The organism is Bradyrhizobium genosp. SA-4 str. CB756 (assembly GCF_000473125.1).
Taxonomy (GTDB): domain Bacteria; phylum Pseudomonadota; class Alphaproteobacteria; order Rhizobiales; family Xanthobacteraceae; genus Bradyrhizobium; species Bradyrhizobium arachidis.
The window spans coordinates 2980388-3095730 of the sequence record NZ_KI421499.1 but is presented as its reverse complement, the minus strand read 5'-3'; the positions used below and the strand labels follow the sequence as shown (position 1 = coordinate 3095730).

The 115343-nt window shown below is 62.9% G+C and carries 100 protein-coding genes, 1 tRNA gene and 3 pseudogenes (2 of these 104 running past the window's edge); 40 read left to right on the top strand and 64 right to left on the bottom strand.

Annotated features, from left to right (window positions below):
• The 3 genes from BRAGE_RS48640 to BRAGE_RS48635 all read right to left on the bottom strand — a co-directional run.
• Positions 1–294 carry the start of a hypothetical protein gene (locus BRAGE_RS48640; protein ID WP_141263149.1) on the bottom strand. It extends 876 nt beyond the left edge of the window, so only the first 294 of its 1170 coding nucleotides appear in the window; its start codon is at positions 292–294; its stop codon lies off the left edge, out of view.
• A 150-nt stretch (positions 295–444) separates the two neighbouring features.
• Complete coding sequence (locus tag BRAGE_RS0115210) at positions 445–3525, bottom strand: TrlF family AAA-like ATPase (RefSeq protein WP_027558116.1); 3081 nt, start codon at positions 3523–3525, stop codon at positions 445–447.
• A gap of 335 nt (positions 3526–3860) precedes the next feature.
• A complete protein-coding gene (locus tag BRAGE_RS48635) occupies positions 3861–8612 on the bottom strand; it encodes a hypothetical protein (RefSeq protein ID WP_051377883.1) in 4752 nt (1583 codons plus the stop codon).
• Positions 8613–9189: 577 nt separating this feature from the next.
• On the opposite strand from BRAGE_RS48635, the gene BRAGE_RS0115200 reads away from it, so the two are divergent.
• The gene (locus tag BRAGE_RS0115200) at positions 9190–9888 is read left to right on the top strand and encodes a recombinase family protein (RefSeq protein WP_027558117.1); all 699 of its coding nucleotides are present in this window, start codon (positions 9190–9192) and stop codon (positions 9886–9888) included.
• Positions 9889–10046: 158 nt separating this feature from the next.
• On the opposite strand, the gene BRAGE_RS52805 is transcribed toward BRAGE_RS0115200, so the two are convergent.
• Entirely contained in the window at positions 10047–10274 is a 228-nt protein-coding gene (locus tag BRAGE_RS52805) for a hypothetical protein (RefSeq protein WP_084334159.1), read from the bottom strand.
• 516 nt (positions 10275–10790) lie between these two features.
• Between BRAGE_RS52805 and BRAGE_RS48630 the strand changes: the two genes are divergently transcribed.
• Positions 10791–12029 carry a DUF418 domain-containing protein gene (locus tag BRAGE_RS48630; protein WP_051377882.1) on the top strand — a complete coding sequence of 413 codons (1239 nt, stop codon included), beginning with the start codon at positions 10791–10793 and terminating at the stop codon, positions 12027–12029.
• Between the two features lie 29 nt (positions 12030–12058).
• Here the strand turns inward: BRAGE_RS48630 and BRAGE_RS0115190 are convergent, their stop codons facing one another.
• The 6 genes and pseudogenes from BRAGE_RS0115190 to BRAGE_RS56825 all read right to left on the bottom strand — a co-directional run bounded on the left by BRAGE_RS0115190 (position 12059) and on the right by BRAGE_RS56825 (position 17685).
• Entirely contained in the window at positions 12059–12586 is a 528-nt protein-coding gene (locus BRAGE_RS0115190) for a GNAT family N-acetyltransferase (RefSeq protein WP_027558118.1), read from the bottom strand.
• A 202-nt stretch (positions 12587–12788) separates the two neighbouring features.
• Positions 12789–13775, bottom strand: a complete 987-nt coding sequence (locus tag BRAGE_RS0115185) for an ABC transporter substrate-binding protein (RefSeq protein ID WP_027558119.1) — start codon at positions 13773–13775, stop codon at positions 12789–12791.
• Positions 13776–14249: 474 nt separating this feature from the next.
• A complete protein-coding gene (locus tag BRAGE_RS0115180; protein WP_028146285.1) occupies positions 14250–15281 on the bottom strand; it encodes an IS110 family transposase in 1032 nt (343 codons plus the stop codon).
• Between the two features lie 322 nt (positions 15282–15603).
• Positions 15604–16634: pseudogene (locus tag BRAGE_RS48625) on the bottom strand (IS110 family transposase).
• Positions 16635–16742: 108 nt separating this feature from the next.
• A complete protein-coding gene (locus BRAGE_RS0115170; protein ID WP_027559153.1) occupies positions 16743–17120 on the bottom strand; it encodes a hypothetical protein in 378 nt (125 codons plus the stop codon).
• A gap of 319 nt (positions 17121–17439) precedes the next feature.
• Positions 17440–17685, bottom strand: a complete 246-nt coding sequence (locus BRAGE_RS56825) for a hypothetical protein (RefSeq protein ID WP_027559154.1) — start codon at positions 17683–17685, stop codon at positions 17440–17442.
• A 520-nt stretch (positions 17686–18205) separates the two neighbouring features.
• On the opposite strand from BRAGE_RS56825, the gene BRAGE_RS55850 reads away from it, so the two are divergent.
• The gene (locus BRAGE_RS55850) at positions 18206–18871 is read left to right on the top strand and encodes a hypothetical protein (protein WP_167336465.1); all 666 of its coding nucleotides are present in this window, start codon (positions 18206–18208) and stop codon (positions 18869–18871) included.
• On the opposite strand, the gene BRAGE_RS52790 is transcribed toward BRAGE_RS55850, so the two are convergent.
• A complete protein-coding gene (locus BRAGE_RS52790) occupies positions 18788–18979 on the bottom strand; it encodes a helix-turn-helix domain-containing protein (protein ID WP_199820235.1) in 192 nt (63 codons plus the stop codon). The two genes, BRAGE_RS55850 and BRAGE_RS52790, sit on opposite strands and share 84 nt — an antisense overlap.
• 65 nt (positions 18980–19044) lie before the next feature.
• Between BRAGE_RS52790 and BRAGE_RS0115150 the strand changes: the two genes are divergently transcribed.
• Positions 19045–19476 (top strand): hypothetical protein, encoded by a 432-nt coding sequence (locus tag BRAGE_RS0115150; RefSeq protein ID WP_027559156.1) that lies wholly within the window; start codon positions 19045–19047, stop codon positions 19474–19476.
• Positions 19477–20737: 1261 nt separating this feature from the next.
• Here BRAGE_RS0115150 and BRAGE_RS0115140 read toward each other — a convergent pair.
• Positions 20738–21202, bottom strand: a complete 465-nt coding sequence (locus tag BRAGE_RS0115140) for a hypothetical protein (RefSeq protein ID WP_141263055.1) — start codon at positions 21200–21202, stop codon at positions 20738–20740.
• 414 nt (positions 21203–21616) lie between these two features.
• A complete protein-coding gene (locus BRAGE_RS0115135) occupies positions 21617–21835 on the bottom strand; it encodes a DNA-binding protein (protein WP_027559159.1) in 219 nt (72 codons plus the stop codon).
• 198 nt (positions 21836–22033) lie between these two features.
• Here BRAGE_RS0115135 and BRAGE_RS54540 point away from each other — a divergent pair, with 198 nt between their 5' ends.
• A complete protein-coding gene (locus BRAGE_RS54540) occupies positions 22034–22369 on the top strand; it encodes a hypothetical protein (RefSeq protein ID WP_141263052.1) in 336 nt (111 codons plus the stop codon).
• An 18-nt stretch (positions 22370–22387) separates the two neighbouring features.
• Positions 22388–23739, top strand: a pseudogene (locus BRAGE_RS48610) (transposase).
• 387 nt (positions 23740–24126) lie between these two features.
• Here BRAGE_RS48610 and BRAGE_RS52785 read toward each other — a convergent pair.
• Complete coding sequence (locus BRAGE_RS52785) at positions 24127–24624, bottom strand: septal ring lytic transglycosylase RlpA family protein (protein WP_084334316.1); 498 nt, start codon at positions 24622–24624, stop codon at positions 24127–24129.
• A gap of 407 nt (positions 24625–25031) precedes the next feature.
• On the opposite strand from BRAGE_RS52785, the gene BRAGE_RS0115115 reads away from it, so the two are divergent.
• The gene (locus BRAGE_RS0115115; protein ID WP_027559160.1) at positions 25032–25340 is read left to right on the top strand and encodes a DUF1330 domain-containing protein; all 309 of its coding nucleotides are present in this window, start codon (positions 25032–25034) and stop codon (positions 25338–25340) included.
• Between the two features lie 520 nt (positions 25341–25860).
• Positions 25861–26238, top strand: a complete 378-nt coding sequence (locus BRAGE_RS0115110; protein ID WP_027559161.1) for an NUDIX hydrolase — start codon at positions 25861–25863, stop codon at positions 26236–26238.
• Positions 26239–26393: 155 nt separating this feature from the next.
• Here the strand turns inward: BRAGE_RS0115110 and BRAGE_RS0115105 are convergent, their stop codons facing one another.
• The 3 genes from BRAGE_RS0115105 to BRAGE_RS0115095 all read right to left on the bottom strand — a co-directional run bounded on the left by BRAGE_RS0115105 (position 26394) and on the right by BRAGE_RS0115095 (position 28834).
• The gene (locus BRAGE_RS0115105) at positions 26394–27086 is read right to left on the bottom strand and encodes an MgtC/SapB family protein (protein WP_027559162.1); all 693 of its coding nucleotides are present in this window, start codon (positions 27084–27086) and stop codon (positions 26394–26396) included.
• 872 nt (positions 27087–27958) lie between these two features.
• On the bottom strand, positions 27959–28213 hold the full coding sequence (locus BRAGE_RS0115100; protein WP_027559163.1) for a PepSY domain-containing protein: 255 nt from the start codon (positions 28211–28213) through the stop codon (positions 27959–27961).
• 171 nt (positions 28214–28384) lie between these two features.
• A complete protein-coding gene (locus BRAGE_RS0115095; protein ID WP_027559164.1) occupies positions 28385–28834 on the bottom strand; it encodes a GNAT family N-acetyltransferase in 450 nt (149 codons plus the stop codon).
• Between the two features lie 302 nt (positions 28835–29136).
• Between BRAGE_RS0115095 and BRAGE_RS52780 the strand changes: the two genes are divergently transcribed.
• Positions 29137–29757 carry a uridine kinase gene (locus BRAGE_RS52780; RefSeq protein WP_231164028.1) on the top strand — a complete coding sequence of 207 codons (621 nt, stop codon included), beginning with the start codon at positions 29137–29139 and terminating at the stop codon, positions 29755–29757.
• A gap of 145 nt (positions 29758–29902) precedes the next feature.
• Here the strand turns inward: BRAGE_RS52780 and BRAGE_RS0115085 are convergent, their stop codons facing one another.
• On the bottom strand, positions 29903–30664 hold the full coding sequence (locus BRAGE_RS0115085) for an SDR family oxidoreductase (protein ID WP_027559166.1): 762 nt from the start codon (positions 30662–30664) through the stop codon (positions 29903–29905).
• Between the two features lie 100 nt (positions 30665–30764).
• Positions 30765–32036: an MFS transporter gene (locus BRAGE_RS0115080; RefSeq protein WP_231164029.1), complete on the bottom strand. Its 1272-nt coding sequence runs from the start codon at positions 32034–32036 to the stop codon at positions 30765–30767.
• Positions 32037–32129: 93 nt separating this feature from the next.
• Between BRAGE_RS0115080 and BRAGE_RS0115075 the strand changes: the two genes are divergently transcribed.
• The gene (locus BRAGE_RS0115075) at positions 32130–33059 is read left to right on the top strand and encodes a LysR substrate-binding domain-containing protein (RefSeq protein ID WP_035729737.1); all 930 of its coding nucleotides are present in this window, start codon (positions 32130–32132) and stop codon (positions 33057–33059) included.
• A gap of 214 nt (positions 33060–33273) precedes the next feature.
• On the top strand, positions 33274–33843 hold the full coding sequence (locus tag BRAGE_RS48600) for a DNA ligase (RefSeq protein ID WP_051377878.1): 570 nt from the start codon (positions 33274–33276) through the stop codon (positions 33841–33843).
• Positions 33844–34054: 211 nt separating this feature from the next.
• Here the strand turns inward: BRAGE_RS48600 and BRAGE_RS57725 are convergent.
• The 6 genes and pseudogenes from BRAGE_RS57725 to BRAGE_RS0115045 form a co-directional block, all read right to left on the bottom strand.
• Positions 34055–34150, bottom strand: a pseudogene (locus tag BRAGE_RS57725) (CsbD family protein); the annotation flags it as partial.
• Positions 34151–34677: 527 nt separating this feature from the next.
• Entirely contained in the window at positions 34678–35907 is a 1230-nt protein-coding gene (locus tag BRAGE_RS48595) for a tyrosine-type recombinase/integrase (RefSeq protein WP_027559169.1), read from the bottom strand.
• Positions 35908–36068: 161 nt separating this feature from the next.
• Positions 36069–36158 (bottom strand) — tRNA-Ser (locus BRAGE_RS0115060).
• 317 nt (positions 36159–36475) lie between these two features.
• Positions 36476–36799 (bottom strand): hypothetical protein, encoded by a 324-nt coding sequence (locus tag BRAGE_RS0115055; RefSeq protein ID WP_027559170.1) that lies wholly within the window; start codon positions 36797–36799, stop codon positions 36476–36478.
• 222 nt (positions 36800–37021) lie between these two features.
• On the bottom strand, positions 37022–38872 hold the full coding sequence (gene ilvD / locus BRAGE_RS0115050) for a dihydroxy-acid dehydratase (protein ID WP_027559171.1): 1851 nt from the start codon (positions 38870–38872) through the stop codon (positions 37022–37024).
• A gap of 199 nt (positions 38873–39071) precedes the next feature.
• On the bottom strand, positions 39072–39941 hold the full coding sequence (locus BRAGE_RS0115045) for a VOC family protein (protein WP_231164030.1): 870 nt from the start codon (positions 39939–39941) through the stop codon (positions 39072–39074).
• 904 nt (positions 39942–40845) lie between these two features.
• On the opposite strand from BRAGE_RS0115045, the gene BRAGE_RS0115040 reads away from it, so the two are divergent.
• Positions 40846–43092: a TOMM precursor leader peptide-binding protein gene (locus tag BRAGE_RS0115040; RefSeq protein WP_027559173.1), complete on the top strand. Its 2247-nt coding sequence runs from the start codon at positions 40846–40848 to the stop codon at positions 43090–43092.
• Positions 43093–43186: 94 nt separating this feature from the next.
• Positions 43187–44563, top strand: coding sequence for a SagB/ThcOx family dehydrogenase (locus BRAGE_RS0115035; protein ID WP_027559174.1), 1377 nt, complete (start codon positions 43187–43189; stop codon positions 44561–44563).
• A 31-nt stretch (positions 44564–44594) separates the two neighbouring features.
• Here the strand turns inward: BRAGE_RS0115035 and BRAGE_RS0115030 are convergent, their stop codons facing one another.
• The 9 genes from BRAGE_RS0115030 to pncA all read right to left on the bottom strand — a co-directional run bounded on the left by BRAGE_RS0115030 (position 44595) and on the right by pncA (position 55268).
• Positions 44595–45455, bottom strand: a complete 861-nt coding sequence (locus BRAGE_RS0115030; protein ID WP_027559175.1) for an ABC transporter permease — start codon at positions 45453–45455, stop codon at positions 44595–44597.
• On the bottom strand, positions 45452–46381 hold the full coding sequence (locus tag BRAGE_RS0115025; RefSeq protein ID WP_027559176.1) for an ABC transporter permease: 930 nt from the start codon (positions 46379–46381) through the stop codon (positions 45452–45454). The genes BRAGE_RS0115030 and BRAGE_RS0115025 overlap by 4 nt, the downstream gene beginning before the upstream one ends.
• Positions 46381–47373 carry an ABC transporter ATP-binding protein gene (locus BRAGE_RS0115020; protein ID WP_027559177.1) on the bottom strand — a complete coding sequence of 331 codons (993 nt, stop codon included), beginning with the start codon at positions 47371–47373 and terminating at the stop codon, positions 46381–46383. The genes BRAGE_RS0115025 and BRAGE_RS0115020 overlap by 1 nt, the downstream gene beginning before the upstream one ends.
• The gene (locus tag BRAGE_RS0115015; protein WP_027559178.1) at positions 47370–48353 is read right to left on the bottom strand and encodes an ABC transporter ATP-binding protein; all 984 of its coding nucleotides are present in this window, start codon (positions 48351–48353) and stop codon (positions 47370–47372) included. Before BRAGE_RS0115015 ends, BRAGE_RS0115020 begins: the two co-directional genes overlap by 4 nt.
• A 3-nt stretch (positions 48354–48356) precedes the next feature.
• On the bottom strand, positions 48357–49994 hold the full coding sequence (locus BRAGE_RS0115010; protein ID WP_027559179.1) for an ABC transporter substrate-binding protein: 1638 nt from the start codon (positions 49992–49994) through the stop codon (positions 48357–48359).
• Positions 49995–50024: 30 nt separating this feature from the next.
• Complete coding sequence (locus BRAGE_RS0115005) at positions 50025–50840, bottom strand: sugar phosphate isomerase/epimerase family protein (protein WP_027559180.1); 816 nt, start codon at positions 50838–50840, stop codon at positions 50025–50027.
• A 478-nt stretch (positions 50841–51318) separates the two neighbouring features.
• On the bottom strand, positions 51319–53352 hold the full coding sequence (locus BRAGE_RS0115000; RefSeq protein ID WP_027559181.1) for an NAD(+) synthase: 2034 nt from the start codon (positions 53350–53352) through the stop codon (positions 51319–51321).
• Between the two features lie 139 nt (positions 53353–53491).
• Positions 53492–54607: an alpha/beta fold hydrolase gene (locus BRAGE_RS0114995; RefSeq protein WP_027559182.1), complete on the bottom strand. Its 1116-nt coding sequence runs from the start codon at positions 54605–54607 to the stop codon at positions 53492–53494.
• Between the two features lie 16 nt (positions 54608–54623).
• Positions 54624–55268, bottom strand: coding sequence for a bifunctional nicotinamidase/pyrazinamidase (gene pncA / locus BRAGE_RS0114990; RefSeq protein ID WP_027559183.1), 645 nt, complete (start codon positions 55266–55268; stop codon positions 54624–54626).
• A gap of 254 nt (positions 55269–55522) precedes the next feature.
• Here pncA and glk point away from each other — a divergent pair, with 254 nt between their 5' ends.
• The 3 genes from glk to BRAGE_RS55845 all read left to right on the top strand — a co-directional run bounded on the left by glk (position 55523) and on the right by BRAGE_RS55845 (position 57142).
• On the top strand, positions 55523–56503 hold the full coding sequence (gene glk, locus BRAGE_RS0114985) for a glucokinase (protein WP_027559184.1): 981 nt from the start codon (positions 55523–55525) through the stop codon (positions 56501–56503).
• A gap of 134 nt (positions 56504–56637) precedes the next feature.
• Entirely contained in the window at positions 56638–56841 is a 204-nt protein-coding gene (locus BRAGE_RS0114980; protein WP_027559185.1) for a hypothetical protein, read from the top strand.
• A 145-nt stretch (positions 56842–56986) separates the two neighbouring features.
• A complete protein-coding gene (locus BRAGE_RS55845; protein ID WP_167336502.1) occupies positions 56987–57142 on the top strand; it encodes a hypothetical protein in 156 nt (51 codons plus the stop codon).
• 120 nt (positions 57143–57262) lie between these two features.
• Here BRAGE_RS55845 and BRAGE_RS0114970 read toward each other — a convergent pair whose 3' ends face one another.
• Entirely contained in the window at positions 57263–57640 is a 378-nt protein-coding gene (locus BRAGE_RS0114970) for a response regulator (protein ID WP_027559186.1), read from the bottom strand.
• 110 nt (positions 57641–57750) lie between these two features.
• Positions 57751–58536, bottom strand: a complete 786-nt coding sequence (locus BRAGE_RS0114965; RefSeq protein WP_027559187.1) for a Spy/CpxP family protein refolding chaperone — start codon at positions 58534–58536, stop codon at positions 57751–57753.
• A 505-nt stretch (positions 58537–59041) separates the two neighbouring features.
• Between BRAGE_RS0114965 and BRAGE_RS0114960 the strand changes: the two genes are divergently transcribed.
• From BRAGE_RS0114960 to BRAGE_RS55840, 6 genes are all read left to right on the top strand, one after another.
• Positions 59042–60382, top strand: coding sequence for an ABC transporter substrate-binding protein (locus BRAGE_RS0114960; RefSeq protein ID WP_027559188.1), 1341 nt, complete (start codon positions 59042–59044; stop codon positions 60380–60382).
• A 137-nt stretch (positions 60383–60519) separates the two neighbouring features.
• A complete protein-coding gene (locus BRAGE_RS0114950; RefSeq protein ID WP_027559189.1) occupies positions 60520–61458 on the top strand; it encodes a carbohydrate ABC transporter permease in 939 nt (312 codons plus the stop codon).
• The gene (locus BRAGE_RS0114945) at positions 61458–62369 is read left to right on the top strand and encodes a carbohydrate ABC transporter permease (protein WP_027559190.1); all 912 of its coding nucleotides are present in this window, start codon (positions 61458–61460) and stop codon (positions 62367–62369) included. The genes BRAGE_RS0114950 and BRAGE_RS0114945 overlap by 1 nt, the downstream gene beginning before the upstream one ends.
• Positions 62370–62375: 6 nt before the next feature.
• A complete protein-coding gene (locus tag BRAGE_RS0114940) occupies positions 62376–63476 on the top strand; it encodes an ABC transporter ATP-binding protein (RefSeq protein ID WP_027559191.1) in 1101 nt (366 codons plus the stop codon).
• A 34-nt stretch (positions 63477–63510) separates the two neighbouring features.
• The gene (locus BRAGE_RS0114935; RefSeq protein ID WP_027559192.1) at positions 63511–64500 is read left to right on the top strand and encodes a hydroxyacid dehydrogenase; all 990 of its coding nucleotides are present in this window, start codon (positions 63511–63513) and stop codon (positions 64498–64500) included.
• A gap of 258 nt (positions 64501–64758) precedes the next feature.
• Positions 64759–65256, top strand: a complete 498-nt coding sequence (locus tag BRAGE_RS55840; protein WP_027559193.1) for a hypothetical protein — start codon at positions 64759–64761, stop codon at positions 65254–65256.
• Between the two features lie 69 nt (positions 65257–65325).
• On the opposite strand, the gene BRAGE_RS0114925 is transcribed toward BRAGE_RS55840, so the two are convergent.
• Positions 65326–65823 carry a DUF1993 domain-containing protein gene (locus BRAGE_RS0114925; RefSeq protein WP_027559194.1) on the bottom strand — a complete coding sequence of 166 codons (498 nt, stop codon included), beginning with the start codon at positions 65821–65823 and terminating at the stop codon, positions 65326–65328.
• A gap of 114 nt (positions 65824–65937) precedes the next feature.
• Between BRAGE_RS0114925 and BRAGE_RS0114920 the strand changes: the two genes are divergently transcribed.
• The 3 genes from BRAGE_RS0114920 to BRAGE_RS0114910 all read left to right on the top strand — a co-directional run bounded on the left by BRAGE_RS0114920 (position 65938) and on the right by BRAGE_RS0114910 (position 68323).
• Complete coding sequence (locus tag BRAGE_RS0114920; protein WP_027559195.1) at positions 65938–66720, top strand: transporter substrate-binding domain-containing protein; 783 nt, start codon at positions 65938–65940, stop codon at positions 66718–66720.
• A gap of 218 nt (positions 66721–66938) precedes the next feature.
• The gene (locus BRAGE_RS0114915) at positions 66939–67790 is read left to right on the top strand and encodes a DUF2147 domain-containing protein (RefSeq protein ID WP_028146281.1); all 852 of its coding nucleotides are present in this window, start codon (positions 66939–66941) and stop codon (positions 67788–67790) included.
• 176 nt (positions 67791–67966) lie between these two features.
• A complete protein-coding gene (locus tag BRAGE_RS0114910; protein ID WP_027559197.1) occupies positions 67967–68323 on the top strand; it encodes a hypothetical protein in 357 nt (118 codons plus the stop codon).
• Positions 68324–68402: 79 nt separating this feature from the next.
• On the opposite strand, the gene BRAGE_RS0114905 is transcribed toward BRAGE_RS0114910, so the two are convergent.
• The gene (locus tag BRAGE_RS0114905) at positions 68403–68807 is read right to left on the bottom strand and encodes a (R)-mandelonitrile lyase (RefSeq protein WP_027559198.1); all 405 of its coding nucleotides are present in this window, start codon (positions 68805–68807) and stop codon (positions 68403–68405) included.
• A 25-nt stretch (positions 68808–68832) separates the two neighbouring features.
• Positions 68833–69531: a ribonuclease activity regulator RraA gene (locus tag BRAGE_RS0114900; RefSeq protein WP_027536148.1), complete on the bottom strand. Its 699-nt coding sequence runs from the start codon at positions 69529–69531 to the stop codon at positions 68833–68835.
• Positions 69532–69788: 257 nt separating this feature from the next.
• Here BRAGE_RS0114900 and pxpB point away from each other — a divergent pair, with 257 nt between their 5' ends.
• The 3 genes from pxpB to BRAGE_RS0114885 are packed head-to-tail and all read left to right on the top strand — an operon-like array spanning position 69789 to position 72352.
• Positions 69789–70520: a 5-oxoprolinase subunit PxpB gene (gene pxpB / locus BRAGE_RS0114895; RefSeq protein ID WP_027559199.1), complete on the top strand. Its 732-nt coding sequence runs from the start codon at positions 69789–69791 to the stop codon at positions 70518–70520.
• Complete coding sequence (locus tag BRAGE_RS0114890) at positions 70517–71554, top strand: biotin-dependent carboxyltransferase family protein (protein ID WP_027559200.1); 1038 nt, start codon at positions 70517–70519, stop codon at positions 71552–71554. Before pxpB ends, BRAGE_RS0114890 begins: the two co-directional genes overlap by 4 nt.
• Positions 71555–71581: 27 nt before the next feature.
• The gene (locus BRAGE_RS0114885; RefSeq protein WP_027559201.1) at positions 71582–72352 is read left to right on the top strand and encodes a LamB/YcsF family protein; all 771 of its coding nucleotides are present in this window, start codon (positions 71582–71584) and stop codon (positions 72350–72352) included.
• 108 nt (positions 72353–72460) lie between these two features.
• On the opposite strand, the gene BRAGE_RS54530 is transcribed toward BRAGE_RS0114885, so the two are convergent.
• From BRAGE_RS54530 to BRAGE_RS0114850, 7 genes are all read right to left on the bottom strand, one after another.
• Complete coding sequence (locus BRAGE_RS54530; protein ID WP_035729731.1) at positions 72461–72613, bottom strand: hypothetical protein; 153 nt, start codon at positions 72611–72613, stop codon at positions 72461–72463.
• Positions 72614–72949: 336 nt separating this feature from the next.
• A complete protein-coding gene (locus BRAGE_RS0114875) occupies positions 72950–74557 on the bottom strand; it encodes a sulfite reductase subunit alpha (RefSeq protein WP_027559202.1) in 1608 nt (535 codons plus the stop codon).
• The gene (locus tag BRAGE_RS0114870) at positions 74554–76338 is read right to left on the bottom strand and encodes a NirA family protein (protein ID WP_027559203.1); all 1785 of its coding nucleotides are present in this window, start codon (positions 76336–76338) and stop codon (positions 74554–74556) included. The genes BRAGE_RS0114875 and BRAGE_RS0114870 overlap by 4 nt, the downstream gene beginning before the upstream one ends.
• Positions 76339–76674: 336 nt before the next feature.
• The gene (locus BRAGE_RS0114865) at positions 76675–77838 is read right to left on the bottom strand and encodes a CmpA/NrtA family ABC transporter substrate-binding protein (RefSeq protein WP_027559204.1); all 1164 of its coding nucleotides are present in this window, start codon (positions 77836–77838) and stop codon (positions 76675–76677) included.
• Positions 77835–78425: an ANTAR domain-containing response regulator gene (locus BRAGE_RS0114860; RefSeq protein WP_027559205.1), complete on the bottom strand. Its 591-nt coding sequence runs from the start codon at positions 78423–78425 to the stop codon at positions 77835–77837. Before BRAGE_RS0114860 ends, BRAGE_RS0114865 begins: the two co-directional genes overlap by 4 nt.
• A gap of 378 nt (positions 78426–78803) precedes the next feature.
• Entirely contained in the window at positions 78804–79061 is a 258-nt protein-coding gene (locus BRAGE_RS0114855) for a hypothetical protein (protein WP_028146280.1), read from the bottom strand.
• Between the two features lie 329 nt (positions 79062–79390).
• Positions 79391–79954, bottom strand: coding sequence for a hypothetical protein (locus BRAGE_RS0114850; protein WP_027559206.1), 564 nt, complete (start codon positions 79952–79954; stop codon positions 79391–79393).
• 209 nt (positions 79955–80163) lie between these two features.
• Here BRAGE_RS0114850 and rimO point away from each other — a divergent pair, with 209 nt between their 5' ends.
• Positions 80164–81483: a 30S ribosomal protein S12 methylthiotransferase RimO gene (gene rimO / locus BRAGE_RS0114845; protein ID WP_027559207.1), complete on the top strand. Its 1320-nt coding sequence runs from the start codon at positions 80164–80166 to the stop codon at positions 81481–81483.
• Positions 81484–81604: 121 nt separating this feature from the next.
• Here the strand turns inward: rimO and BRAGE_RS0114840 are convergent, their stop codons facing one another.
• From BRAGE_RS0114840 to BRAGE_RS0114830, 3 genes are all read right to left on the bottom strand, one after another.
• Complete coding sequence (locus BRAGE_RS0114840) at positions 81605–82024, bottom strand: carboxymuconolactone decarboxylase family protein (RefSeq protein WP_027559208.1); 420 nt, start codon at positions 82022–82024, stop codon at positions 81605–81607.
• Positions 81957–82388 carry a MerR family transcriptional regulator gene (locus tag BRAGE_RS0114835; RefSeq protein ID WP_027559209.1) on the bottom strand — a complete coding sequence of 144 codons (432 nt, stop codon included), beginning with the start codon at positions 82386–82388 and terminating at the stop codon, positions 81957–81959. Before BRAGE_RS0114835 ends, BRAGE_RS0114840 begins: the two co-directional genes overlap by 68 nt.
• Before the next feature lie 157 nt (positions 82389–82545).
• Positions 82546–83493, bottom strand: coding sequence for a hypothetical protein (locus BRAGE_RS0114830; RefSeq protein ID WP_027559210.1), 948 nt, complete (start codon positions 83491–83493; stop codon positions 82546–82548).
• Positions 83494–83618: 125 nt separating this feature from the next.
• Between BRAGE_RS0114830 and BRAGE_RS0114825 the strand changes: the two genes are divergently transcribed.
• From BRAGE_RS0114825 to BRAGE_RS0114815, 3 genes are all read left to right on the top strand, one after another.
• Positions 83619–84767: a tetratricopeptide repeat protein gene (locus tag BRAGE_RS0114825; RefSeq protein WP_035731220.1), complete on the top strand. Its 1149-nt coding sequence runs from the start codon at positions 83619–83621 to the stop codon at positions 84765–84767.
• 110 nt (positions 84768–84877) lie between these two features.
• Positions 84878–85519 (top strand): hypothetical protein, encoded by a 642-nt coding sequence (locus BRAGE_RS0114820; RefSeq protein WP_027559212.1) that lies wholly within the window; start codon positions 84878–84880, stop codon positions 85517–85519.
• Between the two features lie 268 nt (positions 85520–85787).
• A complete protein-coding gene (locus tag BRAGE_RS0114815; protein WP_027559213.1) occupies positions 85788–86978 on the top strand; it encodes an acetylornithine transaminase in 1191 nt (396 codons plus the stop codon).
• Positions 86979–87026: 48 nt separating this feature from the next.
• Here the strand turns inward: BRAGE_RS0114815 and metG are convergent, their stop codons facing one another.
• The 4 genes from metG to pcsA form a co-directional block, all read right to left on the bottom strand.
• Positions 87027–88709, bottom strand: coding sequence for a methionine--tRNA ligase (metG, locus tag BRAGE_RS0114810; protein WP_027559214.1), 1683 nt, complete (start codon positions 88707–88709; stop codon positions 87027–87029).
• 257 nt (positions 88710–88966) lie between these two features.
• Entirely contained in the window at positions 88967–89941 is a 975-nt protein-coding gene (locus BRAGE_RS0114805) for a quinone oxidoreductase family protein (protein WP_027559215.1), read from the bottom strand.
• A 75-nt stretch (positions 89942–90016) separates the two neighbouring features.
• Entirely contained in the window at positions 90017–90751 is a 735-nt protein-coding gene (locus BRAGE_RS0114800) for a TerC family protein (protein WP_027559216.1), read from the bottom strand.
• Complete coding sequence (pcsA, locus tag BRAGE_RS0114795) at positions 90748–91515, bottom strand: phosphatidylcholine synthase (protein ID WP_027559217.1); 768 nt, start codon at positions 91513–91515, stop codon at positions 90748–90750. Before pcsA ends, BRAGE_RS0114800 begins: the two co-directional genes overlap by 4 nt.
• 87 nt (positions 91516–91602) lie before the next feature.
• Here pcsA and BRAGE_RS0114790 point away from each other — a divergent pair, with 87 nt between their 5' ends.
• On the top strand, positions 91603–92787 hold the full coding sequence (locus BRAGE_RS0114790; RefSeq protein ID WP_027559218.1) for a UbiH/UbiF family hydroxylase: 1185 nt from the start codon (positions 91603–91605) through the stop codon (positions 92785–92787).
• 21 nt (positions 92788–92808) lie between these two features.
• Here BRAGE_RS0114790 and BRAGE_RS0114785 read toward each other — a convergent pair whose 3' ends face one another.
• Entirely contained in the window at positions 92809–93762 is a 954-nt protein-coding gene (locus BRAGE_RS0114785; protein WP_027559219.1) for an AEC family transporter, read from the bottom strand.
• A gap of 106 nt (positions 93763–93868) precedes the next feature.
• Between BRAGE_RS0114785 and hspQ the strand changes: the two genes are divergently transcribed.
• On the top strand, positions 93869–94201 hold the full coding sequence (hspQ, locus tag BRAGE_RS0114780; RefSeq protein WP_027559220.1) for a heat shock protein HspQ: 333 nt from the start codon (positions 93869–93871) through the stop codon (positions 94199–94201).
• A 76-nt stretch (positions 94202–94277) separates the two neighbouring features.
• On the opposite strand, the gene BRAGE_RS0114775 is transcribed toward hspQ, so the two are convergent.
• On the bottom strand, positions 94278–95096 hold the full coding sequence (locus BRAGE_RS0114775) for an invasion associated locus B family protein (RefSeq protein WP_027559221.1): 819 nt from the start codon (positions 95094–95096) through the stop codon (positions 94278–94280).
• Positions 95097–95368: 272 nt separating this feature from the next.
• Here BRAGE_RS0114775 and BRAGE_RS0114770 point away from each other — a divergent pair, with 272 nt between their 5' ends.
• The 3 genes from BRAGE_RS0114770 (at position 95369) to BRAGE_RS0114760 (ending at position 100030) form a co-directional block, all read left to right on the top strand.
• Positions 95369–97195 (top strand): extracellular solute-binding protein, encoded by a 1827-nt coding sequence (locus tag BRAGE_RS0114770; RefSeq protein WP_027559222.1) that lies wholly within the window; start codon positions 95369–95371, stop codon positions 97193–97195.
• 23 nt (positions 97196–97218) lie between these two features.
• Positions 97219–98721, top strand: coding sequence for a class I adenylate-forming enzyme family protein (locus BRAGE_RS0114765; protein ID WP_027559223.1), 1503 nt, complete (start codon positions 97219–97221; stop codon positions 98719–98721).
• An 85-nt stretch (positions 98722–98806) separates the two neighbouring features.
• Positions 98807–100030 carry a hypothetical protein gene (locus BRAGE_RS0114760; protein WP_027559224.1) on the top strand — a complete coding sequence of 408 codons (1224 nt, stop codon included), beginning with the start codon at positions 98807–98809 and terminating at the stop codon, positions 100028–100030.
• A 116-nt stretch (positions 100031–100146) separates the two neighbouring features.
• Here BRAGE_RS0114760 and BRAGE_RS0114755 read toward each other — a convergent pair whose 3' ends face one another.
• The 3 genes from BRAGE_RS0114755 to BRAGE_RS0114745 form a co-directional block, all read right to left on the bottom strand.
• Positions 100147–101283 carry an acyl-CoA desaturase gene (locus tag BRAGE_RS0114755; protein WP_051377875.1) on the bottom strand — a complete coding sequence of 379 codons (1137 nt, stop codon included), beginning with the start codon at positions 101281–101283 and terminating at the stop codon, positions 100147–100149.
• Between the two features lie 315 nt (positions 101284–101598).
• Positions 101599–105117: a transcription-repair coupling factor gene (gene mfd / locus BRAGE_RS0114750; RefSeq protein ID WP_027559226.1), complete on the bottom strand. Its 3519-nt coding sequence runs from the start codon at positions 105115–105117 to the stop codon at positions 101599–101601.
• The gene (locus BRAGE_RS0114745) at positions 105114–105404 is read right to left on the bottom strand and encodes a succinate dehydrogenase assembly factor 2 (RefSeq protein ID WP_027559227.1); all 291 of its coding nucleotides are present in this window, start codon (positions 105402–105404) and stop codon (positions 105114–105116) included. The genes mfd and BRAGE_RS0114745 overlap by 4 nt, the downstream gene beginning before the upstream one ends.
• A gap of 193 nt (positions 105405–105597) precedes the next feature.
• On the opposite strand from BRAGE_RS0114745, the gene recG reads away from it, so the two are divergent.
• The gene (recG, locus tag BRAGE_RS0114740) at positions 105598–107706 is read left to right on the top strand and encodes an ATP-dependent DNA helicase RecG (RefSeq protein ID WP_027559228.1); all 2109 of its coding nucleotides are present in this window, start codon (positions 105598–105600) and stop codon (positions 107704–107706) included.
• 129 nt (positions 107707–107835) lie between these two features.
• The gene (locus tag BRAGE_RS48585) at positions 107836–109539 is read left to right on the top strand and encodes a sensor histidine kinase (RefSeq protein WP_231164031.1); all 1704 of its coding nucleotides are present in this window, start codon (positions 107836–107838) and stop codon (positions 109537–109539) included.
• Between the two features lie 45 nt (positions 109540–109584).
• Here BRAGE_RS48585 and panE read toward each other — a convergent pair whose 3' ends face one another.
• The 3 genes from panE to BRAGE_RS0114720 form a co-directional block, all read right to left on the bottom strand.
• Positions 109585–110514 carry a 2-dehydropantoate 2-reductase gene (gene panE / locus BRAGE_RS0114730; RefSeq protein WP_027559229.1) on the bottom strand — a complete coding sequence of 310 codons (930 nt, stop codon included), beginning with the start codon at positions 110512–110514 and terminating at the stop codon, positions 109585–109587.
• Between the two features lie 88 nt (positions 110515–110602).
• Complete coding sequence (locus tag BRAGE_RS0114725; protein ID WP_027559230.1) at positions 110603–111433, bottom strand: helix-turn-helix domain-containing protein; 831 nt, start codon at positions 111431–111433, stop codon at positions 110603–110605.
• A gap of 100 nt (positions 111434–111533) precedes the next feature.
• Positions 111534–111923, bottom strand: coding sequence for a hypothetical protein (locus tag BRAGE_RS0114720; RefSeq protein WP_027559231.1), 390 nt, complete (start codon positions 111921–111923; stop codon positions 111534–111536).
• A gap of 136 nt (positions 111924–112059) precedes the next feature.
• Between BRAGE_RS0114720 and BRAGE_RS0114715 the strand changes: the two genes are divergently transcribed.
• The gene (locus tag BRAGE_RS0114715) at positions 112060–112581 is read left to right on the top strand and encodes an ATPase AAA (RefSeq protein ID WP_027559232.1); all 522 of its coding nucleotides are present in this window, start codon (positions 112060–112062) and stop codon (positions 112579–112581) included.
• A 10-nt stretch (positions 112582–112591) separates the two neighbouring features.
• Here the strand turns inward: BRAGE_RS0114715 and BRAGE_RS0114710 are convergent, their stop codons facing one another.
• The 3 genes from BRAGE_RS0114710 to glmS form a co-directional block, all read right to left on the bottom strand.
• Positions 112592–113449 carry an NAD(P)-dependent oxidoreductase gene (locus tag BRAGE_RS0114710; RefSeq protein WP_027559233.1) on the bottom strand — a complete coding sequence of 286 codons (858 nt, stop codon included), beginning with the start codon at positions 113447–113449 and terminating at the stop codon, positions 112592–112594.
• A 104-nt stretch (positions 113450–113553) separates the two neighbouring features.
• A complete protein-coding gene (locus BRAGE_RS0114705) occupies positions 113554–114321 on the bottom strand; it encodes a DUF502 domain-containing protein (RefSeq protein ID WP_027559234.1) in 768 nt (255 codons plus the stop codon).
• Positions 114322–114400: 79 nt separating this feature from the next.
• Positions 114401–115343: the 3' portion of a glutamine--fructose-6-phosphate transaminase (isomerizing) gene (gene glmS / locus BRAGE_RS0114700; RefSeq protein ID WP_027559235.1), read on the bottom strand. 884 nt of this gene lie beyond the right edge of the window; the window shows 943 of its 1827 coding nt (coding positions 885–1827); its start codon lies off the right edge, out of view — the gene reads right to left on this strand; the stop codon is at positions 114401–114403.

Sequence of the window (115343 nt, the reverse complement as noted above, 5' to 3'; positions counted from 1 at the left end):
GCTCGCGTCGTAGGTGAAGACGACATCAGCGTCGATTTGTGCCATTTCGCACACGTGGAGCTTTCTGGGCTGCTTGTTGTGTTCCAGTAGGCGTCTCGGGATGGCGCCAACTGCAGGCGCGAAGTTGCGCTCAGAATTCCTCAGAAATGCTTCCAGCTGGAAATACAACCGCGACACCGGCAGAGATCCGATGCGACCGTGGAGGACATGCCCGAGCAAAGGGTGAATAGCCTTGAGCTCAAGGTATTGCACTGGAACCGGACCAGTCCCCCGTTTAGTTGCAGGACGTTTCATGCGGCGATCCTACGCCCCAGAGCGCAGTCTCAACAGTGGCTGAGCAAGCGAATTGTTGCCCCACAGCGCACGCGGTTAGGACAACGGCTCCCCAGTCATCGGAAATGTCTGCCATTATGCAGCCTCACTTAAGGTTCTGCGCAATCGATTTCACGAAAGCGCATATTTCGACTGCCGGTTTCTGAATGCCGGCTCTGTTCCCTCCAATATCTCCACGACCCGCTCTTTCATGCTAGGGTTCTCGATGGCCCCGGCCTCGTAGTCGAAACGCTTACTTGCCTTGTCGCAAGAGGCATAGATGAGTTGTTCAGCATCACAGACCACAGCAAGGTTGGGGTTATGGGTGACGATGATCACCTGGCGTCGCTCTTTCGCCCTCTTGATGCATCTGACCAGAACTTTGAAAATCGTCTGGTTATCTAAGTTCTCCTCTGGTTGGTCGATAACGATCGGGATGTCGTCTTTATCGACCAAGAGGTAAAAGACCAACAGCAAGAGCCCGCGCTCACCAGGCGAGAGCTGACCGATATCCTGGCCATCGTAGGTCAATGAATAGCGCGGAGAGAGGTATTCGAGTCCGAAGACGAAATCGAGAACATCCTGTGCGGTTGTTCCACGGCTAAGCTGATCGGTTAGCCGAATCTCGCGGCCATCTTGCCCCTCCCGCCGGTCAAAGTGGAGCATGTCGTCGATCGTTTCTGCGAACGCGACCGCATCGCTAGGCGTGGCAAAGCTTGCCTCCTGCAACAGAGTCCTCAGAAGTTGGTTGCTCTCCTCAACGCCTGAGAACGAGCCACGGACACGCTGATTGAGCCGGTTGGAAAGCTGCTGGGCGAATCCTGACTCCTCGATGCGCACCTGAAAATCGAGGGGCAGGTTCATCTCCCGCTGTTCTGGCGAATTGACGAAACCTTGGACCGGGCCATAGAGGCGCTTGTATTCGTCGACCATGGCCTGGATCTGGCCGTGGATTTCTGTCGCCAAGTCTGACCGCGTCTTCTTCAACGAGGCAAGGAGCTCTGGAATAGTTTCTATCGATGCGATTTCCGCCTGCAGCCACGCGATTGTTGCTGGCTTGTCCAGCCCGCCAATGAGCTCCGCCTTGGCCCTCTCCCACTTGGAAAAATCCTCCTTGTAGAGAACAAACTGCCGTTGGCGCTCACCGAGTTTGCCTTTCGCTGCCACGATGGAAGCGGCAAGCTCCTCCTTTCGCTTGGCGTAACTGCCCGGCTCCTCACTTTGCAGGCTTACATCGATCGCATCGATTTCCGCATCCATCCTCTTGGCGAGCGCGTCGACAGGCTCAAGATCCACACGAAGCTGCACCAGGGCCTCGGCGGAAATGTCCGCACCAAGCCCTGCGAGCAGAGGCTGCAATTCTCCAAGGAAGGTCTCGTGCTGCTTTTTATAGTTCGTGAGAGCCTGGTGAATGCGCAGCGCGGTTGCCTGCCTCTTGGAGGCAACGACCTTTTTGTCGCGCAGATCAGCCTCCTCTTGCTCAACCTTCTTGATCTCGCCTTCCAGAGCTTGGATGCGGTCGGCGGCCTCCTTGGACTCGGCCAGAGCCTCTTCGGAAGCGCTCGGGTCTTCAACGACTTGAGGCATCGCGAGAGCGCTCAATTGCGCCTGCTTGGCTGCGAGCTGCTCCTCCAAACTCCGCTTGAACTCAGACGTTAACCTGCGCTCCGCCTCCACAATTTCTCCGTTCACTTTGGCGACCTTCAGCCGCAGCGCGTGGCGAGCTTTGTTGAATTCCGCAACCTTGAATTCAAGCAGCTCATCCATCGAGGCCTTGCCCAAATTGTCGGCCTCCTCAACGTGAGAGTAGATGATCTTGCGCAGCTCAGCGTCGAAGGTCGCTGATCCACCATCGCCAAGCTCGTTGCAGAGGTCTTCGAGGTAGCTCTGTGGCAAGTATTTGACGCGCTCCACTCCGATCGGGTCTGGATCATCGTCCAAGTCTCGCGAGGTTGGAGCGCCGTCATGCCACGTAAGCTCCGCGACGAAGTGGTGTGCGAACCTGGTCTTGGGGCTGCGGAATCTCGTGTCCTTGAGGAAAGAGAACTTCTGATGGTGCCTGGTGTTGCCCACTAGGGCTACGACGTCCGACAGCGCGCTCTTGCCACTTCCCTTGTTGCCAATGATCGCGACCAAGTCAGGATTCAACGGCAAATCGACGTTGAACCATGGTTCCGAAAGCGTCGAGTCTGACTTCTTCGTAACCTTCACCGAACGAATGAACTTGGTCTTGTTCATCGCGACGAGGGCCCGCTTATGCGGGTTGTCTCCGACATAGACCCGATGCTTGAACTCCTGGATCGCTTGGCACAGACCTTGGAAAGTTGAGTCCGCCTTAATCCAGGTGAAGCAATTGCCGATACGATCCTTGTCAGTCGAATTGCTAAGCCAGTGAGCATCCGAGCAGTCGAGCAAGTTGGAGTTGACGCCTGCCGCGCTTAGTTTCTCGCGTGCCTTATGGTAGTCTTCTGGAGATGCAGCTGCGGTGAAGACGAGCTGGGCGTCGTTGATGAGCGTCTTCTTCTCCGCAATTGAGTGATCGTCCCATTTTAGGTTCTCCCACTCGGTTTTGCCGACTGCGACGATGAGCTTGCCCTTGAGAGCGTCGTTCTCTAAAGCTCTGCGCAAGCCATCTGCGCTTACGTTGAGATTGTTAAATCCCTCGATCAACGGACTCCCATACTCCGCCCGCTTGTCTGCAGGGACCGATTCGATGATGGCCGCGCCCAAAGCTTCAATGCTTTGCCGGGAGATCACAGAATTCCATTTTCCTTCGCCAGTCGACCCTGGGAGAAGACGGTAGCTCGGAGCAATTGCGGAGATAAACTGCTGGCGGATAAAATCCGGGTCCACCTGATCGAAGATGACGTGGATGTTGATCCTACTCCAACTTGACGGAGCCCTACCGCTCTTTCCGCCCTGGACGACACCGCCGAATTTATCTAGGCGCAGCTCCACAACTGGCAGGATCAGGTCGATGTTCTTCAGCCTGCCCTGCTCGCGCTTTGCTTTCAACACCCTCTCATAGCCATCAACGAGCACATAGTCATTGATACCAATGACTTTGAATTCCTCAGCTAGGCTCTCAATGTCTGCTAAGAACGCTTCCCAAGCCTCTTCTCCGCTCCCTGGATAGTTCTGATAGAAGGACTCCGGTGTATGTACGTGCAGGTCCCATTTCTTCCACGTGGACCCCACCAAGTTCGCGACCATTCCCATCCCCATCGAATCTCTCAACCCGCAAGCGCTTTAGTCTCACCACAACTCAGTCGAGCTGTTCAACCTCGACGCGCACCGCCTTCGACGCATGGGGTTCTATAAAGCGGGCCTGTCAAAAAACGACCGATTGCCGTCACCCATGCCCGGGGCGCCGCCGCTCAAAAGTATGATGATACCACTATCGGGACGCCCAGCTGTCCGACTCTTCCTGGGTAATCCGCCTCACTGCTCCGGACGTTTCGGCATCTCGACTGGCTCACCATTTCTTGAGGGCGCTGTTAACTCCAAATCGTCCGCTCCTGCCGACGTTCTGGTTGGCGCTCCACTGCCTAGCGGCGGGGCGCGCGCTTTTTCTTCGCAGCTTTCTTCGTTGTGGCTTTTACCACCTGCTTCGCTTTCTTCTTGCTCTGCTTTTGCTTCTTTGCAGCTGCCTTGCGTACCGGCGTTGCCGGGGCTCGCGAATTCTTGCTCCGCTGTGGAGAGGATTTAGGTGTTCGCGCCTGTGCCGCTTGCACGCCTGGTTCATCATAAAATTGCCGGAGCTGCTCAGCCCTTGGATTCCGCCGGTGCTCGAAATCTTTCCGGCGAAAGCCGCTTTTGGTGAGCCAATAGACCGAGGTGAAACTCAGCGTTCCACCATATCCCTCCTGATGCTTCCTACCGCCATACACTTCTTTCTCGCCTGCGATAATCCAAACGGCTTCGAGCTTCTCGCGAGCGAGGAAGGCCAGGAATGCATCATGGTCAACAAGCGCCGCGCCGGGGCCGGGCTCGGCGGTTGATGGATCGAAAAAAAGAACGGTGCCGGCGTCATTCGAATAAGACAGATTCCGCCCATTCGAGAGGCGCATCTTAAGCCCGGCAATTAACCCTGGTCCGGGTACATTGAAACTAAAAGAGGCCTCAATTGAGTAGTCATGCCCGCCCCGTTCGGCAAGATAGTCGGTGACGGTCGGTTGAACCTCGACCGACAAATGATTCCAGTCCGCCGGCTGCATCCACGCGGATACGTCGCGATAAAGCGGATGCCAAGGGTATTCACCGATATAGCCATCGGATGACTTGTCCAGCTCTGGAAGATCGAACGTGCTATTGAACATCTTGCCCGAGAGCGCCTTCACAACCTTCCCACGATCCTCGGCCCGCACCAAAAAGCAACGGATCTCGAAGGCAGCGTACCGGTCCAGCGTGCGCTCGCCCTCCCGCATGCCCCATTGATTCCAGCGCTCGAATTCATGGATCACGAGCCATTTCCGATGCGACCGAGGCTGGGTGACGCTGAGCAAAGAAGCATCGTTCACAATATCTTCGGGAGTATCGAGCCAAGCTAGACGGGACTGCGGCGACATCGCGCGCAACGTCACCTGAACCGGCATCCACCAGGTCAGATCGCTCTGCCGCGCTTCCTTTGGTGTTTTTGACGCAAAGAGCGAGGGGTCGATATCACGCCGGCTGACCTGCCAAGGTCCTTGAAAAATGCTTGTCCCATCATCGCGGCGCCATCCCACGAAGCAGAAATTGTCCCCCAGGCGCGCCAATAGCTCGTGAAATGCAATCCATTGATACTTCTTCCCGACCCGCTCGATGCGATGCTCCGTCCGACTACCATGTCCGTGGTGTCGATCGAATTCGCCGAACAGCTCCGGGGTCCAGCCAAGGTCATGCGCTCGCTTGCAGACCCAGCGACGCGCGCGCATTTGGTCGAAGGATGGCGGCCAAAAGAAGTATCGCTTGGCGCCACGCAAATCCCTGCGCACGACGTGACGCGCCCGGTCGTTATATTCCTCCCATCCGGCTTCGCCGAGCGCCTCCCGCAATCGCTGTTCGGATTCATCTACCGCTTGCTCGTACGGGTTGACGTCTTCTTCGTCCGTGTCACCAGCGGCAACTAACTTGATGCTGAATTTGGTGGGACCAAGGGGCCCCTGGTTCGCTCGCCATGCGTCGCATGCAGCAATTAGCTCGCGCAGTCGCACTTCCGCCACCGGAAGCCTCCCGGCGAGTCCGTTGACCCAATCAGAGTAAATCTGCTGCTGGCTTTGTCCGACGAGAGCAATTGAATACGAGCTGAATTTTCCAACCGGCCCATCCATGACATAGCGCGCAAAATCGCCGTCATTGACGGCCGAGCCAACGATATCGTCACGAAAGACCTTCCCCGGGCCGTATTCCTGCGTGTAGGTGCCGATGATCGCCTCAGGCACCTCCTCGATGCCGGACGCATTGCGGTAAGGCGGCCGGGCGCGTACCACGTCAACGACGGCTGGCAAGACATTGCGCGTGCTCGCAAGCTCGACGATGCCGCGTGCGTGGTCGCGGATGAGCACATGGACCAGAGTTTCCTCACGATCGAAAACGCACCGGAACACAGCTTCCGCCAATTCCGCGAGGCCGTCCGTCGCCATGCCCTGCAAGACCGCTCCATAAGCCGCGGCCATGACCCGGTCGAGGACATAAAGGTCGTCGATATCCTGAAAGCGGCGAACAAGGCGCGCGGCCAACATCAAGCGTTGCGCCAACAGCGCCGCCAGCGCTTTTGTCGCCCGGTCCCGAATAAGCCGGTGGCTGGTCGTGAATAGCCAACTCAGCGTGATTGCCGCAAGCTCTGCGCGCTGGTTGTCGATTGTTTCGAACCCGTTTTGCAGGGTCCAGCTAATTAATGTTTCGATGGGACTGTCGTCGTCGTCCCCCTCCTGGGCGATGTATATGGACCAGACCTTGTCCCGTTGCGGCATCGAATGCCCGATGAGCCTTCCATGCAGGTATTCCGCATTGAATGCATTTTCCGGTTCGCTCGCGATGCCGAGCAAGGTCCGCATTGTTTCGTTTCGGCCCGACAGGCGCGAGGCATCTTTCAGCAAGTCCAGCGTACGTTGCGTGAATGCGCGCTGTTCGCGCCAGAGGACGCTGCCAAGAAAGGCACGCAGGAACAGGGATTGGTTTCGTGACTTTCGTATGGCATCCGGAAGTTCCAGGCCGCACCGCTCCGGCAACTGGGTAGCCATCGCTTCTAGCACACCCGCGTACTTATAAGCCTCGGCGCTTTCGAGATATGTCCCCAGCGGCGTTCCGGGCAGAAAGGAATTTGCCGGCGTCGTGGCGTCAAGATGCCTATCCAGAAGCTGCCGCGCGATGCGATGGTCGCTATACCGTTCAAATGAAAAGCGAACGATATGAAGGATTCTCCCGTCGTCTCCCATGACAGGTTCATCCGCAAGAACACCCTCGCTGACAAGCCGGGTGAGCAAGCTCCGCTCAAAAACACCGTGCGCCGGAAAAATCCCCTCCATCAGGGAGTCCGCTTTTTCGTATTCGAGGTAGCCGCGCTCGCCCTGATCAACGGCTGTTGCGAGCGCTTCAAGCGCTTTTGCGGCGATACCAAGCTTGTGATCGAGCCCAAGTTGCCGCTCGACAGCTTTTGCAACAGCTTCCGAATAGAAGCCAAAGATTTCGGTGACCCCGCGCACACCGCGCGGGAATTCATTGAGTTGCTCCTTCTCCAAAAAATCGCAGCACGTCTTCAGGAAGAGCGGATTCTCAAATTCAGGAACAAGGTTAGGGGCGGCCATACGCACAATGCCGCGCTTATCCAGATAGTAGCGGGCCGCTTCGGCAGCACGACCGGCGAACCCGACATGCTCAACCTCAATCAAATCCGGCCCGGTTCCCCCAGGTATCACATACGGCAAATATGTCGTCCGGCATGACAGCGCGATGGCCACACGCGGGAAGTCCTCGATGGTCTTGAGAAAGGCGGCCAGGCGGTGAGACCAAATCGCGATGCCATGCCGCTCATTGATGGCATCGATAAAGATGACAGCGCGCGTACCCGCCGCTTGCGCAGCGGCGTCGAGTGCACCGAGAAATTTCTCGGTAGATATTTTCAGATCAAGCTGCTTGACGATTTGAGCCCAGGGGTCGTCATCGATCAGCGTGCCGCCGAGTATAAGAACCGAGGGACGACCATTAGCGACCTGATGATCAACCGCGTCGCCAAACAGATGCGATTTGCCAATGCCGGCCGGGCCCGTGACCAGCGCCCGTCGGCCGTTCACCAGACGCCAGCTATCGCCGGTTACGCCTTCGAGGATGGCATCCACAGCTTCTTCGAGACCGCGCATATCGTGGTAGAGGTAGCGCACATCCTCTTCCCGCTTCGGAGGCGGAGGATTGATATTGCGAACGGCCCGCATCGCTTGCCCGCTCGCAACCAGCGCATCGCTCCCCAGCGATCGAAGGCGTTCAACTGGAAATTCATAGGCTGGATCATCGGGCGTCGCCGACAGCAGCGAGCTGAGCGCGCTGGTCGTTGCTTCCACCGCCGCGATGTTGGCCGCTAGTATAGCGCCGAGGTTCAACCGCTCCAGACGATCAACTACGTCGTGACGGGCCTCCTCGAGCTTCTCACCCCATGCCTGCACCTCATCGAGGAGAACCGGGTCGCGGCAGAGCCCGAGGATGGTGCGGCGGATCGGCAATTCAACATTTGTTTCGGGCGTGTAGCGCTGACCCAAGCCACTGCGCGCCCGTTCGAACCGGCTCGCGAACCATGCCGAGGTGAGAAAGGTCTCATCGAACCAGAAAGCCGCCCGACCTGAATAGAGCGGGTTGTCGCGGCCCAATCGTTCCACAAGCTCAGAGTGTCCCCAAAGCTCGATGCTAAGTTTGCGCTTCGCTTTCGTTGCTGTCGCCATCCATTTTTTGACCCAGTCCCGCCAGCGCTCAAGCTGGGTCTTGCCCTTGCCGGAACGCTGATCGAACAGATCAATGGGAATGCAGACAATGTACCGATTGAGCCGCGGATGCTTCGCCAACGCCTGTTTGATTGATTCGTCAAGCTGCGCGACCTGGCTTGAATCAAACTTGAAGAAATACTTCGTCTGCCACCCCGCTTCCGTACCGTCACGGTGCCGCATAAAGCATTCGACGCCCGCGTCCGCTCCAATGCCTTTCCGATAAAAAACATCATCCGGTGCGCGCGGCTCCAAAGCCGCAAGCTGCGAGCACAATTCCTCGAAAGCGTAGTGTTGCGAACCCCCAAAGGAACGAATGCGCTGAAAGTCGAGATTGATTACTGCCACCCGGGCGCCCTAATTGTTGGAATGACGGCGATGCCAAACGATACAAGATTCGACCGCATTCCCCACCAGTGGCTAAAAGTAAGAAAGTTGGCCCGACAAGTGCTGAATTATCTGGTTGGGGACCGAAGCGCTCCGGTCAGGGCCGCACCGATGATGGCTGGCCCCCCTTGAGTTTGCTCTGGACGTGTCCGGCCGGAAAACGCGCCGCCGACGTGCGGCCGAATTTTACAAACTGCTGCGTTCCGGCCTAGCCCATCTGAGGGGGCACGCTAAGGTGTTCGTCTCACCGGATCTCTGTCAATGTTCCAACTCTCATAAATCCTGACACTCGTCGAAGGCACGCAGTTGATTCCAATTCGTAGCTTGTTTCCGTAGCTGCCCGCTGATCTTTCCGATGAGCTGCGGCACATTTCCAATAATTCAAATGCTTAGGTGTCAGAGTTTGGAGGAGCCCCGTTCCGCCAACGTCCGGTGCGACCGCCCCACCCTCGCCCCCACGTTGACGTCGTGTCCGCAAAGCAACGCTTTCAGCTGAAGCCCGTCGACCAGCAGAATTTCTCAAGAAATCCGTACAGAAATGAAGGCTAAGTCTGTGCGCTGCAACACAAAAATGGTGGAATCTGTTGCGTATCTACGCACTTCATCGGCGGCAAACGTTGGTGCTGACAAGGACAGTGATCGCCGACAGCGCGCTGCAATCGAAAGCTTCGCCAACGCGAACGGTTACGAGCTCGTCGGCGAGTTCTACGACGCGGCGGTCAGCGGTGCAGACCCGATCGCAGAGCGCCCGGGTTTTGCAGCGATGCTCGACCGCATCGCCGGCAACGGTGTCAGGACCATCCTGGTCGAAAGCCCAGATCGCTTTGCGCAAGACTTGGCGGTCCAACTCGCCGGATATGATCATCTCCGCAGCCTCGGCATCACGCTGATTCCCGCGAGCTCGCCAGACTTCTTCATCGAGGACACACCAACAGCGGTATTAGTGCGCCAAGTGCTGGGCGCCATCGCGCAGTTCGAGAAGGCAACCACGGTGGCGAAGTTGCGCGCCGCGCGTCAGCGCAAGCGTGAGGCGGTCGGCGAGGTCGAAGGCCGGAAAAGCTGGGCGGAGCTCAGTCCAGAGCTGGTTGCCACAGCAAAGCGTCTACGGCGGCGATCGCCGAAGGGCCACCAGCGCTCATTGCGTGAGGTCGCCGATGAGCTCGCCAGATTGGGCTTTACCAACGAACGCGGAGCGAGATTTTCAGCATCGTCGGTTGCTTCCATGGTCTCTAGCTAGACGTGCCCTACGCCTGGCCATACGCGATGTCCGCTTAACCCTTAACAGCGCCCCCAAGACGAACATCACTTCAAGTCGGAGAAGGGCCAGGATCAAGCATGGCTCTAGCACATTGGCCTGACCAGATAACGGGCGACGCCTGAGACATTGGTTTCAACTCAGATGGCAGCTCCGGCCAGCAAGAACGCGCCGCCAAGCGCGACCATCACAAGTCCAGGCCAGTTCGATTTGATGCCGAAGCCGCTGCCCGGTCTTTCAGGCTCCAGCGTGTCTCGCCCGGAGCGACGCCACTTTCCACCGCTGAGCCGGCTTCGCCAGATGGGCTGAAATGCAATTTGGAGCACGCCGCCGAAAACAAGGAGCACACCAAGCCATATGAGGGTCACGCTCGCCTCCTTTACCCGCCAACGCCGAGAGGTTGCTGGACCGAGAACCCCGGTCCATTCAGCATCTGTCCGCTGCTTTCGGAATCAGACCGACCTTGAAAGCCTCGTCTTCGGGCGTTCAATAAGTTCGTAACTGGGAACGCGGGTGCTTTCCTGCCATGATTCCAGAGCAGCTCCGCAGATTGCGCAGACCGCGTCACCTGTATGCGGTACCAAGAACTTCTCTTCGGTGCGTCTGTACTCAGCACCGCAAGTGCATTGCACAACTGTCACCATGCTGGTGATATGTGCTTCCGATCAGGAATTTCCAGCCGCAACTTTCCTTGTCCTCTCGCGAGTTTGGCCGGCGCTTTAGGGAAGTCCGTTTGGGGTCATAAGCGGCAGTCGAGGCAAAGGCGCCCCGCGTCAGGTTCGCGGCCGATAGCCGACATCCGAATTGGCTCAGCGTTGTTCAGCTAAGGGCCACTTGCGGAATTGAAGTGACCGAAGGTCTTCCACGATCTATAGTCGTGGTGCATGACCGCTGCAATCGATGAGAGCCGTTCCAGTCCCGTCAATCCATTCGAAAGAATCGGAAGCATCGATGCGCTTCGTGGCGTGGCGTTGCTCGGTGTCCTGGCTATCAATATTGTCACGGAATTTCGTGTTTCCATTTTCGAGCAGTTCCTGCCCGCTGCACGGCCCGCAGCTCCGCTGGACCGGGCTGTCGAGACCGTCTTGATGCTGGCGGTCGACATGAAGGCTTTTGCGCTCTTCTCGTTGCTGTTCGGATTAGGTCTTGCAATTCAGTTCGAGCATCTTTCGACGAATCCGCATCGCGCACTTCTCTTGTTTCGTCGTCTGATCGTGTTGTTGGCGCTCGGATTCATTCACCTATGCCTCATTTGGAACGGTGACATTCTCACTGAATATGCAATCGCGGGCCTAATCTTTCTGCCATTCCTGTTTGGTCCCCGCTGGCTCTTGGCCAGCGGCGCGGCGGCGTTCCTGGGACTGTATCTGGCGCTGCAGGTGTGGTCACCGCCTGGATTATTTCCGAGTTTTGCTGCAATCCAACGCGATGTGCAGGAAGCCAATCTCGTCTATGCGTCCGGCAGCTTCTGGGAGGTGATGACATTCCGGCTTCGCGAAATCCCTCTGATCGTTCCTCTGCACATCTACGTCTTCCCACGCACCATAGGGCTGTTCTTCCTTGGTGCGTTCATCTGGCGGAGTGACGTTTTACGAAAGCCAGACCGGGCGCTCTTATTCTCAACAGCGGTCGCATGCGTTGGTCTCGGCGCAGCTTTGATCTTTCTGAAAGTCAACGGCGTTTTAGCGAGCCGCAGTCTGGACGCGGTGGCCACACCCGCCGGCACGATCCTGCTCGCTCTCGGTTATGGTGCAACATTCGTCGCCGTGGCCGAACTAACGAGCGGAAAAACGCTGCTGGGTTGGGCTGTGCCGTTGGGCCGGATGGCATTCACGAACTACCTCGCTCAGTCCGTGATCTTCGGTTGGATTTTCTACGGATATGGCCTCGGCCAATTCGGGCGCCTCGGCGCGGCCGAGGCGCTGGCCATCGGGATTGCCGTGTATGTCGGCCAGGTATTCTTCAGCGCTTGGTGGCTAAGGCATTTTCGATATGGCCCGGTCGAATGGTTGTGGCGAACGCTCATGTACGGTACGCAGCAGCCGATGGCTTTGAAAGGATCTACGTCCGCTGTGAGACGGGGATGTAAGGCTTCAGGCTCCAGAAGGCGATATCTAGGATGACCGCTTCAGGCCGGACGGCGACTTGGACATCATAGCTCCTTGGTGAAATGATAGCGCCGAATGCCCGCACCGAGGGTCTTGTTGCTGGGTGCAACCGCGACCTCCTCGCGAACCAACTGATATTCAGCGGCTCTGTAAAGCGAAACTGCTTCGCGCTGTAGCTCAGAGGTGCTCAAAACCATCCGAGGACAATTGAGCTTGCGACATTCGTCCTCTGCGAACCTCAACATCTGCCGGGCAATACCCCGGCGGCGAACGTCGGGATGGACGTACATGCGGCGCAACTCCATCCCCGCAGATGAAGAAGGTTCAAGTCCAAACATGCCAACGACTTTTTTGCCGACGACTGCCACCCAGAATCCGCCTTGTCGGCGTCCGTAGTACTGGCTTATCTGGCCGACTTCTTCGTCCAGAGATATTGCAATGTACTGCTCGAACGCTTCCGACAGATGAGGAGGCGCGAGGAGCCGATTGACCCCGACAAATAGAAGACGCACCTGCTCTGCGTCCTCTTCGGTAAACGGCCGTATGATGATCGAAGGTTCCGACCGATCCATCTGCGCGGGTCCCATCCTACGGAAAATGGCAAGATGTGCCGTCCATATTATGGGATTTGTAAATGTCCGCTACTGGTCAAAGGCGGCCCTCGGCGGCCAGCATGAACGTAGTCGGCTCATCTGTCGGAAGCGGACAACCTCGCGGTCTGGGTCAACGTCAGCCCCGGGCCAGAAGCAGACCGATGCGCTGCGATGGCCCGGACTATTCGATCACCTCGTCAGCGCGGGCGATCAGAGTTGGTGGGACATCAATGCCGAGTTCCTTTGCAGCCCTGAGGTTGAGCACCAACTCGAATTTGGTGGGCTGCTCGACCGGAAGTCCGGCTGGCGCTGCGCCCTTTAGAATCTTGTCAACATACTCCGCGGCCCGACGGTAAATCTGCCGCTGGTCTGGCCCGTAAGAGATCAATCCGCCCACCTCAGTGTAAGCTCGTGGTCCATAAATCGCCGGCAACCGAGCCTTGGCCACAAGTTCAACGATTGCTCGCTTGGCACCCAGCAAAACGGGGTCCTCTAGGATTATCATGCTGGCCGCGCCGGACCTACTCGCTCCGTCTATCGCAGCCGCCACCTGATCGATAACCCGTGCCTCAAACACTGTCAGCGGTTGATTCAGAGCCAAGGCTGCAGATTTTAACTCACTTAGCGCGAGCACTGTGTAGGGGGTATCAGGGTTTGCTAACACCGCGACCAGCTTTTTGCCCGGGACGATTTCTTCCAGTATTTGCAATCGCTTCGCGGTAATGTCCTTCGCCTGGGCGCTCAAGCCAGTCACGTTTGCGCCTGGTTGATTCAGGCTTGCGACCAAACCGGCACCAACCGGGTCGCCCACCGAGGTGAATACGATCGGAATGCTGGTTGTTGCGGCGATCGCCGCCTTTGGCGCAAGTGTGCCGAATCCGGCAATTATAACGTCGGGCTTTGCGCGAACTATCTCTGAGGCCAGTTGCGGCAGGCGCTCTGCATATCCTTCGGCGGATCGATAATCCACGATGATTGTTTTGCCCGCGCTGTACCCAAGCTCTTGCAGCCTTTGAAAGAGAGGCGCCGCTACGGTCGCGTCTTCATTTGGAAGCAGAGCTAAATAGCCAATGCGGTACGGCGCCCGTCGGGCTTCCGTTGCGAAGGGGAGCAGCATCGACATAACCGCCGTGTGAACTACAAGAGCGATCACCTTCCGCCGCTTCACGGAACACCCCCTCATCACTAATCGCATCATAATGCAAAAGGATGCCGACGTGAAAGGAGGGTCTGATGAATATCGAAGGAAGTCTGCTTCGGGTCAATTCCGACGGTTTGGCCCGGTTTTATTTGGGTCCGGTCTGCCCCTGATAGCCGACAGATCCTCGGCTGTAGGGATGTGGCAGCGATGGGCCATGTGTGGACGTATATGGCCCCCGCCCGATTGCAACGGCCGGCTTGATCAGGATCGACGGTCACAACTGCAGACGTATATCCGGCTTCTTGATGCGGCTGGACAACGTCTCCGCCGCGAGCCTCGATGGTTTTCGCCCGCTTCCACCTCAACGGCCCCGAGACATCGGCGTAAGCCGTGCCGGTCCACACATCAGGTTCGGGAAGCGACGGGGTGACCGTTTCGCCATCTCCTGCCATTTGTTGCAATTGCCGGGTGAGACCTCCTTTCCTTGATTGCCGCTTCGCTTCAGGCCGCCTTCACCGACAGCGCCGGCTCATAAGCTGCGTCGCTTGTGAGCATAGCCCACACGATCCGCGCATTCTTGTTGGCAAGAGCCACGGCCGCGACATTGGGATGGCGCCGTTGCCGGATTTTGCCGAGCCAGAGGCTTCGCGGATCCTGCTTGCCAGCGGCCCGGCTTAAAGCGGCGCGAGCTCCGTGAATCATCAGCGTCCGCAGGTATCGATCGCCGCGTTTGCTGATGCCGAACAAGCGGGCCCGCCCTCCACTGGATCGCTGCTTCGGCACCAGGCCAAGCCAAGCCGCGAACTGGCGGCCGTTCTTGAAACAGCTTCTATCGCCCACGGCGGCGATCAAGGCTGTTGCTGTCACAGGTCCGACGCCTTCGATTTTGCCGAGCCGCTGGCACTGCTCATTCGTACGGTAGATTTCCCTTATCCGTCGGTCATAGGCTGCAATGCGGGTATCAAGCGCGGACAACTCCTCTTGCAATTCCCTCATGAGCGCTCGGAGCATCTCGCTGAGGCCGTCATTGATGTTCCCTACGATGACAGCGAGGCCGCGCCGCAGCTGCGCGATGTCACGGGCAATGACAATGCCATGCTCGGACAGAAGACCGCGAATCTGGTTGACGAGCCTGACCCGGTCGGCGACCAGGCGTCTGCGAATGCGGTGGACAGCCTGTACCGCCAGCTGATCGGTTGATTTCGGTGGCACAAAGCGCATGGACGGACGGCCGACCGCTTCGCAGATGGCTTCCGCATCGTTCTGGTCGTTCTTGTTTGACTTGACGTATGGCGTCACGAACTGAGGACTGATCAGTCGGACCTGATGGCCAAGCGCCGTGAGCACGCGAGCCCAATAGTGGGCCCCGTTGGAAGCTTCCATGCCGACCAGGCAGGCCGGTAAATTGGCGAAAAAGCCGGCCACCGCATCGCGACGCAACCTCTTTCGTACAACGACCTTCCCGTGGTTGTCGACGCCGTGAACTTCGAAGACATACTTCGCCAGATCTAGACCTACCCGAACGACCTGCATGATATCCTCCTTCACTGCAGTTCACGCTCAAGATTCCACCGCGGCGAGGGCGGGGTCCATACCATTGGCTCCGGGTTGGCAAGAAGAATCTTCACTTTGCGGCGTTGGTCGGAGCGGCCATGTGTTCGGCCTGTTTGCGCGGTTCACATGACCGCTGGCCATAATGCCCTCCGCGGATCAGGTCCCGGTCAAAAGCACGCATTCGAAGATGCTGTGGCCCAGGTGGGTTGTCCTGATCGCCGGATCGACCGGCGCTGCATTAAGTGCTGTTCGCCCTCCCAACCGTTACGTCACACCGGACGTCCGGTGTAGTCGCGCCTCGTCACGCCGTGAGAGCGGCGGGTTCATGGTAACGTTCGTCCCTTGCCATCATCGCCCAGGCCATCCGGGCGAGTTTGTTGGCGAGCGCAATGGCGGCGACCTTGGTGGGTCGCCGGGCCAACAATCGAGTGAGCCAGGGCCGATGATCGGTGCCATGGATCTTGGCATAGCGGATCACGGCGAGCGCGCCAGCCGTGAACAGGCTACGCAAATAGCGATCGCCTCGTTTGCTGATACTACCAAGCTTGTCCTTGCCCCCGCTCGAGTGCTGCTTCGGCACGAGCCCAACCCAGGCCGAGAAGTCTCGTCCCGATCGGAAGGCCGTGGGGTCAGCAATACTGGCGACCAGAGCTGTTGCCAGCGTCGGACCGACGCCGGGAATCGCGTCCAGCCGTTTGCTCGTCGCGCTTGATCGATGCCAGGCGACGATGCGTCGGTCGAACTCCAGGATCTGGGCCTTCAGTGACTGCAACTGACTGCCGGGAGCCGTCAGGCACACGCGCGCCACCTCCGGCAGCCGGTGGTCGGCTGGATCGGCGACGACTTCCAGCAGCTGCTCGACACCCCTGCGCCCGACCGGAGCAACAATCCCGAACTCGGCCAATAGGCGCGGATCGAATTGATGACGGCGGTCTGCTGGCGGATGAAGAGATGGCGCGCCCGGTGAAGCATCAGACAGCCCTGTTGCTCGATCGTCTTGGTCGGCACGAACCGCATGTTGGGCCTCGTGACCGCCTCGCAAATTGCCTCCGCATCGGTGCTGTCGTTCTTCTGTCGCTTGACGTAGGGCTTCACATAAGCCGGCGGCATCAATCGTACCGTATGCCCCAACGTCTGCAGTTCGCGGGACCAATGGTGCGACGACGCGCAAGCCTCGATCCCCACCAGGCATGGCGGCAGCTTCTGGAAAAATGCCAGGACCTGCCGGCGCCTCAGCTGACGGCGGACGACCACCCGGCCGGCGGCATCAACGCCATGCACTTGAAAGACCGACTTCGCGATATCCAGGCCGATTGTCGAAATTGGCTGCATAGGCTGCTCCTCCGAATCGTGGGAGCCTCAAAACGGCGCCCACTCCTTGGCACTCTCGTGCCGGTGGAGGAGCCGTCCACAGCATCACAAGCGGAAGTGCACTGGGTCTCAGACTTGAGAGCGCGACAAGTCCAGCGTGAGGGAGACCACGACCAGAGCAAGAATGAACAGAGCAAAGATCGATATTTTCACTATTCGGCCCCAGTCGGTGACCGCCCGCGCCAACAACGAAACGGCAACCAGGGACGAACAACCGCCGGCACCGATGGCTAGGGCGTCCGCCTCGCGAGTGAGAGCCAGCGGGAGCTTCAGTCCAATGTAGACCACGAACCCCGCCATAAAGATCGACCAAGCCACCCATCCGACCGAAAGCGCTTCCTCTAGCGATAGCTTTCGACCAAAGAACCACTGAGGGCGCGACACCATGAATGCGGACGCGGCGAGCACGGCCGCAGAGACTATCCCGATGTGTTCAGCAGCCGTCATGCGTTCCCGAAGTGGTTCACTACATCTAGTTGTGCCGACTTAAGCGTCCGTAACTGGCTCGCCCACTTCTGGCTAATCGCTTGGCGTCAAAAGCGGCCGTGGCGCACCATGCCGCGATTGGTCAGCTGAGGGCCATAACCGGACTAAGCGTCCGCGCGCGAGCGACGGTGCGCCAGCCAATAGTCAATCTGCCAACCCTCGTAGCCAAGCAATTCGCAAGAGCGCCGTTCGTGATCTTCGGACCATGGTTCGAGTCCGTTTAGGAGCGCGAGCATGGCGTCTATCCGCCCCTCATGGTCGGGTACGATGCCCTCATAGTTCAGCCGACTGGCAGCCTCGAACAGCTCCTGCCCTCTCCTTCGTGGTGCTCACTATAGAGAACCGGAGGGTCGAGCATATCGACAAGCTCTTTCAAGAGCTCCTTGCGCTTAATCTGGGGTTTGCTCCTTAGATCCTCGCCGTTATGGAAGAGAATGTCGAAGGCGTAGAATAGCATCCGGTCCTGACGACCTTTAGCCAAGTCAGCTTGCAGTTCGGAGAAGTTAGTTCCGGCCTTGTTGGACAACGACGATCTCGCCGTCGAAGATTGTCCGGCTCTTCACTCTGAAGGAGCCGGCAAGATGAGAGCACCGATGGGTCCAGTCGTGGCCATTGCGGGTGAAAATTTTCGCGGAGCCTCGATCGACGTGGACTTGACCCGGTAGCCGTCGAATTTGATTTCGTGAATCCGTTGTGCGCCCGAAGGAGCCTTGTCCTTCCGGGTCGCCAGCTGGGGTTTAATGAACCCCGGCATCAAAGCCTTGGTACTCCTCGCCACGCTACGCAACTCACAAAAGAAGACCCGCCGCCGGCGAGCACCAACGACGGGCAGATTACCCACTAGCAAAGCGAGTCTTCAAACTTTCGAGGTCTCGGTCCGTTCCAAACACAACCGCAATCCCGGTTTTGCGGTTGTATTTTTGCGGTCAACCCGAACGTCTGCCGAACGGCCAGCGACGCCGTCAATATTGCGGACGCCTCAGCAGCTCGGGCAAGCGGGAGATTGCCTTGGCAATCCGCCTCGCCTCCTCGCGCGAGAGAAACTAATGCGCGTACTGGTGGCCATTGCGGTGCAATTCCCCGCGGTGCGGGACGCACAGATGAGAAGCCGCTGGCCTCCTTCACCTCGAAGCCGTCTTTTCGCTCCTCTATGGTCCATGGTGGCGGGAAGCGCCGGAGATTGTCCATCACGCCCTGCGGTGCGCTGGCGTGCCCTTGATCCTCTTCCCGGATGCATAGCTTTTCAAGTTCAGGCCCTGCTCGGAGAGAAGCCGGTCGCTCTGCTCGCAAAGCCCTTCCAGCTTAGCCTCCATCCGTTGGAGCAGCGATTCCGCCGAGGCGGTGCCAATTCCGGCGCGCTGGAGCTGAAGGATTTCTTTGCGTTGGCGACCAATCTGCGAGCGCATGTGCTCGATCTCGGCACGGACGTATTCGATTGTGGGCATGGGCAAACCTGGGATTTCGCCCAAAAGAACAAAAGAAGAACTAAGAGTCAAGATCCTCTGGCACTGGAGCTTTCGGCGGAGCTTCTTAATGAGTTCTCGCAGGTCGTCGGCATATTGCGCAGTGCCTGGTCAGAGCTCCGTGCTGGGGGATTGCAGTTAGCGACGGCGGCCTGCCTCACCTCTTCAAGAGCGCGTCTCTCTCCCGTCCAGGAGCATCCATGGCTCTACCTTAAGTCCTCGGGCGATGCGCGCGATATTGTCGAGTGAGACATTGCGCTCAGATCGCTCGACCCCGCTCAGGTAGGTCCGGTTGATGCCGCACTCATGTGCCAGCGCCTCCTGGCTTAGGCCACGCTCGGCACGCAAGCGGCGCATGTTTCTCGCCAGCACATCCCGGAGCGGTCCCTTGTGAGTCTTTTTCACAAGGTGGATACCGCCAAGTGACCGCTTTTAAGGCCACCGCTTTTAAGTTACAATCGCTGCGATCCGCCGAATACTTTGATGACTTCATGCGCTTGGCTGAAATTTTTCTGGGACGTCGTTGGTGGGCCGTACAGGTAATTGACCGTATGGGTCTGTTTGCCGGCACGCGAAAGGCAACTGTGCTCATAGACCTGCTCATGTGGGCAGCGAATACCGATTCCGTCGAGATGAGAGGCTTCGGCAAGAAAAGACGTGATCAGATCCTCGGCTGGGCGATCATTATGTTCAATAACCCAACTGCGACTGAGAAGCTGGCCCGAGACGCCCGAATTTCAGAGCAAGAAGCCTATTCCCTCCTGTTGGCCATGAAGGAAGCTGCACGAAAAGTAGCGGCAGACGAGGGACTCGAAACGCTCGTCTACATCGCAGATGAGTCAGATAGTTGGTGAGGGTTGAAGGAGGCGCACAATGAGGAACGTGGAGCGTACCCCGGCTGGATTGCAGATGGTGATCCCGGGCTGCGACCGGCGGACCCTTCCTCGGTCGACCACGCGCACCGACGACTTAGGCCAGGGGCTGCTCGGCTTCTACCAGCCCCCCACTCAGCGGGAGCAGCTCGATCAGTGGGCCGATGCACCATTGCGCCCAAGTAAGGGACAGAAGTCACTGCCCCAGACGGGTCTCTTTGGTTGCCACTCTCTGCGGAAGCTGACTTCCTAGGCGAAAGGATTGGCGCCGCGGGCATAGGTTTGCGTCCCCCGGGGTGTCTCACCGGCCAACCGGCACGGGTGTCTCACGCTAAGTCTTTCGCCCAATTGGGTTTCCGCCCTGGCGAATCCTGAGACACCATGTCTCATCTGGTGCGCGCGGTGACTCGCGGTGTCTCGCGAGCCGAATTCGATGCAAATCGCCCTCATAGTGCTCGCTCGGGTCCATCATCGTGTTGTTGGAGGAAACCAAGTCCTCGCGCGCGAGTGTCGTGCCCCTGCATTCACGAGCCGCAGCGGTGAGACACCCTACCGATTCTTAAGATGTCTCACCGTCTCAGTCCTCTCGGACGGTGACTCGCCGGCTGCCCGCCTGCCGGCGAACGGATCTTGTCCGCGTTACCGAAAAAGCCCCCTACATTGTCTAACCGGGCATAGCTTCGCCCCTTTCCGCCTTCAGTCTGGGAAAACACCCACTCTGAAGCTCCTGACGAGGAAGAAGGCCCACTCGGCCTCGCGTACTTGGTTCTCCTTCGAACTCGTCGTGGAGTTCGCGCGACGTTGGCCCCGCCGCGTCCGCCCGTCGCGCCTTGTGGAGGGGCGTGACGATTGGGATGATTTTTTCGGCTCATCCCGCAAGTCGGCCGGCCCGGGTTGTCATCCCGCTGACGGCTGCGACTTGCCTTCAACCGCTCCCGGGGTTGCCGGGCACCTGAAGGCCGCGGGAAGGAATGGGGACACCTGAACCCGCGCATTTTGTTTCCGATCGCCAAATGGCGTGTAGCGTCCGGCTCGCTGCCGCTGTTTGAGCTCGCGGCGCGCTGGCGGTCATCCATCGGCGGGGGAAAGAGGTGTGCTCTTCCCTCCCCGGCGACGAGATCATGGCCGATCTCGACTCGTCGCAATTCTCGCGACGGTCGGCCGAAGTACCTCGATTGCGGCGGGAGCCTCCGCGCGGTCCCGCAATCGCGGAGCCCACGGCCGACCGAACGCGGCGGTTCGGTCAGCGCGCAAGCGCCGTTTCTTGGCTATCCTTCTCCTCGTCCTCGGCTGAAGTACAAACGAGCGCGAGTTGGACGCGATCGGGTGGCAACGGCGGTTGAGCAGCCGCGGCATCCCTCTTGTCACGGTTGGGGTCACGGCGCTCCCGCAGCTTCGCCCGGTGGCGGCGCTGTCGTTCCGCTGCCGTGACGTCCGTGACCTTGCGGGCAGTCGGCTCGGAGTTCTCGCTGCACTCACCGACCAGCACGTATGGAAGGCCGACCTCCGCGATGATCGCGCGAACGATTGCCTCCGCGTGCTCCGGTCGGAAGATTACGAGCTTATCGTAGTCATCCTTCCAAGCGCCTGGAGTCTTTTGCCGCAGCACGATTTCACCGAAAGCATTCGTGTACACCGCGGTCTCGTTCTGCGCCGGGTGGAACGGCACAACGAGGCATCCGTCATCCCAGTCGAATTTCTCGCTCACGGACGCCCCCATATTGCTGGGGCGCTTGAACGGAGCTCCTCGTTCGGGTAAGCAGAATCAGCAGCTGCCCAAGTACCTAAGAAAGCCGGCGCCTCCCGATTTGCCCTCGGGGGGCGCTTTCTTTTGTCTGGCGGCTCCGGATCAGGAATGACTACGCCGAACTCGTGATGGTTCGCACGACAACGTGCGGCCGCAGACCGACCCTCCTTACCTTTCACGATAAGCTGATTGGGTGTTGAAGCTGAAACGCCTTGAGTTTCAATGAAGCGCGCTTGACCCAAACTCCGGCCTAAGTGCCTCGAAACTCCTAAAATCCTCCCTTCGCTAGGGAATGGCATCGGCCTCGTCGCGACGTCTTTACGCCGGTTCGAGGACACTATCGCTGCTAGAGGTTCGGTCGCGGGCTGCATGGAATTACTCGCTGCCTCGCCGCTTAGATTCCTCCGCCAAACGGCGCTGGACATATGCGTCGATGCTGCTCCAAGTGATCTTTCGAGAAGCACCTTCGCGATAACTGTCCAACGCTCTCGAATGCAGCAACTCGTAGAGCTTCGCGCGACCGATCCTGAGCGCAAACATAGTCTCGTTAACGGTCGCGACTACGGCGCGCTCGCCTTCTTTCGTGGAAATCATCGCCCTGTTCCCAGATGTTCAGTATTCGGCGACTGAACATTCCCAGGGCGCTCGGCGCAGCTCCTTTCTAACGAAGTCAACGTTATTCGGCTTGGTAACAGGCCCTCACCAACTCGCGCGACCTGCGGGCGAATTTGCTGCCGACTAAGCTATTGAAAGTCTGGCACTTTTTGAGCTTCGCAAAAATAGAATTTATCCATGCTGAGCAAGCTCTTGAACGTGTTCAGCATTTCCAAGCAAAGCTGCGAGGGTAACTCCACCGGGGTGGCGCGTCTTGGAAGATACTCCCTCCTCTACATTCTGTTGAATACTGGACGTTTTTCGGCGCCCGGCGCGACTGCTACGGTTACAATCTACGATTTTGGTCTCGAACTGCGGCGCTGCGCCCGTCGCTCAAGTGAGTCACGATCGACGTCGGTTTCTAGGGTAAAAGCGGAAGTCGCTCGGCCGGCGGCTTTTGGTCTGCTTGTGACCGATTCTGTTGAAAAAGGCAGCGGTTGCGACGCAGAGAGATCAGTGATTCAGTCTGTCTAATTGGCAGGACTGAAGATCATGATGGGGCATCGGCAAGTCGAACAGGCTGCGTTGTTCTATGAGTTCTCACTCGAAAGGCACATCCCCGCCGACCACTTGCTCCGGTCGATCGATAGATTTGTCGACCTTGAACAGATTAGGCAGGACCTGGCGCCCTTCTACAGCAGTATCGGTCGACCTTCGATCGATCCCGAGCTGATGATCCGGATGCTCCTGATCGGCTACTGCTTCGGCATCCGGTCGGAGCGGCGCCTGTGCGATGAGGTTCACCTCAATTTGGCCTACCGATGGTTCTGCCGGCTCGGTCTGGATGGGGCGGTGCCGGATCATTCGACCTTCTCCAAGAATAGGCATGGCCGCTTCCGGCAGAGCGATCTCTTCCGTCGCGTGTTCGAGAGCGTGTTGGGCCGCTGCATCGAGGAGCGACTGGTCGGCGGCGAAGGATTTGCCGTTGACGCGAGCCTAATCAAGGCCGATGCCAATCGGCAGAAGGGGATCGAAGGCGACAAGGGACTTCCGCCGGATGCTGCCGGCCGAGCGATCGATGAGTATCTGGCTGTCCTCGATGATGCCGCTTTCGGAGCTGCGACCGAGGTCACGCCGAAGTTCGTGTCGCCCTCCGACCCGGCGGCACGCTGGACGGGGGCGCATGGTGGCCAAGCCTTCTTCGCCTACTCGACGAACTACCTGATCGACGTTGAGAACGCGATCATCGTCGATGTCGAGGCGACGACGGCGATCCGGCAGGCGGAGGTGTTGGCCGCCAAACGCATGATTGAGCGCTCGCTCAAACGGTTCGATCTCTATCCGAACCGGCTTCTCGGTGGCAGCGGCTACGGCTCGGCCGAGATGCTTGCCTGGCTGGTCTATGAGCACGGCATCGAGCCGCACGTTACAGTCTTCGACAAGTCCGCCCGCACGGCGGGATCTTCTCGCGCGATGACTTCACCTATGACCATGCCGGGGACCTCTACCGCTGTCCCAGCGGTAAAGTTCTTACCACGACTGGAACGCTGGTGAATGATGGCGCCACCATGCTTTACCTCGCCAGCAAGCATGATTGTGATCGCTGCGCATTGAAGTCCCGGTGTTGCCCTAAGCAGCCTTCACGGAGGGTGCCGCGCTCGATCTACGAGGGCGCTCGCGACATGGCGCGCCAGATCGCAAGATCATTGGAGGGCCGCACTTCGCGCCGGCTCCGCAAAAAGATCGAGATGCTGTTCGCGCACCTCAAGCGCATTCTCAAGCTCGACCGTTTACGTCTACGAGGCCCAAACGGCGCGCGCGACGAGTTCATCCTCGCAGCCACCGTTCAGAACCTTCGAAAGATGGCCAAGCTGATCCCGATACCCACCCCGAGGCTCGCATAGAGGCCGGTAGAGCGGTTCGGCCACATCGCGACGGAGCCATTACAACGAAATACTGCCGGCCTTTTTCAACGAAATCGACCCGAAGCGGACCTGCACCTACAGGATTTATATGAGAACGTGCTGCAGGGATTTTCAAGCAGCAGTTTGCGCGGCTAATGAGCAGTCAAAACGATATCGAAAACCGCTTTGCAGGTAATCCAAGATTGGCTCGCACTTGAGCCCGTGTCGGTGCAGATGTCGAAAAACAGGGTGCAGCAGAACGAAGGTACCCGCGGCAGGGCGATGGTCTAGGGCCTAGATCGCGCTGGAGGGGTCTTACAGCGGCTTCGGTGCTTGGCCGGTTTTAAGCTGGCGCGGCAAGGGCACGCCTTCTATCAGCATCGTTCTCTACAACACCTCAGCACGAATATGGGCGACGCCAAGCTCCGTAATTCCTAAGCTTTGCGCCGCGGCGCGCGAAAGGTCTAGGACGCGGCCACGAACGAACGGGCCTCGGTCATTGATGGTGACGATGACGCTGCTTCCGCCATGGGTTACGCGGACCTTGGTGCCGAACGGTAGGTTGCGATGGGCGGCCGTCAGTAGATTCCGATTGAATAACGAGCCGCTCGCTGTCTTGCTCTTGGAATACGCATAGAAGGAAGCCTTTCCGGAAAAAACTCGATTGGAAGTTCGAGCGTCCTTCAATGTATCTTGTCCAGTCGGAGGTTGCGCTTGCGGCTCGTCCTTCTTCACCTGTTCGAGTCCCTCAGGGGCCGGGTCTGCGTGGGCCTTTGGAATGATGGACCATCGATCATTGAAATCCTGTGCTGCGGCGGACTCCGGGGTCAATCCGATCCAAACAGGGACTGTCGCAATCGCGACCATTCTGACGACAGGATGCATTGTTGGCCTCATCTAAAATTGAAGATCACACCGACAATGCAAGCTCGTGAGGCCGCGTTCCTCAACACGCGTTCGCTTCAGGCAAAATGGTGATCGCATACCGATCTTGCGGAGCGGAAGCGTAGAGGCACCGCAGCAAGACACCATTTCACTGCGACGCATCAAACTACGGCGTGTACCCATAAAGGCGAGGTCAGCTGTTGACGTAGAAGCGGGAAAGCATCTGCTCGAGTTGAACTTTACTGCTTTTGACCTGAACGGACCTCGACGCTCGATTAGCCTGGCCCCGCGGCGCCACTAACCTCGAGGCCAACGGTGTCGTCAACCCGACGGAACCATGCACCGCAGAGCAATTTAACCCCCAGCGGCCCCTCTTGATTTGAGAATGCAAAGATGAGGAGGACAACATGCCGAACGGGTATTGGATCGGGCGCATTGATGTGATCAAACCCGAATACACCAAAGCCTACGGCCCCGCCTTCGCGGCGGTGCTCCGCAAATACGACGCGAAATTCCTGGTGCGCGGCGGCACCTTCGAGGCGGTGGAGGGCAATGCGCGCGACCGCAACGTCGTGATCGAGTTCAAGGACTACGAAACCGCGCTCGCCTGCTACCGCTCACCTGAATACACTAAGGCGAGGGCATTGCGCGCGGACGCCGTGGACATCGATATCATCGTGATCGAAGGCTACGACGGCCCGCAGCCCACGGATTGAGCCCCGCTTTGGCGGCGCGCACCACGCAGCTGAGTTTTGCTCGTAGGTCGTTCGCACCGCCGAATGTCTCCTTCTGGCCCAGCTGCGAAGTTGCTCCGCGCCTGACAGAGGTCCGCTCATAGCGGCAGAGCGGACCAGACTTGCTCAACCTAAGTTCTTCGCAGGTTGCCCCGTTGCGGCCTCGAACGTCCGGATTAGAAATTGGACTTGAGGCTAAGCCGTCGGCCTCGACGGGCTCAGGCAAACCGACATGATCAATGTGCGACGCGGCAGCCCAGCGCAGGCGCCCCCAGGCTTTCGCCGTCAAACTGCCTATTGATGCGTACCGTTCTTGTGGTAGTTTTGGCGCGGGGTACGCGCTGGCCAGCGAGTACCTCCCTTTGACTAAACCCCGTCTCCCCTTAGAGGCGGGGTTTTTCCGTGGCTCTTATGGACAGGGACGGACTATCGCAGGCCGCGTTGTTGAAGCCCGACAATGGTGAAGTACAATGATGCCACAACCATTTTGAGTCGAGCCTAGATGGCTAAATCGTCAAAACTAGTCGCCGCGAGGAAAGGGCGCGTGCTCCTTGTCAGGCGCCGGCGCGACAAGCTCTGGATGTTTCCCGGTGGCCGAAAACGCCTGGGTGAAAGCGAGAGGAAATGCCTACGCCGCGAAATCGGGGAAGAGCTGCCCAAGCTCAAACTCGGCGCTGTGAGGCTCTGGAGAGAACTAAAGGCCAAGAACCGCCGGTCGGGGCGCAAGATGAGTGATGCCATCTTCGTCGCGAAGAAGGTCACCGGCCCGCTGAAGATTGGCGACAAGCGCGAGATCGACAAGGCGGTATGGCGCAAGCCGCGTGGCGTCAGGCTGACGCCAACGTCGCGCTACATTCGTGATAGGCTATTTCCGAAATAACCCTGCGCCGCACTACGACATCCGCAAGATCGACTCGGACCTTTGAAAAGAACCCGCACCCAAGGGGAAACGAAGGCGGGAGCGGGATCGAGTCATCGGGAGAATAACCGTTGCTCCGTACCCTCAGCGCTGAGGATATCTAAGCCACTCAGAAACTAGTCCCCGGTTGGCGTAATGCGAAACTCAACTACCTCGGGCAAGCCACGCAAATGCTTGGCAAGTCTTTCTGCATTAGCCCTGTCGCGGCTCTTTATCGTCATCCGGTATTCGAACTGCTGCCCGCCCTCACTGAGGCGGGATGACAGGTTGGCGATCGTAAAACCGTGAGCCCCGATCAGTTTGTGGATCTCGTTTTCGCCCATAACATCGTCGCGGGCGAAGCGCAGCATGTGGTGGGCGTAAAACTCACTCGGCAATCGAGCTTCGATGACTCTGAATAGCGCGAGCACAATCAGGGTCGCAACGGCGCCAACGAACGCCGCAAACCAGAATCCAATTCCAACCAGAATACCAATTGCTGCCGTGACCCAGATGGACGCGGCCGTTGTCAGTCCCCGGACAGTCAGTCCCTCTTTGAAGATGACGCCCGCGCCTAAAAAGCCGATGCCGGTCATAATTCCCTGCGCCATGCGCGTTGGGTCAGTCCGGATGGCGTCGTGCTCAAGCAAGGTCATCCACTGGTGCTGATAAACCGTGACGATCATTAGAATGGCTGAGGCAATGCAGACGAGGGAATGCGTTCTAAAACCCGCAGGGCGGCCATGAAAGCTACGCTCGAACCCGATCATGGCGCCAACAGCGAGAGCACCCGCAACTCTAACTATAATCACCAATTCGTCATGACCCATGGCTCACCAGCTCCGTGAAGCGGTCCGTCGCAAACCGCGCCAACCTAGGCCATTCAGGACATGCTCTACGGGAATGGGCGATCAGACGCGCGATTGTTTAGCGCGAGCCCAGGCTTGTTGGAGATGGCGCTTTCGGGCTTTAGGCGCATCAACTTTCACCCCCCAAATCCTGACCACCTGCTTTGAACAACCGGAAAGCTCCGCAATTTCCTTGTAACTCGCAAGGCCATTCCTGAGCATGTAAAGCGCGGCGGACTTCGTCGCCTCCCATTCTGGCCTGCGTGTTTTCACCGATAGCCCGTCGCCGACGCTCGATCTGGAAAGAAACCCGCCCTCCTTTGGAAATCTAGAAGGTCGGAAATCAGAGTCAAAGGGAGGCGCAGCTAACCTCCTTTGAAAAAAGCTAACACACCGACCGAAAACGCCAAGAGTATACTTGAAGCCGAAAGTCATGTGTGAGCTATACAGGAGATCATTTCGCACTTGCACAAGCAGTGCGGTGGACGTCGTCGCTGCGATGCAAAGGATGTGCTCGGCCGTCTCGGGGTATCAAGCTCACGCCGACCTCCCGCTATTCGGAAAAGGCTTTTTCCCGAACGACTATCCTAGTCGCCGCTGAGGCGAGGCGAATACGCCCCAGCAGAGAAAAAGACGCCCGATTCCACGCAGCTCAGAGCCGTAGGACCGGGCGTTCTTAGTTAATCGGGAGGACACCGCTGCGGGTATCCTCGCCGCCTTGAATAGCATCAATGTCGGTGCGGGACCACTATCCGATCGTGGCTGCCTCTTACTGTAGGGGCGGTCGAGAAAGTGGCCAGCTGCCATTACTTTTCCTTGGGAAGTACCAGGCGGCCGCCCCGCATCTCATAGACTTAGTCGTCTAACTTCTCTTTCACTATGGCGCCTGTTCTAGGGTCGGCGTGGAATTCCATCTTTTGCCCATTCTTGATGCCTTTTCCCTCCCACCGGCCATCGTCGGCTTCGAGCTTGGTGACCTCCGTGTAGCCCGATTCCATAACCTTCGCCTTAACTTGGTCGATTGGCAACCAATCCGGACCCGGCTGATCAGCTCGCGCTGCCGAACCAAAAGCGAGAACACCGAACATAAGAACTGTGGCGAGCTTCATTGCGGTCCTCCTCTGAATGATTAAAACGGGAGCCTTGATCAGATTGTTCCTCTTACTCGCTCACGGACACTACAACTTGCCGAATAGCCGCGATTGCGGTTGTGTGTGTTGCGAAACCTATCGGGCGAGCGGAGCGGAAGCAAGGCGAACGAGACTCCGCGACATGGCACGCTAGGGGCGGCGCACCTCGAAGTAGGTTTTGGCACCACGCTGGAACCCTGCCCTCTCGTAGAAACCTAGCGTTGCCTCCTGTTTTGAACCTGTCGCCAAATGGACTTTGTAGCAATCGGCCCGAACCGCGATATCGATAGCGTGAGCAAGAACCCGTCGGCCAAGTCCTAATTTTCGGTACTCGGCATGGGTGACTACATTTTCGATCACTCCATACGATCTTCCGCCGCGAGATAGGTTAGGCACAATGGCGAGAGTGCATGAAGATACGAGCAGTTCTGCTGCTTGCGCCACAATCACGGTCATGAAGTTGGATGTGAGCAACGTCATCCAGATGCGCTCGGCCGTAGCGGCCTCCAGTTGGGGCTCATTCGGATGAAGGTATCGGTAAAGTCGCAACATCTGGTGCAGATCGTCTTGCGTGGCAGAACGGACAATGGCGTCGGTCATTCAACAATCCATGATCGGTGACGGTCGGAGCTACTAGGTAAGGGTCAATAAGCCCGCAAGCGATTTGTGCGGAAAAGATCGATGCTGACCACGCGGGCGCTTCAGCCAAGCCATTCGTAAATTGCGCGTGCTTGAAAGGTGTGCGTCTCCAATCACGCCCCACGACGACAGACGCCGCAATCTTCGGAGCCTAAGTCAATCACGGGCCAATTGCAAAAGTGAGCAGCTTCATTGTAGGTTAGGTGACTTCCGCTCTGCGTACATCTATCCAGATGCAATATAGAAAGAAGTTTCTATCCGACTTGGCTGATCGCCTTGTCGCAACCTCGCCAGATCGAACGGCCCGCGTCGCTATCGACGGCGTCGACGGGGCAGGAAAGACCACATTCGCTGATGAACTCGGAACCCTAGTTGCGACTAAGGGGCGGCCTGTCATTCGAGCGTCGGTAGACGGATTTCATAATCCAAAAACGGTCAGATATCGGCGTGGGCGACATTCACCGGAAGGCTTTTTTGAGGACTCGTACAATTACACGGCATTGAAGCAATACCTGCTGGACCCGCTGAGCCCCGGTGGTTCTCGCATGTATCGTCGAGCGATCTTCGATCATGTGACCGATGACAGTGTACCTGCCGATGATCTGGAGGCACTGCCGTCTTCCATTTTGCTGATAGACGGCATCTTTCTTCATCGGCCAGAACTGCTCACCTACTGGGACGTTTCGATTTTCCTCCGAACAGACTTCGCTGTATCCGTTGCGCGGTGCGCTTCGCGCGATGGCTGGTCGCTGGACCCTGCAGCTCCATCGAATCGACGCTACGTTGAGGGACAGCGGCTCTATCTTCTGAACTGCCAACCGGAAGCGAAGGCTACCATTGTGATCGATTACAACGACCTTTCGGCACCCTCGCTCGTAGTCTGAGGTCAAGCGGCCCGCGAAGGGTAATCACAAAAGTTTATCCGGTGGGTCTCCACTACCGGGCATGTCGCTGCGCCCATCGCTATAATCTAGGAGCTCACATGGGTATTTCGAAGTCGCCGAGCAAAGCCTCCGCGAGATATAGCCGTCACTTGCCTCCAGTAACATCGAGAAACGTGCCAGTAACGAACGAAGCTTCGGTGCTGGCCAACCACAGGATCGCACTCGCAACCTCTTCAGGCCGCCCTCCTCTTCCCATCGGGATTGACTCCTTGACACGATCTACCCGTCCCGGCTCTCCGCCGCTCGCATGCATTTCGGTGTAGATGTGTCCGGGGCGAATGCAGTTGACGCGGATTCCATCGCGCGCGACCTCCTTGGCGAAACCGATGGTGAACGTTTCCAGGGCCCCCTTCGATGCGGCGTAGTCGACATATTCGCCAGGACTGCCGAGCCGAGCTGAGGCCGATGAGAGATTGATGACCGAGCCGCCCGGCCCGTTGTGTCGGTAAGACATCCGCTTCGCGGCTTGCTGTGCGCAGAGAATGGGCCCGATCGCGTTCACGGCGAAGATCCGCTGCATCCGATCGAAACCGAGATCCTCCAGCCGCGACTGTCGCGCGAGGACAGCCGCGTTGTTCACCAACACATCAATTCGGCCGAACTTCTCGTCGATCGCGGCAAAGAGTTGCGCCACCTGCTCGGAATCCGCACTATCCGCACATATGGGCAACGCCCGGCGCCCCGCGGCTTCCACATCTGCCGCTACTGCAAGGGCGGCAGCCTTGTTGGAGACGAAGCTGATCGCGACGTCGTAGCCCTGTGCGGCAGCAAGCCGAGCGGTTGCCGCACCGATGCCACGGCTACCACCCGTTACAAGCATCACCGGCGCTTGAGAAACGGTTTCCATTGAGCGAACCTCCATGTTGGCATGATGATGATCGGACCGTGGCCGCCCGGAATCGGGACGGCGCGGCCACTTCGGCCGTCCGTCGCCTGCCCGCAACTCATCAAACGGCTTTCTCGGAGCTGCGCAGATAGGGTCGCAACGCTAGTACGAGTGGGACGATCAGGGCGGCAGTTGCCGCCGAGGCCAGCAGCCCAATCGTTCGGCTGCTGTGATCGGCAATCGTGCCATAGACGATGGGCGCGAAACCTCCTGCGCCGATGACGCTTGTATAAAAGACTGCGAAAGCTCGCCCGGTATCGCCGTCGGAAAGCTCCGGCACAGTGCCATAGAGCACCGAAGAGGTGCCATTCAACACGATGCCGAGCAACGGCAGCAGGATTAGCGTTGGCGTCAGAGTCGTGAACAGCGTTGCCGCAATGAGCAAGGCGGTCGCTGCCTCGGTGATTACAACGGTGCCAATGACACCAAACCGCTCGCCGAGCCAGGCGCATGTCGCCTTGCCGAACGCGCCACCGATGAAAAGCAGGGCGAGCGCGACACCAACAACCGGCAAGTCGCCCCCCTGTCCATGGATAAGAAAGGGCAGAAAGAGCAGATACCCCATACGCGTCGCCGTATCCAGCGCACCGATCGTCGTGAGTATGCGAAAGCCGCCGCGACCGCGGCCAACCGCGGCATCTCCAACGACATTTCTACGAACAGAAGCAGCCGGTGTCAGCAATACCAGTGCGACCACCAGCACCATCCCAAGCGCCGCCATCAAACCCAGCACCGATTGCCAGGCGCAGACCGGCAACAGGACTGCGACAAGCGCCGGCAAGGCGGCTTTTCCTAGATCGCCGGAAAAGTTATATATCCCGAGCGGCCGTCGGGAGGCCGTACCATAGCTGTCGGAGACGAGCTTCGAGCCACGTGGATGCTGGATGCTTGAACCTATGCCGGCCACGACGAGTCCGACGCAAAGACCCGAAAAGCCGAACGGCAGCGCCATAATCAGCAAGCCCGCCGTGGCAACAACAGTAGACAGGCTCAGCGCTGCACGCGGCGACAATCCGCGAAGAACCCGGTCGGCTGGGATCTGCAGGCCCCCCATTGTTCCGAAATACAGTGCGCGCACTACGGCGAGCACCGCATAGGACAGGCCGAATTGCGCCTGCCAGACCGGCATGAAGGCATAAAGACCGTCGGTATAGCCGTCATGGAGCGCATGGGCGAGGCACGCGGCCAGCAGACTGCGCAATTTCCCCTTGCCCGTTAATCCTAGTGCAGTTTCGCGCGAGTGGCTCGTTGCCGACGTCGCCGCATCGTTCATGTCAATTTCCTCGGCTTCACGAAGCGAGACTCGGCTCAGAAAATCTACATCATGACGCATCTCGGCTTCCTCAATGCGCCTTCAATACGATGAACCATTGAAAGGACTGGCGCAAACCAGTAATAATCGTCGTATGAGTTAGGATTTCTAACAATGGTTCAGCGCAGGACCTTGCCGCCGCTCAACGCCGTTCGCGCTTTCGAGGCGGCAGCTCGCCTTGGCAGCTTCAAGGACGCCGCAGTCGAATTGGGCGTAACGCATGGCGCAATCAGCCAGCAGGTGCGTCTCCTTGAGGACCGGCTAGGAGCGCCCGAGCTGTTCCGGCGAGCGACGCGGCGAGTCACGCTCACACCCGCCGGCACGGTGTTGCTCGACGAGGTCGGCCCAGCGCTCGACCGCATTGCCTCGGCTGTCCAGCGCCATCGCGCCACGCGCGGCGAAGTGCCTGCCGCTGTGCTGCGCGTTAACGCATTGGCCACATTCAGCATGCGCTGGCTTCTTCCCCGGTTGAGACGTTTTCGGGACGAGCGACCCGACATCGAGGTTCGCCTCACCACGTCCAACGACCCGATCGACGCGCTTGCCGATACGTTCGACGTGGTCATTCGCGGCGGCCCGGATTCGTTTTACGGCTTTACATCCCGGCTTTTTCTTACGGAGCGCCGTTTGCCGGTCTGCAGCCCTGCACTCGCCGCGACGCAGCCGCTGGATGACATTTCTGATTTCGCTCGGCACACTTTGCTACACGTCACTTCGATGCCGCGGCTTTGGCATGATTGGCTGCTACAAGCCGGACAGCCTCGCGTCACTCCGGCGGCGACGCTGACATTCGATCACTTCTTTCTGACCATTCAGGCCGCGATCGATGGATTGGGTGTGGCGATGGGACCGACCGCCCTGATTGGCGACGACGTCGCGGCCGGCCGCCTGATCGCGCCATTTCCCGGTGTCAGTCTTCCAGCAAGGAGCTACTTCGCCTACTTGCCCGTGGAGAGCGAAAACGGCTCCCCGACCGCCGTATTTTGCGATTGGCTGGTACAAGAAGGGCAGCAATCCGCCCGCAACGCAATGTCCGGGCGCTGAACACCGATCGTTCCGCTTAACTGTCAAAGCACTCGAACGTTCAAAGAGGCAAAAGCCGGTATGGATCATTTGCCGCTTGCTGCCAGCAAACCTTCCTCGGCGACCTCTCTGGCTCGCCGTCTTCGTGCTGCTCGTGGGCTTCTGGTCGAGGATGGGCTGGTGATTTTCGCCGCCAAGGTGCGCCGAGGTCCTTCTCGAAACCCACCGGCACGGGATGCGGGAGAGCGATAGATCGCGACGCAGGGCCCCCCGTATTGAGTTCGCGCTCCCGGTCAAGGGCATCAACGTTCCGACCGGCGACAACTGGCTCCACGAGATCAAGCACGACGGTTACCGCATCAGACTTGTGCGGGAGGGCAAGCGCGTGCGCCTGATCACAAGGGGCGGCCACGACTGGACCGACCGCTATCCCTGGATTGTGAAGACCGCGCACAAGCTTCGCAGCGAGAAGTTCATTCTCGATGGCGAGGCGGTCGTGTTCGGTCTCGATAACAATTCCGATTTTGACGCGCTGCATTCCCGCAAGCACGACCACGAGGTGCAGCTTTACGCGTTCGACCTCCTGGCCGCCGCCGGGGACGACTATCGCCGCTTGCCGCTATCGCTCCGCAAGACCAACCTCGCGCGACTGTTGCGCAACCGAGCCGAAGGCATCCAGGCCGCCCCGTTCGAGCAAGGCGAGATCGGCGCTGATCTCTTCCGGCACGCGTGCATCCTGGGGCTCGAAGGCATGGTCTCGAAGCAGCTCGAACGCGCCTACCGCGAGGGACGCTGCGACCACTGAAGAACAAGATCCCGAAGCAACCGCCTACCGCCGGGTGCAGGATCAGTTCTGATCTAGCGCAAAAAGAAAAGGTCGCCACGAGGCGGCTTAGTTCCAGATCGATATTCCTTCTACTTATTTCTTGAGCGCATCTGCGGCGTCCCGCGCTGCGTCCTTTCACATCTCCCGCAGCGTTGTGGGCCGATCCCTTAGCCTTATCCATCTTGCCTTCGGCTTCCAGGTCCTTGTCTCCGGCAAGCTTGCCAGCACCCTCTTTGATCGCGCCTTTTGCCTTGTCGGCGGCACCCTTCACATGTTCGCGGTCCATGATCGTATTCCTTTGCCGTTCTTAAGACGGTACGACAAAAAGCGGAGCAGAGAGGTTCTTAGAGAATGTGCGCCGTGTAAGCTATGATGCCCGCTTCTGACCTATCTGCGAAGTTGCGCCGCGCCTGCGGAGGTCCGCTCATGGCGACAGAGCGGACCAAATTTGCTCAACCTGAGTTCTTCGCAGTTGACCCGGAGCGGATCTCCGAGGTGAATGCGTGCTTTTGACCGGGACCTGATCCGCGGAGGGCATTATGGCCAGCGGTCATGTGAACCGCGCAATAGGCCGAACACATGGCTGCTCCGACCAATGCGGCGCGAGGTGAAGATTCTTCTTGCCAACCTGGAGGCCCGAGAGGCGCACGTGAGTGCGTCGCGCGGCCATAGGCGCGCATCGATAAGGTTCGATGCACGCCCGCCGTCCACACATGGCCTTTGGCGGCCCTTATCCAATATCCCACTATTCCGTCGCTGTATGAAGACTAGCGGACATTGGATCGTACGCCTCTGGTTGGCCCAGGTCGAAGGCTATCCTACCCTCCGATCGTCCAATGAGACCACCTTCGCACCATTCAAGAATGCGGCCCAATCTTTCATCAGCGCTCGTCGCTTTTCCAGCTTCTGGCCACGTTGATAGGCCGCAGTAGTCTCGCTCTTGTATTTATGGGCAAGCGCAGCCTCGCGGACTCCATCAGGATAGTCGGTGCATTCCTCGGCCCAGGTGGCAAAGGTAGACCGGAAGCCATGCACCGTGACGTGTCCGTAGCCGAGACGATCAAGTACCGCGAGCATCGCATTTTCGGAGAATGCTCCGCCATCGGGATTAATAAAGATCAGTTCACCTTGGCTGCCGTCGCGCATCTCGTCGAGCACCGCCAGCGCGGGATCTGTCAAGGGAACGTGGTGGTCTTGGTCCATCTTCATCCGCTCGCCGGGGATTTTCCAGGTGGCGGCCGGACGATCGATTTCACACCACTGCCCGTCGACGGCCTCGTTCGTGCGGCAAGCTGTGAAGATCAGAAAACGGAGCATGGCGGCAGCCGTCCCGGGCGCACCGGCAAGGAGCTTCATGAAGCCCGGCGCCTCGCTGTAAGGCAAGGCAGGATGATGGCGGACCACCCGTTTGGGGCGCTTTGGCAATTTTTCACGCAGCTGCCTCGTCAATTCAGCCGGATTGCGGAAGTCCGGATCGTCGATATCGACGTTCTTCGCGATGATCGTTTCGATCCGGCCGCGGACACGGTTCGCGGTCTCCCGCTTTTCCACCCAGATTGGCTTCAGCAGATCGTGGATGTGGCTCGGCTTGATCTCCGGGATCGTCAGCTTGCCGATGGTGGAATAAGCGTAGCGCTTGAGGGAGGATGGCCACTGATCGCGATGCTTCTCGCTCCAGGTCGACCAGTTCGCCCGGATGTAAGCTTCCGCGCACTCCTCGAACGTTGGCATGACGACCTTGACCTCGACGGCTTTCGCCTCTTCGCGCGCCTGTCGCCGCTCCTGCACGATGTCCACGCCGGCGGTGCTGCGATCGCCCTTCACGCGCAGCCGCGCAGCATCGCGTGCCAGTCGCGCGTCCTTTAGCGACACATCCTTCAAGGAGCCGAGGCCGTGCCAACGCTCCTTGCCGTCCTTCCAGAATCGGTACGACCAGCTTTTCGAAGTTGGTCCTGTGACGATCAAATAAAGCCCACCGCCGTCGGCGTATTTGCCGGGCTTGGTTTGGCGATCGACGTCGAGTGGTTTGAGCCTTCCAGCCATTGTTCCTCCAGGAAAAACGTCCTCCGAACCCACGGTCTAAAGCTACGGTCAGCGTCCCGATTAGGGAGAACACCGGAGAACTGCGAAGTACAGCTTTTCGGCGCAAGTCACTGATTTCGCTGTGGAGTTCGAACGACTGCGAACAGAGGAGAACAATATACTGGCGGAAGGGGTGGGATTCGAACCCACGGTACCCTTGCGGGCACGCCGGTTTTCAAGACCGGTGCCTTAAACCACTCGGCCACCCTTCCAAGCCCGGAATGGCTGTCGCTTAACGCAGTCGGTGCCGCAAGGCAACGCGAAGTTCGCGCCCTGCCTCCTGCCTTTCCACGGCGCCCGGTCTGTCAGGCGAGCGTCAGGCTGTTCCTCTAGCTTCACGCAACGCGTCGGCCACCGACACAGGTCGGCCGCTCAGCAATCCCGGACACTGGCGACATCTCCCAGGGCGTCGCTGGTTGCGAGGCCCGGTTTGGATTCGCCTCCGTTTCCGGGCCTCGTTTGCTGCCCCCAAAAGCAATGCGGCGCCCCCGAGGGAGCGCCGCTTGGAATTCCTCGTTGCTGCCTCGGCTCAGTAGCCGCAGGACGCGCAGCCCATCTGCACCGGGGCGTAATAGGAATAGCCGGGCGAGACCATCTCGACGCGCTGGCGCGTCGCATATTGCGGCGGGATGCGCTCGTACTGCACGCCAGGCGGCGCGACCATCACGGTCTGCGGCACCATCACGGTGCGGTACTGCGCCGGCGTGCGGTGCGCGACCACGGAGCCCGGCGACACCATCACGGTCTCGTCGACGGTGCGGTATTGCGGGGCGACGTATTGCTGCTGGTAGCAGGTCTGGCACGGCGGCGGCGTGTAGCAATTGTAGCAGCCGGCGGAGGCTGCGCCCGTCATCGAAATCGCGGCGACGGCCGTAGAGAAAACAACAGCGAGAGTACGAGACATTGCGGTGGTGCCCCAGTTGCCCGAATTGGATTTGCGAAGGTCGCGCGCAATATACGCCGCAAACTCCTGGGCTGCCGAAGTTCGTTGGAGCATCCTTAACGCGAACGGCCGGCTCTCGCCGGCCGTTCAGGACTTGTTGACTATGCGCACGCCGTGCGAACGGCGCGATGCTCACTTCGAGCGACGCTTCACCTCGCGCACCGCGCCGCGCGCGGCGCTGGTGGTGAGCGCAGCGTAAGCCTGGAGCGCGGTGGAGACGTTGCGCTTGCGGCCCGTCGCCTGCCAGGCGGCATCGCCCTTCGCCTCTTCCGCTGCGCGGCGGCTGGCGAGCTCCTCGTCGGAGACCTCAAGCGTGATGCTGCGGTTCGGAATGTCGATGGCGATGACGTCACCGGTGCGCACCAGACCGATGTTGCCGCCTTCCGCCGCCTCCGGCGACAGATGGCCGATCGACAGGCCGGACGAGCCGCCGGAGAAGCGGCCGTCGGTGACGAGCGCACAAGCCTTTCCGAGGCCCATCGATTTCAAATAGCTGGTCGGATACAGCATCTCCTGCATGCCGGGGCCGCCGCGCGGGCCTTCGTAGATGATGACCACGACCTCGCCGGCGACGACCTTGCCGCCAAGGATGCCTTCGACGGCCGCGTCCTGGCTTTCGAACACGCGCGCGGGGCCAGAGAACTTCAGGATCGAGGCATCGACGCCGGCGGTCTTCACGATGCAGCCGTCCTGCGCGAGATTGCCGTAGAGCACGGCGAGACCACCGTCCTTGCTGAAGGCATGCTCGAGATCGCGCACCACGCCCTTCTCGCGGTCGGCATCGAGCTCGTCGTAGCGGCGCTCCTGGCTGAAGGCGACTTGGGTCGGGATGCCGCCGGGCGAGGCACGATAGAAAGTGCGCACCGCCTCGCTCTTGGAGCGCTTGATGTCCCAGCGCTCCAGCGCATCGTTCATGGTCGGCGCGTGCACGGTCGAGACCGAGGTGTCGATCAGGCCGGCACGGTCGAGTTCGCCGAGAATGCCCATGATGCCGCCGGCGCGATGCACGTCCTCGACATGCACGTCGGCGACCGACGGCGCGACCTTGCACAGCACGGGCACGCGGCGCGACAGCCGGTCGATGTCCTGCATCGTGAAGGCCACCTGCCCTTCATGAGCGGCGGCGAGCAGATGCAGCACGGTGTTGGTCGAGCCGCCCATCGCGATGTCGAGCGTCATCGCGTTCTCGAACGCCTTGAAGTTCGCGATGTTGCGGGGCAGCACGGAGGCGTCGTCCTGCTCGTAATAGCGGCGGACGAGGTCGACGATGGTGTGGCCGGCCTCGACGAACAGGCGCTTGCGGTCGGCGTGGGTTGCGACCACCGAGCCGTTGCCGGGGAGCGCCAGGCCCAACGCCTCGGTCAGGCAGTTCATGGAGTTGGCGGTGAACATGCCCGAGCAGGAGCCGCAGGTCGGGCACGCCGAGCGCTCGATCACCTTGACGTCCTCGTCGCTGACCTTGGAGTCGGCCGCGGCGACCATGGCGTCGATGAGGTCGACCGCCTTGGTCTTGCCCTGCAGCTTGACCTTGCCGGCCTCCATCGGGCCGCCCGAGACGAACACGGCGGGGATGTTGAGCCGCAGCGCGGCCATCAGCATGCCGGGCGTGATCTTGTCGCAGTTGGAGATGCAGACGAGGCCGTCGGCGCAGTGCGCGTTGGCCATGTACTCGACGCTGTCGGCGATCAGCTCGCGCGACGGCAGGCTGTAGAGCATGCCGTCATGGCCCATGGCGATGCCGTCGTCGACGGCGATGGTGTTGAACTCCTTGGCGACGCCGCCGGCCTGCTCGATCTCGCGGGCGACCAGCTGGCCGAGGTCCTTGAGGTGGACATGGCCGGGCACGAACTGGGTGAAAGAGTTGACGACCGCGATGATCGGCTTGCCGAAATCTGCGTCCTTCATGCCCGTCGCGCGCCAGAGGCCGCGGGCGCCCGCCATGTTGCGGCCGTGGGTGGTGGTGCGGGAGCGATAGGCTGGCATGGCGGTTTCCGTCCTCGGGTTTGGGTGCCTGAGCGGAAAATATGGAGCCGCCTCAGGCCTTTCCGGCCGGATAGCGCACGGGGTGATCAGGTGCAACGGGAACTTGGGCCGGACAGGGCCGGATCGGCCTTTCGCAGGCCTCCCCTGCTCCCGGCGCGGGCTATTGCAAGCTCGGGTCAGCGCCGGAGAGACGCTGTGGCTAGCGCTCCGGCTTGGGCAGCACAATTCTCCCCTGGGAGGCAATGCCACCCCACTTGGCGGACCAGCCGATTTCCGAAGCCGAGGATGGCTCAATGCTTGTCTGACCTCGGGCGCCCTGCAATGCAAACAGGGCACCCTGGGGATCGACACATCGTGCGATCCAGCAGCCATCGGGCAACTCGATCGGACCCTGGAGGATCCGGCCTCCGCCAGCATTCACATGTTTCGTGGCAGCACCGATGTCGTCGACGTTGAAGTAATGCAACCAGCTCGGCTGCGTCACGCTCGGAAGTTTCGTGAGCATGCCGCCGACCGTCTGCCCACCCGCCGAAAACAATTGATACCAGGCCGCTGGTTCGCCTTGAGCGTCCGCTTTCTGCCAACCGAATAGTTCTCTGTAGAAATCGAAGATCACGGTCCGGTCGGCGGCCAGCAACTCATGCCAGCCTACGCGCCCCTGCTCGTCCAGCCGGCCCGGTTTCCGTCGGCCATAGGTTGGTTCTTTGATCAGCCCGAACGTCGCCTCCTGCGGATCGGCAACGACTGCTATGCGGCCAATATTGGTGTCGGTCGGCGGCACAAGGATCCTGCCTCCGAGGCGCCTGATCTGCACGGCGGTTGCGTCCAGGTCGTCGACGGCGACGTATCCCATCCATCTCGGCGTCGCCCCCAATCTCCGCCCCTCTTCCGGGATATCCATAAGTCCGCCCAGCGGAGCGCCGCCGCTACGAAACACCATGTAGGGCAGTTCGGGGGTCGATTCATCCCTCACGCCCCAGCCGACGGCCTTGCGATAAAATGCGCCGGCCGCCGCGACATCCGTGGTCAGGAGTTCATACCAAGCGAAACGCCCTGATTGATCTGCCACGCGGACCTCTCCGTTCAAGATTCGATGCGCTTGCGGCACTGCACCAAGCTGCACGCGCACCAACAGCGCCGATCGTTGATGCCCTGCGTCAACTGCCCGTGCCGATGCCGTTCATGAAGATGAATACATTCTGAACGCGCAGCGCCGCGCTTTTGTGCGCGTAATTCTTGCTCGTGTTATTTCCTGAGCGTAGACTTACCGCGGCTGGGATGCTTCTAGCAATGCTCGGAGGTTGGACCATGCGGCAGGCGAAGCAGACTTCTAAACGGAAGAAGCGGGTAACCAAAGTCGCCGTGCCGGCGTTCGGAGCCGCAGGGTTGACGTTCTCGCTGGCGGGAGGCGCATCGGCGTCCGCCGTGCCGACACCCGACGTGCAGCAATTGCCGCACCTTGGAACGGGTCAGGCAATCACGCTCGATGACGAGGAAATGGCTGACGTCAGCCTCGCCACCTTCCATCTCTTCGACAAGGAAAACGCCGGCAGCCGCGTGCAGCTGGCGTGGCGTGGATGCGGCGGTTGCCGCGGCTGCGGAGGCTGTCGGGGTTGCCGTGGTTGCCGATGTGGCGTCGGTTGCCGATGTGCAGGTTGCGCAGTTGGCTGTGCTGTCGGTGTGGTGGGATGCGCCGTATCATGCGCGGGTTGCTGCGCATCGTGGGGCCGCTGCCGCTGGTGCTAGGCCTCGGCGCGCTCCGAATGTCAAATTCACGGGTTGATAGGTCATTGGCCGGCCTCAAGAAAGGGGCCGGCCAATTGCTTGATTTCGCTCCGATGCTTGCATCGGCAGCTTGCGGGTGGCAGCTGAATTCGTTTCAATTCTCCGGGAAAATGCCGGCGCGCGGTCGCGACGATCCGTCTTGCGCCGGGGATCCAGCGTGACGGCAACAGGATCAGCGTGCTGACTCAATGACTGCAACTCGCAAGACCCGCGTTGCGCGGCAGACCCGCAAAGACGTTCTCCGATTTGCACCGAACTTCACCGCTTACGTACTGCCTCCCGATGCGGTTTGCCTCTATTCCGAGGATCGCAAGTTCTTCCTGCATGGCGAGCTCTACTGTGCCTTGGCCACCGCGATCGGAAAACATGGCAAGGCTTGGTCGGAGATCATTCGCCAGCTTTCGAAGCACTTTCCGGCCGACAAGATCGAGGAAGCGATCAAGCGGCTCCTCGATCGCCGATATGTCGTTGCAGCGACCTCGAAAGCGTTTGACGGTGCCGTCGCTGGTTTCCTGGCAAGCCTAGGCATGCCCCTGGAGATCGCGGAGCAGAATCTTCGCAATTGCCCGGTACAGGTCGAGTCGATTGACGTCAAAGGCGCCAAGGAGCTGACCGCGGCGTTGAGCAAGCTCGGGGTTCAAATCGCCAAGCGAGCGCCGAAGTTCACGATCACGCTGGCGAACGACTATCTCGACCGGCGACTTGCTGAACTGAACCAAGAACGAGTGGCCGCCAAGACGCCCTGGTTGCTGGTCCAGCCATCCGGTCCGTTTCCGCTGGTCGGGCCCGTGTTCAAACCGGGCGAGAGCGCCTGCTGGACCTGCCTGTTCGATCGCATGATCCGCAATCGGGAGATCAAGGGATTTCTCGACCGGGGACCGGCGCATGCGGTTGCCACATCGCCGCTCGTCAGGGAAAGCGTCGGCCAAGCGGGAATCCATTTTGCGGCCGTCGAGATCGCCAAGGCGATTGCCTCGGGCTTTCGCACCGATTTGCGCGATCACATCGCAAGCTTCGACCTGACCGGCGCCGCCATCGCCAAGCACTACGTGACGCGACGCCCGCAATGTCCGACCTGCGGCAGCAGGAAGCTGAACAACCCGCGCCGATCTCCGGCCCTGGTCGAGATTGCCGAGGGCAAGAGGCTCGTCATGACCAGCGGTGGATACCGCACCGTGACATCGCGCTCGACGGTGTCGCGCTTCCGCAAGCATGTGAGCCCACTGACAGGCGTGGTGTCCAGGCTCGAGCGGATCGACGTCGATCTGCCGATGAACACCAACTATTTCGCCCAGCATAATTTCTCCGCGCCGGCCCACAGCATCGACCAGCTCAGGTCCGGATTGAGCGGCGGCAGCTTTGGCAAGGGCTCGACCGCCGAGCAGGGCGAAGCCAGCGCGCTGATGGAATCGATCGAACGCTATTCGGGCATTTTCCAGGGCGATGAGATCAGGACGACGCGTCGATTTGACGATTTCGCTCCTGGCGACGCGCTTCTTCCCAACGATGTCCAGCTCTTCAGCGAAACGCAGTTCAAGAACAGGTTTCTCCAGCGACCGGACGATCCCCATCCGGTGCCCGAGCCGTTCGATCCCGCGACGAGGACCGAGTGGTCGCCGGTCTCATCGCTGCGCGACAAACGCTTCAGATATCTGCCGACGGGTCTCCTGTATTTCTTTTATGGCGGCTTTCACACGGATTCCAACGGCTGCGCGGCCGGCAACACCCGCGACGAAGCGATTGTCCAGGGCTTCCTCGAGCTGATAGAGCGCGATGCCTACGCGATCTGGTGGTACAACCGGGTGCAGCGCGCCGAAGTCGACCTCGAGCAGTTCGACGACTTCTACGTCCGGGATCTCCAAACTCAATTTGCGGAAGCCGGGCGCAAGCTGTGGGTGCTCGACATCACCACCGATCTCGGCATTCCGACTTACGTGGCGATCATGCACTGGATGCAGAATGGACACGAGAATATCGAGTTCGGCTCCGGCGCGCATTTCGACCGCCGCATAGCCCTGCTGCGCTCCCTCACCGAGCTGACCCAATTCATGTCGGTCGGCATGATGGGCGGCGCGAGCGGCGAGAAGCCGACCCTCGACGGTGTCACACCGCTGCGTCTGGAAGACTACCCGTTCCTGACACCGAGAGATCGCCCTATCATCCCCCCGGCGCCGAGCCTCAAGCTTCACGACAATACGCGAGACCAGGTCATTGCCTGCGTCGAGATCGCCGCCCGTGCAGGCTACGATTTCCTCGTCCTCGACCAGACACGTCCCGACGTCGAGGTTCCCGTCGTCAGAGTGCTCGTTCCCGGCCTGCGTCATTTCTATCGCCGCTTCGCACCGGGCCGCCTTTACGATGTGCCGGTGAAGCTCGGATTGTTGGACCGGCCGCGACCGGAAAGCGATCTGACTTCATTCCTGCCACATACCTGAAGGCTGCTCTTTCGTGCGCGCTCCCGGGAAAAAGCCGACCAGGAAGATCGCGCCAGACATTGCTGCCCGATTGAGCCATCGCTTCTCCCTCCAGATGCAGCCGGACGGAAACATCGCCGCCTTTCTGGGCGACTATTCCGTCAACCTCGGACAATTCAGCGCGGCCGCGATGGACCGCGCCCGACATCTAAGTACCGGTCTTCCGCTCGCTTCGTTTGCAGGCAAGAGTGTCGTCGCCAGGGAAATCGACGCCCTGGTGCATCGCCTGGCGCGGCAGGGGCTTCTGGAATACCGCCTCTCCTCTTCGCATAACACGCAGGACTTCGTGGTCATCGAGCCTCAAGTCCCCGACTACTGGCCGCGGCGCGCGAAGCTGGGCAGCCGTGATACCGTTGTGTTGTCGCGCTTTGCCTATCTGCGCCGGCGCGGCAATGAGATGGTGCTGGAATCGCCACGCGCCGGCGCGCTGTTCCGGATTGGCGATCCCGCCATCGCCGCGACCTTCGCTGCGCTGTCGCAGCCTCGGAAGATCGGCGAGCTCAACCAGAAGATTGCCTCCTCCACCGTCCCCCTGCTCGAACTGTTGCTCGACAGCGAGATCCTGCTCAAGCTCGGTGCGAAAGACGGAGAAGGCCTGCGCGTGAACGAAGGCGACGGCAACCTCGTACTCTGGGATTTCCACGATCTGGTGTTTCACACGCGGAGCACGGAGGGTCGGCAAGCCAATCCGGTCGGCGCCGCCTTCACCTATGCGAACGTCGTTCCGCCGTCGCCGGCGGTGCGGCCACCCTGGGCCGGCAGCAAGATTGACCTGCGCAAATTCTCCTGGCCGGAGCCGAACTCCCGCTTCCCGAAGCTGTTGCGCGAACGCCATTCAACGCGGGATTTCGACGACAAGAATCCGGTCACGCTCGGCGAACTCGCGCAGTTTCTCGACACCACCGCGCGCGTCGTGTCCGAATGGAAGAGCGGGCCGTATTTCGAGGGCGGTCCCGAGGTCCCTTACAGCACGAGGCCTTATCCGTCGGCGGGGAGCGCGTACGAGCTGGAATTGTACCTTACCGTCGCGAACTGCGACGGGCTTGCGCCCGGACTCTACCACTACGATGCAGGGAGCCACGCGCTGGTCGCGATCAGCGCTTCCCCCCAACAACTCCAGGCGCAACTGGCGGCTGCCCAGTTCGCCATGGACGCGCCCGCTCAGCCGCAAATCCTCATCACGATCGCGGCGCGTTTTGGGCGGGTCTCCTGGAAATACAGCTCAATCGCATATTCGTTGATCCTGAAGGATGTCGGCAGCCTGATTCAGACGCTTTACCTGGCGGCGACCGATATGGGCCTCGGCGGTTGCGCCATCGGCAGCACCAACATCGATCTGTTCGCGAAAATGACGGAGTTGGAATTGCATATCGAGGGCCCGGTCGGTCAATTCGCGCTCGGCCGCGGCAGGACGCCGGAAGTCCAAGGCTAGGCAAATCGGCACACGCCGCAGGCCGGTCGCCCTATTGCAGGGTCGGATCGAGCCGGTCGCGCAGCCAGTCGCCGATCACGGAGACGGCCAGCGTCGTGACCACGATGGTGGTCGCCGGCGCCAGCATGATCCAGGGCGCCCGGGTGAGGTACTCGCGGCCATAGCCGACCATGTTGCCGAGGCTGGTCATCGGCGGCTGCACGCCGAGGCCGAGGAAGGACAGGCCCGACTCCATCAGGATCACCTCGGGGAAGACCAGCGTGGTCGAGACGATCAGGGTGGAGGCGATGTTCGGCAGGATGTGCCGGAGGTAAATCCGCGACGGCGTGGCCCCGAGCTGGCGGATCGCGGCCGCGTAGCCCTGCGCATTGGCCGAGATGGCAAGGCCGCGGGCGATGCGGGCGTAGCGCTCCCAGCCGAACAGGCCCATCAGGCCGATCAGCAGCGGCAGCGAATTGCCGAAGAAGGCGAGTACGGCGAGCGCCATGATCAGGAACGGCATGCTGGCCTGGAAGTCTGTCAGCATCAGCACGAGCTGCTCGACGGCCCCCCGGAAATGCGCGGCGAGGAAACCGAGCGTGGTCCCGACGATCGCCGAGATCGCGGTCGCGCCGAACGCGATCAGCAGCGAGATGCGGATCGAGACCAGAAGACGCGACAGCACGTCGCGGCCGAGCTCGTCGGTGCCGAGCCAATGCGCGATATTGCCGGGGGCCGAGAGCCGGTTGCGGAGGTCGAGCTGGGTGTAGCCATAGGGCGCGATCTTCTCGGCGAAGGCCGCGATCACCAGCATGGCGACGATCCAGGTGATCGCGAGCGCGACCGAGACCGGGATCGCCGGCAGGCTGATGCGGCGGCGGACGGCCGTGTCCTTCAGCGTGGCGTCGGTCATGCGTGCGCCCCTTTGGCGCGCAGCCGCGGATCGAGGAAACCGTAGAGGAAGGCGACGATCAGGTTGGACGTCACCATGGTCATCGCGACCAGCAGCAGGATGCATTGCACGACGGCGAGGTCGCGGTTGGCGACGGCAACCACGAGCAGGCGCCCTACTCCCGGCCAGGCAAACACGCTCTCGACCACGACCGCGCCCGCGATCAGCGTGCCCACCATGAAGCCCAGAATGGTCACGGTCGGGATCGCTGCGTTCGGCAGCGCGTGCGAGGTCACCACCTTGCGCCACGGCACGCCCTTGGCCGAGGCGGTGCGGATATAGGGCTGGCCAAGCACCTCCAGCATGGCGCTGCGGGTGAAGCGCGCCAGCACCGCGGCGCCGCCGAGGCTGAGTGTCGTGATCGGCAAGATGGCGTGCCGCCAGCTGTCCTGTCCGCCCGAGGGTAGCCAGCCGAGCTGCACGGCGAAGACGAGAACGAGCAGCAGCGCCAGCACGAAGCTCGGCACGGTGAAACCCGCCACCGCCGTGATCATCACGGTGCGATCGATCGCCGAGCCGCGATGCAAAGCGGCGTAGATGCCGGCGGGAATGCCGAGCGCGACCTTGAACACGAAGGCTGGCAACGTCAGCGCCAGCGTGGCCGGGATGCGCTCCAGCACGAGCTCGATTGCGGGCCGTCCGTCGCGCATGGAGCGGCCGAGTTCGCCCTTGGCGATGGCGCCGAAGTAATCGAGATACTGGAACCAGATGGGATCATCGAGGCCCCAGGCCTTGCGGAAGGCGGCAAGGACTTCCGGCGGCGCCTCCGGTCCCAAGATCATCAGCGCGGGATCGCCTGACAGCCGCAGCACGACGAAGGCGAAGGTGACGACGAGCACGATCGTGAGCGCGGCGCGTCCAATGCGAATGGCGAAATAGCGTCCCATCACGCTGCGTCCCGGGTTTCGGCCTGCGGCCCTGTGACGAGATGGCAGGCGACCTGCCGGTCACCGCCAACAGCCGACAGCGCCGGCACCTCGCCCGCGCAGCGCGCAATGGCGCGCGGGCAGCGCGGATGAAAGGCGCAGCCTTGAGGCCGCGCAGCGGGGTTCGGTGGGTCGCCCGACAGCACGATCCGGCCGGCGCTGCGGCGGCCCGGTGCGGGCGACGCCGAAACCAGTGCCTGTGTGTAGGGGTGTGCGGGGCGCGCAAAGAGATCGTCGGCGCTGCCGATCTCGACAATGCGGCCGAGATACATCACGGCCACGACATTGCTGATCTGCCTGACGACGCGCAGATCGTGGCTGATGAACAGCAGCGTGAGCCCAAGCTGCGCCTGGAGATCGCACAGCAGATTGACCACCTGCGCCTGGATCGAGACGTCGAGCGCGCTGACGGGCTCATCGCAGACAAGGAAATCCGGCTTCGTCGCCAGCGCCCGCGCCAGCACGATGCGCTGGCGCTGCCCGCCGGAGAGCGCGCCCGGATAGCGCGCGCCGTGCGCGGGTGTCAGCTCGACGGCGCGCAGCAATTCGCGCACGCGCTCCTCGCGCTCGGCCGGCGTGCCGAGGCTGTGGATGTCCAGGGGTTCGCGGATTTGCGTGGCGACGGCCAGGCGCCGGTCCAGCGCGCCCAGCGGATCCTGGAAGATCATCTGCATACGCGCCCGCTGCGCGCGCCACGCAGTCGTACCGGGCGCTGCCATCGGCTTGCCGCCGAACCGCACCTCGCCGCGATCAGGCGGCTCGAGGCCGAGCACGATGCGGCCGGTGGTCGATTTGCCCGAGCCGGACTCGCCGACGAGGCCGAGCGTCTCGCCCTTGGGGATCGTCAGCGACACGCCGTCGACGGCATGCACGGCGGTCGCTCGGCCGAACATGCCGGAGCGCATCGAATAGCTGCGCGAGATCGAGGATACCTCGACGAGCGGCGCGCTCATTCGGCGGCGATCCCGAGCAGCGCGCGGCGAGAGGCTTCGGCGCGGATGCAGGCAACCGCGCGATCCTCTGCGATTGGCGCGAGGGTCGGCGCCGCAAGACCACACGCCTCGGCTGCCAGCGCACAGCGCGGCGCGAAGGCACAGCCGTCAGGCATATGCGCGGGATCGGGCACGGTGCCGGGAATGGCGGTGAGACGGCGGCGCGGCCCGTCGAGCGGCGGCAGCGCGCCGATCAAGCCCTGCGCATAGGGGTGCACGGGATCGGCAAAGAGCTGGTTGCTCGGTGCGTGCTCGACGATACGGCCGGCATACATCACCGCGACGCGGTCGCAGTTTTCCGCGACGACGCCGAGGTCGTGGCTGATCAGCACCATCGCCATGCCCATCTCGCGACGGATGGTGGAGAGCAGTTCCAGAATCTGCGCCTGGATGGTGGCATCCAGCGCCGTGGTCGGTTCGTCCGCAATCAAGAGGTCGGGATTTCCGGCGAGCGCCATCGCGATCATGATACGCTGGACCTGGCCGCCGGAGAATTCGTGCGGATAGGCGGACAGACGCCGCGCCGCATCGGGGATGCCGACCAGATTAAGCAGCCGCAGCGCTTCCGCTCTTACGGCATCACCCGAGAGATCGCGATGCAGCGCCAGCGCCTCGCAGAGCTGCTTGCGGATGGTCAGCACCGGATTGAGCGCGCTTGCCGGATCCTGGAAGATCATGGCAACCCGCCCGCCCCTGACCTGATCGAGCTCGGAGGCCGGCGCGCCGAGGATCTCGCGCCCGTCGAGCCGCACCGAGCCCGAGACCTTCGCGTGCCGCGGCAACAGGCCGAGCGCGGCAAGCCATGTCACCGACTTGCCCGAACCGGACTCGCCGACGAGACCGAGGGCCTCGCCCTTCTGCAGGGTGAGATCGACGCCGCGCAACACCGCGACACCGTTGAAGGCGACGCCGAGGTCGCGGATGCTGACCAGCGGCGACACCGCTTACGCCTCGAAATTGCCGGCGCGGAAATCCATCGCGAATGCCGGCGCCGCCTTCCACTTGATCGACTTCGGCTTGGCCGTGAAGGTCGCGTTCTGGTGCAGCACCGTGTAGGCGGGATCCTCGCGCTCGGCCATCTCCAGCATGCGGCGGAACGCCTTCTTGCGCGCCTCACGATCGGTCGAGGTCTCCAGGAACTCCGAGAGCTTGTTCAGCTCGACATTGGTCCATTCGCCGATCTGCTGCTGCTGGCCGTTCGGTCCGTGCTGGGCGACCAGCGAGGAGACCGGATCGTTGAAGGCGGCCGAGTTCGACCAGTCGCGCACGGCGCGGGTCGGCGCGCGCTCCATGATCTGCGACCAGTTCTCCTTGGTCTCGATCTGGACGTTGAGGCCGACCGACTTCCACATCTCGACCAGGATCTGCGCGGTCGCGACCTGGTTGGTGTAGTAATTGTTGAGCAGGCGATACGGGATTGGGTCGCCCTTGTAATTGGCCTGCTTGAGCAGATCCTGCGCGAGCTTGGGATCGTAGGCTGGCACGCTCCAGTCGGCGTTGAACATGTCGCCGTAGAATTCCCACTGCAAACCTTTCGGCACGCGCGTGCGGCCGGCCCACAGGCTGTCGACGATCGCCTGGCGGTCGATCGCGTGGGTGAAGGCGCGGCGCACGAGCGGGTTGGCGAGCACGGCGTGGTTCTTGTCGAACACAGTCAGGCGGTGATTGAGAATGGTGCCGCCCTGCACTTCGAACGCAGCATTCTTCTCGATGCCGGCGATCTGGTCCGGCGGGATGTCGCAGGCGAACTGGTATTCGCCCGAGAGCAGGCCGTTGATGCGGCTCGCGACCTCAGGCACTTCGAGGAAGCGAATGCGCTTGAGCGGCGGCCGGCCGCCCCAATATTCGTCGTGGGCTTCCAGCGTCAGCGAGACGTCGGGCCTGAGCTCGACCACCTTGTACGGACCAGTCGTGATCGGCTTTCGCGCCCAGTCGAGATAGCTTGCGGATTCCTCCCAGGCGCGGCGGTTCATGATGTCTGAGCCGTAGCGCTGCAGCCGGCCCTCGATCGTGACGTCGGGCGTCGCGTTGTAGAAGCGCACGGTGTACTTATCGACGGCATCGACGCGCACGAGGTCCGGCCAGATGCGGCGGGCGACGGCTGGCACGTCCGGCGGCAATTCCTTGCCCGGGCGCGGCGTCGGGATCTTCTCGAAGGCCTGGATGGTGGTGCGGCTCTTGGCCTCGGTCTCGCCGAACATGCGTTCGCGGCTGAAGGTGAAGACGACGTCTTCGGCGGTCAGCTCGTCGCCGTTATGGAACTTGACGCCCTGGCGCAGCTTCAGCTCGACGGTCTGATCGTCGATGCGGCGCCATTCGGTGGCGAGGCCCGGCACGGCCTCGAGGTTGCCGCGCCAGTTCTTCGAGATCAGGCCTTCCCAGATCGAGGAGAAGAACACGCGCTCGCCGACATTGGACTGCTCGCGCAGCACGTCGAGCACGTTGGCGTTCGTCACCTTCTGCACGGCGATCGTGACCGAGGGACGGTTGTCGCCCTGCGCGATCGCAAAGCGCGGCAGCAGCAGCGTGCCGGCGGCCGCGCCGCCGGATTTCAGGATGGTGCGACGGGAAAACTTTGTCATGACGATAACCCCTGCCCTTCGTTGGATCGGCTATTCCGCGAGACCGAGCGCGGCGAGATGCGCGGCGCCGGCGCGAACGTGGTCGTGGTTGCGCAGCTCGAGGATCAGCCGCGGATTGGACGTCAGCCGGCCAAGCGCGCGGAACACGGCGACCCAGGGGATGTTGCCCTCGCCCGGCGCCCAGTGCCGGTCGGCAAAGCCGTCGGTGTCCTGGAGATGGACGTGCGTCAACATGTCACCGGCGGTCTCGACGTAATAGTCGACCGGCGGCGCGCCGGTGGAGATGTGGGCATAATTGGCGTGGCCGGTGTCGAGCGAGACGCGGATCTTGCTGCTTTCGAGCGCCTTGGCGAGGCGCACGCGGTCGCGCGGATCCTTGTCCTCGATGTTCTCGATCACGATCTCGCAGCCGGTCGTCTCGGCGCGCGCGATCACCTCGGCGAGCGTCGCCTTGACGCGTTCGACGAGGTTGCTGCGGCTGTCGGGATAGAGATCGAGATTGTTGTGATCCCAGGTCGTGAACGGCGAATGGATCACCATCTGCGTCGCGCCGAGGAACTCGGCGGCGTCGAGGCCCTGAAGCAGGCGCTTGGTGACGGCCTGGCGGATCATCGGATCGTGGCTGTCGATCTTGAAACCCCAGAACGGCCCATGAATGCCGAGCCGGCCGGTATGGCCCGACAGCATCTGCTTGATCTCGGCCGCGGTGCTGCGCCAATCGCTGTCGAGCAGGTCGGCGCGGAAGAAATCCTGGATTTCGAGATCGCGCTGACGTTCCAGGAGCCAGTCGCGATGGGCGGGGATCGATTTGATGGACAGCGCGGCGCCCAGCACTGGCTTCGACATGGGTTGCTCCCTTGACCGTCAGCGACGACGGGAGCAGCGCTAGACCAGTTCAATGACAGCCCCGTGAAACCGAGATTCCGCAGCGTCGAGCAGATGTGGACATCCCGCGCATCGCCAGCCTCGATGTTGTGCAGCGGCGCTGGCGTCGATGCAGGCCCGTGCAACTTGCCGCAGAAGCAAGTTGAATCGTGTCCGTAGTGATCCGGAATGGAATCCTATTTCGATGTCGCGTACATCGCGGGACATCGATCGGCGGCCAGTTCCAAGGGCATCACCCTCTGATCGCGCTACATGGGGTTGGGGGACCACATGGGGCGGGGGATTGAAGGCTGGGGCAAGGTGAACGAGGTCCGGACTCCTAGGCACTCCGGACCTCGGCACTTTCAGCATCGAATGCAATTTCGCGCCGCCGGCTTGATCAGCCGCACGGCGCGAAATCGTTTTGGGCATCCTTCCCGATCAGTTTTGCCCGATCAGATCATTTCGGCACGTTCCGCTCGAGATCCTCGAGCCATGCCGTCGCACTCGAATCCGACGGCGCGCGCCAGTCGCCGCGCGGCGACAGTGAGCCGCCGGCCGAGACCTTCGGTCCATTCGGCATCGCCGAGCGCTTGAACTGGCTGAAGGCGAAGAAGCGGCGCAGAAACACCTCCAGCCAGCGCCGGATCTCGGCAAGATCGTAGGCCCTGCGCTTGTCGGTCGGGAAAGCTGGCGGCCATTCGCCCTTGGCGACATCCTTCCAGGCGTGCTGCGCCATGAAGGCGATCTTGGACGGCCGCATGCCGAACCGCAGCGTGTAGAACAGGTTGAAGTCCTGCAGCTCGTAGGGGCCGACGGACGCTTCCGTGCTCTGCGGCGTCTCGCCCGGCTTGACCGGAACCAGCTCCGGCGAGATCTCCGCCGACAGGATCGAGGCCAGCGTCTTGTTGACGTCGCCGGAGAACTGCTTGGAGGCGATCACCCAGCGGATCAGATGCTGGATCAGCGTCTTCGGCACCCCGGCGTTGACATTATAATGCGCCATCTGGTCGCCGACGCCATAGGTGCACCAGCCGAGCGCGAGCTCGGAGAGATCGCCGGTTCCGATGACGATGCCGCCGTGATGATTGGCAAGCCGGAACAGATAGTCGGTGCGCAGGCCCGCCTGCACGTTCTCGAAGGTGATGTCGTAGACCTTCTCGCCCTTGCCGAAGGGATGGCCGATGTCCTTCAGCATCTGCGTCGCCGTGGTGCGGATGTCGAGCTCCTGCCAGCTCGTCTGCAACGCCTTCATCAGCGCCAGCGCATTGGTCTTGCTCTCGCTGCCGGTGGCAAAGCCCGGCATGGTGTAGGCGAGGATGTTCTCACGCGGCAGGCCGAGCAGATCGACGGCCTTGGCGGCGACGATCAGGGCATGGGTGGAATCGAGGCCGCCAGACACGCCGATCACGACGCGCTTGGTGCCGGTCGCGCGCATGCGCTGCACGAGGCCGGCGACCTGGATGTTGTAGGCCTCGTAGCAATCCTGCTCGAGCAGGCTCTCATCGCTCGGCACGAACGGAAAGCGCTCGATGCTGCGCCGGAAGCCGATGTCGGCCGCCGGCGGCTTCAGGGCGAAGGTGATCCTGCGATAAAAACCTTCGCGCTGGCGGCGGTTGTCGTCGAACGTGCCCATCAGCGCGCGTTCCTGCCTGAGCAGGTCGAGATCGACGTCCGCCGTGGTGATCTGCCCGCCCTGGCGGAACCGCTCCCCCTCGGCCAGCAGCACGCCGTTCTCGTAGATCGAGGTCTGGCCGTCCCAGGCCAGATCCGTGGTGGATTCCCCTGCTCCGGCCGCCGCATAGACGTAGGCCGCGAGGCAGCGCGCCGAGGTCGACTGGCACAGCAGCGCGCGCGAGCGCGCCCGGCCGATCGTGATCGGGCTGCCCGACAGATTGATCAGCACGCTTGCGCCGGCGAGCGCGAGCTCCGAGGCCGGCGTCACCGGGATCCACATATCCTCGCAGATCTCGACGCCAATGGTCAGGCCCGGCACGTCCTCGGCCGCAAACAACAGGTCGGTACCGAACGGGGCATGCAGCCCGCCGAAGGCGATCGTCTCGCCGGCGATGCCGGTACCGGAGGCGAAATGCCGTCCCTCGTAGAATTCGCGATAGGTCGGCAAATAGCTCTTCGGCACGACGCCAAGGACGTTGCCGCGGTGAATGACCACGGCGCAATTGTAGATGCGATTGCCGAACCGCAGCGGTGCGCCGACGATCAGGACAGTCATCAGCGCCGAGGAGGCCTCGACGATCGCGGCGAGCCCGTGCTCGACCGCATCGAGCAGCGGATCCTGCTTGACCAAATCCTCGATCGCGTAGCCGGACAGGCACAGCTCGGGAAACACGGCGACGGCCACCGACTGCTCGTGGCAGGCATTTGCCGCCTCCAGCACGGCCTTCGCGTTGGCCGAGGGATCGGCGACATGGGACGTGGTGACGCAGGCCGCCACGCGCGCAAATCCGTGGGCGTAGATCGAATGGAAAGTCATCGCGTACCCTTAAATCTCATCGCGGCCGGTGCCGACGGCTCCTTAATCTCTATGTAACCCATCGACCCCGCCCCGTGCAGGCCATCCGCCATCATGCATAACGGATTTGCGAGGGCGGCCTGCCCGGCACCTGCCGCGGTCAGGCGCTGCGGGCCAGCACGCCCGAGAGGTCGTCAAGCAGCCACTCGGCGATCCGCGGCCAGGCATGGGCGTGGGTCCGCTCACCCATGAACAGGCCCAGATGAGTGCTGGGCTCGGAGGCCGCCGCGATGAAGGCTGGCGGCGTGCCGACGAGGTTGGCGGTGGCGAGCGCCTGTGATGCCGGCACCACATCGTCGTCGAGCCCGGCCAGCAGGAAGAGCGGCGCCCTGACATTTTTCAGATCGACCGCACGGCCGAGAGCGGTGAAACTGCCTGCGGCAATCCGGTTTTCGCGGAATATCCAGTTGACGACCTCGAGATAATACCCGCCGGGCAGGTTGAGCGTCTCGCTATTCCAGTGGTCGAAGCGCGCGAGCAGCGCGGCGCCCTCCTCGTCGGTGAGGTCCCTCTGCAACGCGGCCGCGATATCCTCGCGGGTCGGCGCCTTGGACCAGAAACGCAGCATCTCTTCACCGCTGACATTGCCGCCGCCGCGCGCGACGAGTTGATCGTAGACCGCCACAGGCGTGCTGCGAACGAGCTGGGAGAGCTCGGACTCGATCGCAAGATCGACCGGCGCGCCTGCCAGCACCAGCCGCCGCACCTTGGCCGGAAAGCGCGCCGCATACAGCAGCGACAGCCAGCCGCCCTGGCACAGGCCGATCAGATCGACCGGCACGCCGATCTCGTCGATGGCGACGTTGAGATCGGACAGATAGCTGTCGATCGAGAGATAGCGCATCTCGGGCGAGGCCGAGCGCCAGTCGGTGAGATAGACGCGGTCGATGCCGCCGCTTTGCAGGGACTGCGCCACGCTATGGCCGGCCGCGAAGTCGGCGATCAGGGCGCGATGCAGCGCGTATGGCGCGCAGACCAGAGCCGGCTGGCCGGAGCGCGTTCGCGAGCAATCGCGCAGGCGCATGGTCGTAAGCTCCAGCGCGACGGAGTTGGGTGTCGTCCACGGCAGGCTGCTGTCGTTCTGCTCCGGCGAAGGCCGCTCCACCCACCAGAAGCAGGCGTCCATCGCGAGCCGTGCCGCCGCGAGCGGCCACAGCAGCGCCTCGTCCGGGACCGGTCGCGGCCCGCCCTTCTGTTTGCCTGTCGTCTCCACCATGGCTATCTCACGATCCTCACAGGAACGCCTCGAGGTTGACGACCGAAATGCCGAGGTCGCGAAAACTCTGATGCGTTGCGGCCACCGAGCCGCCGAGATCGATGCCGCGGCAGGCGTCCTCGACCACGGCGACCTCGAAGCCGGCCTTGCGGGCGTCCTCCGCTGAGAAGCGTACACAGAAGTCGAGCGCGAGACCTGCGACGAACACGGTCTTCAGTTCGCGTTCGCGCAAATAGCCGAGCAGGCCGGTCGGCGTGCGATGGTCGTTCTCGAACAGTGCCGAATAGGAATCGATGCCGCGGCGAAAGCCCTTGCGCACGACGAGGCTCGCGCAGGTGACCTCGAGGTCGCGATGAAATGCGGCGCCGGCCGTGCCCTGCACGCAATGCGTCGGCCAGAGCACCTGCGTCCCGTAGTCGAGCTCGACGGTCTGGAACGGCTGCTTGCCCGCATGGTTCGGCGCGAAGGAGACATGGTCGGCCGGATGCCAGTCCTGGGTCAGCACCACATTGGCGAACTTTTGGGCAATCCGGTTGACGGCCGGGACAACCTTCTCGCCGCCGGGAACGGCGAGCGCCCCGCCGGTGCAGAAATCGTTCTGCACGTCGATCACCAGCAGCACGTCGCGGTCTGAAATCTTCATCGCAGGGTCCCGTTCCATCCGCCCGGCGCGACGGGCGCCGAACGCTCTTTGCCAATGTCGATCTTCCCGCACGGCTTCGCAACCAACGAAGCGTTGCGCGATCTGTTCAAATTGGTCGCGGATCGTGCCCGAAATGAAACGGTTTGCCCGCGTCCGTGTTGACTAGCCGCACCCAAGGGCGGATTCTCTGATATCCGCAGCAGGCGGATTTGCGTCGATAGAGCGGAGGAAAAGGTTTCCCGCAGCCACCAAGCTGCGGAAGCCATATGGTCATGACGATCGGCAGGACAGGACAGATTCTTCTCGCCGATATCGGCGGTACCAATGCGCGCTTCGCGCTGAGCCAGGATGGCGGAAGCCAGGAGGCCGGACCGATCGACTATGTGAAGGTCGCCGATTTCCCGACCGTCCGGGAAGCCATTGTCGATGTTCTCGCGCGCAGGACCGGCGGCGCACCGCCCCAGCGCGCCGTGCTGGCCGTGGCGGGTCCCGTCACCAACAATCGCTGCGTCATGACCAACAGCCCCTGGGTCATCGACGGCAACGAGCTCCAGCCCGCCCTCGGCTTTGACACTGTGCACGTGCTCAATGATTTCGAGGTGGTGGCCTGGTCCCTGCCCGCCCTGGAGCCGGCCGACCTGATCCCGCTCGGCGGACAGGACGGCCTGCCCGGAGAGCCGTTGCTGGTGGTCGGGCCTGGAACCGGCTTCGGCGTATCCTGCCTGGTCGAGCGCCATGGCGCACGGCTGGCCGTCGTGACCGAGGCCGGACACGCCACCCTGCCGGCTGAGAACGAGCGCGAGGAGCGCGTGATCGCGTGCCTGCGCCGACGCCTCGGCCACGTCTCCATCGAGCGCGGCGCGCTGTCCGGCTCCGGCCTGCAAAGCCTCTACCAGGCGCTGGCCGAGGTCGACGGCGCCCAGGTGCGGCATCGCGATGCCGCAGCCATCACCAAGGCGGCGCTCGAGGGCAGCTGTCCCGTCAGCCGCGCGACCTTGGAAATGTTCTGCGCCATTCTCGGCTCGGTCGCGGGCAATCTCGCGGTGACCTTCGGCGCCCGCGGCGGCGTCTATATCGCCGGCGGAATCGCACCGCGCTTTCCGGAGTTCCTCGCAGCCTCCGCCTTCCGGGCGCGCTTCGAGGCCAAGGGCCGCTTCCAGGATTACTTGCGCAACATCCCGACGCGGCTGGTCACCAAGCCCGATGCAAGCTTCCTGGGCCTCAAGATGTTCGCCGATCACAATCCGGATTGAGATACGCGCGTTCGGCTCCGGTAATTCACAGCTGATTGCAGTCCACACACGGTTCCACGCAGGATCGTGCTTGCCCCTTCGTTTCCGATGAGAAACAATTCGCGCAGTGTGTAGCGTAGTTGCGGGGGCGTGACATGCGCAAGCAGGACCTAGGCTTCGACTATCACCGCTATCACCGCCTGCTGACCGAGGCGGACGACGAGGACAAGCGGCTCGCCCTGATCGAGCTCCTGATCGAGGAAAAGGCCCGCGACCGGCTGGCGGCGCAGCGTGCCTCGGACCGGGCCGCCATGACGGCTCACACCATTGCCACCGTGCTGAAGAACGGCCGCGGCTGAGAATCGGCGGTCCCGTGGCGGCGCGCGAATCCGCGATCAGATTGCGATTCCGTTAACGATCCCTCGAAAGCTCGCGTCAAACTTTTTGCTCTAAGAGTTCCCTCACCTGATGCAATTCAGGGTCAACACAAAGGGGGGAATGAACATGAGCATGATTTCGCTCGCCGCGATGCCGGCTGCTGTCGAAACGCGTATTGCCGATTCTGCCTTCAAGACCGTCGTGCTGTTCTGCTGCATGGGCCTCGTGGCCTCGTTCGGCCTGATGGCGCGCGGCATCGACCTCAGCGCCGGCCTGATGTGACATTGAATTAGACTGTTGGAATTAGATTATTGCGCCGGGAATGGCCGCCCCTAACGGGCGGCCATTTTCGTTGACACTCTCGGCGCGGCGTCTTCGCCGTCGCCAACGCGGCGTCTTCGCTCAGTGCGGCGCCTTCGCCGTTGCTTCCGGAAACATCGAATCGATCATCGCCTTGAGCTGATCGATCGAAATCGGCTTGCGCAGGATCGGCCTGCGCCGGAGCAAGGACGGCAGCAACTCCGGCCCGTAACCGGTGGCGAACAGGAACGGCTTTCCGCGGCGCTCGATCAGATCGGCGACGGGATCGACGTAGACGCCCATGAGGTTGATGTCGAGGATGGCCAGATCGTACTGCGCGGTCATGGCAAAGGCGCTGGCGTCGCGGACATTGTCCGCTTCCGCGACGACGTGGTGGCCGAGCTCCTCCACCATGTCGGCGATCATCATCCGGATCAACGCCTCGTCTTCGACCAGGAAAACGGAGAGTCCGTCCGCCATATCAACCCCGCAGTCAGCTTGCGAAGCTAATCATAACCGAATTGCGGAGAGGATTCACGAATTCGTGGCGGTGCCGTTAATTCAGGCGCGCCCGATCCGATTCAACTTGATCAATCCAGTCCGCGCTCGTGGCTGAGGCGCACCATCTCCTGGATGAAGACCTGCTTCTGCTTGTCGTCGAGGCTCGAATAGAGCGGCTCGGCGGCGTCGGCGACATTGCGCTGGTCGGCGGCGCGGTCGATCAGGAATTGGGCCTCGTTGCGCATCTGCTCGATGATGTCGTCAGGCGGATCCCGCTTGGCCCGCGCAACCCGCAGGTTGAGCCGCTCCGCACCATTATGCCCGAGGTAGTGCATGGCGCTGGAGAAGCCGTACCAGTGCTTCTCCTGGTCGGGCGTGAGGTTCAGCTCGGTCTTGATCCGCTCGATATAGGAATCGCTGTTGGCGACGATCTGATCGGCGGTCAGCTGCGGCGCCCCGGTCTGCGTGAGAACCGTGACATCCTTGTTGTCCTTGCCGTCCTGCGGCGCATTCCTGGCTTCCTTGGTCGCCTTGGCGCCCTTGCCCGCCTTGGCGTTCTTGGCATCCTTGTCCTTGCCCGCGCCCTGCTGCTTGGCGTCCTTGCTGGCATCCTTATTGGCGGCCGGCGCCTGATTGCCGTTGTTGCCGACGCCGAGCACGCCGGTGAAGACGCCGACCACGCCGCCGATCGCGCCGCCGAGCACGCCACCGACGGGACCCGCTGCCTTGTTCCCGGCCGCCGCGCCGTCCTGAACACCCTTGACCAAGCCTTGAGCATTCGCCACCGCGGCGGCGCCGAGCAGCAGCGCGAGCACGGACCCCAGCGCGAACCATCGCCGCAAGTGAAGCCGCGCGGGCGGCGCCGGGTTGATCATTCTCGTCTCCATCGTCGATCTGATTGGCCTGTCGGGGTGGGAGCCACCCGCCGGTTGCAACTCTATCGTTTTCACCGCTTCGAGGTCCAGACGCAGCCGATCGCTGTCCACGCCCGAAAAGTCTTTCGCGCGAAGCGGTTATGCAGGCTTATTCGAAACTGCGGCGTAATTGCGCACGGCGTGTTCCGGGCGGGCTTGTGCGAAGTGTGCGTCGCAAAAGGAGCGCGCACGGTTGACGTTGGCCGCGCGATACCGTCGCGGCTTCAGGCACAACGTTAGTTCTAGACGGTCGCCATTCGGTTTTCTCGACAGACGCGATCAATCATGATCTGATCGCGCTACCAATTTGCCGCCTCCCGCCTGATTTGCCATCGACGCTGGCGGCAGCAACAAGAAACGGTCAACGAGAATTCCAAGAAGAAACGCCAAGAAGAAAATCAAAAACAAAACTCGGGAATGCCAGAGGAAACACCAGAACAATAAAACACCCAAGCGAGGAAACGAGATGTCACGCAAGAAACTGACGCGACGTCAATTTGTGGCTGCCACTGCAATGTCCTCCGCGGCGCTGATCACCGCGCCCTATGTCCGGGGCGCCTACGCCGCCGGCAAACTCTCGATCGGCTTCTGGGACCATTGGGTGCCGGGCGCCAACAAGGCCTCGACCGATCTCGTCAATGAATGGGCCGCGAAGGAGAAGGTCGAAGTCTCCATCGACTACATCACCAGCAACAACAAGAAGATCGAGCTGACCGCCGCCGCCGAGGCACAAGCCAAGTCCGGCCACGACATCCTTCAGATGCCGAGCTGGTGGCCGCAGGCCTATGCCGAGAATCTCGAGCCGCTCAACGACATCATGGAGCCGCTCATCAAGCAGAACGGCGAGGTGAACGGCACCGTCAAATATCTCGGACAGTCGGGCGGCAAGTGGCTCGCGACACCCGCGACACCCGGCAGCCAGATCAAGGGCCCCTGCTCCCGTATCGATCTGATGAAAAAGCATGCCGGCATCGACGTGCAGGAGATGTATCCGGCCGGCGGCCCGCCCAAGGTCGAGAACTGGACTATGGAGACCTTCCTGAAGGCGGCCGAGGCTTGCCACAAGGCAGGCTTTGCATTCGGCATCGGTCTTGGCGAGACCACCGACAGCGTGGACACCGCCGGCGCGATCTTCCAGTCCTTCGGTGCCGAGCTCGTCAATGCCAAGGGCGACATCACGGTGAAGACCGATCAGGTTCGCCAGGCGATGGAGTTCTACAAGAAGCTCATCGCGTTCCTGCCGCCCGACGCGCCGTCCTGGGACGACGCCTCGAACAACAAATGGCTGATTTCCGGCCGCGGCGCGATGATCCTCAATCCGCCGAGCGCCTGGGCCGTCGCCAAGCGCGACGCGCCGCAGGTCGCCGAACAGTGCTGGACGCACGGCTTCCCGTCCGGTCCGAAGGGACGGTTTGCGCCGTACCTGCCCTATTTCTGGGGCGTCTGGAGCTTCGGCAAAAACAAGGAGGCGGCCAAGAGCCTGCTCGTTCACCTGTCCTCACCGACGTCGATCGAGAAGTTCGTCGCGGTGAGCGGCGGCTATGACCTGCCGGCCTACGCCAACATGACCAAGTTCAAGACGTGGGAGGAGGAAGGGCCGCCGAAGGGAACGCTCTTCCACTATCCGGACCCCTACAAGCATCAGACGCTGTCGATCGCAGCGTCGCCCGCGCCGCCCAAGATCGCGCAGCAGATCTACTTCCAGGCGACGCTGACCAAGATGGCGCTGCGATATGCGCGGGGCGAAACGCTGGATCAGGCGCTCGCCTGGGCCGAAGGCGAGTGCGAAGGCTTCATGCGGAGCTAGGCCGGGACTCCGCCGAGGCGATTGACGCCGCGCGCGTGTATCGCCTCGGCATCCTCATCCGCATGACCGTGGAGCCGACCGGTATGGCCGGCCTCGTGGCTCGACAGTTTACGAAAAGCTGACCCAAGGACTCTGCCATGGCCGATGTCGTCGTTGAGCAAGGTCGCCTCGCCCGTGCGGCGGGCGCGCGCAAGGGATCGGGCCTGCGCAACGCGCTGGGCCGAAAATCCACGGTCGCGTTCTTCCTGACGCTGCCGCTGATCCTCCTGATCGCGCTGCTCGTGCTCTATCCCGCCTTCTATTCGCTCTATCTGGCGACGCTGAACAAGGCGATGACGAAATTCGTCGGCCTTAGCAACTTCACCTTCCTGTTCAAGCGCGAGACGTTCTGGATGGTGGTGAAGCAGTCCTGCATCTTTGCGATCACCGCCGTGATCTTCAAGGCGCTGATCGGCTTCATCGTCGCGCATTTCGTCCATAACATTCCCGGCAAGAAGCAGCGCAAATGGCGCGGCATGTTGCTGGTGCCCTGGGTGATCCCGCCGGCGATGAGCACGCTCGCCTGGCTGTGGCTGTTCGACCCCTCCTACAGCGCCTTCAACTACACGCTCTCATTCTTCGGTGTCGGGCCGATTCCATGGCTCGGCGACACTTTCTGGGCGCGCTTCTCGGTCATCCTTGTCAACGTCTGGTACGGCGCGCCGTTCTTCCTGATCATGTATCTGGCGGCGCTGAAATCCGTGCCCGACCAGCTCTACGAAGCGGCGGCGATCGACGGCGCCAATTGGTGGCAGCGGATCTGGTACGTCACGCTGCCGATGATGCGCAACATCATCGCCATCACCACCCTGTTCTCGCTGATCGTCACCTTCGCCAATTTCGACATCGTGCGCATCCTGACCTCCGGCGGCCCGCTCGATACGACGCATCTGTTCGCCACCTGGGCGTTCCAGGTCGGCATCCAGAGCAGCGACATTCCGCTCGGCGCCTGCGTGTCGTTGTTCATGGTGCCGATCCTCGCCGTCGCAGCGGTCTTCATCCTGCGTGATGTCACCAAGCGGGGGAACGAAGCCTGATGAGCACGCTCACAATCGACAAGGCCGGGCCTTCCCGAAAGGTCAAGTATGGCAGCATGAGCCGCGACCGCGCCTGGGCGCTGCGCTGGTCCTATTTCTTCCTGGTGCTGTTCGCGATCTTCTTCCTGACGCCGCCGATCTACATGCTGATCACTTCGCTCAAGAGCAGCGCGGAAATATCGGCGGCAACCAACCCGTGGTGGGTGTTCCACCCGACGCTGTCGAACTATGTCGAGCTCCTGACCTCGAACCAGTTTTTGCGGTTCTTCTGGAACTCGTCGATCATCTCGATCACGGTCGTGATCATCACGATGCTGATCAGCATCCCCGCGGCCTTCGCGTTGGCGCGGATGAAGTTCTGGGGCTCGGCGACTCTGGCCACCGGCGTCTTCCTCACCTACCTGATCCCGGACAGCCTTCTGTTCATTCCGCTGTTCAAGATGCTCGGGGTGATCCAGGACCTGACCGGCATCACGCTGCTCAACCGATGGTACGTGCTGCTGTTCATCTATCCGACCCTGACGGTGCCGTTCTGCACCTGGATCATGATCGGCTATTTCGCCTCGATCCCGAAGGAGCTCGATGAGGCCGCCCTCATCGACGGCGCCTCCTGGCTTCAGACCCTGACGCGGATCTTCATCCCGGTCGCGCTGCCCGGGCTGATCGCGGCGACCATCTTCGCCTTCACGGTGTCCTGGGCGCAGTTCCTCTATCCGCTGGTGTTCACGACCTCAGTGGATCAGCTCGTGCTGCCGGTCGGCATCACCACGACGCTGATCAAGGGCGACGTGTTCAACTGGGGACAGATCATGACCGGTGCGCTGCTGGGCGCCGCGCCGCCGCTGATCATCTACGCCTTCCTGATGGACTACTACATTGCCGGCCTGACCGCCGGTGCGACAAAGGGTTGATGACTCATGGCTGACGTTGCTCTGCGGAAAGTAGTTAAGCGTTACGACGACGTCGAAGCCGTGCGCGGCATCGACCTTGATATCGCCGACCACGAGTTCATCGTGCTGGTCGGCCCCTCCGGCTGCGGCAAGTCGACCACGCTGCGCATGATCGCAGGGCTCGAGGACATCAGCGACGGCGACATCATGATCGGCGGCGACGTCGTCAACGACGTGCCGCCCAAGGACCGCGACATCGCGATGGTGTTCCAGAACTACGCGCTCTACCCGCACATGACGGTCGCGGAAAACATGTCGTTCGGACTGCGCCTGAAGCACTATCCCAAGGCCGAAATCAAGGCTCGGGTGACGGAGGCCGCCCGCCTGCTCGACATCACCGATCTGATCGACCGCAAGCCGAAGCAGCTCTCCGGCGGCCAGCGCCAGCGCGTCGCAATGGGCCGCGCCATCGTGCGCAATCCGAAGGTGTTCCTGTTCGACGAGCCGCTGTCCAATCTCGATGCGAAGCTGCGCGTGCAGATGCGGATCGAGATCAAGAAGGTGCACCAGAAGGTGCGCACGACGACGGTCTACGTCACCCACGACCAGGTCGAGGCGATGACCTTGGCCGACCGCGTCGTGGTCATGAACAAGGGCCGCATCGAGCAGATCGGAACGCCGAACGAGCTCTACCACAAGCCGGCAACGCGCTTCGTCGCCGGCTTCATCGGCTCGCCCGCGATGAACTTCATCCCGTGCCGGCTCGAGGATTCCGGCGGCACGCTCCAGCTCCGCCTCACAGACCGCATTGCCTTCGCGCTGCCGCCGGCCCGAGCCGCGCGCTACAACGCGCTGCCGCGCACCGACAAGCTGCTGCTCGGCATTCGGCCCGAGCATCTCACCGAGTCGCATGCGCATCTCGGGCCGGGCGTCGAGACCTTCGACACCGTGCTCGACGTCACCGAGCCGATGGGCATGGAGACCCTGGTCTATTTCGGGCTCGACGGCACGCCCGTGTGCGGCCGCGTCGATCCCAATGCCGGCGCTACGGACGGGGCTCCCATGCGTTTGGCGATGGACCTCAACAATATGCACCTGCTAAACGAGGAGACCGGCGTCGTGTTGTGAGGCCGGCTCAAGAAACGCGAGCAGGCGGGGAGCAATGGCGACCAACAAGAAGAAGATTTTCGTTACACAAACTTTGTCGCAAGGGGCACGTGCCCTTCTCACCCAGCGGGACGATATCGAGCTCGTCGAGTTTTCGAACCTGATCTCGGCCAAGGATTTCGAGGCCCTGCTGAAGAGCCATGCGCCGGTCCATGGCGTGGCGCTCGGCGCCACCGCCTTCGGCCAGACCGAGCTCGAGGCGTCCAGGGACATGAAGGTGGTGACCCGCATCGGCGTCGGCTACGACGCCGTCGACGTGCCCGCCCTCTCCCGCCGCAAGGTGCCGTTGATGGTCGCGGGCAGCGCGAACTCGCCCTCGGTCGCCGAACAGGCGCTGTTCATGATGCTGACGCTGGCCAAGCGCGCCAATGAGATGCACGCCTGCGTCAAGGACGGCAAATGGGCCGACCGGCTCGGCATGCTGCCGTTCGACCTCTACGGCAAGACCGTGCTGATCATCGGCTTCGGCCGCATCGGCAGCCGCACCGCCAAGCGCTGCCTGGCGATGGAAATGAAGGTTCAGGTCTACGATCCCTACAAGCCTGCAGCCGACATCAAGGCCGCCGGCTGCGAGCCGGTCACCGACCTCGACGCCGCGCTGCCGAGCGCCGATTTCGTCAGCATCCATTGCCCGAAGACGCCCGAGACCGTCGGCCTGTTCGATGCGGCGCGGATCGGCCGGATGAAGCCGAAATCCTACCTCATCAACACCGCGCGCGGCGGCATCGTGAAGGAGGCGGCGCTGTATGATGCGCTCGTCTCGGGCAAGATCGCCGGTGCCGGCATCGACGTGTTCGAGGTGGAGCCGCCGCCGGTCAGCAATGCGCTGTTCGCGCTGCCCAACGTCATCATGGCCCCGCATGTCGCCGGCGTCACGGTCGAGGCGGTCCAGCGCATGAGCGAGCAGACCGCGCGCAACATCCTGAGCGTACTGGACGGCGACCCCATCAGGCAGAACGTCATCAATCAGGACGTGCTGAGCTGAGCCAAATCCGAAGGCGGGCAGCTAAAGCGTAATAAATCATCATCGCGCTTCAGCTCATTGTTTGAGCATGATCTTTTCGGAAACCGCTGCACACTTTTCCGGATCATGCATGGTCCGCCCGCCTTCGGAAGGCCAGAATGCGTCCCATTTTGGTGCAGATCGGGCCCCAACTCAGCCTTAATCGAACCCGCGTAATATATCCGGCCGCGGCGGCAGTGGGACAGACTTGCCAGCCGCGTCGAGCTGGAGGATGGACCCTTGTCAGAGATCGACCCGACCGACCACGCGCTGGCGACCATCGCGAGCATCTTGGAGGACCCCGAACCGGGCGTCATCGTCCGCGAAATCGAGATCATCCGCGAGACCGAGGTCGTCGTCGGTGAGCAGCCGGCCGCCGAAGAACATGAAGAACATGCTGACGAACATCATGCGGTCGACGAGCATCCGGTGGTCGACGAGCAGCCCTTGGTGCCTGATCACACCGATGCCGACGGCTACAGCAAGGTCGGTCCCGGACCGATGGTGGCGATCCGCCTGAAATGGACGGTCCATCGCGGCGACGACGGCCAGTACTATGTCCACGAGACCATCGGCGAACAGTCCGCGCCCGTGGTCAGCGGCCCGATGACCAGCGAGGCCGCCGTGCGCTTCGTCGACGAGCACGAGGACGAGGCGCACCGTCGCTTCGAGCTGCTGCGCAGCGAGATCGCCGGCCGCAGCTCGCTCGCCGAGCTCGAGCGCAAGGGCGACGCCTAAGGCCCATCTCTGGCCGCACGCCTCCGCACACCTCTCCCGACCGGGGAGAGGTGTACATCGAGCCTGGCGCTACTTCCTTCCCAAAAAATCCTTCTTCACGAGTTCGACGCCGGCGTGCCGCAGCAGGTCGTAGGCCGTCGTGACGTGAAAGAAGAATTGCGGGACGCTGTTGGTGAGCAGCAGCGTCCGCCCCGTGAAGGGCAGCTCGGTCCCGTTCTTCAGCCGGAAGAAGACCTTCAGCTCCGCCGCCGCGTCGATCTCGGCGCGCGACAGGCTTTCAATGAATTCGATTGAGGTGGCGATGCGGGCCTGAAGGCCGGCCATGTCGTGCTCGAGCGGCGGCAGCGCCACCGGCTCGCACTGTGCCAGCAGCGCTGGCGCAACCACCGCGTGGCGGCAGGCCTCGCCGACCTGCTGGGCCAGGTCGTACATGTTCGGCGCCATGCGCATGCCGAGCAGCACCGCCGGATTGAACTTGCGCGCCTCGGCATAGGCAACGCCCTTGTCGAGCAGGACCGACAGGTTGCGCAAATACGGCACGAAGAGGCCGACCGAGGCCTCGTACATCGAGATCGTCACGACAAGATTCCCTTCAATTCCGTCTCGCCAGCAACTGGCATCTGGTCTAAATCCACACGTCGAGGGCTGCACAATGACAGCTCGGGCATGGGTGGAAAAGAGATGATCGTTCGTATAGTGACGGCTCTGGCCGTGGTCCTGCTGGCAAGTCTTTCGGCGCACGCACAGCAGGCGGCCCCCTCGCGCCTCGACGAGATCGTCAAGCGCGGCACGTTGCGCGTCGGCATGACCGGCGACTACAAGCCGTTCACCTACCTCGACAAGGCTACGCAGCAGTTCTCCGGCTTCGACGTCGACATGGCGGAGGCGCTCGGCAAGGCGCTCGGCGTCAAGGTCGAGTTCGTGCCGACCGCCTGGCCGAAGCTGATGAAGGATTTCGAGGCCGACCAGTTCGACATCGCCATGGGCGGCGTGTCGGTGACGCTCGACCGGCAGAGGAAGGGCTTCTTCTCGACGCCGATCATGCGCGAGGGCAAGACGCCGATCACCCGCTGCGCCGACGTCGGCAAGTACCAGACGCTTGCCGACATCGACAAGAAGGGCACCCGCGTCATCGTCAATCCCGGCGGCACCAATGAGCGTTTCGCGCGTGCCAACGTTCGGGATGCCGAGATCACGGTCTTCCCCGACAACACCGTGATCTTCGACGAGATCGCCAAGGGCAATGCCGACCTGATGATGACGGACGCATCCGAGACGCGCTACCAGCAGAAGCAGCATTCGGGCGTGCTTTGCGCGGTGCATCCGGACAAGCCGTTCGACTTCTCCGAGAAGGCCTACTGGCTCCAGCGCGACATGGCGCTGAAGGCGTTCGTCGACCAGTGGCTGCACATTTCCATGGAAGACGGCAGCTACAAGAAGATCTACGCCGCCTGGTTCGACTAGAGCGTTTCGATCTCGAGTCCCGTTCCGATTCCAGCGGGACGGCGCTCCAGGCCGCGTCCTCCTGTCGCCTGCCTCTGCCAAACTTTGGACCGGCCCCAGGCCTATTGAACCCGGAACAGCGGGACGACGACTCATACCGAGACAGTGATCTAGATCACGTTTTGGAATGAAGCCGGCGCGTAAGCGTTGGTGCGGGACCACCTGTTCGGGAGATGGAAATGAGGAAGCTGTTGGCCACGGCCGCATTCCTTTTGGCGAGCACCACTGCGCAAGCGCAGTACACCTTCGAATATGGCGGGCGCACCATCCGCATCGATCCGGACCGCGGCACGGTGCAGATCCCCGGCGTGTACGACAATACCGGCCAGGGCAAGGCCAAGAAGGCCAAGAAGAACGAGACGCCCGCAGACAAGCAGCCGCCGCAGCAGGCCAAGGTCGATCCGCAACCGCCAGCCGCGCCGCCCGCCGCAGAGCAAGCACCTGCGCCGGCGGCCGCAGCACCGCCGCCCGCGCCGCCCCCACCTGCTCCCCCTCCTGCAGCGACCGCCAGCAATGCCCCGGCCGAGACGGCTGTGCTGCCGCCGCCCGCCCCGCCTCCGGCACCCGCACCGGTCGAGCAGCAGGCCGCTCCGGCCGCGGCACCGCCGCCGGCCCCGACCGTGGCTGCTGCACCTCCGGCGCCGCCTCCGCCGCCAGCTCCAGCGCCCGCCCCCACTCAGTCGGCCGCCGTCGCCCCGCCGGCTCCCGCAGCAGCGCCCGCGCGCGATCTCAATTCGCCGCTCGGCGTCTGGCTCACCGAGGAGAAGGAAGGTAAGGTCCGCATCGAGCAATGCGGCAACAATCTCTGCGGCTACTCGGTCGATTCAAAATCGAACCAGAACGGCGAGCAGGTCCTGATCAACATGAAGCCCGGCAAGGACCAGAAATGGTCCGGGCGAATCCTCGATCCCAACTCCGGCTCGACCTACGATTCAACGATCGCAATGAAGGGCACCGACCGCCTGCGCGTGCAGGGCTGCGCCTTCGGCGGCATGTTCTGCGGCGGCCAGACCTGGACGCGGGTGAACTGAATTCGAGCCAGACGTTCTGACGGAGACAAAGGGCCCGCAAGGGCCCTTTGCTTTTTCCGCCGCATCACCGCGAAGTGCGGCAGCTCACACAGCATCTCGCACACGTGACAGCCCTCACATCGCCGGTTCCGCCGCCATGCGACGGTCGGCGCATGGTCAACCCCAAAGGGCGTGTCATGAACGGATTTCGCAGAGGTCTCTTCGTCAGCATTGTCGCCATCGCGTTCCCGCTCGCGCAGGCCAATGCGGCCGGCTCCACCTTCGACGGCACGTGGAATGTCCGTATCTCGTCCTCGAGCGAGACCTGCGGGAACGGCGCGACGGTCGCGATCGGCATCAGCAACGGCCAGATCGCCTCGAGCAGCGCGGCGGTGACGGCCTCGGGCCGCGTGGCGGAAGCCGGCAGCATCAATGTCACCTTGAGCACCGGCATCAAGCGCGCGGTCGGCTTCGGCCGCCTCAACGGCACGTCCGGCTCCGGCACCTGGCGCGGCGCCATGTGCACCGGAACGTGGACTGCCGAGCGGATGTAGGTCGTGTGTCCCGGACGCGATGCGGCATGGAACGCTGCACCGCTGATCCGGGACACAGAATTTTGCAGAAAGCGGAGAGCTAGCCGAGCGGCGCGCCGTATTCCTCGTCCGTCACCGGATGAAGCCAGGTCGAGAACTTGCCGTCGAGCGCTTCCTGCATGGCGATGTGGCACATCCCGTTGGTCGGCGATGCGCCGTGCCAGTGCAGCTCACCGGGCGGGATCCAGATGGTGTCACCAGGGCGAATCTCGCGGATCGGGCCGCCCTTGGCCTGGATGCGGCCAACGCCGGAGATCACGTAGAGCGTCTGCCCGAGCGGATGGTGATGCCAGTTGGTGCGCGCGCCGGGCTCGAACGAGACGCGCGAGCAGTTCAGGTGCGCCGGCTCCGGCGTCATGATCACAGGATCCTGCCACACGGTGCCGGTGAAGTTTTCCTTGGGCGCGCGGCGGGTTGGCCGCGTGCCTGCGACGTGAATCTCCATGGGGTACCTCGCTTCTAAAGTGTTGTTACTTCTTGCTGGCGGCGTAACGCGCCTTGGTCTCGGCGTTCATGGGGTAGAGGCCTGGCAGCACGGCGCCGTTGTTCACCTCGTTGACGATCCAGGCTTCCATCCGTTCCTGCTCGACGCCCTCGTTGAGCACATGCTCGAGCATCGCCTGCGGGATCAGCACGCAGCCGTCCTGGTCGGCGACCACGATGTCGTTCGGGAACACGGCGACGCCGCCGCAGCCGATCGGCTCGCCCCAGCCGACGAAGGTCAGGCCCGCAACCGACGGCGGCGCGGCATAGCCGTCGCACCACACCGGCAAATTGGTGCCGAGCACGCCCTCGACGTCACGTACGACGCCGTCGGTGACCAGCGCGGTGACGCCGCGCTTCATCATGCGGGCGCAGAGGATGTCGCCGAAGATGCCGGCATCGGTGATGCCCATGGCGTCGACCACGGCGATGCAGCCCTCGGGCATCGCCTCGATCGCGGTGCGGGTCGAGATCGGCGAGGACCAGGATTCCGGCGTCGCCAGATCCTCGCGCGCCGGCACGAAGCGCAGCGTGAAGGCCGGTCCGACCAGGCGCGGCAGGCCCGGACGCAGCGGACGCGCGCCGCGCATCCACACATTGCGCAGGCCCTTCTTCAGCAGGACCGTGGTGATGGTGGCAGTGGTGATGCCGGCGAGGGTCTTGCGGGCTTCGGGGGACAGCGACATGGACGAGAACGAGCTCCGAGGTGCGGGAAAGAACGCGCGCATCTTGCGAGGTGCGCGGTTTCCGTCAAGGGCCAAAAGACCCACAAGAATGCAGGGCGGCAGGGCCGTTATGCGATGCGATAACAAGGCTTTATCGCCTCCCCTTGCATTAATTTATTGGACTTGCGGGCGCATTTACGCGAAGCAGGGAGACGCGGAACTCAAGGGCGAGCCCGCGTTCTCTCAGAAGCCCGATTTCGACAGCTCTTCGACAGCTCATGGCCGCGACGCTTCCCCCGCCCCGCCTTCTGCCCAGTGGCGACAGCGCCGTCACGGTCGAGTTCAGCCGCACCATCGACGACGACGCCAACCAGCGCGTGCTGGCGCTCGACAAGGCGCTCGCAGCAAGCCCCATCGACGGCATCACCGAGACCGTGCCGACCTATCGCTCGCTGCTGGTGCATTACGATCCCGGCAAGATCGGCTTCGACGCACTCGGCGAAAAGATCCTGCCGATCGCCACCCAGCCGCTGCCGCCCGCCACCAAGGCGCGGCGCTGGCGCATTCCGGTCGCCTATGGCGGCGAGCATGGCATCGACCTCGAGGATGTCGCGAAAGCGCTGAACACCACGCCCGACGACATCGTCGCCCGGCACGCCGGCGGCGACTACAAGGTTGCGATGATCGGCTTCACGCCAGGCTGGTCCTATCTCAGCGGCCTCGACAAATCCCTGCACATGTCGCGACGGCAGTCGCCGCGGGTGCTGACGCCGGCCGGCACGATCTCGATCGGCGGCATCCAGGCCGGCATCCAGTGCCTAGCCGCGCCCAGCGGCTGGCACCTGCTCGGCCGCACGCCTGTGCGAACCTATCAGCTCCACCGGAATCCGACCTTCCTGACCGAACCCGGTGATCGCGTGACGTTTTTCGCCATCGACCACAAGACGTTCGAGGAGCTGGACCGCGCCGCCGAGGCCGGCGAGATCATCGCCGAGCGGGTGGACGCATGAGCCGGCTCGTCGTCGCCAGTATCGGTCCCGCAAGCTCCGTCCAGGACGGCGGCCGCCACGGCGCGCAGCGCTATGGCCTGACGGTCAGCGGCGCCATGGACCGTCTGTCGCTGGCAGCGGCGAACACCCTGGTCGGCAATGATCCGTTTGCAGCCGCCGTCGAGATCGGCCCGTTCGGCGCCACGTTCACCGCCAAGGACGGCGCCGTGCGCGTCGCCATATCAGGCGCGCCGCGCAATGCCGACATCGGCGGGAAGCCGGTCGCGATGGATACGTCGGTGACGCTGAAGGACGGCGAGACGCTGACGCTCGGCTTTGCCCGCGGCGGCGCGTTCACCTACCTCGCGATCGAAGGCGCGATCAAAGGCGAGCAGGTGTTCGGCAGCCTTGCGGTGAATGCCCGCGCCGGGCTCGGCAGCCCCTACCCGCGCCCGCTCCAGGCCGGCGACGAGTTCACGGTCGATGCCGCGAGTGGCGCGCCCGAATTGCGCATCGAGTTGCCGAAGCCTGCGAGAGGTCCGATCCGCGTCCTGCTGGGCCCGCAGGACGACGAGTTCGACGACGTCAACAAGGCGTTGTTTCTGGATAGCGAGTGGAAGATCTCGGCGACCTCGGACCGCATGGGCTACCGGCTCGAAGGTCCCGCCATCAAACATCTGCACGGTCACAACATCGTCTCCGACGGCACCGTCAACGGCAGCATCCAGGTGCCCGGCAACGGCGCGCCGATCGCGCTGATGATGGATCGGGGCACGTCGGGCGGCTATCCGAAGATCGCAACCGTGATCACGGCCGATGTCGGCCGCCTCGCGCAGACCTCGGCTGGAACCGCGTTCCGCTTCCTTGAGGTTACCATGGCCGAGGCGCAGGACGAGGCCCGCAAGTTTGCGCAGCTGATCAAGAATCTTCCGGATCGGCTGCGCTCCTCCGACACCATCGCGCTCAACATCGAGGCGCTCAGCGATGCTAATGTCGCGGGCTACGCGGTAAGCGCCGTGGATGCCGGGACTTGGCAGGTCACGGCCGAGCCGTAAACGACAAGAAGACCAGAGGAGCACCCCATGAAGACGATCGATCTCAATTGCGACCTCGGCGAAGGTTTTGGCGCGTGGGAGATGGGCAACGACGCCGCCATGATCGACCTCGCGAGCTCGGTCAACGTCGCCTGCGGTTTCCATGCCGGCGACCCCGACATCATGCGGCGAACGGTTGAGCTGGCGAAGGCGCGCGGTGTTTCGGTCGGTGCCCATCCCGGCTACCGCGATCTTCACGGCTTCGGCCGCCATCCGATCGCGGGCCTGAAGGCCTCCGAGATCGAGAACCTCGTCGCCTATCAGATCGGTGCGCTGCAGGCGATCGCGACCGCGGCCGGCCACAAGGTCACGCATGTGAAGGCGCACGGCGCGCTCTCCAACGTCGCCTGCGAGGACGACATGACAGCCAAGGCGATTGCCGCCGGCATCAGGGCGGTCGACCCCAGTCTGATCTTCGTCGTGCTCGCCAATTCGAAACTGGTGAAGGCCGGCGAGGACGCCAATTTGCCGCTGGTGCACGAGGTGTTCGCCGACCGCGCCTATGAGGACGACGGCAACCTCGTCTCGCGCAAGAAGCCCGGCGCCGTGCTGCACGATGCGAAACTGATCGCCGACCGCGTGGTGCGCATGGTGCAGGACGGCGCGGTGGTGTCGGTGACGGGCAAGGTCATCAAGATGCGGACGGACACGGTCTGCATCCACGGCGATACGCATGGCGCCGTCGACATCGCGCGCGGGCTTCGTCAGGCGTTGAAGGAAGCGGGGATCGAGGTCGCGCCGTTCAAACGCGGGGCGTGAGGGTCGTCGTCATTCCGGGATGATGCGAAGCATCAGACGACGGTGCGCAATTGCGCACCCGAGAATCTCGAGATTCCGGGTTCGGCTTCGCCGCCCCGGAATGACAATCTAGAACGGATGCACCGACAGCGTGCCGAACACGATCGCGGCGATGACGGCAAACGCGCTGTAGAGCGCAACATGATGCATGCTCGCACCGCTCCGACGCGAGAGCGAGCGCGCGTAGAAGTGCAGCCTGGCTTCCGCCGATAGTTCGCGCATGGTCGATCTCCAACGCCCCATTTGTGAGAGTATGAAGGATCAACCCTGGCGGGAGGCAAGACGGCGGCGGAAATAGCGATGCGCCTTCTCTGAAAGCGCCCTATCGCAGGCGCAAATTCTTTTGAGCTGCGGGTTCCGAGAATCTTATTCGTTAAGATCCAAGCCAGTTGGAACCCGCTGGATGACGCTGGGATGACAGCTCTCGTAGGGTGGGCAAAGCGAAGCGTGCCCACCACTTAGGGATGGTGGGCACGACGCGCGAAGGGCGCGCCTTTGCCCACCCCTACAGCACCGAGCAAAATCGAAACGAGTTTCCTCGTCTTGACCGAGCTGTATCTAGTACACGTCAGCCTGGAAGCGGCCGGTCTTCTTGAGCTCGGCGACGAAACTGACGGCCTCATCGGTCGAACGTGCGCCGAACTGGGCGACGATATCGACCAGCGCGCGCTCGACGTCCTTGGCCATGCGCTTGGCATCGCCGCAGATGTAGAGGTGCGCGCCTTCGGCAAGCCAGGTCCACAGCTCGCGGCCGACCTCGCGCATGCGATCCTGCACGTAGAACTTCTTCTCGCCGTCGCGCGACCAGGCCAGCGACATGCGCGTCAGCAGCCCCGAGGTCTTCATCGCGTTGAGCTCTTCCTGGTAGAAGAAATCGCAATCGCTGCGCTGATGGCCGAAGAACAACCAGTTCTTGCCGGGAGCGCCGGTCGCCTTGCGATCGAGCAGGAAGGCGCGGAACGGCGCGATGCCGGTACCCGGGCCGATCATGATCACGGGTGTCTTCGGATCCTGCGGCAGGCCGAAGGCATGCGCCTTCTGCACATAGACCTTGAGCTTCTCGCCGTCGGTGATGCGCTCGCCGAGGAAGGTCGAGGCCACGCCGACGCGCTTGCGCTTGCCGATGACGTAGCGCACGGAATCGACCGTTAGCGACAGTTTTCCCGGCGTCGCATTGTGCGAGGACGAGATCGAATAGAGCCGCGGCTGGAGCGGCTCCAGCGCCTCGATGAAGGCCTCCGGATGCGGCCTCGTGCCGGAGAATTTTTGCAGCGCCGCCATCACGTCGAGCGTCGCGGCATCGCCATCGGGATCCTCGCCCTGCGCCAGCGCCCGCGCCTTCTCGCGCTGCGCGCCGCCGGTGATGAAGGAGATCAGCTCGAACAGCGAGTCCGGCGCCGGCGACAGCGAGACGTCATCGATCAAGACCTCGCGCAGCGTCTTGCCGTTGACCTTGGTGGTGTGGGAGGCGCCGAGCAGCGCGATGATCTGGTCGACGAGGCCGACGTCGTTGCGCGCGAACACGCCAAAACTGTCACCGACCACGTAGTCGAGCTTGCTCGCGGAGAGATCGAACTCGACGTGATAGGTCTCCTTCTCCGACTTGCCCTTGTTGAGGAGGCGGCGCGACAGGAAGGTCGCTTCCGTCGGATTGTCGCGCGAGCGGCCCGGCTCGGCGATGGTCACTGTGACGGCGGGCGCCGCCACCGTGTCCGCCTTCTCGGGCGCTTTCGCCGCGGGGGCCTTGTCCAGCTCCTCGTACAGCGACTTCAGCATCCGTGCGGTTTCCTTGCCGCCGGGGACGCAGAGATTGAGCCGCGCTTCGCTGCGGCTCGCGATCGCTTCCGAATAGTCGTGGCAATTGTAGCCGCACTGGCCGCAATCCTGCTGCGCCATCGCCGCCATCATCTTGCGACGCACGGGACGGCCCTCGGCGAGCTTCATGCGATCGCCGATCGGCATGGTCTGGTCATGCCATGGCGCTTCGCCGTCGTCGCCGTCACCGCTTTGCATGACGGCTGCGCCCTGCTCCGCCGACAGCGGGGTTGCGACGTCAGGCGACAGCAGCCCGGCAAAGAAGCCGTTCAGCCAGGAGCGCTGCGCGTCGGAGAACGGCGCGCTGGCCGGGATGATGTCGAGTTTCGGCGGAGGCGTGATCTGGTTCATGCGGACACCTGTGCATCGGCAAGCTTGCGCAGCGTCTCGCCGTCATGGCGGCGCGCGAAGGAGAGGAAGGTTTCATCAGGGGAAGAGCGATGGGCGAGATAGGCCTTGAGTAGCCCCTCGACCGTCTTCGGCGCGTCCTCGGCCTTGAGGTCGTGGTAGACCTCCTGCCCGACATCAGCGTCGGGACCGAACCCGCCGCCGGTGAAGAGGTGATACCCCTCAACCGTGTCCTCCTCGTTCACAGGCACGCGCGCCCCGATCAGGCCGATGTCGCTGATATAATGCTGCGCGCAGGAATGGTGGCAGCCGGTGACATGGATGTTGACCGGCTTGTCCATGGCAACGCGCGGCTCGCACCAGTCGCCGATCTCGGCGGCATTGCGCTTGGTGTTGGACGCCGCGAAGCGGCAGCCGGCATTGCCGGTGCAGGCAATCAGGCCGGCCTTGATGTGCGAGGCCTCGACCGCGAGCCCGATCTGCTTGATCGCGGCGATGGCGAGATCGACATTCTCGTCGCGCACGCCCGAGATCAAGAGGTTCTGCCAGACGGTCAGGCGGATCTCGCCGTCGCCGAGATCCCGCGAAACTTTTGCGAGACCCCGCATCTGGTCGCAGCTGAGCTTGCCCAGCGTCAACGACACGCCGATCCAGTTGAGGCCGTCCTGCTTCTGCTTGTGCGCGCCGATATGGGCCATGCGGTCCGCGGCAGGTCGCGGCGCGAATGCCTCCTCCGGCACCCGCGCGAAAGGCGTCTTCAGCCGCTCCTCGACCAGCTTGAGAAAGCCGTCATGGCCCATGGTGTCGAGCACGTATTTCAGCCGCGCCTTGTTGCGGTTGGTGCGGTCGCCGTGGTCGATGAAGACGCGCACGATGGCATCCGCGACCGCGGTCGCCTGCTCCGGCTTGACGATGATGCCTGAGTACTTCGCGAAATCCTTGTGGCCGGTGATGCCGCCGAGGCCCAGACGAAACCAGACGCCGGGCTCGACGCCAAAACCGTCCTTCACCTCATAGGCGGTGAAGGCGATGTCGTTGGTCTCTTCCAGCACCGCGATCCTGCCGGCGCCGTCGAAGGCGACGTTGAACTTGCGCGGCAGGCCATAGAGCGAGCGATCGTTCAGGATGTGATAGTGCCACTCGCGCGCATAGGGCCGCGTGTCGATGATTTCATGCGGATCGATGCCGGCGGTCGGCGTTCCCGTCACGTTGCGGATGTTGTCGGCGCCGGAGCCGCGCGAGCACAGGCCGAGGTCCTGGACGCCCTCGATCAGCTTGATCGCGTGCTTCGGCGGAATCTCGCGAAGCTGGAGATTGGCGCGCGTCGTGACGTGGCTGTAGGGCCCGCAGAGCTCATCGGCGAGATCGGCAAGGCCTGACAGCTGCCAATGCTTCATGATGCCGTTCGGGATGCGCAGGCGGCTCATGTAGGAGTCCTGCGTCGGCGCGACATAGAAGATGCCGTAATAGCGCCAGCGGAAATTATCCGCCGGGCTCGGCGGGGTATTGTCGAGCGCCTGTTGGCGCAGCCGCGGATAGGCATCGAAGGGATGCTCGTCGCGCTTGAACTTCTCCTGATCGGCGAGCTTCTTGCCCGACGCGATCACCTTGTCCTGCGCCTTGATGTGCACGGCATCGGGGCCGACAGGCTCGGCGTTCGCCTTGCCGGCGCCGCCACCACCTAGACCGCGACCGACGCGGCTGATCTGGAGGCCGGTCGTAAAACCTTCGAGATAGCGCTTCTGCTCGTCGGTGAAGTCGACTGAGACGGTATCGAGTTTCATGATCGGGTACGAAGCTCCTGCGGCCACCTCGGTGGCATCGACGGACATTGGCGCGACCCGCGAGGCACGCGGCGGGCCCTGGAGCCGGCTTTGCTGCCCAACGGTCCGATCAGCTTCGTTGCTGCGGGACTCGGCTCAGCAGGCACCTGTGACAAGCTGGCCGCACTGCAACATACAAGTTGCGTGCCAGCTTCAATGAATTGGAAACTCGCGCGATTTCAAAGAATTGCGGAAGCGTCCGCAAAGGTACCGGCCTCGAACCTCTCACGAAATTCGAGCAGTCGGCCTAAAATTTGGTCGATGAGAACAATTGCCCAAAAGATAGGCAGCGTCGAATCAGGCCTTCCAACGACCCACGTCGAAGGCCTTCAGGTGCCCCAGAATGTTGCCGGGATCGAACACCGGGCCGGCGAAGGCACCGAGCCCTGCGGGGGCTTCATCGGGCGGCCGGCGCCCGACGGCGGCATCGTACAGGTCGGGCCTGAACACCGCCATCGCCGTCTTGACGCCATCCGGCGTCAGCGCCGTCTGCCCCCAGCGCACCATCTGCGCATAGAGCCAGGCGGCCTGGACCGGATCCGGGCGCCCTGCCCCTTCACGTCCGACCAGCAGGTAGCGGCCGCTCTCGCGGAAGGTGCCGTCGGGTGAAATCTTCAGGCGTCCCACCAGGGTTCGCCGGATCACCTCGACATCGACGCCGATCCGTTCGGGCTGTGCCAGGATCTGCGCCGCCTCAGTCAGGTTCGCCGGCTCCTCGATGAACGCGGCCGCCTTCACCGCCGCGCGGACAAGTGCTGCCACCACGTCCGGATGCTTGTCGGCCCAGACCTGCCGAAGCGCCAGCACCTTCTCCGCAGCGCGCGCGAGGATGTCGGAGGAGAAATGCAGGATGTGGCCGATGCCGAGATCGACCGCGATCGAATTCCAGGGCGCGCCGACGCAGAACGCATCGACATGGCCATTCCTGAGGCTGTCGACCATGAAGGGCGGCGGCAGCACGACGAGGCGCACGTCCTCATCGGGATCGATGCCGGCCGCGGCCATCCAGAACCGCAGCTGGTAATTGTGGGTCGAGAACGGGAAGGTCATGCCGAAGGTCAGCGGATCGGCGCCGTTCTTGCGCCTGATGGCGACGACCTTCGCCAGCGCCTTGGCGGTTGCGAGCGGATCGAAGCGGTCGCCGTCGATCTCCGCCATCAGCGCGGCGTGGAGCGTCGGCGAGACCGTGATCGCATTGCCGTTGACGCCGAGATTGAAGGGCGCGGCGATCGGCACCTTGACGTGGCCGAGCCCGAGCGAGGATGCGATCGCCACCGGTGCGAGCAGATGCGCGGCATCGAACAGGCCGATATTGAGCTTGTCGCGGACGTTGGACCAGGACACCTCGCGCACCAGCTCGACCTCGAGACCCTCGGCGGCAGCAAAGCCCTTGTCGACGGCGACGATCAGGGCTGCGGCATCGACGAGCGGGATGAACCCGATGCGGAGGGGAGCGGTCATTTCAGCATCTCCGACGCGGTGATGATCGACTGGGCGATCTCGCCGATTTTCTTCTTCTCGCGCATCGCGGTGGAGCGCAGCAGCACATAGGCCTCGTCCTCGGTGAGGCCCTTCACCTTCATCAGGATGCCCTTGGCCTTCTCGATGATCTTGCGGTCCTCGAGCTGCGACTTGGTGCGCTCCAGCTCCTCCTGGAGTTTTGCGAAGGCGTTGAAGCGGGACACGCAGAGGTCGAGGATCGGCTTGATGCGCTCCTTCTTGAGCCCGTCGACGATGTAGGCGGAAACCCCCGCCTCGACCGAGGCCTGGATCGAGGCTGAATCGCTCTGGTCCACGAACATCGCGATCGGCCGCTTCACGGCGCGGCTGACCTGGAACATCGCCTCCAGCACGTCGCGGCTGGGGTTTTCCAGATCGATCAGGATGATGTCGGGGTCCACCGCATAAATACGGGCCAGCAGGCTCTGCATCTCGCGGATATGGACCACTTGCGTGAATCCGGCCTCCCGCAACCCTTCCTCGAGGATCGCAGCCCGGATCGGGCTTTCGTCGACAATCACGATTTTAGGCGACTGTTCGGCGCTCATGGCTCACTCACGGCAGGCGATTCATCCATAGCATGCCGGACGCCCATGCAAAGGGTTGTAATTATGGGCAATTGGGACTAGCCGAGACCTGTCAATCAGGCAGATCAGATATGGATTAGACGGCTGCGCCCAAGGCCAGCTTCGTGTCGCTCTGGTGCCCCTGAGACAACAAATGTAAGCTTTTCGACCGGCTCGCCACGAAAAGAAAAATGCCGCGCGAAGACGGCTGTCGACGTCTCTCGGTCCTGGCGATCAATCCCAGTCAAAGTCTCTACGCAGTCGATCGCTCGTATTCGTCGGAGATCACGACGAGGCATCGGCCGATGCACGTCGTGCCTTGGCCCTCAACCAGGAAGGCTGGCGATTCGACGTCGGTGTTCAGTAGCGCCTGACGCGGGCCGTGTGATTTCGGGGATGCGGCCGTACCAACCTATGCAGTCCCGTCGCATCGCCGAGCGGCGCCGGCGAGACCATCCCGTACGCAGAATATCCGCGGTTATCGTTCGAATAGATGGAGAAGGTCGGGTCCGCGGCTGCGGCCGCGGCGGGCTCCGAGGCCGACTGCCATGCCGAGGCGGGCGTCGCAAGGAGCGCGGAAAGAACGAGCGTCGCGCCTAAAACTTTGAAGCTGGTCATGCTTTCCTCTTGTTGTTGGTGGTGCGCAACCCATGCGCGCGCTGTCCATTGACATGACCGACAGCTAAGCGTTGGCATTCCCCTCGCGCAGGGGTGGCGCAATCACGCTTCGGCGATTGGGCGCGCCAACGAAGTGATCGAAGCTTCTCCCAATCGGGAACCTTCAGTCCATCCACTGATTGCCGCATTTCTCTATGCGCGAGCATGACTTGAGTATCGCAATGCGCGCGTTAGTCATTGAATTTCGGCATCGGAGCAATTAGTTAGTTCGCATATCCGAACAATTCAGATGCAGGCTCCGGGCGACCACATGGACGGAGCGCCGCGTATCACGGAATCTTGGCGCCAACGATCATCTTGTCGAGAAGTGGCACGGCGGCCATCACCGCCGTCTCGTTGAGGCCGGAGACCGCTAGCCGCACGATGTAGGAATTGCCGTCCTTGTCGAGATCTGCGTAATGCGCGATCACTTCGATCGGCTGGTCCTTCAGGGACGGATTGTCATAGCGGTTGATAACGATCTTGGGGCTCACCGAGGGAAGCGTGGTGATCTTGGCATTCTCGCCGGATGTCGTCGCCCAATCCCTGTCGCTTGTTGCGACCCATTGAACCAATTCGGTCCGATCCTTGTTGTAGCGGCCTTCGGCATAGATGATCACTTCGGCTTTGCCGAACGTCTTCCCGTTGGGCACGAACATCGAGGCGCCGTACTTGAGACTCGCGGCCTCGTCCCTCGTCCACCCATCGGGTGCCTTCACGCGTGGCCTGAATTCCGGACACACTCGTTCTTGCCGATCGCAGACATGGATGATCTTGTCGACTTCAGCCCGTACCGGAAACATCGCGCCGCAGGCAGCGGTAACGAAAGCCATGCCGAAGATGAAACGGCGCATCGCAGTTTAGCTCCGTGGAATCAAGCAAGAAAGAAAATAACAACTAAAACGTGCACGTTGGAGCAATTCATCTCGGCTCCTCCACTCACGCGATCGGAACCGGCTGCTTTAGCATCGCGCCGCATAGGTTAGTTATTGAATTTCGCCATCGGTTCAATTAGTTGGATCGCTAAATCCGGACAATTCAGATCTAGGCTCCAGGCGATACCATGGACAGAGCGCCCCGCATTTCATTCACGTCACTCGGGTGTCCCAAGGCACTGGTGGATTCCGAGCGCATCATCACGCGTCTGCGCGCGGAGGGATACGAGCTCGCCCGCAAGCATGACGGGGCCGACATCGTCATCGTCAACACTTGTGGCTTCCTCGATAGCGCCAAGCAGGAATCGCTCTCGGCGATCGGCGAGGCCATGGCCGAGAACGGCAAAGTGATCGTAACAGGTTGCATGGGCGCCGAGCCGGAAGCGATCGAGCAGGCCTATCCCGGCGTGCTCTCCATCACCGGCCCGCAGCAATATGAGAGCGTGCTCGATGCCGTGCACCGCGCGCTGCCGCCCGCCCATAATCCGCATCTCGACCTGGTGCCGCCGCAGGGCATCAAGCTGACACCGCGGCACTACGCGTACCTGAAGATCTCCGAGGGCTGCAACAACCGCTGCACCTTCTGCATCATCCCGAAGCTGCGCGGCGACCTCGTCTCGCGCCCGGCCAATGACGTGCTGCGCGAGGCCGAGCGCCTGGTCGGCGCCGGCGTCAAGGAGCTCCTGGTGATCTCGCAGGACACCTCGGCCTATGGTGTCGATCTCAAATATGCCGAGAGCCCGTGGAAGGATCGCCAGGTCCGCGCCAAATTCCTCGACCTCGCGCGCGAGCTCGGCGAGCTCGGCGCCTGGGTCCGGCTGCAATATGTCTACCCCTACCCGCATGTCGACGAGGTCATCGCGCTGATGAACGAGGGCAAGGTGCTGCCCTATCTCGACATCCCGTTCCAGCATGCGAGCCCCGAGGTGCTGAAGGCGATGAAGCGCCCGGCGGCGCAGGACAAGACGCTGGCGCGCATCAAGCGCTGGCGCGAGGAATGCCCCGATCTCGCGTTGCGTTCGACCTTCATCGTCGGCTTCCCCGGCGAGACCGATGCCGACTTCGCCTACCTGCTCGACTGGCTCGATGAAGCCGAGATCGACCGCGTCGGCTGCTTCAAATACGAGCCGGTCGCGGGCGCGACGTCGAACGCGATCGAAAACCCGGTGCCGGAAGAGGTCAAGCAGGAGCGCTACAACGCGCTGATGGCCCGCCAGCAGAAGATCTCGGCGCGCAGGCTCAAGCGCAAGGTCGGCACGCGCCAGCAGATCATCATCGACGAGGTCGGCCCGACGGTTGCGAAGGGCCGCTCGAAAGCCGATGCGCCGGAGATCGACGGCGCGGTGTACCTGTCGAGCCGCCGCCCGTTGCGCGTCGGCGAGATCGTCACGGCGAAGATCGAGCGCGCCGACCAATACGATCTGCACGGCAGCGTCGCGGGGTTCTGACGGCGCACTGACGCTCCCACAGCGTCATGGCCGGGCTTGTCCCGGCCATCCACGCCTTGACGCACGGTAAGGAGAACGTGGATGCCCGGGACAAGCCCGGGCATGACGACCTGGAATCGGGTCATGTCGCTTCTCCCGACACCTGCCGTCCGTCGTGAGCCGAAAACGCCTCCTTCGCTGCGAACAGCCCGTTCACCGCCGCCGGGAAGCCCGCATAGACGGCCATCTGCATGATGATCTCCACGATCTCGTCGCGAGAGAGCCCGACGTTCAGACCCGCCTCGATATGCACTTTGAGCTGAGGCGCGGCATTTCCGAGCGTCGTCAGCGCGGCGATCGTCGCGATCTCCCGATCGCGCAGGCCGAGGTCCGGGCGGCTGTAAATGTCGCCGAAGGGAAACTCGATCACGTATCGTGCAAAATCCGGAGCGATGTCGGCGAGTGAGGCGACGACTTTTTCGCCGGCTCTGCCGTCAATGCGTGACAGGGCCCGCTGGCCGCGATCGAAGCGGCTTTCGGCTGGTGATTGGGCGTGCGTCATTTTCCTTCGTCCTCTGTTCGTCGCCGGCATAGCCGGCGATCTTGGTATCAAGGACGAGCAGGCATTCCTGGAGTTCGGCAATCTGCGTGCGAACCTGTTCCCGGTGGATTTCCAGCATCTGCCGCCGGGCTTGCCCGGTAGCTTCGCCTTCATCACGAAGCGCCGCATAACGCAACATGTCCCGGATCGGCATTCCCGTGGTCTTGAGCCGACCGATGAATGTGATCCATGTCAGGATCGATGCGTCAAAGTCACGCTGGCCGGAACGATCTCGGTCTGCGTATGGCAGCAGCCCGATGCGCTCATAATAACGCAGCGTGTGGGTCGACAAGCCGGTTCGTTTTGCGAGGTCGCCGATCTTCATGTGTGCCCGTTCTCGTACTGACGCACGTACAGATACCCCTTCGAGCGCGCTCTAAGTCAAGGGGGATCGAAGGTGCCGTTCCCGCGAGGTCAAGATGGCACGACAGCAGAAGATTTCGGCGGGCTGGCCGAGCGGCAGCATCGCGGGATTCCGAGCTTCAGGATGCCGCCAGCCATTTCGGCACCCAGCGCTCCGGGCGCGGTGCGCGGACGAGATCGGCCTGGGCTTCGGACAGCTTCGCGGGCTCGCCGTCTATTGTCGGCCGCACGTCGTATTCGAAATTCGGCATGACACGGCCGTCGGCATAGAGGCCGAATTTCATCGCGTACCACAGCCCGAGCTCGGGCTGGGCGCGACGCATCTCTTCGCGCAGATCCCGCAGCAGGGATTCGATCGAGGCGGCCTCCTCGAACGGCTGCGGCCCGCGCGACAAGACGCGCGCCTCGTATTGCTTGCCGACGATCGCGACCTCGAAATGGGTCTTGTCCCAGGGGTTCTTGCCCTTGGGCAGATGCGCGGCGAGCCGCCAGCCGAGCTCGGCCATCAGGCGGTGATTGGCCCAATAGTCCTCGCGGTCGCGGCTCCATTTTTCGACAAAGCCGCGGAAATCAGGCAATTCGGAAGGCCCATCATCAGCCGCTACTGGCTCGCCAGCCGGCCGCTCGGCGAGCCAGCGCGCAAGCTCGACCGTCTGGGGCTCGACCTCGTTGCGCGGCAACAGGTCGCTCCAGGCCTTGTCGAACTGCTGCGACGTCAGCTTTGCCAGCAGCGCGTCGAGGCTCGGCGCCAGCAGCTCGTAATCGCCCTCCGATCCCAGCCCCACGATCGGCGGGTTGTCGCGGTCGAGGCCCGCGCCATACCAGCCGCCGACGGCCGAGCCGTCCGGCAGCCGCATGAACAGCGAGAACCTGTCGCGCAAGGGACTGCCGTCGATGATCGGCGCATGATCGGAGAACTGGCCTTGCAGGGAGAAGCAGCCGACGCTGCCCCAGGGACGCCCCTGCAGCCAGCCGGCGAATTCGACCAGCAGCGGCAACGCGTCGATGCCCGGCGGGAACGCGCCGCGAATGCTGTCGAGGTCGATCGGGTAAGGCGTGTCGGACAAGGCTGAAAACTGTCTGGTTGGTCCCGCCCCTCTTGGTCGGTTCCGTCGCACGTCCGGTTCGAACCAATTCGCGTCCCTCGATCACAAACGCGCTAGAGGCCCGTTTGTTTCTGCTCGGCAATCAAATGACATGCAATCGCAAGACCGCTACCCTGACCGCGCTGTGGACGATCGGCACCGCATTGATCCTGCTTGCGCTTCCGGCCGCCGCACAATCCCCATCGCCGGCGCAGGCCCGGCAATGGTGCTTCGGCACCGACGAGGTCAGCGACGACCAGCGCCTCGCCGGCTGCTCGGCCGTGCTCAAGACCAACCCTTCCCATGCACGGGCGCTGGCCAACCGCGGCGAGACGTTCCGCCGCAAGGGCGAGGCCGAGCGGGCATTGGCCGACCTCAATCGCGCCATCGATCTCGATCCGAAGGACGCCATCGCCTGGTACAATCGCGGCATCGCCTATGACGATCTCGGCGATCGCGACCATGCCATCGCCGACTATACCAGCGCGATCCGGCTCGATCCCAGTGACGCCCTCTATTACAACAACCGCGGCAATTCCTACAGCGGCAAGGACGACTACGAGCATGCACTCGCCGACTACAATCAGGCGATCAAGCTCGATCCGAAATTCGCCCTCGCCTATTTCAACCGCGGTACCGCTCTGCGTGACCACGGCGAGGCCGATCGTGCCCTCGCCGATTTCGACAGGTCGATCAAGCTCGATCCGACTTATGGCCCGGCCTATGGCAACCGTGCGCGCGTCTTCCGCGACAAGGGCGACCGCGCCCGCGCGCTGGCCGATTTCGACAGGTCGCTGCGGCTCTCTCCGAACAACGACCTCGACTACTATGCGCGCGCGAGCATGTATTTCGATACGCATGATTACGCGCTGGCGCTGGAGGACTACGACCGCGCGATCAAGGCCAATCCGAGCTATTCCGGCGTGTTCAATTCGCGCTGCATGACGCGCGCGATCGTCGGACGTTTGCAGGAGGCGCTTGCCGATTGCGAGCAGTCGCTGCGGATGGAGCCCAACGACCCTGACACGCTCGACAGCCGCGCCCTCACCCATCTCAAGCTCGGCAATCTCGACGCGGCGATTGCCGACTATGACGCAGCGCTGAACGCAAAGCCGCAGTTCGACAGTTCACTCTATGGCCGCGGGCTTGCGAAGCGTAAGAAGGGCGACAACGAAGGCGGCGAGCGCGACATCGCGGCAGCGAAAGCGATCAATGCCGGCATCGCCGATGCGTTCGCGCATTACGGTGTCGAGTAATTCTCTCGTGTCGTACGCGCGGGAGCAATGTGATACTATAATGCATTCACGCAGGGGTCACGGACTCGTCCTAACTCTGCCCGCGCCTTCAACGCGAGCGAGGATCTTTGATGAGCCGTCTCTCACACATGCTGCGCACGCAGCGCTTCGACGATTATCGCTTCTACCACCAGAGCACCGTCAACCAGACGCTGCATCTCGTCAGTGCAATCATCTTTCTCGGCTGCTATGCGCTGCTGTTCAGGGATCCCGCGCTCGCAGGACTGGTCGGCTGGCTCGCGATGCTGACGCGGCAGACCGGGCATTTCTTCTTCGAGCCGAACGGCTATGACGCCGTCAACGACGTCAGCAACGAATACAAGGAAGCGGTCAAGGTCGGCTACAACCAGACCCGCAAGATCATCTTGCTCCTCGTCTGGGGCAGCGCGCCGGTTGTGCTGCATTTCTATCCGACGCTGTTCGGGCTGTTCGATCTTCCCGCCGGCCGGCTCGACTTCATCCGCCATGTCGGCGCGCTCTGGCTTGCGATCGGCATCAGTGGCGGACTTGCCCGCATGCTCCAGCTGTTCGCGACGCGCAACGTCGCGACCGGGCTGGTCTGGGTGTTCAAGGTGCTGACCGATCCCTTCCACAACATCGCGCTGTACTGGTCATCGCCGCTCAAGCTGATGCGCGGCGAGCTGATCGACACCTCGATTGCGGATGCGGACTGGGACGACGAGGACACCGAGGAAGCTGCGCATTCGGCCTGATCGATGCACGCTCGGTGAGCATCGCGCAAACGAGCCGCTTGACAAGCCCTGCCATTCGGCTGTACGGACGCGCCCCATGATCAACGCTCGGACCCATCAGCGCACCGAAATGCTCCGTCGTCGCTTCCGCGACGATGAGAGGGTGCGCCTTGTCCGACGACGCCGCTGAACCACTAAAATTCAGCCGAGTTTTCGAAGGCCGCACCCGCAAGGTGCGGCCTTTCTGCTTTTTGCGCCCTTTTTTCACCCGCCTCCAGAGGAGTTCGACATGACGACGCATCCCTACGACGCGCTGATGGACATCACCGCACGGCCGAAGGCCGTGTTCGTCCGGGGCGCGGGCTCCTACCTCTGGGACGACAGCCGCAAGCGCTATCTCGATTTCGTGCAGGGCTGGGCCGTGAACTGCCTCGGCCACTCCCCGCCTGGGATCGCCGACGCGCTCGCGTCGCAGGCGAAACGGCTGCTCACGCCGAGCCCGGCTTTCTACAACGAGCCGAGCCTGAAGCTCGCCGCCGCGCTGGTCGAAAACAGCGCGTTCGACCAGGTGTTCTTTGCCAATTCGGGGGCGGAGGCCAATGAGGGCGCGATCAAGCTCGCGCGCAAATATGGCAGCCTGCACAGAGGCGGCGCGTTCGAGATCATCAGCTTCGAGGGCGGCTTCCACGGCCGCACGCTGGCGACGATGTCGGCCTCGGGCAAAAAGGCGTTCGAGCCGCTGTTCGAGCCGAAAGTTGCCGGCTTCAAGAAGGCGAAGCCGAACGACATCGCCTCGGTCGAGAAGCTGATCTGCGCCAACACTGTCGCGGTCATGCTCGAGCCGATCCAGGGTGAATCCGGTGTGTGGCCGGCGAGCGATCAGTTCCTGCAGGAGCTGCGCGCGCTGACCGAGGCGCATGGGCTGCTGCTCATTTTCGACGAGATCCAGACCGGCATGGGCCGGACCGGAAAGCTCTTCCACTATGAGCACACCGGCATTGCGCCCGACATCATGACGCTCGGCAAGGGCATCGGCGGCGGCGTGCCGCTCGCAGCGCTGCTGGCGACCGAACGCGCCTCCTGCTTCGAGCACGGCGATCAGGGCGGCACGTTCAACGGCAACCCGATCATGTGCGCGGCCGGGCTCGCCGTGCTCGAGGAGGTCTCCAAGCCGGACTTCCTCAAGACGGTCACCGAGACCGGCCTGCTGCTCGAAAGCGAGTTGCAAAAGATCTCCGCCCGGCATGGCCTCGGCGGCGTGCGGGGACGCGGGCTGCTGCTCGCGCTCGACCTCAAGCTACCGATCGCGCCCGGGATCGTCGCGCAGGCGTTCGAACAAGGCGTGCTCCTGAACGCGCCGCAGGTCGACAGCTTGCGCTTCATGCCGGCGCTGAACGTCACGCGAGGTGAGATCGCCGAGATGATCGATTGTCTCGACGGGATTTTGACCAAGGCCGGCGCGGCACGGCGCGTGGCGTAGGCTTCGCGATCGGCATGGCGGAACTTCCCTCCGCCATGCCGCCACGGTTCACGCGGTGCCAAAACGCTTCACGAGATGCGCGGCCTTGTCGGGGTCAATCTTTGCGACGATCGGGGCAAGCTTCTTGACCGGACTGCCGGCATCACGATCGAACAACTCACGGCACGGCTGTAGCGGCCAATCCGGGACGACGTCATCGCCGCCGAAGGCGCTCAGGACCCGCTCCGACAGCTCTGGAATAATGCTCCATGCAAGCACCGCCGACAGACGCACGAGGTTCAGGCCGGTGCGTGTTGCAACCGCGGCCCTGACACGGTCGGACTTGATTGCAGTCCACGGCGCTGCCTGCTGGAGATAGGCATTTGCCGCGCTCCATATTGCGCGCGTTTCTGCAGCGGCAGCACGAAATTCCAGGTCTTCGTGATGGCGACGCAGCGAGACGATGCGCTTGTCGAGCTCGGCCGCCAGCTCAAGCTCCACATCCGAGGGCTCGCCGCCCTCGGGAATACGGCCCTCGAAGGCCGCATGCGCAAAGCTGATGATCCGGTTGGCGAGATTGCCGAAGACGTCGGCGAGGTCCTTATTGACGTCGGCAACGAAGCGCCGCACGGAAAAATCGGTGTCTGCGCTCTCCGGCGCGTTGGCGATCAGCCACCATCTCCAGAGGTCGGCCGGCAGCTCCTCCAAGGCTGCGTCGGTGAAAACGCCACGCTGTGCGCTGGTCGAGAATTTCCCGCCTTCGTAGGTGAGCCAGTGAAAGCCCTTGATGACATCGACGGTCTTCCAGGGCTCGCCTGAACCGAGCAGCGTCGCGGGAAAGCTGACGGCATGGAATGGCACGTTGTCCTTGCCGAGAAACTGGATGTATCGGACATCATCGGCCTGCCACCACCAACGCTGCCAATCGCGGCCGGGCGCGGCCGCCGCCCATTCCTGCGCGGCGGCGATGTAGCCGATCGGCGCATCGAACCAGACGTAAAACACTTTGGTCTCGAAGCCCGCGCGCGGAACCGGAATGCCCCAGGTCAGATCGCGGGTGATGCAGCGGTCCCTGAGCTCCGCCGTCAGCCAGCTCCTCGCCGTCGATACCACGAAGGGCGGCCAGCCGGAGCGTTGGTCGATCCAGGTCCGCAGCGTTTCGACCAGACGAGACTGACGCAGGAACAGATGTCGCGTCGGACGGATCTCGAGCGCCGTATCGCCAGACAGCGCCGAGCGCGGCGCGACCAATTCGTCGGGATCGAGCAGCGCGCCGCAGCCGTCGCACTGGTCGCCCCTCGCCTCGCGGTACGCGCAATGCGGACAGGTCCCCACCACATAGCGGTCGGCAAGAAATCGCTGATCGACCGGCGACCAGACCTGGCGCAATTCGCGTTCGTCGATCAGCCCGGCCGCGTCGAGCCGGCGATAGAAGTGCTGGGTCAGCGCCGCATTTTCTGGCGATGAGGTCCGACCGAAATGATCGAACGACAGGCCGAAGCGGCGATAGATATCGGCCTGAATGGCGTGATGCCGGGCGCAGAATTCGCCGACCTCCTCACCTGCTTTGAGCGCGGCCAGCTCGGCCGGCGTCCCGTGCTCGTCGGTCGCACAGATGAAGAGAACCTCGTCGCCGATTTGCCGTCTGAACCGCGCATGCACGTCGGCAGGAAGCAGTGAGCCGATGAGATTACCGAGATGTTTGACGCCGTTAACGTAAGGCAACGCACTGGTGATGAGAATCTTCGTCATGGGAAGCGCTCTTTCGCGTTGAGGTGGCGCTGAATCCGATGAAACGAAAAAGCCCTCCCGCATGGACCGGAAGGGCTGGATTCAGCTCACATTCGACGCGCCAAGCGCGCGCTATCCCCTCCGGCAAACCTCCTTGCGGTCGGGCCGGGGCATTCGATTCAAAACCTGTGCGTTGGCAGACTTCACTGCGGATACCTCTGCCGCTGAAAGTAGCATCGTTTCAGCGCGACAATCAAGCGGCGCCCGGAGGTAGCTTGCTACGGCTTCAAGATCGACGCGCCGGTGGTCTTGCGGCTTTCGAGATCGATATGCGCCTTCGCGGCGTCCTTGAGTGCGTAGGCGTGGTTGATCGGCACGTGCAGCTTGCCGTTGATAACGGCAGCAAACAGCGTGTCGGCGCCCTCCAGCAACTCCTTGCGCGTGCCGATGTAGTCGTTGAGCTTCGGCCGGGTCGCAAACAGCGAGCCGTGATTGTTGAGCTCGGCGATCGAGAACGGCGGCACCGGACCCGAGGCATTGCCGAACGAAACAAACATGCCGCGCGGTTTCAGGCAGGACAGCGAGCCGGGGAAGGTCGCCTTGCCGACGCCGTCATAGACGACGTCGCAGCCCTCGTTGCGGCTGATCTGCTTCACGCGCGCGACGAAATCTTCCTCGTTGTAGAGGATGACGTGATCGCAGCCATTGGCCTCCGCAAGCTCAGCCTTCTCGCGCGAGCCGACGGTGCCGATGACATGGGCGCCGAGCGCCCTCGCCCATTGGCACGCGAGCAGGCCGATGCCGCCTGCGGCGGCGTGGATCAGCACGCGATGATGCGGCTCGACCCGAAAAGTCTTGTGCAGCAGGTACCAGACCGTCAGCCCCTTCAGCATCAGCACGGCGCCCTGCTCGTGGGTGATGTGATCGGGCAGCTTGACCAGCTTCTCCCAGGGGATGTTGCGCTCGCCGGTATAGGCACCGAGATTGTGGTAATAGGCGACGCGGTCGCCGGGATGGAAATGCGTCACGCCTGGCCCGACCGCGACGACCTCGCCCGAGGCCTCGTTGCCGGCGATGAAGGGCAGTCCCGGCGCCTTGTAGAGGCCGGTGCGGTAATAGACGTCGATGAAGTTGAGGCCGACCGCGTGCTGGCGGATGCGCACCTCGCCGGGTCCGGGCGCCGGCACGTCGATGCTCTCATAGACCAGGGCTTCGGGGCCTCCGACCTTGTGCACACGGACGGCTTTGGTCATCACCTGACCTCCTCTACTTTCGGCTCAGCGAAAGACATCGCGCCCGCGTTGTCAACTCGACGCTCGCCCAGCCGGCTAGGCGGATGGCTTGCCGAATTTCCTGCGATTGCGCTTCGCCAGCACGTTGAAGAATTCCACCGCCGCCGAGAACGCAATTGCGAAATAGATGTAGCCGCGCGGAATGTGGAAATGGAATCCATCCGCGACCAGCGCGACGCCGATCAGCACCAGGAACGCCAGCGCCAGCATCTTGGTGGTCGGATGCTCCGCGACGAATCGCGACACCGGCCCCGACGAAATGTACATGATCAGGCAGGCGATCACGACGGCCGCGATCATGATCTCGATGTCCTGCGCCATGCCGATCGCGGTGATGATCGAGTCCAGCGAGAACACGATGTCGATGACGATGATCTGGACGATCACCCAGAAGAAAGCGCTGCGAGCGGACTTCTGATCGCCCTCGCCGTCATCGACTTCGACCTCGGCGTGGATCTCGTGCGTCGCCTTGGCGATCAGGAACAGGCCACCGCCGATCAGGATGAGGTCGCGCCAGGAGAAGTCGTAACCTGCAGCCGAGAACACTGGTGCAGTCAGGCCGATCAGCCAGACCAGCACGCTGAGCAGGATGATGCGGAAGATCAGCGCCAGCGCGAGGCCGATCTGGCGGGCGCGGAGCGCCTGCGGCTCGGGAATGCGCGAGACGATCACCGACAGGAAGATGACGTTGTCGATGCCGAGCACGATCTCGAGCGCGGTCAGGGTCAGCAGCGCGGCCCAGGCTTCGGGGCTGGTGATGAGGTGCATCATGCGAAGGATCTGACCAGGCGGATCATGGCGTCGCTGAAGCTGATCCAGAGCGCGATCGCGCACATCGCGACCGTCACGCCGGTGCCGACGCGAAAGTCCATCTCCAGCACGTAGAGGCCGAGCACGGCCCAGATCGCGATCAGCGACATCGTCAGCCAGCGCAGCCGCACGACGCGGACCGGATGCAGCACGTGGAACGGCACGAAGGTCAGTACCACCAGGGCCGCGACCAGCAGCGTCGACCACAGCGGCGACCAGTGCAGCAGGAACAGGTAGAACGCCGCGGCATTCCACAGCGCCGGAAAGCCGCGGAAATGATTGTCATCGGCCTTCATGCGCAGATCGGCGAAATATAAGGCGCTGGTGACGATGATGGCGACGCCGAGCAAGGGCGCCGCGACCGGCAGCAGCAGCCCGCTGGCGACGATCGCATAGGCCGGCACGAAGACATAGGTGACGAAGTCGACCACGAGATCGAGCACGTCGCCCGACCAGTTCGGCTGCACGTTCTTGACGTCGAGCCGGCGCGCGATCGGACCGTCGATCGCGTCGATGACGAGGGCGACGCCCAGCCATTGAAACATCGCCGCCCAGTGCTCGCGCACGGCCTCGAGCATCGCCAGCAGCGCGATCGCCGCGCCGAAGGCGGTGAAGATGTGCACCGAGAAGGCCGCGGCGCGCATCGCCGGTCTCGGCTTCAGGGAATCCTGCTGGGTATCCATGGCTTCTGCTATCAGAATGGGACCGATTTGCACATAAGCCATTGCGGCGTTCGGCCGCGCAATTCGCCATAAAATGAGGGAAAAATAGGTGGGCTTGAATTTGCCGCCGGGCGTGTCAATTGTCAGTCCATGACAGACGCATCGACACTGTTTGACGCAGCCGTGATCGGCGGCGGACCGGCCGGGCTCGCGGCGGCAATTGCGTTGGCGCAGGCGGGCGCGCGGACCGCGCTGGTGGCGCGGCGCGTGCCCTATGCCGACAACCGCACCACGGCGCTGCTGGGCGCCTCCATCGAGCTTCTGGAGACGCTCGAGGTCTGGCCGCGCTGCAAGGACAAGGCGGCTGGCCTCGAAGTGATGCGTCTCGTCGACGACACCGGCCGGCTGTTCCGCGCGCCGGAGGTGCGTTTCTCCTGTCATGAGATCGGACTGGATGCCTTCGGCTACAACATCGACAACCGCTCGCTGATGCTGGCGCTGGAAGCGCGTGCGGCCGAATTGCCCAATCTCGTCCGGTTCGACGACGAGGCCGAGAGCGTCGTCATCGAAGCCGATGACGTCGCAATCCGCACCGCCTCGGCACAATTCCTCTCCACCCGGCTCGTGGTCGGCGCGGATGGCCGGCATTCGCTGTGCCGCGAAGCCGCCGGCATCGAGGTGACAAGGCGCGAGCTGAACCAGACCGCGCTGACCTTCAACGTCGGCCATGCCCGCCCTCACCACAACGTCTCGACCGAGTTCCACACGCCGCACGGGCCCTGCGTGTTCGTGCCCCTGCCCGGCAACCGCTCCAGCATCGTCTGGGTCTCGGCACCTGCGGACGCCGAGCGGCTGCGCGGCCTCAGCGATGACGAGCTGTCCGCCGCGATCGAGAAGCAGTCGCATTCCATTCTGGGGCGCATGACGGTGGAGCCCGGCCGCAACGTATTCCCGCTGGCGATCGAGCGTCCTAAATCGTTCGGGCGCGACCGCATCGCGCTGGTCGGCGAAGCCGCCCATGTGGTTCCACCGATCGGCGCCCAGGGTCTCAACCTTGGCCTGCGCGATGCCGCCGACATTGCGCGGCTCGCGGGTGAAGCCATCGCGTCGGGCGAGGATCCCGGCGCGGACGAGGTGCTCAAGCGCTACGACCGGGCCCGGCGCCCGGACATTTTGAGCCGGACGTTCGCGATCGACATCGCCAACCGGTCTTTGCTCAACGACTTCCTGCCGCTCCAGCCGGTCCGCGCCGTCGGCATGCACCTGTTAGGTGCCATCGGCCCGCTCCGGCGCTTTGCGATGCGCGAGGGGCTGACGCCGACGTGGCGCAGGTAGATTGGCGGCGGTAGCTGCGGCTTAAGGAAACGCCAGCCGTCCCGTCTGGAGCAACCACATCACGCTGGTCAGCGTGACCACCGACGCAAACGTCCCGAGCAGCACCGCGACGGATGCGGATTCGATCCAGGCATCGTTCTGGCGGGCGATCACGAACACGTTCAGCGCCGGCGGGAGCGAGGCCATCAGCACGGCGGTCGCGGCCCAGGGCTGCGCGAACGGGCCGAACGCGAGCATCAGCCCGAACGCTGCGAGCGGATGGATCAGGAGTTTGACCGCGATCACGCCGGGCACCTCCCACGGGACCCGGTCGAACGGGCGCAGCGCCACCGTCACGCCGAGCACGAACAGCGCGGTCGGCGCGGCTGCGTTCTGGAGGAAGGTGATGGTGCGGTCGAGCGCGACCGGCAGCTCGATATGCAGCGCCGCCACCGCCGCGCCGAAGCAGGCCGACATGATCAGCGGGTTGAGCACGATCTGCTTCAGCACGACGCCGAAGGCATGCACGATCGAGGGATGGTCACGATCGGAGAGCTCGATCAACAGCGGCACGATCGTGAACAGGAAGATGCTGTCGCAGCAGAAGATCAGCGCAGTCGGCGCCGCCGCCTTGGTCCCGAGCACCGCGAGCGCGAGTCCCGGTCCCATGTAACCGATATTGCCGTAGCCGCCCGAGAGCCCTGCGAGCGTCGCCTCGCGCAGCGTCAGGCGACCCAAGACCTTGCCGACGATGAGCGCCAGCGTGAAGGCCACCACTGTCGACAGCGTCGTCGCCACCAGGAACGGCGGGTTGTTCAGCTCCGCGAATGGCGTCTTCGACATGATCGCGAACAGCAGCGCCGGCAGCGACACGTAGAGCAGGAAGAAGTTCATCCAGGCGAGGCCTGATTCCGGCAGGGATTTGACCTTGCCGCAGGCAAATCCAACGAAGATCAAGCCGAAATAAGGAAGTGCCAGATTGAGGATATCGACCATTGATGAAGTGTTTTCTGAAGACCTGGGGGCTATCCGCCCAGCAAGCGGAGGTTAATTCCGGATCAGGGCACTAGCATCGGCCACAATCCTGGTCTATCGACGGGGGATGATTAAAGCGAGGACCGCCAAATTCCAGATCGGACAGGTCGTGCGCCACCGGATCTTCTCGTTCCGGGGCGTGATCTTCGACATCGATCCGGAATTCAACAACACCGAGGAATGGTGGCTGTCGATCCCCGAGGAGGTGCGGCCCCACAAGGACCAGCCGTTCTATCACCTGCTCGCGGAGAACGCGGAGTCCGAGTACGTCGCCTATGTCTCCGAGCAGAACCTGTTGCCGGACGATTCCGGCGAGCCGATCCGGCATTCCCAGGTCGCCGAGATCTTCATCAAGAGCAAGGACGGCGGCTATCGCCCGCGCAACCCGTCCCTGAACTGAGTTTCGCCGCCCGCAACCGGCCAACAAAAAAGGCGCTCGATTGAGCGCCTTTTTCGTATCCGGGATTTGCTCCCGATTACTTCTGAGCGTTCGGCGCGGCGCCGGGGACACCACCGTTCTGCTCGAGCTTCTTGCGCTGCTCGTCAGCCTTCTTCTGAAGCTCTTCCTGGAGCTTCTTCTGGTTTTCCTCGAACACCTTCGGATCGGTCGGCGGACCGTCATAGGCCTTCTGGAATTCGCCGGCGAGCGGCAGCGGCAGGGTCAGCGGCGCGCCGTTGGCATTGATCGCCTGGACAACGAGATTCTGGCCCTTCTTCATGCTGTTGATGAGCTCGGGCGTGGCCTCGTAGTCGGACATGCAGCCGTTCTGGAAGCAGATCACATACGGCTGCTGCAACGGCGCGTTGCTGTCGACGATGATGCGGGTGCCGTGGACGAGCTGCATGCCGAGCGGCAGCGTCACGCGCAGGATCTTCTTGGGCTCGCCTTCCGGCTCGATGATCACGGCCGCGATCACCGGCTGGCCCGATTCGATGCGGCCGTCCTTGCCGGTGAAGCAGACCTGCTTGGCGTTGGCGTCCTGGCCCTTGAGGCAGAACTTGGTCCAGGGGGCGTAGATCAGCTGGATCTGCTGGTCCGCAGGCTGGGCAGCGCCCTGCTGCGCCGGAGCGCCCTGGGCGGGCGCCTGCTGCGCGGGGGCCTGGGCCGCCGGCGCCGGAGCCTTGGGGGCAGCTTTCGGAGCGGCTTTCGGCGCCGCCTTGGGCGCAGGCGCGCCCGGGGCCGGCGCAGGAGCCTGGGCCTCGGCGGCAAACGGAACGACCAATGCCGTCGCCGTCAACAGGGCGAGGAGCCGCCCGCGCGGCCGGATGCACGCGGCCAAGTAACGGAAATTCATTGCGGAAAACCCTTTCTGAACGGGAAGTGCCCGAACCGCTCCGAAGCGCCGAACCTAGCCGCCTTGGGCGCGGCTCTCTCCCCGTCAATTGAGGCGGATAAGTGACGGGCTCGACGCTCTTGCGCGATTGCGTGCCTTCTTAACGTGGCCGACGAAAAGATCAATGCCGACAAGCGTCTTTGACCGCATTGAGAACCCCGCCTTGGCCTGCGCCGGGGGAAAATCCCTGTGATAGGATTCGAGGCTACCGGTCCTCGAATCAACGTGTCCGAATGTTCATGTTCCAGCGCCTGCTCGAGGGCCCCGGTGTCCGCCTTTGCAGCCTCGCCTTCGCGCTCATCGTCAGCCTGTCGGCAAGCGGCGGGCGCGCCGAGGAAGCCCATGCCATCGCCATGCACGGCAAGCCGGCGATGGCGGCTGATTTCACCCACATGCCCTACGTCAACCCGGATGCCCCCAAAGGCGGCCGTCTGACCTGGGGCATTCTCGGCACCTTCGACAGCCTCAATCCGTTCATCGTGAAGGGATTGGCCGTGCAGCCGATCCGCGCCTACGTGGTCGAGAGCCTGCTGGCGCGCGGCCAAAACGAGCCGTTCACGCTGTACGGCCTGCTCGCCAAAACGGTCGAGACCGACGACGAGCGCAGCTACGTCACGTTCCGTCTCGATCCCCGCGCCCGCTTCTCCGACGGCAAGCCGGTGCAGGCCGAGGACGTGCTGTTCTCCTGGCAGCTGCTGCGCGACCATGGCCGTCCGAACCTCCGGCAGTATTACGCCAAGGTCGCCAGGGCCGAGGCATCCGATCCCCTCACCGTCCGCTTCGACCTCACAGGGGCCAATGACCGCGAGCTGCCGCTGATCCTCGGCCTGATGCCGATCCTGCCGAAGCATGCAGTGGACGTCGCGACCTTCGAGGAGACGACACTATCGGGGCCGATCGCCTCGGGCCCATACCGCGTCACGGCGGTGAAGCCCGGCGCCAGCGTCACGCTGACGCGCAATCCCGACTATTGGGGCCGCGATCTCCCCATCAATCGCGGGCTCTACAATTTCGACGAGATCAGGCTCGACTATTTTCGCGAGGCCAACGGCCAGTTCGAAGCCTTCAAGCGCGGCCTCTACGATTTCCGCATCGAGCACGAGCCTCTGCGCTGGCATGACGGCTACGACTTTCCGGCCGCCAGAAGCGGCGAGGTGATCCGCGACACCATCAAGCCGGGCGTGCCGCAGCCGTCCGAGTTCCTGGTGTTCAACACCAGGCGGCCGATCTTCGCTGACATCCGCGTGCGTCAGGCGCTGACGCTTTTGTTCGATTTCGAGCTGGTCAACCGCAACTATTTCTTCAACCTCTATTCGCGCGTCGCCGGCTATTTCGCCGGCTCGGACCTGTCGGCCTATGGCCGGCCTGCGGATGCGCGCGAGCGCGAGCTGCTCAAACCGTTTATCGCGCAGATCCCGCCCGACATCATGGACGGCAGCTACCGCCTGCCTGTCACCGACGGTTCGGGCCGCGACCGGAACACGCTGCGCGCCGCGCTAAAGCTGTTGTCCGAGGCCGGCTGGGATCTCGACGGCACCATGCTGCGCAACCGCGCGACAAAGGCGCCCTTCACCTTCGAGATGCTGGTGACGACCCGCGACCAGGAGCGCATTGCGCTCGCGTTCCAGCGCGACCTCAAGCGCGCCGGCATCGCGGCAAGCGTGCGCACGGTCGATCCGGTGCAGTTCGACCAGCGCCGGCTCGCTTTCGAGTTCGACATGATCCAGAACCGCTGGGACCAGTCGCTCTCGCCCGGCAACGAGCAGTATTTCTATTGGGGCAGCACTGCAGCCGACAATCCGGGGACCCGCAACTACATGGGCGCCAGGGATCCCGCCATCGACGCCATGATCGCCGCGCTGCTGGAGGCCCGCGATCATACGGAATTCGTCGCGGCGGTGCGGGCACTCGACCGCGCCCTGATCGCGGGCTTCTACACAATCCCCCTGTTTAACGTATCCGAGCAATGGATCGCGCGTTGGAATCGGATAGAACGGCCTAAGGCCACCGCGCTGTCCGGCTATCTGCCGGAGACCTGGTGGTCGAAGGGGCCGCCTTAGAGCCAGTCAAGCAAAGTGACGCCGTGAACCAGCCAGCCGTATCGCCGACGCTCGACACGCTGTTTCAGCGCACGCTGATGCGGCAGCCGCACACGCTCGCTCTGCTCGACCCCCTCAACAAGGCCCGCGTCACCGGCCACCAGCCGCGGCGGATGACCTATGCCGAGGCCGATACCGCGATCGAGGCGCTGTCGGCGCATTTCGTCGAATCGGGCCTGCCCGCCAATTCCGTGATCGCGATACAGCTGCCCAACACGGTCGAGTTCGTGCTCACCGTGCTCGCGGCCCATCGCGCGGGGCTGGTCGTCGCCGTGCTGCCGCTGCTGTGGCGCCATGCGGAACTGACCGCCGCGCTGAACCGCACCGCGGCGCGCGCCATCGTCACCATGAGCAAGGTCGACGGCGTCAGCTACGCCGACTTCGCGATGCATGCCGCGGCTGAGGCGTTCTCGATCCGTCACGTCTGCGGCTTCGGTACCGACCTGCCCGAAGGCATGGCCTCGCTCGACGATGTGCTGGCCCGCCCGCCCGGCATGACGCGCGCCGTGATCCAGGACGGCCGCAAGGCGGCGATGATCTCCTTCGATGTCACCGCGGAAGGTTTCCGCCCGGTGCCGCGGCCGCATTTCAGCCTGATCGCCGGCGGCCTTGCGATGTCGCTGGAGGCGGACGTCAAGCAGGGCGCGACCGTGATGGCGGCGTTTGCGCCGATGTCGTTCGCGGGCCTCGCCTCCTCGCTCGCGATGTGGCTGCTCTCGGGCGGCACGCTGGCGCTGCATCATCCGTTCGAGAACGACGTGCTGGAGCAGCAGATCAACGAGCATAAATGCGAGGTGCTGATCGCGCCGGCGCAGCTCGCGCTGCGGTTAGGGGATTCCGACCTCGCAGCGCGGATGCCCACTTTACGCAACGTGATCGGCCTCTGGCGCGCGCCCGAGCAGGTGGCGGCGAGCGACGCCTGGATCGCGCCGCATGCGCCGCTGACGGACGTGTATCTCTTCGGCGAGGCCGGGCTGTTCGGCGCCCGCCGCGGCGAGGACGGCATGCCGGTGTCTGTGATGCCGGGGCCGCACGGCGCCCCGCGCGAGCAGTCCGGCTCCTCCATCGCCGGCGAGATCCTGCTGACGCCGAAAGGCACGCTCGGCCTGCGCGGGCCGATGGTGCCGATCGCGGCCTATGCCCCGCCGCAGCCGGTCGGCGAGACGCTGACGGCGCAGCCGCCGCGCGACTATGTCGATACCGGCTATGCGGCGCGGCTCGACCGTCCGAGCGGCGCGATCTGCATCACCGCCCCGCCCTCGGGCATCATGGCCGTCGGCGGCTATCGCTTCCTCTCCAACGACCTCCAGGAATGGGCGCGCCGGCTCGGCCAGGGCGCCCTGCTCACCGCGCTGCCCGACCGGCTCTCCGGCCACCGACTGGCGGGACGGGCCCAGGACAATGCGCGGGCCCGCGAGGCGCTCAGCCAGCTCGGGCTTAACCCACTGATGGTCGAGGCTTTTCGCGACCGCTCCGGGCCGGCCTAGGCACAGTTTCGACTGAACCATTGACGCTGCATTAAGGCGCTCGGACTAGATTGCGCAGCATCTGTTGCGTGATCAGAGTTTCCGAATGTCCCAGGCGGGCCCGATCCTGTTTGTGTCCAATGCCGAGCGGCCGCCCTTCATTGCGGCCCTGGACGAAGCCCGGCTGTTTCCCGTGGTCGATACCGACTGGGCCGGCGCGGCCCGCGCGGTCGAGCAGGTGCAGCCGGCCGCGGTCCTCGCGACAATGCATGCCGGACACGAGCCGCATCTGGCGCCGCTCGCCAGGAAGATCGCGGACCAATTGCCTTACCTGCCCTTCGTGGCGCTCGATGCGGCGGGCACATTGCCGCACAATGCGCTGCCCTTCTCCTCGCGCGGCGGAAATTCCGATCGCCTGATCGCGCGGCTGCGCGCTGCGCTGCGCGTACGCACCCTTCATGCCACCGTGCTGCGCCGGCTGCCGGAAGCCAAGGTGGCGCTGCCGGAGGGCGATCCCGCACGCGATGCCACGGTGCTGCTGATCGGCCGCGGCGCGGCTTACCCGGCGCTCTCCGTCGCGCTCGGCGAACGCGTCGGCGTCGTCGGCGCGCTCTCGATCGAGGCGGCGGCGAAGCATCTCAACACCCGCGACCTCGACGGCGTCGTGCTGGCGGAAGGCTTTACGGCGCGCGTGACCGATGCCTTCCTCACGGTGCTCGCCGAGGACACCCGCTTCCGCAGCCTGCCCGTCGTCGTCACCGCGCACCAGCTGATGCAGAGCTACGACCTGCCCAATCTCGAATTGATCCCGGGCGAGCCGGCCAGGATCGCCGCCAACGCGTTGCCGCTGATCCGCCAGCACGCGATGGAAGCGCAGCTGAGCCGCACGCTGCGCTCGATCGATGCCGGCGGCTGGCTCGATCCGCGCAGCGGCCTGCTCACGGTGGAAGCCTTTGCCCGCGATTTTGCCAAGGCGGTCGAGCAGACGCTCGCCCGCGGCGGCGGCCTGTCGGTGGCACGCTTCGCCTTCGACCCCGGCAATTCCCGCGCGCAGCTCGACGCCGCGCGCATCCTCAGCCGTCTGATGCGGCAGATGGATTTTGGCACGGCACAGAAGGATGGCTCGGTGATCGTGGTGTTTGCGGAGACCGACTTCCGCACCGCGCACATGATCGCCCGCCGGCTGTCCGCGGTGATGCGGCATACGTCGAACGGCAAGCACGAGATGCGCAGCGATCCCGTGGTGAGCGTGGACTCGCTGTCGCCGTCGGATACGGCAAGGTCGCTGCTGGCCCGGCTGTCGGCCGACGCGTCAAGGGCGGCGTCGTAACCACGATCTCACTGCCGTCGGGTGGGCAAAGGCGCTCTTGCGCCGTGCCCACCATTTTTCAACAACGACGAAACGCGTGGGCACGCTTCGCTTTGCCCACCCTACGGCAGCGCGTGCTAGCCGCTGCCATTCGCTCCCGATTTCGGGTTAGTCGCGAGAGCGGGAGCAGGCGCGGCCAGGAGAAAGCCAACGGCCTCATTCAGGAGTTCGTGGGCACGGTCGACGATGTCGTCGAGGGATATCGTCTTCGCGAACATCCGCTGCGCTTCAGCGAGCAACTGCTCTCGCGTCGGCATGCTGGACAGGCGTAAATCGGCGCGGTGCTGCAAGTGACTGATCGTGTCTCGCATCGTCAATTCGGTTTCATGGATCGACGCCCTGATCGCAAGCGCGATGTGCTCGGGATTAAAGCGGGCGGCCAGCTGCTCAGCCGCTTGCTTGACCACGCGCGATCCCAGCCGATGCTCATTGCGTAGAACCTGCTTGGGCGGCATCTTCAGATCCCGGACAATGCCGAACCATGACAAGGCCACCAGGGCATAGTAGCTCAAATCGATCTCGTACCAGCGGAAGCCCTGCCGCGCGCTGGCCTGGTAGGCATGATGGTTGTTGTGCCACCCCTCGCCCATAGTCAGCAAAGCAAGCAGCCAGTTGTTGCGGGAGTCATCACCGGTCACGTACCGCTTGCGTCCGTGAACATGTGCGAGAGAGTTGATGCAGAACGTCGCGTGATAGAGGAGCACGGTGCTCCAGAGGAATCCGACCACGAGGCCTGACCACCCGGCAAGAACGAAGCACAGGCCCGCGAGCACGACCGCCGGCAAAAGCTCCAGCCTGTGGAGCCACATCAGCTCGGGATACGCGGCCAGATCTGATACTTTCACCAGGTCAGTCGCATCATGCTGGCGATAGAATATCCAGCCGACATGGCTGTAGACGAACCCCTTGTGCCGCGGTGAGTGCACGTCGTGCACGGTATCCGAGTGAAGGTGATGATGGCGGTGTTTGGCCGCCCACCAAAGCACGCTTTTCTGCGCACTGCTCTGGGCAAGGAAAGCCAGGACGAATTGAAACACCCGGCTTGTCGCGTAAGACCGATGCGAGAAGTAGCGATGATATCCGGCAGTGATCCCGAACATGCGCAGCCAATAGAGAGCGACGCAAATTGTAACGGCCTGCCACGAGACGCCGGACCAGATCGCCGCGAAGCATCCGGCGTGGATCAATACGAACGGCAGGACCTGCGGATACATGACATCGTCGTGATCCGGCTCGGAGTCCGGGCCTGAATCGGTATTGAAAGACACGCGTGCGACCTCAGCTGTTCGATATAAAAAACCGCGGCCGGCAAACCGGTCGCGGGGCGTGGATACTGCACTCAGGGGATCAATCAGCGCCTTCGGTATGTGGAACGAGGGTCCGTCAGGCGCCACTTTAGCGGCGAGGCCGTTCAGCCGAAACTCGACGCATCGTACATGGCCGTTGTTCCGTCGTTCCGCAAGTGTCCAGATGTCGCTGTTTTCGGACCAGGCGCGCCGCACTGTGTCACCCCCGGAATACTACGGCCCTTACGCCGCCTTCTTAGCCTCCGCGAGCTGCGCCAGCTGCCGCATGATCTCCGTCGTGCCGGCGAGGCGCTCTTCCGGCGTCTCCCAGTCCTGCAGGAACACCACCTTCATGTCGGGCCGCACCTTGGCGGCCTGGCCGTAGCTGCGGATGAAGGTCACGAGGCGATCGGGATGGGCGAAGGAATTGTCGCGGAAGACGATGACGGCGCCCTTGGGACCTGCGTCGATCTTCTCGACATTGGCCCTGCGGCAGAACGCCTTGATCGCGGCGACCTTGAACAGGTAGCGCACCTCGTCCGGCAGCACGCCGAAGCGGTCGCGCATCTCGGCGCCAAAATTCTCGATCTCCTCCTCGGTGTCGAGATCGGCAAGCCGACGATACAGTGACAGCCGCACCGAGAGATCGCCGACGTAATCCTCCGGGATGAGCACGGGCATGCCGATCGTGATCTGCGGCGACCAGCGGTCGGCCGCGGGCTCGGCAACGCCGGCCTTGAGGTTGACGATCGCCTCCTCCAGCATCGACTGATAGAGCTCGAAGCCGACTTCCTTGATGTGGCCGGACTGCTCCTCGCCGAGCAGATTGCCGGCGCCGCGGATGTCGAGGTCGTGCGAGGCGAGCTGGAAGCCTGCGCCCAGCGTCTCCAGCGATTGCAGCACGGTGAGCCGGCGCTCGGCCTGCGCGGTGATCTTCTGCTGCGCCGGCAGCGTGAACAGCGCATAGGCCCGCAGCTTGGAGCGGCCGACGCGGCCGCGGAGCTGGTAGAGCTGGGCGAGGCCGAACATGTCGGCGCGGTGCACGATCAGCGTATTGGCGTTGGGGATGTCGAGGCCGGACTCCACGATCGTGGTCGACAGCAGGATATCGAACTTGCCGTCGTAGAACGCGGTCATGATGTCCTCGATCACGGCGGGCGGCATCTGGCCGTGCGCGACCGCGACCTTCATCTCAGGCACGTTCTTGTCGAGGAAGTCCTTGACCTCGGCGAGATCGTCGATGCGCGGCACGACGTAGAACGCCTGGCCGCCGCGATAGCGCTCGCGCAGCAGCGCCTCGCGGATCATCAGCGGATCGTGCGGGGCCACGAAGGTGCGGACCGCGAGGCGGTCGACCGGGGGCGAGGCAATGATCGAGAGCTCGCGGACGCCGGTCAGCGCCAATTGCAGCGTGCGCGGGATCGGCGTTGCCGACAGCGTCAGCACGTGCACCTCGGCGCGCAGCGCCTTCAGCCGCTCCTTGTGGCTGACGCCAAAATGCTGCTCCTCGTCGACGATGAGCAGGCCGAGATCGCGGAACTTGATGGCCTTGCCGAGCAGCGCGTGGGTGCCGACCACGATGTCGACCGAGCCGTCGGTCAGCCCCTTCTTGACCTCGTTGAGCTGCTTGGTCGGGATCAGGCGCGAGGCCTGCGCAACATTGACCGGGAAGCCCTTGAAGCGCTCGGCGAACGTCCGGTAGTGCTGGCGCGCCAGCAGCGTGGTCGGCACCACGACCGCGACCTGCTTGCCGTCGAGCGCGACCGCAAAGGCGGCGCGCAGCGCCACCTCGGTCTTGCCGAAGCCGACGTCGCCGCAGATCAGCCGGTCCATTGGCCGGCCCTTTTCGAGGTCCTTCAGCGTGGACTCGATCGCCCCTAACTGGTCCTCGGTCTCGTCATAGGGGAAGCGCGCGCAGAACTCGTCATAGACGCCTTGCTGCACCGGCAGTTTCGGCGCCTCGTGCAGCATGCGCTCGGCCGCGATCTTGATCAGCTCGCCCGCGATCTCGCGGATGCGGTTCTTCAGCTTCGCCTTGCGGGTTTGCCAGCCGGAGCCGCCGAGACGGTCGAGCTCGACCGTGGTCTGGTCGGAGCCGTAGCGCGACAGCAGCTCGATGTTCTCGACCGGCAGGAATAGCTTGGTCTCGGCGGCATAATGCAGCTCGAGGCAGTCATGCGGCGCGCCGGCGACGTCGAGGGTCTGCAGGCCGATGAAGCGGCCGATGCCGTGATCGACATGGACGACGATGTCGCCCGCGGTGAGGCTCGTCACCTCCGAGATGAAATTGTCGAGCTTGCGGCTCGCCTTGCGCGGCCGGACGAGACGGTCACCAAGGATGTCCTGCTCGCTGATGACAGCGATCTCGTCGGTCTCGAAACCGCTCTCCAGGCCAAGCACGGCCAGCATGGTCTCGTTGCGCGGGGTCGCCTGTACCGTGCGCCAGGAATTGACGCTGGTGGTGTGGGCGAGCTTGTGGTCGCGCAGCATCGACGTCATGCGGTCGCGCGAGCCTTCGGTCCACAGCGCGATCACGACCTTCTTGCGTTGCGCCTGCAGCGCCATGACGTGACTGACGACGGACTCGAACACGTTGACCGTGGTGTCGTTGCGCTCCGGCGCAAAGTCGCGGCCCTTGCGCGCGCCGGCGTCGACGACCGAAGTACCGTCGGTCGGCACGGAAAACGGCGTCAGCCGCGCCAGCGGGATGTCGCCGAGGCGTTTGCCCCACTCCTCCTCGGTCAGATAGAGCCGGTCGGGCGGCAGCGGCTTGTAGATGGCGCCGCCGCCGGGATGCTCCATCGCCTCGCGGCGGGCCTCGTAATAGTCGAGGATCTGCTTGAAGCGCTCGCGCACCGCGTCCTCGGCCTGCGGCTCGATCGCAACGGCTGCCCCTTGCAGATAGTCGAACAGCGTGTCCATCCGGTCCTGGAACAGCGGCAGCCAGTGCTCCATGCCGGGATGACGGCGGCCTTCGCTGACCGCCTCGTAGAGCGCATCGTCGCGCTCGGGCGCGCCGAATTCGGCGACATAGCCCATCCGGAAACGCCGGATGGTGTCGGTGACGAGCTGGAATTCCGAGACCGGCACGAGGTCGAGCGAACGCATGTCGAGCAGCGTGCGCTGGGTCTCGGCATCGAAGCTGCGGATCGATTCCAGGCTGTCGCCGAAGAAGTCGAACCGCACCGGCTGTTCGAGGCCGACCGGAAACAGATCGAGGATGCCGCCGCGCACGGCATATTCGCCGGGCTCGCGCACGGTCGAGGAGCGGTTGTAGCCATTGTGCTCGAGCCAGGCGACGATGGTGTCCATCGGCACGACATTGCCGGGCGCAACCGACAGCGCCTGCGCCGCGACCAGCTCGCGCGCGGGCACGCGCTGCACCACGGCGTTCACGGTGGTCAGCACGATCAGCGGCTTGTCGCTGCCGGTGAGCGAGGCGAGCCGCGCCAGTGTGGTCAGGCGTTGCGCCAGGATGCCGCCATGCGGCGAGACGCGGTCATAGGGCTGGCAGTCCCACGCCGGGAAGGTCAACACCGGCAGATCCGGCGCGAAGAATCTCAGCGCGCGCTCGAGCTGCTGCATGCGTCCGCCATCGCGGCAGACCACGGCAAGGCTGACGGCCGGCTTCTTCGGCCGCGCAGCGATGGCCCGCGCCAGATCGGAGACGATCAGGCCTTCGGCGCCCTCGGCGACATTGGCAAGCGTCACCGCGCGGCCGGGCGTGAGCAGCTCGGCCGGAGATTTCATGCCCGTTTTCATAGATCGCCGTCCGTAATCGGAAATGCCTTGATGCGGGCAAACAGCGTGCCGGTGACATCAGGTGGCAGCACCTTGTCACCGGTGATGGCGGCATAGAGATCGGGATCGTTGACCTCGAGCAGGGTCTCGAGCTCGGTCAGCTCGGCGTCGGACAGGTTGCCGATCTCGGCGTCCGCGAAGCGGCCGAGGATCAGGTCCATCTCGCGCGTGCCGCGGTGCCAGCAGCGGAACAGAAGCCGCTTGCGGCGGTCATCCAGCCCGTTGCTCGATCGTGTCGTTCCCGTCATGTCTCAAATCCAGTCAAACGCAGAAAGCCCGGACGTGCCGGGCGGGGGTGATATAGCCACTCGGGGTGCCCATGTCAGCCCTTTGTTATTGCAATTGTTTGGGGACCGTCATTGCCGGGCTTGACCCGGCAATCCATCGTCCTTGAAAAGATGGATGCGCGGGTCAGGCCCGCGCATGACGAATGTTGCGAGAATGCGCCCCAGCCTGCTCAATCCGCTGTTTGCTCCCGTGACCAGCCTGCCCGGCGTCGGTCCGAAGCAGGACAAGCTGCTGCAATATCTGCTCAGCCGGAGCGAGACGCCGCGGCTGGTCGATCTGCTGCTGCATCTGCCGAGCCAGGTGATCGACCGCCGGGCCCGGCCGAAGATCCGCGACGCTGTCCAGGGAACCATGGTGACGCTGGAGGTCACCGTCGAGCGCCACCGCCCGCCCCCGCCGCGCAATTCGCGCGCGCCTTACCTCGTTTATGCCAGCGACGACACCGGCGACGTCGTGCTGACCTTCTTCCGTGCCAAGCCCGGCTATGTCGAGAAGCTGCTGCCGGTCGGCGAGAAGCGTTACGTCTCCGGCACGCTGCAGATGTATGACGGCATCCCGCAGATCGTGCATCCCGACCGCGTGCTCGACGAGGAGGCGATCTCGAAGCTCTCAGGGATCGATCCGGTCTATCCGCTGACGGAGGGTCTAGCGCTCGGCTCGCTGCGCCGGGCGATCGCACAGGCCCTGCAGAAGCTGCCGGCGCTGCCGGAATGGATCAGCCCGGAGGTGATGCGCCGCTGCAATTTTCCGCCTGTGACGGAGGCGCTCAATCGCGTGCACCAGCCGGTCGAGCTGACGGACATCTTGCCGGATCAGCGCTTCTGGTCCCGCCTCGCCTTCGACGAGCTGCTCGCCGGCCAGCTCGCGCTTGCGCTGATCCGCGCGCAACTGCGACGGCCCGCCGGCGTGCGCAACGCCGGCGACGGCCATCTGCGCAACAAGATCATCGACGCCCTGCCCTATGCCCTCACGCCGTCCCAGCGCAGCGCCGCGGCGGCGATTGCCGAGGACTTGAAGCAGCCGGTGCGCATGCTGCGCCTACTCCAGGGCGATGTCGGCTCCGGCAAGACCGTGGTGGCGCTGCTGGCGGCCGCGGCCGTCGCCGAGGTCGGCAAGCAAGCCGCCTTGATGGCCCCGACCGAAATCCTGGCGCGCCAGCACATCAAGACCATCGCGCCGCTCGCCGAGCGCGCCGGCATGCGGGTCGCGATCCTCACCGGCCGGGAAAAGGGCAAGGAGCGGCGTGAGATCATCGCCCAGCTTGCCGCAGGCGAGATCGACCTGCTCGTCGGTACCCATGCTTTGATCCAGGACGACGTGATCTTCCGCGATCTCGCCCTCGCCATCGTCGACGAGCAGCACCGCTTCGGCGTGCGCGAGCGGCTTGCGCTGACATCCAAGGGCGAAGCCGTCGACGTTCTGGTGCTGAGCGCCACGCCTATCCCGCGCACGCTGGTGCTCACCTATTTCGGCGACATGGACATTTCCGAGCTGCGCGAGAAGCCCGCCGGCCGCCAGCCGATCGACACCCGCGCGGTGCCGATGAGCCGGATCAGCGAGGTCATGGAGGGTGTCGGCCGCGCGCTCGAATCCGGCAAGCTGGTCTACTGGATCTGCCCCCTGGTCGAGGAATCCGAGGCCGAAGGCACCGAGCACCTGACGAATGCGACCAAACGTTTCGAGAGTTTACAAAAGCGCTTCGGCGACCGTGTCGGTCTCGTCCACGGCCAAATGAAAGGCACCGAGAAGGACCGCGTCATGGGCCAGTTCGCCGCCCACGAGATCGGCCTTCTGGTCGCGACCACCGTCGTCGAGGTCGGCGTCGACGTCCCCGCCGCAACCATCATGGTGATCGAGAATGCTGAGCGCTTTGGTCTTGCCCAGCTGCACCAGCTGCGCGGCCGCATCGGCCGCGGCTCGGAGGCCTCGACCTGCATCCTGCTCTATGGCGAGCCGCTCGGCGAGATGTCGAAGGCACGGCTCAAGGTGATCCGCGAGACCACGGACGGCTTTCGGATCGCCGAGGAGGATCTGAAGCTGCGCGGCGAAGGCGACGTGCTGGGCGTGCGCCAGAGCGGCCTGCCCGGCTATCGCATTGCGCGCTCGGAGGTGCACGGCCAGCTCATCACTCAGGCGAGAGACGAGGCGCTGCGCATCCTCAAGGACGATCCCAAGCTGAAGGGCGAGCGCGGCGAAGCGCTACGCTGCCTGCTGTATCTCTACGAGCGCGACGAGGCGATCCCGCTCATTGGAGCTGGTTGAGAGGGCGCGGCCGGAACAAAAGTTCCGCCGGTTGGTTCCAACACATCGCATGTTGCTCACCGGAGCCAAGCCGGTACCTTGAGAGGAATCAGCTTGCGAGAATAAGCCTCGCCGAGGGGTGGGTGACAGGTGCGTGCTTTGGGGCGTCGATGGGGAGTCTGGTTCAGGCGGTCGCTTCAGACCTGGCCTGTTTCCGCGTATCTGCTGCTGCTGGCCCTCACCACCGCCGTTCCGGTCACGGCGTGTGCGGCCTTCATCGCCTACCATTTCGTCGCCGAATCCTCCCAGCTCACCCGGGCGGAGTACGAGGACAGGCTGCGCCTCATGCGCAACGCGGCCGATCTGCGGATCGCCAACATCATCGACGATCTGCAAGTCCTCGCGCTCTCGCCCTCGCTGTCGCAGGAGCGGTTTGCGGAGTTCAGGGAGCATGCCGTCCAGGCGGTCAAGCTGATCGGCGGCGTGGCGATCGTGCTTTATGCTCCCGACGGCCAGCAGATCGCGAATACGCGCCTCCCGCTCGACGCCCCCTTGCCCAAGCGCACCGAATTCGACGTCGAGCGCCGGGCGATTGAGACCGGCCGGCCTCAGGTCTCCGGGCTGCAGCGCGCCGTGGTCGACGGGCAGACGATCGTCACGATCGCCGTGCCGGTCCGCATCCGCGGCGAGATCCGCTACGCGCTCAATATCGGACTGTCGACAAAGTATCTTGCATCGATGATGGACGAATACGTCTCCGCCGGAATGGTCGGCAGCATCGTCGATGCGAAGGGACTGCTGCTGGCAAGGCGGCCATTGCTCGATGGCGACGATCTGGTGGGACAGACGACCATCCCCGCGGTCATGGCCCATCTCGGTCAGCCATCGGCCTGGTGGATCGAGGCCGTCTCGCGGACAGGCGTTCCCACCTACACGTCGCTGCTGCGATCCAATCAGAGCAGCTGGTCGATCAACCTTGCCGTTTCGCGCGACGTCATCGACGGTCCGCTGCACCGGACGGCTGAATCGATCGCCGCGCTGACGGTTTTCACGCTCCTGCTGGGATTGGGCCTCGCGCGAATGCTGTCCCGCCGCTTCCTGGCGGAATTCGCCGACCTCGAGCGATACGTCGCGGGTTTGCGGTCGGGCGCAACGGCGCCAAAGCTCGGCACGATCAGCGAAGTCAACCGGATGAAGAAGGTGCTGCATCAGGTCGGAAGCGAGCTCGCCGGCGCACTGAAGCAGCAGAAAGCGCTTCTGGACGAGATCAATCACCGGGTGAAGAACACGCTCGGCACGGTCCAGTCGATCGCGCGCCTGTCGCGCGCGAGTTCAAGGGACCTCAACGAATACGCCGCCGCCTTCGAAGGCCGGCTGCTGGCGCTGTCGCAGGCCTACAATCTCCTCACCGAGAACAACTGGGTCGGCGTCAGCCTGGTATCCATCGTCAAGCAGACGCTGGCCCCCTACGCGGGGGCTGCACGTCTCGAAATTGACGGCCCCGATATCCTGCTGCCGCCCAAGCTCACCCTGGCGATTTCGGCCGCACTCCAGGAACTCAGCACGAACGCGGCCAAATATGGCGCGTTCTCGGTCGCATCGGGCAAGCTGCAGATATCCTGGACGGTGGACGAGACCGGCCTCGTTCGCTTGTCCTGGACCGAACGAGAAGGCCCGCTGGTTCACAAGCCCACGCGCCGCGGTTTCGGGACAAAGATGATCACCGGCATGTTCACGGGCGAGGCGGGCTGGTCCGTGAACCTGGACTTCAATCCAGCAGGGCTTCGCTGCGTGATGCAGTTCGCGTCCCGCGACAGGACTGAGGACGATGTCACGCTGATGGAAGCGAGCTAGGCCTCGCTTTGCCAGGCATCGGCTTGTCCCGCTGATCGGGCGCGCTCAACCCCCTGCCCGCCGTCGACCGACCTCGTAGGCCGCCACATGCGCTCTCGCCAGATCGAGCAGCGGGGTGTCGATGCCGAGCGCACCGGCGCGATTGGCCATATCGCCGAGGATGTGCTCCGCCTCGGTGATCGAGCCGCGCTCGATGTCGCGCAGCATCGAGGCCTTCAGCGGCGAATCCAGCGTCGTGAACAGCTTTCGGTCAAACTCGATGAACGGCGCGCGCGGCTCGAAACCCGAAGCCGTCGCAACAGCGCAGCATTCCGCGAACAGGCGGAAGATCGATTGCTCACCGTTCGGCACGGCCAGGATGTCTCCGATGCTCGCGCGCATCAGGCAGGTGATGCCGGCGAGCGTGCTCAGCTGGACGAATTTCTCCCACATGTCCTGCATGATCGCTTCGCTGGCGCGCACGTCGATACCGGGGACCTGAAGCAGTGTCTCCAGCGCGGACACACGCTCACTGAGCGCGCCCTCGATCTCACCGAAAACAATCGTCTGATTGGCCATGAACTGGACGACGCGACCATCCGCATCGAGTCCGGCACTGACGTTCGCGAGCCCGCCGAGAATGCGCGCGGCGCCGAACCTGGCGCTGAGGGCATCGATATGTTTCAACCCGTTGAGGATCGGCAAGATCATCGTGTTGGGGCCGACGGCGGGCGCAAACTGGCTCATCGCATCATCGAGCGAGTAGGCTTTCACGCCGACGAGCACGACGTCGAACGGGTGCTTGAGATCGCTGGCCGCAAGAAGCTTCGGCTGCACGGCGAAGTCGCCGTGTGGGCTCACGACCTGCAATCCATTCCGTCGTAATTGCTCGGCCCGCTTCTCGCGCACCAGAAAGGTCACGTCGCCGCCCGCTCGGACCAGGCAAGCTCCGTAATAGCCGCCAAGCGCGCCCGCGCCGATCACCAGCACTCTCATTCGAACTCCCGCATGCATCTGCTTCAGCAAGAGAGTAGCAGATGGAGCTTGCGACGTCTCCTCATCGTCATTGCGAGGGCAGTGCCCCTCACCCGGCATATGCGCGCAAGAACCTGCCGTGCTCGGCTTCGGTCGCATCATTGGCGGGGAACATGCATTCGAGCCGCAGCTCTTCGGCCGTCACGGTCTGCGGCGTTCCGACGGTCGTGATCAGGGAGAAATAGTCGAGCCTCACGCCGTCCTTGACGAAGCTGAGCGGTATCATCGGCATCGCATCGGAGGCCGAGGGCGCGCGCCATTCCGGCTTCACGCCCGGATAGCGCGACAGCTCCTCCAGCAGCGCCCTGGTCCTGACGTCGACGACATGCCCGACCGCCTCGCGATGGACGCGGGCCAGCAGGCCGCTGGCGGTCTGCGGCCAGTTCGCGATGAAGGGGCGCATGCCGTCGGGATCGAACATCAGATGCAGCAGGTTCCTTGGGACGGGGCGTGCCGACAGGTCAATGAAGCAGTTGAACAGACGCGGCGCAGCCTCGTTGGTCATCAGCACGTTCCAATACCGGTCCATGACCATGGCCGGAAACGGCTCGTGCTGACGCAGCATGCGGCCAAGCGCGCGGTTGATGCTGGTCATGGCGGGCGCCTCGAGCGCGGGATCGGAATAGGACGGCGCGTAGCCTGCGGCCAGCAGCAGCTCGTTTCTCTCGCGCAAGGGCACGTCGAGGGCCTGGGCGAGATCGAGCAGCATCTGCCGGCTCGGGACGCTGCGACCGCTCTCGACGAAGCTGATATGCTTCTGCGAGACACCGGCATCGAAGGACAGGTCGAGCTGCGTCTTGCCGCGAATGTCCCGCCATTGGCGCAGCAGCGCGCCTGCGGATGTCGCGCGGGCCCTGAGGGCGGCGGCAGTCGCTTTCATTGTCGAACGATCCTCCTGTCGATGATGCCGAGCCGCCAACGCGCGAACCATGGCGCCCCGGATCACCCGAGGCACCATGTGGGTCGCCGATGGCGGACAATCAACCGAACGCGACGGGCCCCACGGCACCCACCCAGTGCCGAACCTTGGTATCGTCCCGCTCGTCCATGTAGAAGAAGTGCGTCATCGTCGGATGCACCGACTTCATCGAGCGGTCGTCAGGGGTCATGTCCACGACACCGCGAAACACCTTCAACGAGCCGGCGTCCCAATATTCGGTGACGTGATGCAGCGCCGTGAAGCCGGTGTCGATGAAGGCCTTCAAATTGGCGCGGATCGCTTCCCGACCCTTCCAGTCGGCGACGCCGAGATTGCAGACGGCATCCTCGGCGAAGCAGTCGAAACCTCGTCCAAACGTCTTGTCATCGATCTCCTTCCACATGTCGAGCAGCCATTGCGGCGGCTCCTTCTTCGTGAACACGACTTGCATGTCTCTCTCCTCTCGCGGTGACGATGGCCGAAAGACTAGTCGGGGCACGAATTGGCTCAATTACATCCGAGGTAATAAAGCGGTCCTTGGACCGCGTGGTCTTTCCCCGAAGCCGATTTCGTGAAACCTTCGCTTCATGCGCCGGATCATCGTGGTTGGCTCCCAGGGAAGTGGAAAGACGCGCCTCGCCGTGAAGCTCGGGCGAAAGCTTGAGCTGCCGGTGGTGCATCTCGACGTGCTCTACTGGCGGCCGGGCTGGAAGCCATCAGACAAAACCAGCTTTCGCACGCGCGTCGCGGATGCGATCGCGGGCGAGGCATGGGTGATTGACGGAAGCTTCTCGGGGCTGGCGTTCGATCTCACGATCGCTCGCGCGGACGTTCTCGTCGTCATCGACCGCCCGCGCTTGGTCTGCCAGTGGCGCATTCTCTGGCGCTCCGCTTTCCATCGCGACACGACGCGCCCCGACTTGCCGGAAGGGTGCCCGGAGCAGTTCGACTGGAAGCTGATGAAGGAAGCGTGGCGGTACGACGTCGAGCGCGTGCCGGTCATCGAGGCCGAGCGCATGCAATATGGCCCTGATGTCCCGGTCGTGCGCCTGAGGCGCGACCGGGACATCCAGGGCTTTCTGGAGTCCGTCTCAGTGCACGGCGAGTGAAGCCGGCCGATCAGGGTTTCTTCTGCGTGACCCGCGCGGCAAACGCCTTCAGCAGCTCCGCATCCACCGCCTCGCCATTCGCGTCTGCGGCAAGATGCTCGAACCAGCGCGCAAAGCCCTCGTAGATCTGGCTCGCCGGATGATCGGCTCCGAGGAAGCCGGAAATTTCCCGCATCTCCGCGACCCAGCGATAGGCCTTCGGGATCATGTCCGGCAATGCGACTTCGAGCCGGGCCAGGACCGCGGGCTGGCTCAGCGCAAGCTCGTCGCGCAGCGCATCCGCCGCGCCCGCTTTCGTCGCCGCAACCACCATGGCCGAGCCGATGCCGGCAAGGCCCTTGACGATGCCGGCATAGGACATCTTCAGCGCCGAGGCCGCGCCGACCGGGCCTTCGACGATCCGCACATCGAGACCGAGATCCTTCAGCACAGCCAATTCGCCGGCGTACTCGCCGGACATGTAGAAGGCCGGGCTCTTGCCGCCGGGCTGCGGCGGGAAGCCGATGATGCCGCCGTCCACGAACGGCGCCTGCGCCGAGCCGATGATCTCCTCGATCCGTTGCACGGTATCGACGTTGACCGCGTTGCAGTCGACCACAACCGGCTTCTTCTCACGCCGCACGATCAGCGCGGCCAGTCGTTCTGCCAGCGCCACCGCTTCGCCCGGCGGCACGATCGAGAGGATGATGTCGGCGTCCGCGATCGCATCGTCCTCCGCGCCGATCATGCCGGCGTCCGCCGCGCGCTTCAGCGTCGCATCGCTGCGCCCCTTCAGCGACGTCAGCACACGCGCGCCGTTCTCGCTGAGGCGGCGGGCCACGGCGCTGCCCATGGCACCGGGCGCGAGGATCGCAATGGTTTTGGACATCGTGCACTCCAAATCGAATCCCGAGCGAGGCGCTCAGTTCGATTGAAGCATAACAGAGGATGCGAATGCCTGCGTGAAGGCGGCCATCCCGCGCGGGAATGGCCCTACTCCGCCTTCGCAGGCTCCGGCTGGAGCGAGGCGTTGGCAATGCGCGCCGCATTCGCCATGCCCGCGAGCGCGGCGGCCTTCTTCGGGTCGGGCGCCGAGCCCGGCTGCACCACGCCGGCCGACATGATCAGCGTCGCGGCGTCTTCGGCGGTGAGATCGACCTCGATGATCTTGCTCTTGGGCACATAGAAGAAGAACCCGGTGGTCGGGTTCGGCGAGCACGGCAGAAACACCGAGACATGCTCCTCCTGTCCCGGCAGGCTGCGCGAAATGTCCTCGTTCGGCGATTGCGAGATCAGCACGATCGACCACATGCCCGGCGAGGGAAACTCGACCAGGCCCACTTTCCGGAAGCTCGACCCCTTGCCCGAGAACAGCGTCTCGAACACCTGCTTCAGGCCACGATAGATGGCGCGCACCGCCGGGATCCGGCCGAGGAAGGTCTCGCCGACATCGACCAGCGTCCGGCCGATCAGGTTGGCCGCGAGGAAGCCGACCAGCGTCAGCGTGAAGAATGCGACAATCAGTCCCCAGCCGGGCACACCGTAGGGCAGATAGGTTTCAGGGCGATAGGCCAGCGGGACGAACGGCCGCACCACGCCGTCAACCCAGGTGACGAACCACCAGACCAGGTAGAGCGTGATCGCGATCGGCCCCGTCACCACGAGGCCGGTCAGGAAATAGTTGCGGAAGCGGCCCATCAGGCCGGTATGCGGTTCCGGCAGGGGATCAAGTGGCGCAGGCGCGTCGTCGCGGGTGGTCATTCGGGTTCCAGGTCGGTCGCAGCACACAAGCTAGGGGCTTCTAGCAGGTTTTGGAAGAGTGCGGCCTGATCCCTTCTGCCTATTCCACCGTCACCGATTTCGCGAGGTTGCGCGGCTGGTCGACATCGGTCCCCATCACCACCGCCGTATGGTAGGCGAGCAGCTGTACGGGAACGGAATAGACCATCGGCGTGAACGCCGCGGCCATATCCGGCATGACGATGGTGACGAGCGAATCCACCGTCGCCTCCTCCGCGCCCTTGGCGTCCGTCATCAGGATGATGTTGCCGCCGCGGGCGGCGACCTCCTGCATGTTGGAGACGGTCTTCTCGAACACGCGGTCATAGGGTGCGATGACGACAACGGGCATGGTCTCGTCGATCAGCGCGATCGGCCCGTGCTTGAGCTCGCCGGCAGCGTAGCCCTCGGCGTGGATGTAGGAGATCTCCTTCAGCTTCAGCGCGCCTTCCAGCGCGAGCGGGAAGCTGGTGCCGCGGCCGAGATAGAGCACGTCGCGGGATTTTGCGATCCTGTGCGCCAGCTTCTCGATCTGAAGCTCGGTGGTGAGCGCGTCCGCCATCAGGCGCGGGATCTCGACGAGGCCATGGACGAGCTTGACCTCATCCTCCTCGGACAGCTCGCCTCTAGCCTTGCCGGCGGCAATCGCAAGGTTTGCCAGCACCATGAGCTGGCAGGTGAATGCTTTGGTCGAGGCGACGCCGATCTCAGGTCCCGCGAGCGTTTGCAGCACGGTTTCGCTCTCGCGCGCGATGGTCGAGGTCGGCACGTTGACGACAGCCACCGTGTGCACGCCCGCGGCCTTGGCGTAGCGCAGCGCCGCCAGCGTGTCGGCGGTCTCGCCCGATTGCGAGATGAAGATGGCGAGATCGCCCTTGCGCAGCGGCGCCTCGCGGTAGCGGAATTCGGAGGCGACATCGACCTCGACCGGCACGCGCGCAAACCGCTCGAACCAGTATTTTGCGACGAAGCCGGCATAGCTCGCCGTGCCGCACGCCGTGATA

Bases quoted from the DNA above. Each gene is read 5' to 3' on its own strand.
- BRAGE_RS0114850 (WP_027559206.1), bottom strand. From the start codon at position 79,954: ATGCGCCGTTTCATCTTCGGCATGGCTTTCGTTACCGCTGCCTGCGGC.
- BRAGE_RS0115200 (WP_027558117.1), top strand. From the start codon at position 9,190: ATGAAGGCTAAGTCTGTGCGCTGCAACACAAAAATGGTGGAATCTGTT.
- BRAGE_RS0114945 (WP_027559190.1), top strand. From the start codon at position 61,458: ATGAGCACGCTCACAATCGACAAGGCCGGGCCTTCCCGAAAGGTCAAG.
- BRAGE_RS0114770 (WP_027559222.1), top strand. From the start codon at position 95,369: ATGTTCATGTTCCAGCGCCTGCTCGAGGGCCCCGGTGTCCGCCTTTGC.
- BRAGE_RS0114885 (WP_027559201.1), top strand. From the start codon at position 71,582: ATGAAGACGATCGATCTCAATTGCGACCTCGGCGAAGGTTTTGGCGCG.
- BRAGE_RS0114870 (WP_027559203.1), bottom strand. From the start codon at position 76,338: ATGAAACTCGATACCGTCTCAGTCGACTTCACCGACGAGCAGAAGCGC.
- BRAGE_RS0114935 (WP_027559192.1), top strand. From the start codon at position 63,511: ATGGCGACCAACAAGAAGAAGATTTTCGTTACACAAACTTTGTCGCAA.
- BRAGE_RS0114960 (WP_027559188.1), top strand. From the start codon at position 59,042: ATGTCACGCAAGAAACTGACGCGACGTCAATTTGTGGCTGCCACTGCA.
- BRAGE_RS0114805 (WP_027559215.1), bottom strand. From the start codon at position 89,941: ATGACCAAAGCCGTCCGTGTGCACAAGGTCGGAGGCCCCGAAGCCCTG.
- BRAGE_RS0115040 (WP_027559173.1), top strand. From the start codon at position 40,846: ATGACTGCAACTCGCAAGACCCGCGTTGCGCGGCAGACCCGCAAAGAC.
- BRAGE_RS0114980 (WP_027559185.1), top strand. From the start codon at position 56,638: ATGCGCAAGCAGGACCTAGGCTTCGACTATCACCGCTATCACCGCCTG.
- pncA (WP_027559183.1), bottom strand. From the start codon at position 55,268: ATGGAACGGGACCCTGCGATGAAGATTTCAGACCGCGACGTGCTGCTG.
- BRAGE_RS0114835 (WP_027559209.1), bottom strand. From the start codon at position 82,388: ATGAAGATCGGCGACCTCGCAAAACGAACCGGCTTGTCGACCCACACG.
- BRAGE_RS0114800 (WP_027559216.1), bottom strand. From the start codon at position 90,751: ATGATGCACCTCATCACCAGCCCCGAAGCCTGGGCCGCGCTGCTGACC.
- BRAGE_RS0115025 (WP_027559176.1), bottom strand. From the start codon at position 46,381: ATGGGACGCTATTTCGCCATTCGCATTGGACGCGCCGCGCTCACGATC.
- BRAGE_RS0115170 (WP_027559153.1), bottom strand. From the start codon at position 17,120: ATGACGGCTGCTGAACACATCGGGATAGTCTCTGCGGCCGTGCTCGCC.
- BRAGE_RS0114855 (WP_028146280.1), bottom strand. From the start codon at position 79,061: ATGACCAGCTTCAAAGTTTTAGGCGCGACGCTCGTTCTTTCCGCGCTC.
- BRAGE_RS0115035 (WP_027559174.1), top strand. From the start codon at position 43,187: ATGCAGCCGGACGGAAACATCGCCGCCTTTCTGGGCGACTATTCCGTC.
- BRAGE_RS0114710 (WP_027559233.1), bottom strand. From the start codon at position 113,449: ATGTCCAAAACCATTGCGATCCTCGCGCCCGGTGCCATGGGCAGCGCC.
- BRAGE_RS0115105 (WP_027559162.1), bottom strand. From the start codon at position 27,086: ATGGGTCATGACGAATTGGTGATTATAGTTAGAGTTGCGGGTGCTCTC.
- BRAGE_RS0115100 (WP_027559163.1), bottom strand. From the start codon at position 28,213: ATGAAGCTCGCCACAGTTCTTATGTTCGGTGTTCTCGCTTTTGGTTCG.
- BRAGE_RS0114905 (WP_027559198.1), bottom strand. From the start codon at position 68,807: ATGGAGATTCACGTCGCAGGCACGCGGCCAACCCGCCGCGCGCCCAAG.
- BRAGE_RS0114725 (WP_027559230.1), bottom strand. From the start codon at position 111,433: ATGAAAGCGACTGCCGCCGCCCTCAGGGCCCGCGCGACATCCGCAGGC.
- BRAGE_RS0114755 (WP_051377875.1), bottom strand. From the start codon at position 101,283: ATGTATCCGCAGGTCCTGCCGTTCGTATTGATCCACGCCGGATGCTTC.
- metG (WP_027559214.1), bottom strand. From the start codon at position 88,709: ATGACGAAGATTCTCATCACCAGTGCGTTGCCTTACGTTAACGGCGTC.
- BRAGE_RS52790 (WP_199820235.1), bottom strand. From the start codon at position 18,979: ATGCGCCGCTTGCGTGCCGAGCGTGGCCTAAGCCAGGAGGCGCTGGCA.
- BRAGE_RS0115055 (WP_027559170.1), bottom strand. From the start codon at position 36,799: ATGACGGGCGCAGCCTCCGCCGGCTGCTACAATTGCTACACGCCGCCG.
- BRAGE_RS55845 (WP_167336502.1), top strand. From the start codon at position 56,987: ATGAGCATGATTTCGCTCGCCGCGATGCCGGCTGCTGTCGAAACGCGT.
- rimO (WP_027559207.1), top strand. From the start codon at position 80,164: ATGGACAGAGCGCCCCGCATTTCATTCACGTCACTCGGGTGTCCCAAG.
- BRAGE_RS0115020 (WP_027559177.1), bottom strand. From the start codon at position 47,373: ATGAGCGCGCCGCTCGTCGAGGTATCCTCGATCTCGCGCAGCTATTCG.
- BRAGE_RS0114890 (WP_027559200.1), top strand. From the start codon at position 70,517: ATGAGCCGGCTCGTCGTCGCCAGTATCGGTCCCGCAAGCTCCGTCCAG.
- BRAGE_RS0114910 (WP_027559197.1), top strand. From the start codon at position 67,967: ATGAACGGATTTCGCAGAGGTCTCTTCGTCAGCATTGTCGCCATCGCG.
- BRAGE_RS0114965 (WP_027559187.1), bottom strand. From the start codon at position 58,536: ATGATCAACCCGGCGCCGCCCGCGCGGCTTCACTTGCGGCGATGGTTC.
- BRAGE_RS0115075 (WP_035729737.1), top strand. From the start codon at position 32,130: ATGGTTCAGCGCAGGACCTTGCCGCCGCTCAACGCCGTTCGCGCTTTC.
- BRAGE_RS0114840 (WP_027559208.1), bottom strand. From the start codon at position 82,024: ATGACGCACGCCCAATCACCAGCCGAAAGCCGCTTCGATCGCGGCCAG.
- BRAGE_RS0114775 (WP_027559221.1), bottom strand. From the start codon at position 95,096: ATGAATTTCCGTTACTTGGCCGCGTGCATCCGGCCGCGCGGGCGGCTC.
- BRAGE_RS0115135 (WP_027559159.1), bottom strand. From the start codon at position 21,835: ATGATTTCCACGAAAGAAGGCGAGCGCGCCGTAGTCGCGACCGTTAAC.
- BRAGE_RS0115000 (WP_027559181.1), bottom strand. From the start codon at position 53,352: ATGACTTTCCATTCGATCTACGCCCACGGATTTGCGCGCGTGGCGGCC.
- BRAGE_RS0115190 (WP_027558118.1), bottom strand. From the start codon at position 12,586: ATGGATCGGTCGGAACCTTCGATCATCATACGGCCGTTTACCGAAGAG.
- pcsA (WP_027559217.1), bottom strand. From the start codon at position 91,515: ATGGCTTATGTGCAAATCGGTCCCATTCTGATAGCAGAAGCCATGGAT.
- BRAGE_RS0115095 (WP_027559164.1), bottom strand. From the start codon at position 28,834: ATGACCGACGCCATTGTCCGTTCTGCCACGCAAGACGATCTGCACCAG.
- BRAGE_RS54530 (WP_035729731.1), bottom strand. From the start codon at position 72,613: ATGCGCGAACTATCGGCGGAAGCCAGGCTGCACTTCTACGCGCGCTCG.
- BRAGE_RS0114720 (WP_027559231.1), bottom strand. From the start codon at position 111,923: ATGCAAGTCGTGTTCACGAAGAAGGAGCCGCCGCAATGGCTGCTCGAC.
- BRAGE_RS48630 (WP_051377882.1), top strand. From the start codon at position 10,791: ATGACCGCTGCAATCGATGAGAGCCGTTCCAGTCCCGTCAATCCATTC.
- BRAGE_RS0115180 (WP_028146285.1), bottom strand. From the start codon at position 15,281: ATGCAGGTCGTTCGGGTAGGTCTAGATCTGGCGAAGTATGTCTTCGAA.
- BRAGE_RS0114875 (WP_027559202.1), bottom strand. From the start codon at position 74,557: ATGAACCAGATCACGCCTCCGCCGAAACTCGACATCATCCCGGCCAGC.
- BRAGE_RS0115210 (WP_027558116.1), bottom strand. From the start codon at position 3,525: ATGGTCGCGAACTTGGTGGGGTCCACGTGGAAGAAATGGGACCTGCAC.
- mfd (WP_027559226.1), bottom strand. From the start codon at position 105,117: ATGAAAACGGGCATGAAATCTCCGGCCGAGCTGCTCACGCCCGGCCGC.
- BRAGE_RS48595 (WP_027559169.1), bottom strand. From the start codon at position 35,907: ATGGCTGGAAGGCTCAAACCACTCGACGTCGATCGCCAAACCAAGCCC.
- BRAGE_RS0115115 (WP_027559160.1), top strand. From the start codon at position 25,032: ATGCCGAACGGGTATTGGATCGGGCGCATTGATGTGATCAAACCCGAA.
- BRAGE_RS0115085 (WP_027559166.1), bottom strand. From the start codon at position 30,664: ATGGAAACCGTTTCTCAAGCGCCGGTGATGCTTGTAACGGGTGGTAGC.
- BRAGE_RS0114745 (WP_027559227.1), bottom strand. From the start codon at position 105,404: ATGACGGGAACGACACGATCGAGCAACGGGCTGGATGACCGCCGCAAG.
- BRAGE_RS0114820 (WP_027559212.1), top strand. From the start codon at position 84,878: ATGAGCCGTCTCTCACACATGCTGCGCACGCAGCGCTTCGACGATTAT.
- ilvD (WP_027559171.1), bottom strand. From the start codon at position 38,872: ATGCCAGCCTATCGCTCCCGCACCACCACCCACGGCCGCAACATGGCG.
- BRAGE_RS0115080 (WP_231164029.1), bottom strand. From the start codon at position 32,036: ATGCGTCATGATGTAGATTTTCTGAGCCGAGTCTCGCTTCGTGAAGCC.
- BRAGE_RS0114705 (WP_027559234.1), bottom strand. From the start codon at position 114,321: ATGACCACCCGCGACGACGCGCCTGCGCCACTTGATCCCCTGCCGGAA.
- BRAGE_RS0114925 (WP_027559194.1), bottom strand. From the start codon at position 65,823: ATGTACGAGGCCTCGGTCGGCCTCTTCGTGCCGTATTTGCGCAACCTG.
- BRAGE_RS0114760 (WP_027559224.1), top strand. From the start codon at position 98,807: ATGTCCCAGGCGGGCCCGATCCTGTTTGTGTCCAATGCCGAGCGGCCG.
- recG (WP_027559228.1), top strand. From the start codon at position 105,598: ATGCGCCCCAGCCTGCTCAATCCGCTGTTTGCTCCCGTGACCAGCCTG.
- BRAGE_RS48600 (WP_051377878.1), top strand. From the start codon at position 33,274: ATGCGGGAGAGCGATAGATCGCGACGCAGGGCCCCCCGTATTGAGTTC.
- BRAGE_RS0114860 (WP_027559205.1), bottom strand. From the start codon at position 78,425: ATGAGCGCCGAACAGTCGCCTAAAATCGTGATTGTCGACGAAAGCCCG.
- BRAGE_RS0115030 (WP_027559175.1), bottom strand. From the start codon at position 45,455: ATGACCGACGCCACGCTGAAGGACACGGCCGTCCGCCGCCGCATCAGC.
- BRAGE_RS0114790 (WP_027559218.1), top strand. From the start codon at position 91,603: ATGACAGACGCATCGACACTGTTTGACGCAGCCGTGATCGGCGGCGGA.
- BRAGE_RS0115005 (WP_027559180.1), bottom strand. From the start codon at position 50,840: ATGTCGAAGCCAGTGCTGGGCGCCGCGCTGTCCATCAAATCGATCCCC.
- BRAGE_RS0114825 (WP_035731220.1), top strand. From the start codon at position 83,619: ATGACATGCAATCGCAAGACCGCTACCCTGACCGCGCTGTGGACGATC.
- pxpB (WP_027559199.1), top strand. From the start codon at position 69,789: ATGGCCGCGACGCTTCCCCCGCCCCGCCTTCTGCCCAGTGGCGACAGC.
- glk (WP_027559184.1), top strand. From the start codon at position 55,523: ATGACGATCGGCAGGACAGGACAGATTCTTCTCGCCGATATCGGCGGT.
- BRAGE_RS0114815 (WP_027559213.1), top strand. From the start codon at position 85,788: ATGACGACGCATCCCTACGACGCGCTGATGGACATCACCGCACGGCCG.
- BRAGE_RS0114900 (WP_027536148.1), bottom strand. From the start codon at position 69,531: ATGTCGCTGTCCCCCGAAGCCCGCAAGACCCTCGCCGGCATCACCACT.
- BRAGE_RS0114940 (WP_027559191.1), top strand. From the start codon at position 62,376: ATGGCTGACGTTGCTCTGCGGAAAGTAGTTAAGCGTTACGACGACGTC.
- BRAGE_RS0114970 (WP_027559186.1), bottom strand. From the start codon at position 57,640: ATGGCGGACGGACTCTCCGTTTTCCTGGTCGAAGACGAGGCGTTGATC.
- BRAGE_RS0114915 (WP_028146281.1), top strand. From the start codon at position 66,939: ATGAGGAAGCTGTTGGCCACGGCCGCATTCCTTTTGGCGAGCACCACT.
- BRAGE_RS0115010 (WP_027559179.1), bottom strand. From the start codon at position 49,994: ATGACAAAGTTTTCCCGTCGCACCATCCTGAAATCCGGCGGCGCGGCC.
- BRAGE_RS0114715 (WP_027559232.1), top strand. From the start codon at position 112,060: ATGCGCCGGATCATCGTGGTTGGCTCCCAGGGAAGTGGAAAGACGCGC.
- hspQ (WP_027559220.1), top strand. From the start codon at position 93,869: ATGATTAAAGCGAGGACCGCCAAATTCCAGATCGGACAGGTCGTGCGC.
- BRAGE_RS0114865 (WP_027559204.1), bottom strand. From the start codon at position 77,838: ATGACCGCTCCCCTCCGCATCGGGTTCATCCCGCTCGTCGATGCCGCA.
- BRAGE_RS52785 (WP_084334316.1), bottom strand. From the start codon at position 24,624: ATGCATCCTGTCGTCAGAATGGTCGCGATTGCGACAGTCCCTGTTTGG.
- BRAGE_RS0115110 (WP_027559161.1), top strand. From the start codon at position 25,861: ATGGCTAAATCGTCAAAACTAGTCGCCGCGAGGAAAGGGCGCGTGCTC.
- BRAGE_RS0114785 (WP_027559219.1), bottom strand. From the start codon at position 93,762: ATGGTCGATATCCTCAATCTGGCACTTCCTTATTTCGGCTTGATCTTC.
- BRAGE_RS0114920 (WP_027559195.1), top strand. From the start codon at position 65,938: ATGATCGTTCGTATAGTGACGGCTCTGGCCGTGGTCCTGCTGGCAAGT.
- BRAGE_RS55850 (WP_167336465.1), top strand. From the start codon at position 18,206: ATGCGCGTACTGGTGGCCATTGCGGTGCAATTCCCCGCGGTGCGGGAC.
- BRAGE_RS54540 (WP_141263052.1), top strand. From the start codon at position 22,034: ATGCTGAGCAAGCTCTTGAACGTGTTCAGCATTTCCAAGCAAAGCTGC.
- panE (WP_027559229.1), bottom strand. From the start codon at position 110,514: ATGAGAGTGCTGGTGATCGGCGCGGGCGCGCTTGGCGGCTATTACGGA.
- BRAGE_RS0114950 (WP_027559189.1), top strand. From the start codon at position 60,520: ATGGCCGATGTCGTCGTTGAGCAAGGTCGCCTCGCCCGTGCGGCGGGC.
- BRAGE_RS0114995 (WP_027559182.1), bottom strand. From the start codon at position 54,607: ATGGTGGAGACGACAGGCAAACAGAAGGGCGGGCCGCGACCGGTCCCG.